The 111,796-nt window shown below is 71.3% G+C and carries 110 protein-coding genes, 3 tRNA genes and 1 pseudogene (2 of these 114 cut by a window edge); 50 read left to right on the top strand and 64 right to left on the bottom strand.

Features of this window, described 5'->3' with window-relative positions:
* Both rpmI and infC read right to left on the bottom strand, forming a co-directional pair.
* Positions 1-152 carry the 5' portion of a 50S ribosomal protein L35 gene (gene rpmI / locus ACEN8D_RS14220; RefSeq protein WP_022903519.1) on the bottom strand. Its footprint begins 43 nt before the window's first position, so only the first 152 of its 195 coding nucleotides appear in the window; it begins with the start codon at positions 150-152; its stop codon lies beyond the left edge, outside the window.
* A gap of 61 nt (positions 153-213) precedes the next feature.
* Complete coding sequence (gene infC, locus ACEN8D_RS14215) at positions 214-879, bottom strand: translation initiation factor IF-3 (protein ID WP_070417880.1); 666 nt, start codon at positions 877-879, stop codon at positions 214-216.
* Between the two features lie 283 nt (positions 880-1,162).
* Between infC and ACEN8D_RS14210 the strand changes: the two genes are divergently transcribed.
* Positions 1,163-1,510: a DUF1844 domain-containing protein gene (locus ACEN8D_RS14210; protein ID WP_071295810.1), complete on the top strand. Its 348-nt coding sequence runs from the start codon at positions 1,163-1,165 to the stop codon at positions 1,508-1,510.
* Positions 1,511-1,612: 102 nt separating this feature from the next.
* Here ACEN8D_RS14210 and ACEN8D_RS14205 read toward each other — a convergent pair whose 3' ends face one another.
* Entirely contained in the window at positions 1,613-2,884 is a 1,272-nt protein-coding gene (locus ACEN8D_RS14205; RefSeq protein WP_495601045.1) for a phosphotransferase, read from the bottom strand.
* Between the two features lie 191 nt (positions 2,885-3,075).
* Between ACEN8D_RS14205 and ACEN8D_RS14200 the strand changes: the two genes are divergently transcribed.
* The 3 genes from ACEN8D_RS14200 (at position 3,076) to ACEN8D_RS14190 (ending at position 7,031) form a co-directional block, all read left to right on the top strand.
* Entirely contained in the window at positions 3,076-4,596 is a 1,521-nt protein-coding gene (locus tag ACEN8D_RS14200) for a CHAD domain-containing protein (protein WP_495601044.1), read from the top strand.
* Positions 4,597-4,600: 4 nt separating this feature from the next.
* Positions 4,601-5,056: a MaoC/PaaZ C-terminal domain-containing protein gene (locus tag ACEN8D_RS14195; protein WP_070417876.1), complete on the top strand. Its 456-nt coding sequence runs from the start codon at positions 4,601-4,603 to the stop codon at positions 5,054-5,056.
* Between the two features lie 76 nt (positions 5,057-5,132).
* Positions 5,133-7,031, top strand: coding sequence for a glycoside hydrolase family 2 TIM barrel-domain containing protein (locus ACEN8D_RS14190; protein WP_413398806.1), 1,899 nt, complete (start codon positions 5,133-5,135; stop codon positions 7,029-7,031).
* Between the two features lie 73 nt (positions 7,032-7,104).
* Here the strand turns inward: ACEN8D_RS14190 and ACEN8D_RS14185 are convergent, their stop codons facing one another.
* Positions 7,105-7,953 (bottom strand): alpha/beta fold hydrolase, encoded by an 849-nt coding sequence (locus ACEN8D_RS14185; RefSeq protein ID WP_071295813.1) that lies wholly within the window; start codon positions 7,951-7,953, stop codon positions 7,105-7,107.
* A gap of 125 nt (positions 7,954-8,078) precedes the next feature.
* Here ACEN8D_RS14185 and ACEN8D_RS14180 point away from each other — a divergent pair, with 125 nt between their 5' ends.
* Positions 8,079-9,278, top strand: a complete 1,200-nt coding sequence (locus ACEN8D_RS14180; RefSeq protein ID WP_413398805.1) for a putative hexosyltransferase — start codon at positions 8,079-8,081, stop codon at positions 9,276-9,278.
* Between the two features lie 152 nt (positions 9,279-9,430).
* Here the strand turns inward: ACEN8D_RS14180 and ACEN8D_RS14175 are convergent, their stop codons facing one another.
* On the bottom strand, positions 9,431-10,471 hold the full coding sequence (locus tag ACEN8D_RS14175; RefSeq protein WP_309886706.1) for an amidase domain-containing protein: 1,041 nt from the start codon (positions 10,469-10,471) through the stop codon (positions 9,431-9,433).
* Positions 10,472-10,544: 73 nt separating this feature from the next.
* On the opposite strand from ACEN8D_RS14175, the gene ACEN8D_RS14170 reads away from it, so the two are divergent.
* Positions 10,545-10,928 carry a hypothetical protein gene (locus tag ACEN8D_RS14170; RefSeq protein ID WP_413398804.1) on the top strand — a complete coding sequence of 128 codons (384 nt, stop codon included), beginning with the start codon at positions 10,545-10,547 and terminating at the stop codon, positions 10,926-10,928.
* Between the two features lie 58 nt (positions 10,929-10,986).
* Here the strand turns inward: ACEN8D_RS14170 and ACEN8D_RS14165 are convergent.
* The 4 genes from ACEN8D_RS14165 to galU all read right to left on the bottom strand — a co-directional run bounded on the left by ACEN8D_RS14165 (position 10,987) and on the right by galU (position 13,965).
* Positions 10,987-11,059, bottom strand: a tRNA-Ala gene (locus ACEN8D_RS14165).
* A gap of 51 nt (positions 11,060-11,110) precedes the next feature.
* On the bottom strand, positions 11,111-12,220 hold the full coding sequence (locus ACEN8D_RS14160; protein WP_229085779.1) for a hypothetical protein: 1,110 nt from the start codon (positions 12,218-12,220) through the stop codon (positions 11,111-11,113).
* 125 nt (positions 12,221-12,345) lie between these two features.
* The gene (locus ACEN8D_RS14155; protein ID WP_070417871.1) at positions 12,346-13,005 is read right to left on the bottom strand and encodes a GNAT family N-acetyltransferase; all 660 of its coding nucleotides are present in this window, start codon (positions 13,003-13,005) and stop codon (positions 12,346-12,348) included.
* A 69-nt stretch (positions 13,006-13,074) separates the two neighbouring features.
* Positions 13,075-13,965 (bottom strand): UTP--glucose-1-phosphate uridylyltransferase GalU, encoded by an 891-nt coding sequence (gene galU / locus ACEN8D_RS14150; RefSeq protein WP_022907539.1) that lies wholly within the window; start codon positions 13,963-13,965, stop codon positions 13,075-13,077.
* Positions 13,966-14,079: 114 nt separating this feature from the next.
* On the opposite strand from galU, the gene ACEN8D_RS14145 reads away from it, so the two are divergent.
* Both ACEN8D_RS14145 and ACEN8D_RS14140 read left to right on the top strand, forming a co-directional pair.
* The gene (locus ACEN8D_RS14145; RefSeq protein WP_070417869.1) at positions 14,080-14,664 is read left to right on the top strand and encodes a 5-formyltetrahydrofolate cyclo-ligase; all 585 of its coding nucleotides are present in this window, start codon (positions 14,080-14,082) and stop codon (positions 14,662-14,664) included.
* 1 nt (position 14,665) lies between these two features.
* A pseudogene (locus ACEN8D_RS14140) lies at positions 14,666-14,758 on the top strand (FmdB family zinc ribbon protein); the annotation flags it as partial.
* A 62-nt stretch (positions 14,759-14,820) separates the two neighbouring features.
* Here the strand turns inward: ACEN8D_RS14140 and ACEN8D_RS14135 are convergent.
* On the bottom strand, positions 14,821-14,961 hold the full coding sequence (locus tag ACEN8D_RS14135; RefSeq protein ID WP_495601248.1) for a hypothetical protein: 141 nt from the start codon (positions 14,959-14,961) through the stop codon (positions 14,821-14,823).
* Positions 14,962-15,055: 94 nt separating this feature from the next.
* On the opposite strand from ACEN8D_RS14135, the gene mscL reads away from it, so the two are divergent.
* Positions 15,056-15,559, top strand: a complete 504-nt coding sequence (mscL, locus tag ACEN8D_RS14130; RefSeq protein ID WP_070417867.1) for a large conductance mechanosensitive channel protein MscL — start codon at positions 15,056-15,058, stop codon at positions 15,557-15,559.
* Between the two features lie 113 nt (positions 15,560-15,672).
* On the opposite strand, the gene ACEN8D_RS14125 is transcribed toward mscL, so the two are convergent.
* Positions 15,673-16,260 carry a CDP-alcohol phosphatidyltransferase family protein gene (locus tag ACEN8D_RS14125; protein WP_070417866.1) on the bottom strand — a complete coding sequence of 196 codons (588 nt, stop codon included), beginning with the start codon at positions 16,258-16,260 and terminating at the stop codon, positions 15,673-15,675.
* A gap of 315 nt (positions 16,261-16,575) precedes the next feature.
* Positions 16,576-20,442, bottom strand: coding sequence for an AAA family ATPase (locus ACEN8D_RS14120; RefSeq protein WP_309886702.1), 3,867 nt, complete (start codon positions 20,440-20,442; stop codon positions 16,576-16,578).
* 130 nt (positions 20,443-20,572) lie between these two features.
* Here ACEN8D_RS14120 and ACEN8D_RS14115 point away from each other — a divergent pair, with 130 nt between their 5' ends.
* Genes ACEN8D_RS14115 through ACEN8D_RS14100 form a run of 4 tightly spaced genes read left to right on the top strand, consistent with a single transcriptional unit; the run spans position 20,573 to position 24,153 of the window.
* Complete coding sequence (locus ACEN8D_RS14115; protein ID WP_413398224.1) at positions 20,573-21,463, top strand: HpcH/HpaI aldolase/citrate lyase family protein; 891 nt, start codon at positions 20,573-20,575, stop codon at positions 21,461-21,463.
* 10 nt (positions 21,464-21,473) lie between these two features.
* On the top strand, positions 21,474-21,944 hold the full coding sequence (locus ACEN8D_RS14110; protein ID WP_309886700.1) for a DUF6264 family protein: 471 nt from the start codon (positions 21,474-21,476) through the stop codon (positions 21,942-21,944).
* 39 nt (positions 21,945-21,983) lie between these two features.
* Positions 21,984-23,234: an FAD-dependent oxidoreductase gene (locus tag ACEN8D_RS14105; RefSeq protein ID WP_413398225.1), complete on the top strand. Its 1,251-nt coding sequence runs from the start codon at positions 21,984-21,986 to the stop codon at positions 23,232-23,234.
* Positions 23,235-23,274: 40 nt separating this feature from the next.
* Positions 23,275-24,153, top strand: a complete 879-nt coding sequence (locus tag ACEN8D_RS14100) for an aldo/keto reductase (protein WP_413398226.1) — start codon at positions 23,275-23,277, stop codon at positions 24,151-24,153.
* A gap of 65 nt (positions 24,154-24,218) precedes the next feature.
* On the opposite strand, the gene ACEN8D_RS14095 is transcribed toward ACEN8D_RS14100, so the two are convergent.
* Together ACEN8D_RS14095 and ACEN8D_RS14090 are read right to left on the bottom strand one after the other, a co-directional pair.
* Positions 24,219-24,683, bottom strand: coding sequence for a hypothetical protein (locus ACEN8D_RS14095; protein ID WP_309886697.1), 465 nt, complete (start codon positions 24,681-24,683; stop codon positions 24,219-24,221).
* Between the two features lie 108 nt (positions 24,684-24,791).
* On the bottom strand, positions 24,792-25,688 hold the full coding sequence (locus ACEN8D_RS14090) for a polysaccharide pyruvyl transferase family protein (RefSeq protein ID WP_413398228.1): 897 nt from the start codon (positions 25,686-25,688) through the stop codon (positions 24,792-24,794).
* Positions 25,689-25,773: 85 nt separating this feature from the next.
* Here ACEN8D_RS14090 and ACEN8D_RS14085 point away from each other — a divergent pair, with 85 nt between their 5' ends.
* Entirely contained in the window at positions 25,774-26,739 is a 966-nt protein-coding gene (locus ACEN8D_RS14085; protein ID WP_413398230.1) for an NAD(P)H-quinone oxidoreductase, read from the top strand.
* A 24-nt stretch (positions 26,740-26,763) separates the two neighbouring features.
* Here the strand turns inward: ACEN8D_RS14085 and ACEN8D_RS14080 are convergent, their stop codons facing one another.
* From ACEN8D_RS14080 to ACEN8D_RS14050, 7 genes are all read right to left on the bottom strand, one after another.
* On the bottom strand, positions 26,764-27,534 hold the full coding sequence (locus ACEN8D_RS14080; RefSeq protein WP_309886694.1) for an amino acid ABC transporter ATP-binding protein: 771 nt from the start codon (positions 27,532-27,534) through the stop codon (positions 26,764-26,766).
* Positions 27,531-28,409 carry an amino acid ABC transporter permease gene (locus ACEN8D_RS14075; protein ID WP_309777007.1) on the bottom strand — a complete coding sequence of 293 codons (879 nt, stop codon included), beginning with the start codon at positions 28,407-28,409 and terminating at the stop codon, positions 27,531-27,533. Before ACEN8D_RS14075 ends, ACEN8D_RS14080 begins: the two co-directional genes overlap by 4 nt.
* Positions 28,410-28,413: 4 nt before the next feature.
* Entirely contained in the window at positions 28,414-29,238 is an 825-nt protein-coding gene (locus tag ACEN8D_RS14070; protein WP_309777008.1) for an ABC transporter substrate-binding protein, read from the bottom strand.
* A gap of 83 nt (positions 29,239-29,321) precedes the next feature.
* Positions 29,322-29,819: a cupin domain-containing protein gene (locus ACEN8D_RS14065; RefSeq protein WP_254791776.1), complete on the bottom strand. Its 498-nt coding sequence runs from the start codon at positions 29,817-29,819 to the stop codon at positions 29,322-29,324.
* Entirely contained in the window at positions 29,816-31,186 is a 1,371-nt protein-coding gene (locus ACEN8D_RS14060; protein WP_413398233.1) for an amidohydrolase family protein, read from the bottom strand. The genes ACEN8D_RS14065 and ACEN8D_RS14060 overlap by 4 nt, the downstream gene beginning before the upstream one ends.
* Positions 31,183-32,871 (bottom strand): adenosylhomocysteinase, encoded by a 1,689-nt coding sequence (locus ACEN8D_RS14055; RefSeq protein WP_413398234.1) that lies wholly within the window; start codon positions 32,869-32,871, stop codon positions 31,183-31,185. The genes ACEN8D_RS14060 and ACEN8D_RS14055 overlap by 4 nt, the downstream gene beginning before the upstream one ends.
* 60 nt (positions 32,872-32,931) lie before the next feature.
* Positions 32,932-33,912: a PrsW family intramembrane metalloprotease gene (locus ACEN8D_RS14050; RefSeq protein ID WP_309777014.1), complete on the bottom strand. Its 981-nt coding sequence runs from the start codon at positions 33,910-33,912 to the stop codon at positions 32,932-32,934.
* Between the two features lie 73 nt (positions 33,913-33,985).
* Between ACEN8D_RS14050 and ACEN8D_RS14045 the strand changes: the two genes are divergently transcribed.
* The 6 genes from ACEN8D_RS14045 (at position 33,986) to ACEN8D_RS14020 (ending at position 37,942) form a co-directional block, all read left to right on the top strand.
* A complete protein-coding gene (locus ACEN8D_RS14045; protein WP_071295832.1) occupies positions 33,986-34,249 on the top strand; it encodes a glutaredoxin family protein in 264 nt (87 codons plus the stop codon).
* Between the two features lie 74 nt (positions 34,250-34,323).
* Positions 34,324-35,163 (top strand): amidohydrolase family protein, encoded by an 840-nt coding sequence (locus ACEN8D_RS14040; protein ID WP_495601043.1) that lies wholly within the window; start codon positions 34,324-34,326, stop codon positions 35,161-35,163.
* A 41-nt stretch (positions 35,164-35,204) separates the two neighbouring features.
* A complete protein-coding gene (locus tag ACEN8D_RS14035) occupies positions 35,205-36,074 on the top strand; it encodes a fumarylacetoacetate hydrolase family protein (RefSeq protein WP_092385063.1) in 870 nt (289 codons plus the stop codon).
* Positions 36,071-36,817 (top strand): SDR family NAD(P)-dependent oxidoreductase, encoded by a 747-nt coding sequence (locus ACEN8D_RS14030; RefSeq protein WP_413399822.1) that lies wholly within the window; start codon positions 36,071-36,073, stop codon positions 36,815-36,817. Before ACEN8D_RS14035 ends, ACEN8D_RS14030 begins: the two co-directional genes overlap by 4 nt.
* A 114-nt stretch (positions 36,818-36,931) precedes the next feature.
* Positions 36,932-37,567: a FadR/GntR family transcriptional regulator gene (locus ACEN8D_RS14025; RefSeq protein ID WP_070419373.1), complete on the top strand. Its 636-nt coding sequence runs from the start codon at positions 36,932-36,934 to the stop codon at positions 37,565-37,567.
* A 96-nt stretch (positions 37,568-37,663) separates the two neighbouring features.
* Positions 37,664-37,942, top strand: a complete 279-nt coding sequence (locus tag ACEN8D_RS14020) for a GlsB/YeaQ/YmgE family stress response membrane protein (RefSeq protein ID WP_309886687.1) — start codon at positions 37,664-37,666, stop codon at positions 37,940-37,942.
* A 141-nt stretch (positions 37,943-38,083) separates the two neighbouring features.
* Here ACEN8D_RS14020 and ACEN8D_RS14015 read toward each other — a convergent pair whose 3' ends face one another.
* From ACEN8D_RS14015 to ACEN8D_RS13975, 9 genes are all read right to left on the bottom strand, one after another.
* A complete protein-coding gene (locus tag ACEN8D_RS14015) occupies positions 38,084-39,040 on the bottom strand; it encodes an aldo/keto reductase (RefSeq protein WP_495601042.1) in 957 nt (318 codons plus the stop codon).
* The gene (locus tag ACEN8D_RS14010; protein ID WP_309777021.1) at positions 39,037-39,363 is read right to left on the bottom strand and encodes an L-rhamnose mutarotase; all 327 of its coding nucleotides are present in this window, start codon (positions 39,361-39,363) and stop codon (positions 39,037-39,039) included. Before ACEN8D_RS14010 ends, ACEN8D_RS14015 begins: the two co-directional genes overlap by 4 nt.
* A complete protein-coding gene (locus tag ACEN8D_RS14005; RefSeq protein ID WP_413399615.1) occupies positions 39,363-40,688 on the bottom strand; it encodes an alpha-L-fucosidase in 1,326 nt (441 codons plus the stop codon). The genes ACEN8D_RS14010 and ACEN8D_RS14005 overlap by 1 nt, the downstream gene beginning before the upstream one ends.
* A gap of 32 nt (positions 40,689-40,720) precedes the next feature.
* On the bottom strand, positions 40,721-41,641 hold the full coding sequence (locus tag ACEN8D_RS14000; RefSeq protein WP_413399616.1) for a carbohydrate ABC transporter permease: 921 nt from the start codon (positions 41,639-41,641) through the stop codon (positions 40,721-40,723).
* Positions 41,634-42,602 (bottom strand): carbohydrate ABC transporter permease, encoded by a 969-nt coding sequence (locus ACEN8D_RS13995; protein ID WP_495601041.1) that lies wholly within the window; start codon positions 42,600-42,602, stop codon positions 41,634-41,636. Before ACEN8D_RS13995 ends, ACEN8D_RS14000 begins: the two co-directional genes overlap by 8 nt.
* A 105-nt stretch (positions 42,603-42,707) precedes the next feature.
* Positions 42,708-43,946 carry an ABC transporter substrate-binding protein gene (locus tag ACEN8D_RS13990; RefSeq protein ID WP_254790869.1) on the bottom strand — a complete coding sequence of 413 codons (1,239 nt, stop codon included), beginning with the start codon at positions 43,944-43,946 and terminating at the stop codon, positions 42,708-42,710.
* 95 nt (positions 43,947-44,041) lie between these two features.
* Positions 44,042-45,376, bottom strand: a complete 1,335-nt coding sequence (locus ACEN8D_RS13985; RefSeq protein ID WP_413398732.1) for an enolase C-terminal domain-like protein — start codon at positions 45,374-45,376, stop codon at positions 44,042-44,044.
* 264 nt (positions 45,377-45,640) lie between these two features.
* Entirely contained in the window at positions 45,641-46,225 is a 585-nt protein-coding gene (locus ACEN8D_RS13980; RefSeq protein ID WP_413399565.1) for a TetR/AcrR family transcriptional regulator, read from the bottom strand.
* Between the two features lie 59 nt (positions 46,226-46,284).
* Positions 46,285-48,345 carry an MDR family MFS transporter gene (locus tag ACEN8D_RS13975; protein ID WP_413399566.1) on the bottom strand — a complete coding sequence of 687 codons (2,061 nt, stop codon included), beginning with the start codon at positions 48,343-48,345 and terminating at the stop codon, positions 46,285-46,287.
* Positions 48,346-48,529: 184 nt separating this feature from the next.
* Between ACEN8D_RS13975 and ACEN8D_RS13970 the strand changes: the two genes are divergently transcribed.
* Complete coding sequence (locus tag ACEN8D_RS13970) at positions 48,530-49,510, top strand: hypothetical protein (RefSeq protein WP_413399567.1); 981 nt, start codon at positions 48,530-48,532, stop codon at positions 49,508-49,510.
* 25 nt (positions 49,511-49,535) lie between these two features.
* Positions 49,536-49,955, top strand: a complete 420-nt coding sequence (locus ACEN8D_RS13965; RefSeq protein ID WP_413399568.1) for a hypothetical protein — start codon at positions 49,536-49,538, stop codon at positions 49,953-49,955.
* A 33-nt stretch (positions 49,956-49,988) separates the two neighbouring features.
* On the opposite strand, the gene ACEN8D_RS13960 is transcribed toward ACEN8D_RS13965, so the two are convergent.
* The 4 genes from ACEN8D_RS13960 to ACEN8D_RS13945 form a co-directional block, all read right to left on the bottom strand.
* Positions 49,989-51,437: an SPFH domain-containing protein gene (locus ACEN8D_RS13960; RefSeq protein ID WP_070417837.1), complete on the bottom strand. Its 1,449-nt coding sequence runs from the start codon at positions 51,435-51,437 to the stop codon at positions 49,989-49,991.
* Positions 51,438-51,582: 145 nt separating this feature from the next.
* On the bottom strand, positions 51,583-52,410 hold the full coding sequence (nadE, locus tag ACEN8D_RS13955) for an NAD(+) synthase (protein ID WP_139199207.1): 828 nt from the start codon (positions 52,408-52,410) through the stop codon (positions 51,583-51,585).
* 39 nt (positions 52,411-52,449) lie between these two features.
* Complete coding sequence (locus tag ACEN8D_RS13950) at positions 52,450-52,629, bottom strand: hypothetical protein (RefSeq protein ID WP_070417835.1); 180 nt, start codon at positions 52,627-52,629, stop codon at positions 52,450-52,452.
* A 204-nt stretch (positions 52,630-52,833) separates the two neighbouring features.
* Positions 52,834-54,921, bottom strand: coding sequence for a choice-of-anchor G family protein (locus ACEN8D_RS13945; protein WP_495601040.1), 2,088 nt, complete (start codon positions 54,919-54,921; stop codon positions 52,834-52,836).
* Positions 54,922-55,338: 417 nt separating this feature from the next.
* Here ACEN8D_RS13945 and ACEN8D_RS13940 point away from each other — a divergent pair, with 417 nt between their 5' ends.
* Together ACEN8D_RS13940 and ACEN8D_RS13935 are read left to right on the top strand one after the other, a co-directional pair.
* Positions 55,339-55,782, top strand: a complete 444-nt coding sequence (locus tag ACEN8D_RS13940) for a MarR family winged helix-turn-helix transcriptional regulator (RefSeq protein ID WP_309777034.1) — start codon at positions 55,339-55,341, stop codon at positions 55,780-55,782.
* A 140-nt stretch (positions 55,783-55,922) separates the two neighbouring features.
* On the top strand, positions 55,923-57,356 hold the full coding sequence (locus ACEN8D_RS13935; protein ID WP_413399880.1) for an MATE family efflux transporter: 1,434 nt from the start codon (positions 55,923-55,925) through the stop codon (positions 57,354-57,356).
* Between the two features lie 109 nt (positions 57,357-57,465).
* On the opposite strand, the gene ACEN8D_RS13930 is transcribed toward ACEN8D_RS13935, so the two are convergent.
* Positions 57,466-57,633: a hypothetical protein gene (locus ACEN8D_RS13930; RefSeq protein ID WP_309777037.1), complete on the bottom strand. Its 168-nt coding sequence runs from the start codon at positions 57,631-57,633 to the stop codon at positions 57,466-57,468.
* A gap of 363 nt (positions 57,634-57,996) precedes the next feature.
* Here ACEN8D_RS13930 and ACEN8D_RS13925 point away from each other — a divergent pair, with 363 nt between their 5' ends.
* Positions 57,997-59,136, top strand: a complete 1,140-nt coding sequence (locus ACEN8D_RS13925) for an AI-2E family transporter (protein WP_495601039.1) — start codon at positions 57,997-57,999, stop codon at positions 59,134-59,136.
* A gap of 275 nt (positions 59,137-59,411) precedes the next feature.
* Here ACEN8D_RS13925 and argG read toward each other — a convergent pair whose 3' ends face one another.
* The 6 genes from argG to ACEN8D_RS13895 form a co-directional block, all read right to left on the bottom strand.
* Positions 59,412-60,854: an argininosuccinate synthase gene (gene argG / locus ACEN8D_RS13920; RefSeq protein ID WP_070417830.1), complete on the bottom strand. Its 1,443-nt coding sequence runs from the start codon at positions 60,852-60,854 to the stop codon at positions 59,412-59,414.
* Between the two features lie 137 nt (positions 60,855-60,991).
* Positions 60,992-61,066, bottom strand: a tRNA-Arg gene (locus ACEN8D_RS13915).
* A gap of 13 nt (positions 61,067-61,079) precedes the next feature.
* Entirely contained in the window at positions 61,080-62,183 is a 1,104-nt protein-coding gene (locus ACEN8D_RS13910) for an epoxide hydrolase family protein (RefSeq protein ID WP_413399862.1), read from the bottom strand.
* A gap of 139 nt (positions 62,184-62,322) precedes the next feature.
* Positions 62,323-62,817: an HNH endonuclease gene (locus ACEN8D_RS13905; RefSeq protein WP_070417828.1), complete on the bottom strand. Its 495-nt coding sequence runs from the start codon at positions 62,815-62,817 to the stop codon at positions 62,323-62,325.
* 391 nt (positions 62,818-63,208) lie between these two features.
* On the bottom strand, positions 63,209-64,144 hold the full coding sequence (locus tag ACEN8D_RS13900) for a C40 family peptidase (RefSeq protein WP_413461497.1): 936 nt from the start codon (positions 64,142-64,144) through the stop codon (positions 63,209-63,211).
* A 272-nt stretch (positions 64,145-64,416) separates the two neighbouring features.
* Entirely contained in the window at positions 64,417-65,112 is a 696-nt protein-coding gene (locus ACEN8D_RS13895; RefSeq protein WP_022906596.1) for an iron-dependent transcriptional repressor DtxR, read from the bottom strand.
* A gap of 186 nt (positions 65,113-65,298) precedes the next feature.
* On the opposite strand from ACEN8D_RS13895, the gene serC reads away from it, so the two are divergent.
* Positions 65,299-66,414, top strand: a complete 1,116-nt coding sequence (gene serC / locus ACEN8D_RS13890; RefSeq protein WP_413399712.1) for a phosphoserine transaminase — start codon at positions 65,299-65,301, stop codon at positions 66,412-66,414.
* Between the two features lie 81 nt (positions 66,415-66,495).
* Here serC and ACEN8D_RS13885 read toward each other — a convergent pair whose 3' ends face one another.
* On the bottom strand, positions 66,496-67,251 hold the full coding sequence (locus ACEN8D_RS13885; protein WP_309777045.1) for a DUF3027 domain-containing protein: 756 nt from the start codon (positions 67,249-67,251) through the stop codon (positions 66,496-66,498).
* Positions 67,251-67,628, bottom strand: coding sequence for a cold-shock protein (locus ACEN8D_RS13880; RefSeq protein ID WP_022906598.1), 378 nt, complete (start codon positions 67,626-67,628; stop codon positions 67,251-67,253). Before ACEN8D_RS13880 ends, ACEN8D_RS13885 begins: the two co-directional genes overlap by 1 nt.
* A 56-nt stretch (positions 67,629-67,684) precedes the next feature.
* On the opposite strand from ACEN8D_RS13880, the gene ACEN8D_RS13875 reads away from it, so the two are divergent.
* From ACEN8D_RS13875 to ACEN8D_RS13855, 5 genes are all read left to right on the top strand, one after another.
* Positions 67,685-67,984, top strand: coding sequence for a hypothetical protein (locus tag ACEN8D_RS13875; RefSeq protein ID WP_413399711.1), 300 nt, complete (start codon positions 67,685-67,687; stop codon positions 67,982-67,984).
* 28 nt (positions 67,985-68,012) lie between these two features.
* Entirely contained in the window at positions 68,013-69,773 is a 1,761-nt protein-coding gene (locus ACEN8D_RS13870) for a helicase-associated domain-containing protein (RefSeq protein WP_413461496.1), read from the top strand.
* Between the two features lie 57 nt (positions 69,774-69,830).
* Positions 69,831-71,528, top strand: a complete 1,698-nt coding sequence (locus ACEN8D_RS13865) for a DNA repair helicase XPB (protein WP_413399388.1) — start codon at positions 69,831-69,833, stop codon at positions 71,526-71,528.
* A gap of 51 nt (positions 71,529-71,579) precedes the next feature.
* Positions 71,580-72,275 carry a response regulator transcription factor gene (locus tag ACEN8D_RS13860; RefSeq protein ID WP_017888045.1) on the top strand — a complete coding sequence of 232 codons (696 nt, stop codon included), beginning with the start codon at positions 71,580-71,582 and terminating at the stop codon, positions 72,273-72,275.
* A gap of 81 nt (positions 72,276-72,356) precedes the next feature.
* Entirely contained in the window at positions 72,357-74,066 is a 1,710-nt protein-coding gene (locus tag ACEN8D_RS13855; protein WP_070417820.1) for a sensor histidine kinase, read from the top strand.
* 269 nt (positions 74,067-74,335) lie between these two features.
* Here the strand turns inward: ACEN8D_RS13855 and ACEN8D_RS13850 are convergent, their stop codons facing one another.
* The 7 genes from ACEN8D_RS13850 to ACEN8D_RS13820 form a co-directional block, all read right to left on the bottom strand.
* The gene (locus ACEN8D_RS13850) at positions 74,336-75,223 is read right to left on the bottom strand and encodes an endonuclease domain-containing protein (RefSeq protein WP_413400301.1); all 888 of its coding nucleotides are present in this window, start codon (positions 75,221-75,223) and stop codon (positions 74,336-74,338) included.
* A 293-nt stretch (positions 75,224-75,516) separates the two neighbouring features.
* Positions 75,517-77,136: a chaperonin GroEL gene (gene groL / locus ACEN8D_RS13845; protein WP_070417818.1), complete on the bottom strand. Its 1,620-nt coding sequence runs from the start codon at positions 77,134-77,136 to the stop codon at positions 75,517-75,519.
* Between the two features lie 238 nt (positions 77,137-77,374).
* Complete coding sequence (locus tag ACEN8D_RS13840) at positions 77,375-77,578, bottom strand: cold-shock protein (RefSeq protein WP_022903461.1); 204 nt, start codon at positions 77,576-77,578, stop codon at positions 77,375-77,377.
* Positions 77,579-77,781: 203 nt separating this feature from the next.
* Complete coding sequence (locus tag ACEN8D_RS13835; protein ID WP_413461508.1) at positions 77,782-78,363, bottom strand: LytR C-terminal domain-containing protein; 582 nt, start codon at positions 78,361-78,363, stop codon at positions 77,782-77,784.
* The gene (locus ACEN8D_RS13830; RefSeq protein ID WP_229085283.1) at positions 78,360-78,656 is read right to left on the bottom strand and encodes a DUF3263 domain-containing protein; all 297 of its coding nucleotides are present in this window, start codon (positions 78,654-78,656) and stop codon (positions 78,360-78,362) included. The genes ACEN8D_RS13835 and ACEN8D_RS13830 overlap by 4 nt, the downstream gene beginning before the upstream one ends.
* A gap of 96 nt (positions 78,657-78,752) precedes the next feature.
* Positions 78,753-79,754, bottom strand: a complete 1,002-nt coding sequence (locus tag ACEN8D_RS13825; RefSeq protein ID WP_413461509.1) for a DUF2332 family protein — start codon at positions 79,752-79,754, stop codon at positions 78,753-78,755.
* Positions 79,754-80,227: a GNAT family N-acetyltransferase gene (locus ACEN8D_RS13820; protein ID WP_413399477.1), complete on the bottom strand. Its 474-nt coding sequence runs from the start codon at positions 80,225-80,227 to the stop codon at positions 79,754-79,756. Before ACEN8D_RS13820 ends, ACEN8D_RS13825 begins: the two co-directional genes overlap by 1 nt.
* 57 nt (positions 80,228-80,284) lie before the next feature.
* Between ACEN8D_RS13820 and msrB the strand changes: the two genes are divergently transcribed.
* The 3 genes from msrB (at position 80,285) to ACEN8D_RS13805 (ending at position 82,221) form a co-directional block, all read left to right on the top strand.
* The gene (gene msrB / locus ACEN8D_RS13815; RefSeq protein ID WP_413399476.1) at positions 80,285-80,689 is read left to right on the top strand and encodes a peptide-methionine (R)-S-oxide reductase MsrB; all 405 of its coding nucleotides are present in this window, start codon (positions 80,285-80,287) and stop codon (positions 80,687-80,689) included.
* Between the two features lie 36 nt (positions 80,690-80,725).
* Positions 80,726-80,801 (top strand) — tRNA-Thr (locus ACEN8D_RS13810).
* 157 nt (positions 80,802-80,958) lie between these two features.
* Positions 80,959-82,221: a CHAP domain-containing protein gene (locus ACEN8D_RS13805; RefSeq protein WP_309777119.1), complete on the top strand. Its 1,263-nt coding sequence runs from the start codon at positions 80,959-80,961 to the stop codon at positions 82,219-82,221.
* A gap of 211 nt (positions 82,222-82,432) precedes the next feature.
* Here ACEN8D_RS13805 and ACEN8D_RS13800 read toward each other — a convergent pair whose 3' ends face one another.
* Both ACEN8D_RS13800 and ACEN8D_RS13795 read right to left on the bottom strand, forming a co-directional pair.
* Positions 82,433-83,464, bottom strand: coding sequence for an aldo/keto reductase (locus ACEN8D_RS13800; protein WP_309777120.1), 1,032 nt, complete (start codon positions 83,462-83,464; stop codon positions 82,433-82,435).
* A 53-nt stretch (positions 83,465-83,517) separates the two neighbouring features.
* Entirely contained in the window at positions 83,518-84,318 is an 801-nt protein-coding gene (locus ACEN8D_RS13795) for an alpha/beta fold hydrolase (RefSeq protein ID WP_309777122.1), read from the bottom strand.
* Between ACEN8D_RS13795 and ACEN8D_RS13790 the strand changes: the two genes are divergently transcribed.
* Positions 84,317-85,114: an NAD(P)H-hydrate epimerase gene (locus tag ACEN8D_RS13790; protein WP_495601038.1), complete on the top strand. Its 798-nt coding sequence runs from the start codon at positions 84,317-84,319 to the stop codon at positions 85,112-85,114. The genes ACEN8D_RS13795 and ACEN8D_RS13790 overlap by 2 nt on opposite strands.
* A gap of 21 nt (positions 85,115-85,135) precedes the next feature.
* Here the strand turns inward: ACEN8D_RS13790 and ACEN8D_RS13785 are convergent, their stop codons facing one another.
* Complete coding sequence (locus tag ACEN8D_RS13785) at positions 85,136-86,077, bottom strand: 2-deoxy-5-keto-D-gluconate 6-phosphate aldolase domain-containing protein (RefSeq protein WP_495601037.1); 942 nt, start codon at positions 86,075-86,077, stop codon at positions 85,136-85,138.
* Positions 86,078-86,141: 64 nt separating this feature from the next.
* Between ACEN8D_RS13785 and ypfJ the strand changes: the two genes are divergently transcribed.
* Positions 86,142-87,035 carry a KPN_02809 family neutral zinc metallopeptidase gene (ypfJ, locus tag ACEN8D_RS13780; RefSeq protein ID WP_309777129.1) on the top strand — a complete coding sequence of 298 codons (894 nt, stop codon included), beginning with the start codon at positions 86,142-86,144 and terminating at the stop codon, positions 87,033-87,035.
* Positions 87,036-87,054: 19 nt separating this feature from the next.
* Here the strand turns inward: ypfJ and ACEN8D_RS13775 are convergent, their stop codons facing one another.
* A complete protein-coding gene (locus ACEN8D_RS13775) occupies positions 87,055-87,999 on the bottom strand; it encodes a DsbA family protein (protein WP_070417807.1) in 945 nt (314 codons plus the stop codon).
* A gap of 243 nt (positions 88,000-88,242) precedes the next feature.
* Here ACEN8D_RS13775 and ACEN8D_RS13770 point away from each other — a divergent pair, with 243 nt between their 5' ends.
* Together ACEN8D_RS13770 and ACEN8D_RS13765 are read left to right on the top strand one after the other, a co-directional pair.
* The gene (locus tag ACEN8D_RS13770) at positions 88,243-89,343 is read left to right on the top strand and encodes an ABC transporter ATP-binding protein (protein WP_070417806.1); all 1,101 of its coding nucleotides are present in this window, start codon (positions 88,243-88,245) and stop codon (positions 89,341-89,343) included.
* An 82-nt stretch (positions 89,344-89,425) separates the two neighbouring features.
* Positions 89,426-90,733, top strand: a complete 1,308-nt coding sequence (locus tag ACEN8D_RS13765) for a DUF4032 domain-containing protein (RefSeq protein WP_092385133.1) — start codon at positions 89,426-89,428, stop codon at positions 90,731-90,733.
* Between the two features lie 163 nt (positions 90,734-90,896).
* Here ACEN8D_RS13765 and rlmB read toward each other — a convergent pair whose 3' ends face one another.
* Genes rlmB through ACEN8D_RS13745 form a run of 4 tightly spaced genes read right to left on the bottom strand, consistent with a single transcriptional unit; the run spans position 90,897 to position 95,070 of the window.
* Positions 90,897-91,907, bottom strand: a complete 1,011-nt coding sequence (gene rlmB, locus ACEN8D_RS13760; protein ID WP_070417805.1) for a 23S rRNA (guanosine(2251)-2'-O)-methyltransferase RlmB — start codon at positions 91,905-91,907, stop codon at positions 90,897-90,899.
* A gap of 28 nt (positions 91,908-91,935) precedes the next feature.
* Positions 91,936-93,345, bottom strand: coding sequence for a cysteine--tRNA ligase (gene cysS, locus ACEN8D_RS13755; protein WP_413399491.1), 1,410 nt, complete (start codon positions 93,343-93,345; stop codon positions 91,936-91,938).
* A 17-nt stretch (positions 93,346-93,362) separates the two neighbouring features.
* A complete protein-coding gene (ispD, locus tag ACEN8D_RS13750; protein ID WP_413399492.1) occupies positions 93,363-94,538 on the bottom strand; it encodes a 2-C-methyl-D-erythritol 4-phosphate cytidylyltransferase in 1,176 nt (391 codons plus the stop codon).
* Positions 94,539-94,587: 49 nt separating this feature from the next.
* Entirely contained in the window at positions 94,588-95,070 is a 483-nt protein-coding gene (locus tag ACEN8D_RS13745; protein WP_017888066.1) for a CarD family transcriptional regulator, read from the bottom strand.
* A 158-nt stretch (positions 95,071-95,228) separates the two neighbouring features.
* Here ACEN8D_RS13745 and ACEN8D_RS13740 point away from each other — a divergent pair, with 158 nt between their 5' ends.
* Positions 95,229-95,834, top strand: coding sequence for a hypothetical protein (locus ACEN8D_RS13740; RefSeq protein ID WP_413399493.1), 606 nt, complete (start codon positions 95,229-95,231; stop codon positions 95,832-95,834).
* A gap of 94 nt (positions 95,835-95,928) precedes the next feature.
* Here the strand turns inward: ACEN8D_RS13740 and ACEN8D_RS13735 are convergent, their stop codons facing one another.
* Together ACEN8D_RS13735 and ACEN8D_RS13730 are read right to left on the bottom strand one after the other, a co-directional pair.
* Positions 95,929-96,609, bottom strand: a complete 681-nt coding sequence (locus tag ACEN8D_RS13735; protein WP_022906624.1) for a response regulator — start codon at positions 96,607-96,609, stop codon at positions 95,929-95,931.
* Positions 96,606-97,772: a sensor histidine kinase gene (locus ACEN8D_RS13730; RefSeq protein ID WP_229085273.1), complete on the bottom strand. Its 1,167-nt coding sequence runs from the start codon at positions 97,770-97,772 to the stop codon at positions 96,606-96,608. Before ACEN8D_RS13730 ends, ACEN8D_RS13735 begins: the two co-directional genes overlap by 4 nt.
* A gap of 146 nt (positions 97,773-97,918) precedes the next feature.
* Here ACEN8D_RS13730 and phoU point away from each other — a divergent pair, with 146 nt between their 5' ends.
* Together phoU and ACEN8D_RS13720 are read left to right on the top strand one after the other, a co-directional pair.
* Complete coding sequence (gene phoU, locus ACEN8D_RS13725) at positions 97,919-98,590, top strand: phosphate signaling complex protein PhoU (protein WP_309777147.1); 672 nt, start codon at positions 97,919-97,921, stop codon at positions 98,588-98,590.
* A gap of 95 nt (positions 98,591-98,685) precedes the next feature.
* Positions 98,686-99,234, top strand: coding sequence for a P-loop nucleotide/nucleoside kinase family protein (locus ACEN8D_RS13720; RefSeq protein ID WP_413399533.1), 549 nt, complete (start codon positions 98,686-98,688; stop codon positions 99,232-99,234).
* 62 nt (positions 99,235-99,296) lie between these two features.
* On the opposite strand, the gene ACEN8D_RS13715 is transcribed toward ACEN8D_RS13720, so the two are convergent.
* The gene (locus tag ACEN8D_RS13715; protein ID WP_413399534.1) at positions 99,297-100,043 is read right to left on the bottom strand and encodes a phosphoglyceromutase; all 747 of its coding nucleotides are present in this window, start codon (positions 100,041-100,043) and stop codon (positions 99,297-99,299) included.
* 56 nt (positions 100,044-100,099) lie between these two features.
* On the opposite strand from ACEN8D_RS13715, the gene ACEN8D_RS13710 reads away from it, so the two are divergent.
* On the top strand, positions 100,100-100,873 hold the full coding sequence (locus ACEN8D_RS13710; RefSeq protein WP_495601036.1) for a class I SAM-dependent methyltransferase: 774 nt from the start codon (positions 100,100-100,102) through the stop codon (positions 100,871-100,873).
* Positions 100,874-100,993: 120 nt separating this feature from the next.
* On the opposite strand, the gene ygfZ is transcribed toward ACEN8D_RS13710, so the two are convergent.
* From ygfZ to ACEN8D_RS13695, 3 genes are all read right to left on the bottom strand, one after another.
* On the bottom strand, positions 100,994-102,079 hold the full coding sequence (ygfZ, locus tag ACEN8D_RS13705; RefSeq protein WP_309777149.1) for a CAF17-like 4Fe-4S cluster assembly/insertion protein YgfZ: 1,086 nt from the start codon (positions 102,077-102,079) through the stop codon (positions 100,994-100,996).
* Complete coding sequence (locus tag ACEN8D_RS13700; protein ID WP_071295875.1) at positions 102,079-102,681, bottom strand: heme-binding beta-barrel domain-containing protein; 603 nt, start codon at positions 102,679-102,681, stop codon at positions 102,079-102,081. The genes ygfZ and ACEN8D_RS13700 overlap by 1 nt, the downstream gene beginning before the upstream one ends.
* A gap of 163 nt (positions 102,682-102,844) precedes the next feature.
* Positions 102,845-103,126: a hypothetical protein gene (locus tag ACEN8D_RS13695; RefSeq protein WP_083403399.1), complete on the bottom strand. Its 282-nt coding sequence runs from the start codon at positions 103,124-103,126 to the stop codon at positions 102,845-102,847.
* Positions 103,127-103,253: 127 nt separating this feature from the next.
* Here ACEN8D_RS13695 and ACEN8D_RS13690 point away from each other — a divergent pair, with 127 nt between their 5' ends.
* From ACEN8D_RS13690 to pstB, 8 genes are all read left to right on the top strand, one after another.
* Positions 103,254-103,937 (top strand): winged helix-turn-helix domain-containing protein, encoded by a 684-nt coding sequence (locus ACEN8D_RS13690; RefSeq protein ID WP_022906634.1) that lies wholly within the window; start codon positions 103,254-103,256, stop codon positions 103,935-103,937.
* Complete coding sequence (mshD, locus tag ACEN8D_RS13685) at positions 103,937-104,755, top strand: mycothiol synthase (RefSeq protein ID WP_413461684.1); 819 nt, start codon at positions 103,937-103,939, stop codon at positions 104,753-104,755. Before ACEN8D_RS13690 ends, mshD begins: the two co-directional genes overlap by 1 nt.
* Before the next feature lie 90 nt (positions 104,756-104,845).
* Complete coding sequence (locus ACEN8D_RS13680) at positions 104,846-107,011, top strand: RNA degradosome polyphosphate kinase (protein WP_070417793.1); 2,166 nt, start codon at positions 104,846-104,848, stop codon at positions 107,009-107,011.
* Entirely contained in the window at positions 107,008-107,955 is a 948-nt protein-coding gene (locus ACEN8D_RS13675; protein WP_229085269.1) for an NUDIX hydrolase, read from the top strand. The genes ACEN8D_RS13680 and ACEN8D_RS13675 overlap by 4 nt, the downstream gene beginning before the upstream one ends.
* A 267-nt stretch (positions 107,956-108,222) precedes the next feature.
* Positions 108,223-109,332 (top strand): phosphate ABC transporter substrate-binding protein PstS, encoded by a 1,110-nt coding sequence (locus ACEN8D_RS13670; RefSeq protein ID WP_070417791.1) that lies wholly within the window; start codon positions 108,223-108,225, stop codon positions 109,330-109,332.
* A 145-nt stretch (positions 109,333-109,477) separates the two neighbouring features.
* Positions 109,478-110,425 carry a phosphate ABC transporter permease subunit PstC gene (gene pstC / locus ACEN8D_RS13665; protein WP_071302101.1) on the top strand — a complete coding sequence of 316 codons (948 nt, stop codon included), beginning with the start codon at positions 109,478-109,480 and terminating at the stop codon, positions 110,423-110,425.
* 13 nt (positions 110,426-110,438) lie between these two features.
* Entirely contained in the window at positions 110,439-111,524 is a 1,086-nt protein-coding gene (gene pstA, locus ACEN8D_RS13660; RefSeq protein ID WP_070417789.1) for a phosphate ABC transporter permease PstA, read from the top strand.
* A 31-nt stretch (positions 111,525-111,555) separates the two neighbouring features.
* Positions 111,556-111,796: the 5' portion of a phosphate ABC transporter ATP-binding protein PstB gene (pstB, locus tag ACEN8D_RS13655; RefSeq protein ID WP_070417788.1), read on the top strand. 539 nt of this gene lie beyond the right edge of the window; the window shows 241 of its 780 coding nt (coding positions 1-241); the start codon lies at positions 111,556-111,558; its stop codon lies off the right edge, out of view.

Below are 111,796 nucleotides of genomic sequence, written 5' to 3'. Positions count from 1 at the left end.
GCGAGGACCTGGTCCTCGTTGAGGCGGGCCTTGCGCTTGGCGCTCTTGACCTCGAGGTTGTGACGCATACCGGCCTGCTGCTTCATGATCTTGCCGCTGCCGGTGACCTTGAAGCGCTTCTTCGACCCGGAGTGGGTCTTCTGCTTGGGCATGGTGGTGCCTTTCCGTGGGATGGATGGGGAGCCGCGTCGTTGCGGGATCGGTCGGTGGGACCTATTCGGCGGGAGCTTCGGCCTGCGCGGGCTCGGGAGCCACGTCGGTGGTCTCGTCCTTGCCCTTCGCAGCGTGCTCCGACGCACGACGCTCGGCCTTCTGAGCAGCGCGCTTGGCGTTCTGCTCGCCCTTGACGTCGGACTTGTTCTTGAGCGGGGCGATGATCATCGTCATGTTGCGGCCGTCCTGGGTCGGACGCGACTCGACGACACCGAACTCGGCGATCTCCTCGGCGAACTTCTGGAGGAGACGGACACCCTGCTCCGGACGCGACTGCTCGCGGCCACGGAAGAGGATCATCGCCTTCACCTTGTCGCCACCGAGGAGGAAGCCCTCGGCGCGCTTGCGCTTCGTCTCGTAGTCGTGCACGTCGATCTTCAGGCGGAAACGGACTTCCTTGAGGTCCGTGTTCACCTGGTTGCGACGCGCTTCCTTGGCCTTCTGAGCGGCCTCGTACTTGAACTTGCCGTAGTCCATGATCTTCGCCACGGGCGGCTTCGAGTTCGGCGCGACCTCGACCAGATCCAGCTCGGCTTCCTGCGCGAGGCGCAGTGCGACGGCGATGGGGACAACGCCGACCTGCTCGCCCTGGGGGCCGACGAGTCGGACCTCGGGGACGCGGATTCGGTCGTTGGTACGGGGATCGGGAATGCGGAGCTCCTTCAATCAGGTGGTGGCCGTCCGGGGCGTTTGCCCTGGACGACGGCACGAGAGAGGAGATCTGACGCACGGATCGTGACCCGTTCGGCAGCCGCCCGACGCCGACCCCTGCGGGACGGCCGACCGACGCGGACGCCGGTGGAGCGGTGTGGACCCGGTAGCCTGTGGTGCGCGGCCGCGGGTGGGAGAGACTCCTCTTTCGTGACGCTGCGGGAGTGATCGGCCTCGTTCGCACGAGTCCGGGCACACTGACAGCATCTGCCGCGGACGAGTCTAGCAGAGGAGCACCGTGACCGACACCCCTTCCCCCGAGCCCGACGAGGCCGCCCGCGACATCTCGGAGGTGCCGGCCGTCGAACTCATCAACACCGTGGCGGTGCACCTCCTCAGCGCGGCCGCCGTCAAGGTGGGTCTCGCGGACGACCCCGAGCAGCAGACGGACCTCGACGAGGCGCGCAAGCTCATCACGGCGCTCGCGGGGCTCGTCACCGCCGCGGCGACGGAGATCGGGGACCACCACGCCCGCCCGCTGCGCGACGGACTCCGTTCGGTGCAGCTCGCGTTCCGCGAGGCGTCGAGCATCCAGGACGCGCCGGGCGCCGGTCCGGGCGAGAAGTACACCGGACCCGTCAACTGACGGGCGTCACCCGATGACGGACGGGAGGCGTGGTGCCGGCTGGCACCGCGCCTCCCGTCCGTCATCCGGTCCGGTCCAGGGCCGCAGCCCTCGGTCCGTCGGTCAGGCCGCGCTGCGCGCGACCAGGCGCGTGACCGCGGCGAGCGGGATGCCGACCCAGTCGGGACGGTTCCGGGTCTCGTAGACGACCTCGTAGACGGCCTTGTCGAGTTCGAACGCGTCGAGCAGTTCCCGGTGGGCACGCAGGTCCGATCCCGTCCCCTGCTGGTAGCCGTCGAGGAACGCCGACCGGGCGTCCTGCGCCCACTCCCCCGCGTCGACGGGTTCGGCGTCCTGGGCGAGCGAGCCCTGGACGTAGTCGAACGAGCGCAGCATGCCGGCGACGTCCCGGAGCGTGACGTCCGGCAGGGAGCGCTCGGTGAGCGGCCGGAGCGGCTCGCCCTCGAAGTCGAGGAAGACCCAGCCGCGGGGTTCCGGAGCGGCGAGCACCTGTCCGAGGTGCAGGTCGCCGTGGATGCGCTGGAGGTCGGGCCAGTCGGCGTCGGCGGCCCGGGCGTAGACCGCACGGACGGCGTCGACGTGCGGGGCGATCGCCGGGGCCTCGCGTGCCGCGGCGTCGAGCCGGCCGTGCATCGTGGCGATCGCGGCGGCACGGCGCTCGTCGTCGGCGGGCTCGGTCGGCAGGGCCTCGGCGAGGGTGCGGTGCACCTCGGCGAGCGCGAGCCCGAGCCGCTCGGCGTCGGATGCGAAGGGGATGCCCTCGCGGGCGTCGCCGAGCGCCACGCGCCAGGCGTCCTGCAGCCCCGGCAGGAACTCCTGGGCGAAGGCGAGGTGCCCGCTCGCGGTGCCGTCGGAGCGCCCCGGGTCCGGCCAGCTCCCGCGGAGCGCGCCGTACACGCGCGGCACCCGGGCGCTGCCCGCGGCCGAGAGGGCGAGCTGCGTGGTGACGTCCGGGTTGTCGCCGTGGTGCAGCACGCGGAAGACCTTCACGATGACCTCGGCGCCGGTGTCGGTCTCGCAGATCACCGAGGTGTTCGACTGTTCGCCGCTGAGCACCCGGGACCGCCGGACGGTGCCGATCGGGACGAGGCTCTCGTCGTCGGCGTCGATGCGCGCGGCGAGGGACCGGATCCAGTCCGGATCGGCGGTCGCGTCGTGCACGGTCCCGGTCGCGTCGGGGCGGACCGGCGCCTGGTAGAGGACGGGGCCGGTCGGGGCGTCGTCGAGGACGAGGCGGGTACCGGCGGGCTGCGCGAGGGTGCGGAGCCGCGGGGTGGTGCCCTTCGCCGTGTACCAGCGCTGGTGGGCGATCCAGCCCTCGAGGGTGCGGTCGGTGGGCTCGCCGGGGGCGGGGACGGGTGCCTCGTCGCTCATGGGGCGAACCGTACGCGCCGGGGGCTGAGGGTGGTGCGCTGGGGCGTGGGGCGTGGGGCGTGGGCGCTGGGGTCGTGGGGCGGTGGGTTCGGGTCGTCCGCTGTCCTCCACAGGGCGTCGTTCTGGGTGCGGCATCCACAGAACGCGGCAGGCCCGGTGACGAGGGCCCCGCGGCGGACGACACTGACGGCATGCAGACCCCGCACCCGGAGCCGCTCGGCCGCACCGACCCCCGTCGCACGTGGCGCATCGCCGACGACCGGCGACTGCCCGCCCTCGAACCCTTCGCCGACCGCGTCCACCGGCACGGTCCCGTCGTGCTGCGCGAGCACCTGTGGGACACCGACGACCGGGTCCTCGCGGCCGAGGGCGTCGAGCTCCTCCGGTCGGACGCCGGGTGGAGCGTCGACCGCGGTGACGGACCGGTCGAGGTGCCCCCGGACCTCGACGGCGGCGACGACCAGGATGCGGACCACGTTCCGCGCGACGTGGTCGAGGTCTTCCTGCGCGGCCGCCCGGTCCGGGTCGTCCGGGTGCGGGACACGGCGACGACCCTCGTCGAGCTGCGCGGGCGGGACGGGCGGCTCCGCGCCGAGGTGGCCGACGTCCGTGTGGACGAGGGCGAGCCCGACGCCGCGGTGCTCCGGTCGGCTCGGTGGTGGGCGCTGAGCGACGACGGGCGGGGCGGGACGGTGTCCCGGGCTGCGGAGCGGGCGCTGGCGGACGCGGCGGAACCCGGGGCGGGTGGTGGCGCCCGGGGCGGGGCCGGGCGCGCTGGTGGCGGGGCCGGGCACCCTGCGCTCCGTGCCGCCCCCGAGCGTCGGAAGGGGACGGCGGCACGCCCACGACGGGGCTCCGCGGCCGCTGCCCTGCGAGCGGTCCTCCGGTCGTTGCGCGCGGACCTCGTCGCGGTCGACCCGAGGGTGCGTGCCGACGAGCACGGGTCGGTGCACGACCTCCGGAAGGTCCTGCGTCGGCTGCGGAGCGTGCTGGCCGCGTACCGCGGTGCCCTCGACCGCGACGCCACCGAACCCCTGCGCGCCGAACTGGCCGAGGTCTCGCGGGTGGCCGGTGTGGCCCGCGACGCCGAGGTCCTGCGCGACCGGTTGCTCCGCACGGCCGGCCGCGCTCCCGAGGGCTTCGTCGACGCCGAGACCCTCGACCGGATCGGTGCGCACGTCGCCGAGTCCCGCGCGGCGGCGGCCGCCGACCTCCGGCACACCCTGCGCTCGGCGACGTGGTTCCGGGCACTGGACCGCCTCGACGACCTCGTCGCCCGGGTGCCGCGGGGACCGCACGCCGACGACGACGCCCAGGCGTTCACCGTCCGCCGGATCGCGCGCGAGCGGAAGCGGGTCGCGAAGGCGATCGACGGCGGCACCGAGACGCTCGACGACCTGCACGAGGTCCGGAAGGCGGCGCGGCGCCTGCGCTACGCCCTGCAGGCCGCCGACGAGGCGACGGACCTCGGGAAGCGGCGTCTCGGGTTGCTGCGGCGGGTCCAGGACGGCCTCGGCGCGGTGCTCGACGCGGCGCACGCCACCGCGGCCCACCGGGAGCTGGCGACCCTCGCGGCGAGGAGCGGGGCGGACACGTTCGGCGCCGGGGTCCTCGCCACGACCGAGCACGCCGTCGTCGAGCGTGAGCGGGACCGGGCCGAGCACCTCGTCGCCCGCCTGCGGTCGCGCGTGGCGACCGGTCTGCGAGGATGACCGGGTGCCGCACTACCTCGAAGACCTCGCCGCCGGACAGACCTTCACGACCCCGGGCCGGACCATCACCGAGGCGGACGTCGTGTCGTTCGCCTCGTGGACGAACGACAACAACCAGGTCCACACCGACGTCGAGTTCGCCGCCAGGACCCGCTACGGCCAGCGGGTCGTGCACGGGCTGCTGGGCACCTCGCTCTGCCTCGGGCTGATCGCCCGCACCGGGGTGTTCGAGGGCTCGGCCGTCGCGCTGCTCGGCATCGACCAGTGGCGCTTCACGGCGCCGGTGTTCATCGGGGACACCCTGACGTGCGAGGTCGAGATCCTGTCGACGCGGCTGACGAGCTCCGGGACGACGGGCATCGTCGAGCGGACGGTGTCGCTCCGGAACCAGCGGGGCGAGACCGTGCAGCAGGGGCGCATGGACGTCATGGTCCTGACGCGGGACGCCGCGATCGCCTGACAGGCCGGGCAGGCACTCGCCCGGAATCGTTGCCGCGCTCTTTACAACGATGTACCAGCCGCGCCAGCATGGAGGCATGAGCACGCTCGACGGCATCGTCGCCGCACCTGACACCGCTTCCCCGCAGGCCCTCCCGCTCGCCTCCCGGCAGGACGGCACGTACCCCCGGCCGCAGATGCTCCGCCCGCACTGGGCCGACCTCGACGGCACGTGGTCCTTCCGCAACGACGGCGACGACCCCGCCTGGCGCACCGGCTTCCCCGACGCACGGGACATCGTCGTCCCGTTCCCGCCCGAGTCCGTCGCGTCGGGCATCGATGAGCCCGGCTTCCACCCCGTCGTCTGGTACTCCCGCACCATCGGCCGCGCCGAGCTCGAGGCCGCCGGACACGGCGACGCGGCACCCCGGCTCCTGCTGCACTTCGGCGCGGTGGACCACCGTGCCCGGGTCTGGATCGACGGGCAGTTCATCGGCGAGCACGAGGGCGGCCACACGCCGTTCTCGTTCGACGTGACCGACGTCCTGACCGACACCGACGGCACCGACGCCGGCAGCGGCGGCCACGCCTCCGACGCCGTGCACACCCTCGTCGTCCGCGCCGAGGACGACCCGCACGACCTCACCCAGCCCCGCGGCAAGCAGGACTGGCACGAGGACCCGCACGCCATCTGGTACCGCCGCACCACCGGCATCTGGCAGACCGTCTGGCTCGAGGCCGTGCCGACCACGTCGATCGAGTACCTCCGCTGGACCAACCTCGACCACCAGACGCTCCGCCTGACCGTCCGGCTCGCCGGGGCCCGGACCGGCGGCGAGCGCCTCCGCGTCGACGCCCGCTGGGACGAGCGCGACGAACACCTCGCGACGATCGAGACCACGCTCGGTGCGACGGCGAACGAGTTCGACGTGCTCGTCCCGATCGCCCGGCAGGCGAACGGCCAGGCCGAGGACGAGCTGCACTGGTCGCCGGAGGCACCGCGGCTCGTCGACGCCACGGTCACCCTGCTGGGATCCGGCAGCGACCCGACCCCGATCGACGCCGTCGCGTCCTACTTCGGCGTGCGCACCGTCGGCGTCGACGGTGGCGCGTTGCTCCTCAACGGCCGGAGCTACGACGTCCGCAGCGTCCTCAACCAGGGGTACTGGCCGGACTCGCACATCGCAGCCCCCTCCCGCGAGGCGCTCCGCCGCGAGGTCGAGCTCATCAAGGAGCTCGGCTTCAACGCCGCACGCAACCACCAGAAGATCGAGGACCCGCGCTTCCTCTACTGGGCGGACCGGATCGGCGTCCTCGTGTGGGGCGAGGCGCCGGGTGCGTACGCGTTCTCGCCGCGGGCCGTGCAGCGGCTGATGCGCGAGTGGATGGACGCCGTCGAGCGCGACGCCTCGCACCCGTCGATCGTCACGTGGGTCCCGGCGAACGAGAGCTGGGGCGTGCAGCACATCGCGACCGATCCCGCGCAGCAGGCCTACGCGCGGTCGTTGGCCGACGTCACGAGGGCGATCGACCCGACACGGCCGGTGATCTCGAACGACGGGTGGGAGCACGTCGCATCCGACATCATCACCGTCCACGACTACGAGGGCGACGGCTCCCGGCTCGCGGCGACCTACGCCGACGACGCGGCGCGCACGACACTGGTGCAGGGAATCGGGCCGGCCGACCGGCGCATCCTCGTCGGCGGGGCGGTCGACCGCGGGCAGCCGGTGATGCTCACCGAGTTCGGCGGCGTGAACTACCAGCCCGGCGTCCAGCGCGAGGACGGCTGGGGCTACACGACCGCGGCCGACGGCGACGACTGGGTCGCGCGGATCACGGCGCTGTACGACGCGGTCCGCGCGAGTTCGTTCCTCGCCGGGTCCTGCTGGACACAGCTCACGGACACGATGCAGGAGACGAACGGCCTGCTGAACGCGGACCGCACCCCGAAGGCGCCGATCGAGCAGATCCGACGCGCGGTCACCGGTCGCTGACGCGACGCAGGTGAGCAGGAACGGTCGGGTCCGACGATGGGACCCGACCGTTCCTGCTCACCAGACGCGCGGATCAGGAGGCGAGGAACCGCAGGACGGCCTCGTTCCACTCGTCCTTGTGCGATGCGAGCACCCCGTGCGGCCCGCCCTCGATGACATGGGTCTGCGCGTTCGGGATCGCCGCAGCGGTCCGCTTGCCGGACACCTCGAACGGCACGATGCCGTCGGAGTCGCCGTGGATCACGAGCGTCGGCACGTCGACCTTGGTGAGGTCGTCGCGGAAGTCCGTCGTGGCGAACGCGACGGTGCAGTCGAGCGTGCCCTTCGGCGACGCGAGCTCGGCGATCGCGAGGTCGTACGCGCGCTGGTCGCCCGACACCAGGGGCTTGTTCACGAGCGAGGGCTTGCCCGCCGTGTAGAACAGGTCGACGAACTCGTGCAGGAACGCGGGGCGGTCCCCGGTGATCCCGTTCGAGAACCAGTCCGCGAGGTCCTGGTCGACCCCGCCGTCGGGGTTGTCGTCGGACTTCCAGAGGTAGGGCGGCACCGCGCTCGCGAACACGAGCTTCTTCACCCGGCCCGTGCCGTAGGTGGACACGTAGCGCGCGAGCTCACCGCCACCCATCGAGAACCCGATCAGCGTGACCTCGGTCAGCCCGAGCTGGTCGAGCAGGGTGTCGAGGTCGGCGGCGAACGTGTCGTAGTCGTACCCGCCCCACGGCTGCGACGACTGCCCGAAGCCACGACGGTCGTACGCGACGACACGGTGCCCGGCCTCGACGAGGGCCGGGATCTGGCCCTCCCACGACCGGCCGGACAGGGGCCAGCCGTGGATGAGGACGACCGGGTCGCCCGATCCGAAGTCGTCGTAGTGCAGGTCGATGTCGTGCCCGTTCTCGGCTCCGACGGTGATGAACGGCATGGTGCCTCCGGTGGTTGCGTCTTCCAGGGAACGCCGACCATGCAACGCCGCGGGCCCTCACCGAGGCTGGAAGCGTACGCCTTGCGGACACCGGCCGCATGCCGTGGACGTGCGAGGATCGGGCGGTGACGAGCGCCGGGGAGACGAGCCGCGCCTCCAGGCCGGCCCTGGAGGCGCGCCACAGCGGCTGGACCACTCCCCTGCTCCTGTGGTTGGCCTCGCGCGTGGTCAGCACGGTCCTGCTCGCGACGGTCTACGTCGTGGCGACGGCGAACGGCTGGCCGTTCGCGTCGTCCCGCCGCGATCCGTCCTTCTTCACGTTCTCGGGGTCGTGGGACGCGTCCTTCTACCGGATCATCGCGGAGCACGGGTACCCGACGACGCTGCCGCTCGACGGCTCGGGGCACGTCCTCCCGAACGCCTGGGCGTTCCTGCCCGTGTTCCCGACGCTCGTGCGCGCCGTCATGCACCTGACGGGCGGGTCGTTCTGGGTCGCGGGGGTGCTCGTGGCGACGCTCGCCGGGGCCGGGGCGTGCGTGCTGCTCTACCGGCTGGTGCTCGCCGTCGGCTGCTCGCACCGCGCGCGGTGGGCGACGGCGCTGTTCGCGTTCGGTCCGACCGGATTCCTGCTGCAGGTGGCCTACGCCGAGAGCACGTTCCTGCTGCTGTTGTTCGGGGCCCTGCTGGCGCTCGTTCGCCGACGCTACTGGCTGGTCGCGCCGCTCGGGCTCGTGGCCGCGTTCACGAAGCCGGGGGTGCTGGCGTTGGCCGTGGCGCTCGCGGTGCACCTCGTCGTGCGGTGGGTGCAGGAGCGACGGGCGCTCCCGGTGCGGGACGCCGTGGCGATCGTCGTGTCGGGGCTGGTGGTGGCTGCGGCGGGGCTGGCGTGGCCGGTGATCGCCTCGGCCGTGACGGGTCGGCCGAACGCGTATATCGACACCGAGCTGTCGTGGTGGGTGGGGTTCGTGGGGCGGCAGCACTTCGCGCCGCTCTCGCCGTGGTTCACGATGGCGGGGACGTGGCTCGGGCCGCTCGGGATCGTGCTCGTGGTCGCCGTGCTCGCGGGGGCGGTGTGGTTCTGGACGCGGAGGTCGGTCCGGGCCCTCGGGGTGGACGTGTGGGCGTTCACGGCGGCGTACGCGCTGTACCTCGTGGCGGTGTTCCTGCCGCAGCAGTCCCTGCCCCGGCTGCTCATGCCGACGGCGCCGCTGCTCGGGTCGGACGTGTTCGTGCGGACGCGGCGGCGGGCGGTCGTGTGGCTCGTCGTGGGTGTGTGCCTGCAGCCGGTCGCCGTCGTGCTGATCTGGTTCCTCGGGTACCCCTGACGCGCGGCGCGGCCCGGCGCAGCTCGGCTCGCACAACCAAAGTCACTCCGCGCCGGGGGTTGCCGTGGTTCGAGCGCACTTGCGTTGTGCGCTGCCCCGCCGAACCGGCTGCGAGCACCACCAGGCACCCGCGCCCCCGACGCGCGCCGGCGCTACGCGTCGAACGTGTGGAACCAGGCGGTCCCGCCCGGGTGCTGCACCGTGATCATCTCGTCGAGGTCGCGGTACGGCCCGTCCTGGTTGTGGCTCGCCGACTTGATCCGGACCGTGCCGTCCGGCTCGGTGAACACCTCGGACACGATCGTGGTGTGGTCCGGCGAGTCGTTGTCGTTCCAGTCGTAGAACACGATGTCGCCGACCTTGACCTTGTCGCGTTCGTCGAGGGAGCGGCGGGTGAGCCCGAACTCCGCGGCGTTCGCGGTCAGCCACGGGTCCATCGTCGGGCAGTAGGTCCACGTCGCCGAGTGCTCCGCCCCGGCCGAGCGGTTGTACCAGTCGGATCGCTGCTGCCAGCCGCGGGCGATCAAGGTCTGCGACACGTAGTTCGCGCAGTCACCACCGATCGGGTTCATGGTGCCGTACTCGGCGAGGTTGTAGTCCTTCCAGTGCGCCATCGCGTACTCGAGCTGCCGGTCGACGTCGGTCAGTGCCGCGTAGGCCAGGGTCGAGGTCGCGACCGCCGTCGAGGCGTCCGGGACGGGCGCGGTGGTCGGCGTCGGCGTGGCCGTCGCGGAGTCCTGCGTCGCCCCGGTCTGCCCGTCGTTCGCGGCGCTGCCGTTGCCGTCCGAGGACTGGTTGGCGGACGGTGAGGGCTCGATCGCGGTCGTGAAGAGCGCGACGTCCGCCGACCCCGCCGTGTACATCGCCTGGTGCGGTGCCGTGAAGGTCACCTTCGTGGCGGTCGCCTTGACGTCCCGCGCGGCGATGCCCCCGACCGTGACGCCTGTGACCGCTGCCAGCCCGGAGCCGGCGACGGTGATCGTCACACCGCCGGCGAGCGGGACCTGCGCAGGGCTGAGCGACTTCGCGACGGGCTTCGCGGTGGGCGTGGTCGAACCGCCACCGTTGCTCGCGCCACCACCGGACCCCTTGCCCGTGCCGCCGTCCCCCGACGAGCACGCGGCGACGGCGAGCCCGATGCCGGTCACGCCGGCGAGGGACAGCAGGGAGCGGCGCGTCAGGGAAGCAGTCATGGTGCTTCCCAGGGTAGGCGACGACACGGCATGATCTCTGGCAGGAACCACCGTCGAGAGGATCAGACCACCCATGCCCGAGAGCCACGACTTCTTCGTCGCAGCCGCCCCCGACCACGTCCGCGCACTCATCCGCGGCGCACTCGTCCGCGAGGGCTACACCGTCGACGACGGCGAACAGGGAGCCCTCCGTGCCACCCGCGGCAGCATGGGCCTCACGCTGCTCATCGGCGGCATGGCGAACGACCGGACCTTCCACACCCGCCTCGACGTGCAGATCATGGTCACGCCGGACGGTCGGACGGTCGCGCGGCTCCTGCGCGGTGCCGGCAAGTCGGCGCTCAAGGGCGGTGCGCTCGGCGTCTCGCGCGGCAACCGCGCCTTCGAGCAGGCCGCCAACGCGATCCACGGCGAGCTCGCCAAGGCCGGGATCCTGACGGAGAGCGTCCCCGGCTGACCCGGGCCCGCCCCGGAACAACGAAGGCCACCCGATCGGGTGGCCTTCTGTCTCGGAGTGGAGCTAAGGGGATTCGAACCCCTGACCTTCTCATTGCGAACGAGACGCGCTACCAACTGCGCCATAGCCCCGAGAACGCGTCCACACTAGCACCCGCGTCGGCCCGATCCGAAATCGGGCGATCAGACGGCGCGGCGGCGACGCATGATGGCGTCGAGGTCCGCCTGCTCGTAGGCGTCCTCGCCGAGGACCCCCATGCCGGCCCACTTGCTCGGCGGCGCCGGGGGCGCGGCGGGGGCAGCGGGTTCCGGAGCGGGAGCGGCCTGCGCGACAGGGGTTCCCGTCCCGGCCGGCGCGCGCAGGCCCAGCCGCTCGGCGAGCCGTCCCTGGTCGTGCGCGGAGAGCGACGCGACAGCCTCCTCGACGTCCGGGCGCATGGGCGACACCCGCGCGAGCGACGGGTCGGTCTCGGCGGCACGGATCGCGGCCGCCTCGGCCTCGGCTTCCGCCTTGGCCGCGGCGACCCGCTCCTTCAGGCGGGCGGCGAGCTCCGCCGAGGACTCCGGCGTGGCCGCCGGGACCTTCGGGCGTTCGACGTACAGCGGCTTCGGGACGCGGTTCGGCGTCCAGCTGCGGTCACGAGCGGGCTCGGCGGGCTGCTCGGTCGACAGCGGCGGCGCCGGGTCCGTCCACTCGCTCGCGGGCCTGGAGGCGCGGCTCGACTCCGGCACGACCGTCGCGGTCCGGGCCTTCCGCGCCTTCGCCACCTGGTGCAGCTGGGCGAGGACCGCTGCGGACCCACCGGCGGCGACGAGGCCGGCGACACCGACGAGCCAGGCGGCGGGGGCCGCGACGAACACGACGACCGCGACGACGAGGCCGAGCGTGCCGAGCAGGGTCGCCCCCAGTCGGGACCGACGCATGCGCATCGCGGTGAGTGCGGGGACCGCCGAGGCCCGCTCGAGCACGGGTGCCTGCTCGGCCAGTCGTCGGGTGATCTCCCGCTGCCGGGCGGCCTCGTGGGCGCGGACGATCGCGGTGCGCTTCGCCTCCTCCGACTTCGCGACCCGCTGGGCCTCGGCGAGGGACTTCGCGTTCATCTCGATGCGGACCTCGTCCGGCAGCTCGGCGGTCTGCGCGAGGATGCGGAGGGTCTGCTGCAGCCGGATCGCGTTCCGCTCGGTGGCGAGGTACTGCCGACGGGCCGCCCAGGACGGCATGAGGTAGACGAGCCAGAGCACGGCCGCGATGAGCAGGACGATGCCGCCGCCCCAGGAGCCGATACCTGCCATGGGGACACGGTAGGGGTGGGGGTTCCCCCGTCCGGTGATTGCCGGACGCGTGTTGCGCGTGTCGCGACGAAATCACCGGGGGCGAGCCGCGCCTCCCGGCCGCCCGGACGGACCGGACCCGCGGGTCAGACGCGGGGCGTGGTGTGCAGCGGCATCGCGGCCTCGTCGCGTGCCGCGAGGGGGACCGAACCGACGCCGGGCGGGACCTGGCCGCGGACCCAGCGTTCGAGGACGCCCTCGCGGACCTCTTCGGCGACGAGGGCGAAGCAGAAGTGGTCGCGCCAGTCGCCGTTGATGTGGATGTACCGGCGGCGGAGCCCCTCGTACCGGAAGCCGAGCTTCTCGACCACCCGCAGCGACGGGGCGTTCTCGGGACGGATGCAGATCTCGATGCGGTGGATGCCGACCACGCGGAAGCAGTGGTCCACCGCCATCGCGACGGCGATCGGCGTGACGTTGTGGCCGGCGGCGTCCTCGACGACCCAGTAGCCGATCGAAGCACTGGCCAGGGAGCCGTACGTGATGCCGGAGACGTTGAGCTGCCCGACGAAGCGGCCGTCGAGCTCCATCGCGAACGGGAGTCCGAGCCCCGCGCGGGCGTTGGCCTGGAGCGCGCGGATGCTGCCACGGACGTCGGTGGAGACGTGACCGGAGGGGTTCGTGGCCTCCCACGTGCGGAGCCACGAGCGGTTGCTCGCGAGGGCGACGTCGAGGTCGCGGGTGTCGCGGAGTCGGAGGGGCCGGATGGTGACCCGCCCGTGGGACAGGGTCGGGATCGTCGTCATCGCGCTGGTTCCTCCGGGAGCGTCGAACGGGCCCGGGGTGTTCCCCGGACCCGTTCGGCGACGGGTCGTCTATTCGCCCGCGTTGAACTCCTTGAGCCACGACTTGAGATCGGGGCCGAGGTCTTCGCGGTCCGAGGCGAGCTGGACGATCGCCTTGATGTAGTCGAGTTTGTCACCGGTGTCGTACCGGCGTCCACGGAACACGACGCCGTACACGCCGCCGGTCCACTCCTCGGCGTTCGCCATCTTCATGAGCGCGTCGGTCAGCTGGATCTCGCCGCCCTTGCCCGGCTCCTGCTTCTCGAGGACGTCGAAGACCTCGGGACGGATGACGTAGCGGCCGATGATGGCCAGGTTCGAGGGCGCCTCGCCCTGCGGGGGCTTTTCGACGAGGCCGGTGATCTTCACGACGTCGTCGGTGTCGGTCTCCTCGACCGTGGCGATGCCGTAGAGGTGGGTTTGCGACTCCGGGACCTCGAGCAGGGCGACGACAGTAGCGTTCTTCTCGCCCTGGACCTCGATCATGCGCTTGAGCAGCGGGTCGCGGGCGTCGATGATGTCGTCCCCGAGGAGCACGGCGAACGGCTCGCGGCCGACGTGCATCTTGGCGCGGAGCACGGCGTGGCCGAGGCCCAGCGGGTCACCCTGGCGGACGTAGTGCATGTCGGCGAGGTCCGTGGACTGGTTCACCTTCTGCAGCTTCTCGTGGTCGCCCTTCTTCTTGAGGGTCTCCTCGAGCTCGGACACGTGGTCGAAGTGGTTCTCGAGCGCGTTCTTGTTGCGGCCCGTGATCATCAGCACATCGGTGAGCCCTGCGCCGACGGCCTCTTCCACCACGTACTGGATGGCCGGCTTGTCGACGACGGGGAGCATCTCCTTCGGCATCGCCTTGGTGGCGGGGAGGAAGCGCGTGCCCAGGCCTGCGGCGGGGATCACGGCCTTCGAAATCTGGAAGCCCATGCCTGGACGGTATCGGATGACCCCTGGAGGGGGCATGTCGTCGCTACGGAGGACACGGCTTCTCGCGCTCGGCGGCGGAAAGCCGCAAGACGCGCCCTCGGTAGACTCCTCGGCATGATCGCCGATCTCGGGAACGAGAAGCGCGCCCTGCGAGCCGAGCTCCGGCAGCGGCGGCGCACCCGGACCACGACCGAACGCGAGACCGACACCGCGGCGCTCACCGCGACCCTGCAGCGCTTCGCCGAGGAGCGCCAGGTCGAGTCGATCGCGCTGTACCTCTCCGCACCCGAGGAACCCGACGTCCGCCCGTTCCTGAACTGGGCGTTCGAGCGCGGCATCCGGGTGCTCCTGCCGATCACCCGCGAGGACGGCCTGCTCGACTGGGCGGTCGGCGACGGCGCCTCCGAGGCCGAGGGGCTGGCCGGCGTGCCCGAGGTCGTCGGCGAGGTGCTCTCCCCACTCGCGATCAACGACGTCGACGCGATCCTCGCCCCCGCCGCCGCGGTGGGACACGACGGCGTCCGGATGGGCTGGGGACGCGGCTACTACGACAAGACGCTCGGGTCGATGGCGAACCGCCCGCCCGTCTATGCTGTGATCTTCGACGCGGAGTACCTCGACGAGGTCCCGCGCGAGACCCACGACGAACCCGTCGACGGCATCATCACGCCGTCGCGCATCATCACCTTCCGGAGCTAGGGTGCCCACCTACTCGTACCGCTGCACGGAGTGCGGCAACGCCTTCGACATCAAGCAGTCGTTCTCCGACGCGACGCTCACCGAGTGCCCGGCGTGCGGCGGCGTGCTGCGCAAGGTCTTCTCGCCGGTCGGGGTGACGTTCAACGGGGGCGGATTCTACCGGACCGATTCCCGGGCTGCGCCGAAGGGCTCGTCGGAGTCGTCGGGCTCGTCCGAGTCGTCGTCCTCGTCCTCGTCCTCGACGCCGGCGAAGACCGAGTCGAAGCCCGCAGCCGCGAAGCCCGCTGCCTCGACCACGCCGAAGCCCGCCGGGTCCTGACCGGGGTCCGGACTCCTCGGTAGGTTGATGGGGTCGCCATCCGGCGGCCGTCCTCGACCCGGAAGGAGTCCCGTGAAGGGCTTCAAGGAGTTCCTGCTCCGCGGCAACGTCATCGACCTGGCCGTCGCAGTCGTCATCGGTGCAGCGTTCACCGCCATCGTGACCGTCATCGTGAACGCGATCATCAACCCGGCGATCGGCGCGGTGTTCAACGCGTCGAGCCTCGACGACGCGCTCAAGGTCGACATCCCGACCGTGGCGGGCGGCAAGCCGGCGACGCTGATGTTCGGCTCGGTGATCGGCGCGGTGATCAACTTCGTCATCGTCGCGGCCGTCGTGTACTTCGCCCTCGTGCTCCCCGTGAACCACCTCAAGAAGGTCGCGTTCGAGCGGGTCAAGAACGACGAGGAGCAGACGCCGCAGGACGTCCCGCCGACCGACGTCGAGGTGCTGCTCGAGATCCGCGACCTGCTCCGCTCGCAGAACGGCGTGCCCGCGAACACCGGCGGCGGTGCGCACGTGGCGCCGTCCACCGCTCCCGAGGGTCCCGGCATCGGCGGCACGACGAAGCTCTAGCTGCTCCCGCACAACCGAAACCCGCCCGAACCACGCGATCACGTGGTTCGGGCGGGTTTGCTTGTGCGAACGGCCGGCGCGAGCGCGCGGCCGGCGCCAGCGCGCGGCGGACGTCAACGCGCGGCCGACACCTCGCGCCGCTTCGCGAACATCGCGATCGCGTACTGGACGCCCGCCAGCACGTGCCCGGCGGTCCCGAGGTAGACGAACACGAGGGCGACGACACGGACCCACGGCGCGTTCTCGTCGACGGTGTGCACCGCGGAGAACAGCAGCACCGGCAGCCCGACGAAGAGCAGCGCCGACCGGATCTTGCCGGTCCACGTGACGTCGAGGTCCGGGTTGCCGTGGAACAGCACGCTCGAGAGCACGACGAGCACCAGGTCGACGAGCACCACGACGGCGACGACCCACCACGGCAGCAAGCCGGTCAGCACGAGCGACAGCACGATCGCGATGATCGCGAGTCGGTCGGCGACGGGGTCGATCGCCTTGCCGAGCTTCGAGCCCTGGTCGAACTTGCGCGCGATGAAGCCGTCCGCCCAGTCGCTCACCCCGATGACGACGAGCGCGACGAGCGCCCAGCCGGGGTGTCCGGCGACGACGAGCCACACGAACACCGGGATCAGCAGCAGCCGGAACAGCGAGATCAGGTTCGGCCAGGTCTGCCAGTCGGGGCGCTCCCGCACGGTGTCAGTCATCGCAGGACAGGCTACCTGCTCACCAGTGCGGCGGGACGTCGCGCCGGAGCTGGTCGTCGTTCTCCCCGTCGCGGTGGCGGGCCGGTTCCGGCGGCGCCACCGGGTCGTAGCCCGGCACCGGCTGGGTGGTGACGCGCCTGCGGGGGCGAGCCGCGCCTCCCGGCTGCGCATGCGCCTCACCGTCGTCGGTCGCCGACGGGACGGGAGGCGCGGCTGACGACGCGTCGTCGGCCCGCGTCCACGTGCCCACCAGCTGGTCCGTCTCGGGCGTCACCGGACCGGCCGGCCGGGAGGCCCGCCGGCTCGGCCGAGGAGTCACCGGCGTGCGGGGATCGGGGGGATCGAGATCTCCTGCGTGGCACCGCGGTCGACACCGAGCACGGCGGCGACGGTGTTCGCGACGCGGTCCGGGTCCGAGAAGAGCTGGAACGCGTGCACGCGCACGTAGTGCCAACCGAGTCGGCGGAGCACCTCGGGTCGGAGCCGGAGCGACTCGCGGAGCGACCCCTTCACGAGCGTCGCGTCGGTCTCGATCGTGACGCACACCCCACCGTGCGCGGCGACCAGGCCGAGCTTGCCGCGGTGGCCGAGCGCGACGGGGATGCCGCGCATCTCGAGGCGACGGGCGAGGTCGACGAGCAGCGGATCCGAGTCGTCCGGGACGTACTCGGCCGTGGTGCGCGCACGGACCTCGGCGAGGATCTCGGCGAGGGCGACGGTGCCGTGGCCCATCCGCTCTGCCTCGATGTCGGACGGCTGGAAGCAGGTGACGATGACCATCGAGCGACGTGCCCGGGTCATCGCGACGGCGAGCAGGCGCTCCCCACCGGGCTTGCCGAGCGGACCGAAGTCGCGCAGGACACGGCCGTGCGGGGTGCGGCCGTAGCCGATCGAGAACACGACGCGGTCGCGGCTCTGGGCGACGGACTGCTCGAGCGTCGCGACGATGAACGGCTCGGCCCGGTCACCGATGACGAACTCGGTGAGGTCCTTGTGCCCCTGGGCCGCGGTGAGCACGGCCTGCTCGACGCGGACGGCGTGCTTCGCCGAGGCGGTGATGACCATGAGCGACTCGGTCGGACGGGTGCGGGCGTGGTCCATGACGAGCCGGACGACGCGGTCCACCTCGGCGTCGACGCTCTCGACCGCCCCCGACTCGGGGTCCGGCACGGCCTTGCCGTCGCTGACGTAGTCGAGCGCGATCGAGCCGTGCCCGAGGAACGAGCCGGCCCAGGGCAGCGACTCGATGCGTCCACCGTAGAAGCGACGGTTGACGAGCTCGGCGAGGTCCTCGCCGCCGGCGCGGTACGAGCGGGTGAGCGACAGGGTCGGCAGCAGCGTGGACAGCTTCGCGAGCGCGGAGTCGGCGTGGAAGGCGTCGAGCGTGCCCTCGTCGACCTGCAGTGCGCGGTGCGCCGGGTCGACCGCGATCCGGAACGGCGACGGGGTCTGCGTGACCGGGTCGCCGAACACGACGGTCTGACGGGCACGGCGGACGGCCCCGACGGTCTCGGCGATGGTGACGGCGCCCGCGTCGACGAGGATCACGGTGTCGAAGGGCATCGTGTCGGCGATCTGCGACACCTCGTACGGCGACGCGAGCCACACCGGCGCGATCGACCGGGACAGGTGCGGCGCGGAGTCCTGCAGCAGACGCGAGGTGATCGCGCCGTCCCGCAGCTGGGTCTTCAGCGCGGTGGCCTCGTCCGGCCAGTCGACGAGTCCGACCTTCCAGTTCTCGGCCAGCTGCCACGCCAGGCCCTGGGAGACCCCGGCCGCGTGCGCGTCGTCGACGAGCCGGAAGTCGGCCTCGACCCGGTCGAGCATGTCGGTGTTCGCGCCGAGCAGGGCCCGGTCGGACTCGAGCATCGTCTCGAGGGCGGACTGCCACCACGCGAGCTCGAGCTCGGCGGGGACGTGGGTGTCCGGCACGTGCCGGTTCGCCAGGTCCGTGATGAGCGGTTCGAGCTGCAGGTCGCGCAGGGTCTGCATGAGCTCCGTCCGCTCCTGCAGGTTGTGCAGGACGTCGGACTCCTCGGCGAGGCGGGCGATCGTCGGGACGAGCTCGTCGATCGGCACGTTCGCCAGCTGGGTCTCGCGGGCGGTGCGACCCAGCGGCTCGTCGAGGCGCGCGAGGTCCTCGACGACGTTCGAGAACAGCACCTGGACGTCCGCGATGCCGGTGGGCACCTCGGGGTTCACGCCGGCGGCGACGTAGCGCTGCCAGAGGACGCGCTGCTGCTGGACGCGGGTCAGCGCCTCGTGCAGGTCGGACACGTGCACACCGGGGCGGACGTACTCGCGGGCGAGCTTCTTCAGCCGGCGCCGGTTCGTGCTCGACATCGGCGCACCCTCGCCGCGCGGGGCGGTGGCGGCCACGAGCTCGGACACCGAGCGGTCGAAGACGACGGGCAGGAAGCGGTCGAGGGTGTCGCGGATCTCGGTGAGCAGGCGCAGGTAGATGCCGAGCTCGTTGATCGTCGTGAACTGCCGCATGTGCGTCGTGGCGACGAGGTCGTGGGCACGGCGGAGCAGGGTCGGCAGGCCGTCGGCGTCGAGGTCCTTCGCGATCCGGTGGGCGCGCTGGGCACCGTCGCTCGAGGAGAACTTCGCGCCGTACCAGGGCGAGTCGTCCGGGCCGTAGCGGAACTCGCCGAGGTTCGCGGCGCTGACCATCGTCTCGGCGACGCGGGAGCGCCCCTCGACCATGCTCGTCACCGAGGTCTTCGACAGCCGTGCGGTCGTCGACGGCGGGACGGGCAGCAGCGACAGGCGCGACAGCTCGACCAGGCAGTCGAGCACCGAGACGCGGAAGTCGGGATCGACGCGCGTCAGCGAGCCGCGGTAGTCCTTGAGGACCTTGCGGAGCCGGACCAGGGCGTCGTCGACCTCGCGCAGGTTCGGACGCGAGGCCTTCTCGTTGCGGGCGATCGCACGGACGACGTCGCGGCGGAGGGTGCCCGGGGTCACGGCGACGCCGGGGAGCTGCACCTCGGAGAACCGCGCCGCGATGCCGCGCAGGGTCGCACGGCGCGGGCTCACCACGAGGACGCGCTTGTTCGCCGCGACGAGGCCGCCGAGCGCGTTCACGATCGTCTGCGTGCCACCCGTGCCCGGGAGGGTCTTCACCACGATCGAGTTGCCGGCCGTGATCTGCGCGATCACGTTCTCCTGCTCGTCGTCGGCGTCGAGCAGGAGCGTGTCGGTCTCCGGGCTCCGCTCGTCCGACGGGGTCTGCTCGACCGGGTGGTACGACTGCTCGACCTGCCACTTCGCGCTCGGGTTGCCGGCGAGGGCGTCGAGCACCGGGTGGGACAGGTCCTCGGTGTCCTCGACCATCCCGGTCGCGACCTCGGCGAACGTGGACACGACCAGGCGTGCGTGCACCGAGAAGCCCGGGATGTGCGCGGTGAGCCCGCGGAGCCGGTCGATCACCGGGTTCGGCGTGAACGAGCCGTCCTGCTGCGCGAGCGCCACGAAGGACTGGGCGTCGAGGATGACGCCGAACTGCTCGTGCAGCGCGTCGGCGAGGCCGGGGTTGAGGACGGGCTCGCCGAGCAGGCGGACCTCGAAGTCGCGGCCGTGCCGACGGATCGCGAGCGGGCGCAGCAGCACCGGGCCGCGGAACTGCTCGTCGCCGTGCTGCCAGTCGGCCATGCCGATGCCGAGCTTCACGGCGTCGATGCCGCGCACGGTGGACAGCTCGGTGCCCTTGGCCTCGACGTGACCGGCGGCGATGCGGGCGGCCCGGAGTGCCACCTCGTCACGGATCAGGCTCGACAGCAGCGTCGTCTTGCCGGTGATGAACTGCGCGAGGCCGCCCGGGTGCGTCGTCGAGAGCTCGATGCGGGCCCGGGGGTGGTCGGCGAAGTGCGTGAGGGGGCTGGTGCCGCCGACGCCGGTCAGCTGCCCGCGCCAGACGTCCCAGACGGGTTCGGCGGCGTTGCCGGCCTGGAGGCGCGGATCACCCAGGCTGATCGCCTGCGGACTCGTGAGCTGCAGTTCCGGGCGCAGGGTGCGGTCGGGTTCGTCCGTCACGGCGGTCTCTTCCTGCTGCCCCCGTCGGTCCTGCTCCCCCTGCTGTCCGTCGCGCCCGTCCTGCTGTCCGTCACGCCCGTCCGCGGGCGCGTCGGCGCCCTCGACGGGGACGTCGTCGTTCACGTCGTCCTCGCCGTCGGTCACCCTGTCCGCTCGCCACACATCCGACACTGTAGGCGGAAGCGGGCTGGCACTCTGGCAATGAACCGAGGTTTCGGACTTTCCGGCCCCCGCCGACGCGCGACCGGGCGCGCCGGTGTGGTACCAACGGGGCATGGCCATCGACGACCGCACCGCTCCCCCCACCCCCGCGCAGGAGTCCGCTCCCGCACCGAACCGACGTCGATCGGTCCCCGCCGAGATCTCCCGTTCGTGGCTCCTCGTCTCCGGCACCGCGACCGACCGGTTCGAGAAGTCGCAGCGGTCCCGTGCCGACCAGATCATCCTGGACATCGAGGACGCGGTGGACCCCGCCGCCAAGCCGTCGGCCCGCCAGGGCGTCGCCGCGTGGTTGGCCGGCGGCGGCGAGGCCTGGGTGCGGATCAACGACGTGACGACGGACTTCTGGGCGGACGACGTCGAGGAGCTCCGCGGGCTGCCCGGGCTGCAGGGCGTCATGCTCGCGAAGACCGAGTCCCCGGCGCAGGTCACCGACACGTGGCACCGACTCGGCGGCCACACCCCGGTGATCGCCCTGGTCGAGTCGGCCCTGGGCATCGAGGAGTCGGTGTCCATCGCGAAGGCGCAGGGGGCGTTCCGGCTGGCGTTCGGCTCGGGCGACTACCGGCGGGACACCGGGACGAGCGCGGACACGCTCGCGATGGCGTACCCGCGGTCGAAGCTCGTCGTGGCCTCCCGCGTGGGCGACCTGCCCGGCCCGATCGACGGCCCGACGGTGGGGTCCTCGCACCCGATCCTCCGCGAGCAGTCGCAGGTCGCGGTCTCGCTCGGGCTCACCGGCAAGCTGTGCCTCGACACCGAGCAACTGCCCGTCATCAACGAGGTCATCTCCCCCACGCCGACCGACGTCGCCTGGGCGCAGGACTTCCTCGACGACTTCGAGGCCCGCGGCCGGGTCATCCGCGACGGCTCCGACCTGCCCAGACTCGGTCGCGCGCAGAAGATCCAGCGCCTCGCACAGGCGTTCGGCGTCGAGGCGCGGTAGGACTGCACCCATGACCTGGTCCAACGTGCCCGGCGGTCCGCCGCAGTCCTCACCCTCCGACCCCACCGGCGCCCAGCGGGCCACGTGGGAGCAGGGCGGCTCGACGCTGTTCCCGCCGGGGAAGCTCGCCGACCGGATCTCGACCGTGCTGCTCCTGGCGTTCGGCGCCGTCATGACGGTCGTCACCGCAGTCGTCGGGATCATCGCCGTCATCTCGGCGACCGCCACGTGCGACGCCGCCACCGGCTGCACCCCGGGTGGCTACATCGGTGGGACCGCGATCGCGGTCGGCGGTGCCTTCGTGATCGGCGTCGCCACGATCGTCCTGTCGATCGGCGCGTGGATCCGCCGCCGGTCGTCGTGGTGGATCGCCGCGATCGGCTTCGTGCTCGCGATCGTGGTCATCACGTGGGGCGGCGTGGTCTTCGCGGGGGCTGCGGACGGCGGCTCGGCGTCCTCGTCGGTCTCCCCCACCGCCTGACGCCTGCGGTCCGGCCCGGACCGGGGTAGCGTCCGGGGCATGGTGACGGTCTCGCGGACGACGGTCGCGGTGGTCGGTGGCGGCCCCGCCGGGGTCGTCCTCGGTCTGCTCCTCGCCCGTGCCGGCATCGCGGTCCGGGTCGTCGAGAAGCACGACGACTTCAACCGGGACTTCCGCGGTGACACCGTGCACGCCTCGACGATCCGGCTGCTCGACGAGCTCGGGCTCGGGGAGCGGTTCGCCGCCCTGCCGCAGTCACGCCTCGACGACTTCTCCCTGCCGATGCCGGACGATTCGCGCGCGCTCCTCGGCGACTTCTCGCGCCTGCGCCCGCCGTACGACCACGTGGCGATGGTGCCGCAGTGGGACCTGCTCGACCTGCTCGTCACCGCCGCCCGCGAGGAGCCCTCGTTCGAGATCACGATGGGTCTCGCGGCCACCGACACGATCGAGGAGAACGGCGTCGTGACGGGCGTGCACCTGGCGCCGTACCGCGATCCGGACGGCGTGACCGAGGAACTCCGCGCCGACGTCGTCATCGCCTGCGACGGCCGCGACTCGGTGCTGCGCAGCGCCGCCGGCCTCCACCCGCGGTCGTTCCCGGTGCCGTTCGACACGTGGTGGTTCCGGCTCCCCCGCGAGCCCGGCGACGCGACGACCGCGCTCGTCCCGGCGTTCTCCGGCACCGACGTCCTGCTCAGCTTCCCGCGGCCCGATTACCACCAGGTCGCGTACTTCGCGCCGAAGGGGTCGGACGCGGCCCTCCGCGCCGCCGGGGTCGAGTCCTTCCGGGCCCGGGTCGCGCGGCTCCGACCGGACTTCGCGGGCCGCGTGGACACGATCGCGTCGATGGACGACGTGCACGTGCTCGACGTCCGGATGGACCGGCTCACCGGGTGGTGGCGCCCGGGACTGCTCTGCATCGGCGACGCGGCGCACGCCATGTCCCCGGCGGGCGGCGTCGGCATCAACCTGGCGGTGCAGGACGCGGTCGCGACGGCTGCGATCCTGGCGCCGGCGCTCGGACGGGGGCTCCGCGGCGCGGACCTCGACCGTGCCCTCGCCGCGGTGCAGCGCCGGCGCACCCCGCCGGCCGTGGTCGTCCAGACCGCCCAGGCGTTCCTGCACCGCGTGGTGTTCGAGCGGGCCTTCGCCGGGGCCCTGCAGGCCGGCCCGCCGCGGCTCCCCGTCCTGCTCGCCCGGTACGTGCCGCCCGTCCGCGGCCTCTACGCGCGCGGGATCGCCTTCGGACCGCTCCCTGAGCACGCCCCCGCCTGGGCACGGCGCTGACCCTGGACACGACCCGTCCCTCCCGGCGCATGCTGGGGGCATGAAGCAACGAGTCATCGGAGACGTGTCGGTCAGTGCCATCGGACTCGGCGGGATGCCCATGTCCATCGAGGGGCGTCCGGACGAGCGGCAGTCCATCGCGACGATCCACGCCGCGCTCGAGGCCGGCGTCACGCTCATCGACACCGCCGACGCGTACCACCTGGCCGCCCACGACGAGGTGGGGCACAACGAGTCGCTCATCGCGAAGGCCGTGCGGGAGTTCCACGGCGACACCTCGGACGTCCTGATCGCCACGAAGGGCGGGCACCTCCGGCCGGAGCCCGGCGCGTGGGCGCAGAACGGCCGTCCGGAGTACCTCAAGGAAGCGGCGAAGGCGTCCGCGAAGCGCCTCGGCGTGGACGCCGTCGGGCTCTACCAGTTCCACCGTCCGGACCCGGCCGTGCCCTACGCGGACTCGATCGGTGCGCTCGCCGAGCTCCTCGACGAGGGCGTCATCCGGATGGCCGGCATCTCGAACGCCGACCCCGACCAGATCCGGACGGCGAACGAGGTCCTCGACGGCCGACTGGCCTCGGTGCAGAACCAGTTCTCGCCGAAGTTCCGCTCGAGCGAACCGGAACTCGCACTGTGCGACGAGCTCGGGATCGCGTTCCTGCCGTGGAGCCCCCTCGGCGGCATCGCGAACGCCGCGGAGCTCGGCACCGCGTACGAGGACTTCGCGTACATCGCCCGCGACCGCGGCGTCAGCCCGCAGGTCGTCGCGCTGGCGTGGGAGCTGCAGAAGAGCGACGTCGTCGTCCCCATCCCCGGGGCATCGCGCCCGCAGTCGATCCTCGACTCGGTGACGGCCGCGACCGTCAAGCTCCGTCCCGAGGACGTGGCCCGACTGGACGCCTCGCAGCCGGCGGCGGCGTAGACGACGCGACCCGCGCCTCCTGGACTGCCCTGGAGGCGCGGGTCGCGATCACGCGTCGGCGCGCGTCAGGACTGGCAGACCTCCTGGAAGTCCTTGCCCGTCGTCTCCAGCTTCTGCAGTCCCTCGGTGAAGCCGGAGCTGGACAGCGCGGACGGGTCCTTCGACGCCGCGAGGTCCTTCGTCATGCCCACGAAGTCGGAGAAGGCGCCCGCGAACGCATCGGTCTTCGGCTTCACCTCGGTGTTGGTCACCTTGTCGGCGCTGTCCTTGAGCGTGGCGTCGAACTCGTCGAGCTTCGCCATCGCGGCCTGCGGGTCGCTCTGCAGCTCGGTGAGCTGCGACTGCATGCCCTTCGTGGCGTCGGTGACCTCGTTCGTGAAGAGCTTGCAGGCCTCGGCCTTGGTCTGTGTCGGGGTCGGCGTCGACTTGGCGGCCGTCGTGGCGTCCGAGCCGGAGCCGCCGGCGGAGCAGCCGGCGAGGAGTGCGACGGCGATGGCGGCCGTGGTGAGCGAGACGAGCTTGGTGCGCATGGTGGTGGGTCCCCCCGGAGTCGTGCCCGCGACCCCGGGCCGGGGTGCGGATCCGCGTCGAGGCTACATGGGAGATCCACAGGTGGACCGCGTTGCCGTCGCAGTCGCTCAGCGCCCGCTGCGGAGCGGCGCGGCCGAACGGAAGAGCCCCTCGACGAGTTCGTCGATCCGGGCGTCGGCGATCGCGAGGTCTCGTTCGCCACGTTCCCTCGCAGCGTGACGCCCGTCGGCGTCCAGGACGCTCGTCCACGGGGTCGGGTGGACGTCGAGGCCGACGGACTGGTGGTAGTCGTGGTACTTGAAGGCCGCTTCGGTGGCGGCGGGAGACTTCAGCGAGACGAGGGTCGCGGGCGTCCGCAGCGCGTGCGCGAGGATCACGCCGTGCATGCCAGCGCTCATCACGTGCTCCGCCGCACCGAGCTCGGCCAGCATGTCGGCGGGCGTCAGGGTCGGCGGGAGGAGGCGCACCCCGGTCGAGCAGATCGCGGAGATCGTCCGCCGCTCGACCGCGGTCATGTGGGACGTGAAGTGCGAGACGAGCACTGTGCCGCGACGGCGTTCCCTGGGCAGGCCCGGACGGAGCGACCGGACGAGGAGTCCCGGGTCGCCGATCTGGGTGGACTCCGGCAGGCCCAGCGCCGCCCGCGCGAGCGGTCCACGGATCGCGAGGACGCGGTCGCGGACGGCAGCCGCACGGTCCGCAGGGACGTCCGGCGTGTGCAGGCCGGTCCCCCAGATCTGGCCGACGCCACCGCGCGTGAGGTACGGCACGATCGCGCTGCCGATGGCGACGACGTCTTCACGGCCGAGGGGCGCCCACCGGACGCGCCGTCCGAGGGCCTCCGTGAGAACGAGCTCCGAGAGCTCGTCCCCGTGGTTCGTGAACGCTCGTCCACGCCCGAGTGCGAGCCTGGACCACGCGGGGGCGTGGTCACGGAGTTCGTGCGCCAGTGCGCGGAGATCCCGACGGGGAGACCACCAGAAGGCGTTGATCGGTGTCGTCATGTGCTCTCTCTTCCACCCGAGGTGAAATAAGAATATCACATGCGAGAGATTCCTCGCCGTGTTCGCGACGCGTAGCGTCGGGGGCATGCGAGCGATCACCTCCGAGAACGGCACCCTCGACCTGCACGACCTCCCCGACCCGGCCCCCGGTGCCGGCGAGGTCCTCATCGAGGTCGCGGCCGCCGGGGTGAACAACGCCGACCTGCAGCAGGCGGCCGGCAACTACCCGCCGCCTCCCGGGGCGTCGGACGTCCTCGGCCTCGAGGTCTCCGGCACCGTCCGCGCACTCGGCGACGGCGTCGAGGGGTTCGCCGTCGGAGACCGGGTCTGCGCGCTGCTGTCCGGCGGCGGCTACGCGGCACTCGTCGTCGCCCCGGAGACCCAGGTGCTGCCGGTGCCCGAGGGGATCGACCTCGTCGAGGCCGCGGGGCTGCCGGAAGCCGCGTGCACGGTGTACTCGAACGTCGGCATGCTCGCCGGGCTCCGACCCGGACAGACCCTGCTCGTGCACGGCGGCACCGGCGGCATGGGGTCGCACGCGGTGCTCTGGGCGAAGGCGCTCGGAGCGACGGTGATCGCGACGTCCGGGGGCGAGCGGAAGGTGCAGGCCTCCCGGGACCTCGGCGCGGACCTCGTGGTCGACCACCGCTCGGAGGACTTCGTCGCACGGGCGCTCGAGTTCACCGGGGGCCGTGGCGTGGACGTGGTGCTCGACGTCGTCGGGCCGGACTACCTGGCGCGGAACATCGAGGTGCTCGCGCCGAACGGGCACGTCGCCGTGATCGCCTCGGGCAGCGGCCGCACCGGCGAGCTCGACCTCGGCGCGATGATGCGGAAGCGGGCGACGATCAGTGCGACGACCCTGCGTGCCCGGCCGCTCGACGAGAAGGCCGCGATCGTCGAGGCCGTCCGGTACAACGTCTGGCCGTTCGTGGCGGACGGTCGGGTGCGCCCGGTGATCGACTCGGTCCTGCCGCTCGCCGAGGCCGCAGAGGCGCACCGGCGGGTCCGGGACGGCGAGGTCGTCGGGAAGGTGCTGCTGACGCCCTAGGCGCGCAGCACCCGGGCGGGCGCGTCAGGCGTGGACGCGGGCGAGGAACTCGACGAGCGCGGGGTGCTGCGGGGCGTCGAGGACCTCGGCCGGGGCACCCTGCTCGACGACCTCGCCCTGGTGCAGGAACACGATCCGGTCGGCCACGTTCCGCGCGAAGTGCATCTCGTGGGTGGTCATCAGGATCGTCGAGCCCTGCCGCTTCAGCTCGGTCACCAGGTCGAGCACCTCGCCGACGAGCTGCGGGTCGAGCGCACTCGTGACCTCGTCGAGCAGCAGGAGCTCGGGGTCGGACGCGATCGCGCGCACGATCGCCACGCGCTGCTGCTGCCCGCCGGAGAGCCGGTCCGGGTAGGCCCCGGCGAAGTCCGCGAGGCCGATCCGCCCGAGGAGCCGCCGCGCGGTCTCCTCCGCCTGCGCCCTGCCGACGCCGTGCACCTGCCGGGAGGCGAGCGTCACGTTGTCGAGCACGCTCATGTGCGGGAACAGGTTGAACTGCTGGAACACGACACCGATCCGGGCCCGGGTGGCGTCGACGTCGATGCGGGGATCGGCGATGTCCGTGCCCTGCAGCAGGATCTCGCCGTCGTCGATGCCCTCGAGCAGGTTCACCGTCTTGAGGAGCGTCGACTTGCCGGAGCCCGAGGCCCCGATGACGCAGATGACCTCGTGGCGGTGCACCGTCAGGTCGATCCCGCGCAGGACCTCGTGCTCGCCGAACGCCTTGCGCAACCCGCGCAGCTCGAGGACCGCGGCCGACGTCTCGGGGGTGATCCGCGCCTCCTGGCCCGTCATACGGTCCCTCCGATCTGTTCGCGCCGCTGCTGGCGACGCGCGATCGCGTCCGTGACGCGGATCAGCGGCAGGCTGATCACGACGAAGAGCAGTCCGGCGACGAAGTAGGGCGTGAAGTTGTAGGTCTCGGCCTGGGCGATCTGCGCGGAGCGGACCGCGTCCACCGCGCCGAGGATCGACACGAGACCGACGTCCTTCTGCATCGACACGAAGTCGTTCATGAGCGCGGGCGTGACCTTGCGGATCGCCTGCGGCAGCACGACGAGGCGCAGGGTCTTCGCGTGCGAGAGCCCGAGCGACCGGGCGGCGAGGCGCTGCGAGGGGTGCACGGCCTCCATGCCGGCGCGGAGCACCTCGGCGATGTACGACGAGTAGGTCAGGACGATCGCGATGGTGCCCCAGACCTCGGCGGGGAGGCGCGGGAAGACCCCGAGCCCGGGGATCCCGTAGCCCACCAGGTACAGCACGATGATGAGCGGCAGGCCGCGGAACAGGTCGGTGTAGCCGGTGGCGAGCATCCGCAGCGGGAAGAACACCGGGCTCCGCAGGCCCCGGACGACCGCCAGCAGGGTTCCGAACACCGCGACGCCGATGGCGCTGAAGAACAGGATCCGGATGTTCAGCCAGAGGCCCTCGAGGATCGACGGGAACGAGTCGATCGCGGTCTGCGGGTCGAAGAACGACTGCTGGACGGCGGCCCAGCCGGGGGTGTTCACGACGCCGAAGTAGACGACGGCGATCACGACGAGCGTCGACGCGACGGACACCACGATCGACCGGCGTCCGCGCTGCCGACGGTAGAGCCGACGCTCCAGCTCGACCTGGCTCGGCGCGGCTGCGGCCACCGGGGTGCCGGCACCTGCTGGAGCGGTCATGCGGCTACTTCAGGACGGGGGTGTCGGTCTCCGAGGAGAGCCACTTGGTCTGCAGGTCCTGGAGCGTGCCGTCCGCCTTGAGCGACTTGATCGCCTTGTCGACCTTGCTCGTCAGTTCGGAGTCCTTCGGCAGCACGAAGCCGAACTGGTCGCCCGTGCCGTCGGACGGGAACTGCGCCGAGACCGTGCCCTTGCCGTCGAGCTGCGCGCCGGACATGTAGAAGGCGGTCGGCAGGTCGGTCACGATCGCGTCGATCTGGCCCGACTTGAGTGCGAGGACGGCGTCGTCGTTCGAGTTGAAGACCTGCGGGGTGACCCCGAGGACGTCCTTCACGCTCTGGATGCTCGTCGACCCGGTCGCGACACCGATCGCGTCCTGCTTCAGCGCCGCGATGGTGGTGTCGTCGGCGGCCTTCGAGGACTGCGTCGTCACGACCGCCTGGGTCGTCGTGTAGTACGCGCTCGACATGTCGACGGCCTTCTTGCGCTTGGCGTCGATCGAGAACTGCTGGACGTTCATGTCCCAGTCCTTCGGGCCGGGTGCGATGGCACTGTCGAAGGTGCTCCGCTTCCACACGACGTCCGACTTGTCGTAGCCCATCTCCTTCGCGACGGCGTAGGCCACGGCGGCCTCGAAGCCCTTGCCGGACTGCGGCTTGTTGTCCTCGACCCAGGGCGAGTACGCGGGCTGCCCGGTCGCGATGGTGAGCTTGCCGTCGGTGACGGTGCCGTCGGCGTTGCCGCTGCCGCCCGCCGAGCAGGACGAGAGCGCGAGTGCGGCGACCGCAGCGGTCGCGACGGCGATGGTGAGACGGAGGGATCGGGTCACGGTCGGGCCTTCGTGCGAGGGGGTGGGGGCAGGACGAAGTGTACTTCGCGCTGGGATACCAACGCGAAACGGATGTCTCGCGACTACTCGGCGAGCGTGAAGTCGTCGAACGAGAACCCGGGCGACACCAGGCAGCTCAGCAGCACCTCGCCGTCGCCCGGCAGGGTCCGCTGCCACACGCCGCCGCGCACGAACGCCTGCGCGTCGTTCACCCGGTCGCGCCCGGCGTCCGGGCCGAGCGTGATCGTCGCACCGGGCTCGGGCTGCTCGCCGTCGCCGCCGAGCTGCAGGTCGACGCTGTCCGGCCCGTGCCACATCCAGATCTCGTCGCTCGTGACCCGGTGCCAGGCCGAGGCCTCACCCGGGGGCAGCAGGAAGTGGATCAGGGTCGCGGCGGGCCGGTCGCCCGCCGGCGTCGACACGGTCGCGGGCGAGGTCCAGGTGCGGACGTACCAGCCGCCCTCCGGGTGCGGCTCCATACCCAAGGCGACGGCGCGCTTCGGCACGTCGAGCCACTCGATCAGGGTTCCGTCGACGGTGCGACGGGCGGCCATGCCCGGGCGGGGTGCGGTCTCGGTCATGATTCCTCCAAGGAACGATCAGATGGGGCGGGCGGGCCGGTCAGCGCACCGTCGACGGCCCGGACGACACCGCGGACCACGGTCGCGACGGCACGGCCGGCACCGTCCTCGACGAGTTCGGCGAGGGCGTCCGGCACGGTCCGGGCGTCGACGTCGAAGACGGCGAGGTCGGCGCGTGCCCCGACGGCGAGGTGCCCGATCCGGTCCGGCCCGACGGCGAGCCCCATGGCGTGCGCGCCGCCGAGGGTCGCCGCGGCGAGCAGTCGTTCGTGCAGGTCGCGGTGCCCGTAGCCCTGCGACCGGGCGATCCGGTGCAGCGCGGTGACGTCGGCCATCAGGTCGAGGGACGGCGACGACGACAGCGAGTCCGTGCCGATCGCGATCGGGCTGCCCTCGCGCAGGTAGTCGGCGACGGGTGGCGGATCGAGCCCGATGACGGCGTTCGAGCGCGGGCAGAGCGCGACGGCGGTCCCCCGCGCGCGCAGCAGTGCGCGGTCGGCGGCCGTCATGTACACACCGTGCGCGATGTGGCAGTCGGGGCCGAGCACGCCCAGCCGGTCGACGAACGCGGTCGCGCTCGCACCGAAGCCGAGCGCGCGCATGGCCCGGAACGACGGCACGTTCGCCAGGTGCCAGTCGTTGCCGTGGCCGACGCCGTCGACGCCCTCGAGCCCGGGCACCGGCCCGAGGGCGACGCGCTCGCCCTCGAACGCGGCCTCGCCGAGGTGCAGGTGCAGCCGGAGACCGCGCTGGCGCACGATGTCGGGGAGTTCGAGCAGCGGGGCGACGTCGAGCGAGTACGGCGCGTGCGGGGAGAGCCCGGCGCCCGGGTCCGTCGGGATCCGCTCGAGTTCGGCGAGCACTTGGTCGCGGCCGTGGGACTGCCAGGCCGCGTTCTCCCAGTCCATGACCTCCCAGTAGGCGATGCCGCCGAGGCCCGCTTCGGCGAGCACGGTCGACGCCTCGATGTCCGTGACGACGTCGGCGATGCTCGTCACGCCGGCGAGGATGGACGACGTCGCGCCGACTGCCGCCTCGGCGTGCCAGTCGTGCGGCTCGGCGTAGTCCTCGTTGAACGCGCGGGCCCAGTCCTCGAAACCGCTGTACTGCCGCTGCCCGACACTGGCCATGCCGGTGTACTGCAGGTGCGAGTGCGCGTTCACGAGACCGGGGAGGAGGGCACCTCGCCACGGCCGTTCGGTGAAGGGCACGCCGGAGACCGCGAGCTGGTCGACGACCCACGACCGGTCGCCGACGTGCAGGATGCGGCCGTCCTGCACCGCGACGGCGCCGTCGGCGATGGGCGGCGCGGTCATCGGCACGACGATGCGCGCCGAGTGGACGGTGACGGGGTGCCCGGTGGTCACGACGGGTCTCCGAAACGGCGGGTCCGGACGTCGGGCTCACGGTCGGCGGGGTGCTCGGCGAGCGGTCCAGGAGGCGCGGCTGGCGCTCCGAAGGCGGCGAGCGCCGCGCGGGCGGTCGCCTCGTCCACCGCGGGGTCGATCGGCACGACGGCACGGTCGAGTTCGTCGCCCCGTTCGAGGAGCATCCGGACGGCGCCGAGCTGTGCGGCGAAGGACAGGTCCATGATCTCGATCGGGTTGCCCTCGGCAGCGGTGATGTTGATGCAGCCGCCGCCGTCGAGCACGATCGGGCCGCCGTCCGTACCGGGGAACACGAGTCGCTCGGCCTTCGGACCCACCGGGACCCGCTCGGCGCCGGCTGCTCGGGCGTCGTCGAGCGCCACCTCGTGGTCGACGCCGCCCGCGACCGCGACGACCGTGCCGTCCGCGCACGACCGCAACGCGCGGAGGTCGACCGTGTCGGCGACCCCCGTGGCGCTCATCACGAGGTCGGCGTCCTGCACCGCCTCGGCGAGGGGTGCGACGGCGTAGCCGGCGAAGAGCGCCTGCAGGGCGCGGACCGGGTCCGTCTCGGCGACCGTCACCCGCAGACCGAGTGCCGTGAGCACCAGGGCGACCCCCTCGCCGACGTGGCCGAACCCGGCGACGACCGCCGCGCCTCCCGGGACCACGCGGTGCGTACCGGACGGGAGCCGGTCGAGCAGGTCGAACACCGCGAACACCGTCGACTGCCCGGTGCCGTACCGGTTGTCGAAGAAGGTCTTGGTGCGGGCGTCGTTCACCGTGACGACGGGGATGCCGAGCTCGCCGCGCGCCGCCATGGTGCGGAGCGGGCGGAGGCCGCTCGTCGTCTCCTCCGCTGCGCCGAGCATCGTGGGCACCAGGTCCGGCCGCTCCTGGTGCGCGAGACGGATCACGTGCGAGCCGTCGTCGAGCAGGACGTGCGGCCGGGTGTCGAGCATCGCGAGGGCGAGGGCCCGCTGCTCGGGGAGCGAGGCGGCACTGCTCGCGTACACGGTCAGCCCGGCTGCACGGAGGGCGTCGGCCACGGCGTCGTCGGTCTCGTCGGCGTGGGCGTAGACGACGACCTCGGCGCCGGCGTCGCGGAGGAGCAGGCTCAGCACGGCGGTCTTCGGCTCGAGGAACATCGCGACGCCGATCCTGGTGCCACGGAGGAGTCCCCCGTCGCGCAGCTCGGCGGCGACCGCTCGCGACACGGGCATCGACCGGCGGGCCCAGCGCAGGCGGGCCTCGGCGGCGGGGTCGTCCTCGGGGTCGCGGCCGGTGGAGACGAGGAAGACGTCGTCCGAGGTCATCGGCACCGCGAGGACACCCGGACGGGCGATCGTGACCGGGCCGAAGGCGTCCTCGTCGACGGCGGGGAGGTGTCGTCCGGCGTCGACCACGACGAGGGTCGCACCCCGGGGGCGGTCGGCTTCGCGCTCGATGACCGGCGTGGAGTCCTCCGGCGAACCGGCGCACCAGAGCTGGTCGACGGGTTCGTGGGGCAGTGCCTCGCGGGCGCCGAGCCCCGTCAGCAGGGAGCGCAGCGCCGCGGTGTCACGGGGGTCGCCGCCGACGATGCGGAAGCGGCGCGCGGCCACGAGGAGGTTCGTCGCGCTCGCGAAGCGCCGGACGGCCGCCGAGGCCCAGGCGCGGGTCTCGGGGTCGGCTCCTGGCGGCATGCCCCAATCGTAGGGCGAGCGGGTGGCGCGCCCGTGTCCGGCGGGTGGCCGGGGGCCTCGTCAGCGCAGGACGTGTGGTGGGGGCGTGCCGTCCCATCCCCCGTCGGCCGGCGACGACGACGACCAGGGTGCCGGCCAGCCGGCGAGCGCGTTCGCGCTCCGGTCGAGCCGTCGGTGCCGGCGCAGCACCGTGACCAGGACCGCGACCCCCACGGCCGACACGATCGCGAGCCCGATCACGTACAGGGTCGTCGCGACGCCGGCGATCGACGCCGGGACGACCCCGTTCCGCGCCGCCGAGAACGGCGTCCCCGTCACGACGAACGCCAGCAGGGTCGAGATCGTCGAGTTGGAGTCCCACAGCCCGTGCAGCAGGGAGACCCCCACGTAGGCGACGATCGGGGCCCACGACCACCGGAACCGGTCGCGACCACGGGCGGCGCCGAACAGGACGGCTCCGAGGATCGACGTCCAGAGCACGTGCCCGACCGGGGACAGCACCGCACGGACGACCTCGGTCTGCAGCAGGGACACCAGGTCGATGCCCCGCGCGGTGATCGCCGCGTTGAACGCGTACCCCGCCGACTCGAACGCGGCGAACCCGGCACCGACCGTCGCCCCGAGGAGCGCTCCCTGCCGAGCCGTCTTCGGGCGCACCCGCCACCCGACGAACAGCAGCAGGACGCCCTTGACGAACTCCTCGACGAACCCGACGACGATGTACACGAGTGCGTCCTGCTGCAGGTTCGCCTCGAGCAGGGACGCCCCGAGCACGCCGAGGATCCCGCCGACGAAGAACGCGACGATGAGCTGCATCGTGCTCACCGTTCCGGTCACCCGCTCGATGACGAACAGCACCACCGTGAAGGGCACGAGGAAGCTGCCGAGCAGGATGATCGTCGGGACGAGGTTCGTGTTCAGCGTCGTGATCGTGACGACGATCGTGACCACCCAGAGCAGGAACCCGACGAGGAGGGTCTTCCACCACCAGCCGTGACGGTGGTGCGGGTGAGCGGCGCGGACGTCCGTGGACAGGCTCATGGAGCCATGGTGCTCCGCGGCCGCGCCGGGGGTCACGGGAATGCGCGGGGCTCGTCGGACGTACTCTCTGGGCATGAGCGATGCATCCTTCGACAAGGTCACGATGTTCGGTGCGGACTGGTGCCGCGACTGCCGCCGTTCCAAGGCGCTGCTCGACACCCTCGGGGTGGACTACGAGTACGTCGACGTGGAGGCGGACCTGACCGCAGCCGACCGCGCCGAGGAGATCAGCGGGCGGAAGAACATCCCCGTCGTCGTGCTGCCGAACGGGAAGCACTTCGTCGAGCCGTCGGACGCCGAACTGCGCTCGGAGCTCGAGGCCGCCGGCGTCGTCTGACGCCCGGGCGCGCTCGGGCGCGCTCGCGCCGTTTCCCCCGCCCGGACATCGGATGAATCGGGCATGATGGCCGCGTGATCATCGACGCTCACCACCACCTCTGGGATCCGGCAGACCGCCCCTACCCCTGGATGGACGACTCGGTCGCCCCGATCCGGCGACGGTTCGACGTGGACGACCTGCGCGCGGCGGCCACCGGGACCCCCGTCACGCAGACGATCGCGGTGCAGGCGGTGCACGACGCGGGCGAGACCGCCTGGCTCCTCGCGCAGCCCGCGCCGGTCGCCGGCGTCGTCGGCTGGGCGGACCTGACCGCGCCCGACGTCGCCGAGCGCGTGGCGACGGCGTCGACCGGTCCGGGCGGCGAGCGGCTCGTCGGCGTCCGCCACCAGGCACAGGACGAGCCCGACCCCGGGTGGCTCGCCCGGCCGGAGGTCGTCCGCGGCGTCCGTGTCGTCGCGCGTGCCGGCCTCGTGTTCGACCTGCTCGTGCGCGAGCGGGAGCACGACGCTGCCCTTGCCCTCGTCGACGCCGTGCCCGAGGCGTCGTTCGTCCTCGACCACGCCGGCAAGCCGTCGATCGACACCGGGGACCCCACGTGGCCGGACCGGATGCGGGACTTCGCCGCCAGGCCCAACGTGGCGTGCAAGGTCTCCGGACTGCTCACCGAGGCGGGTGCCGACTGGCGGGAGCGCCCCGTCGCCCGATACGCCCGCGCGGTCGTCGAGCACTTCGGCCCGGAGCGCTCGCTGTTCGGCTCCGACTGGCCGGTGTCGACGCTGGCCGCCGACTACGCCGAGGTGCTGCGCACGACGAGCGATGCCCTGGCCGACCTGTCGCCGACCGAGCGCGACGCTGTCCTCCGCGGGACGGCCGAGCGGATCTACCTTGCCGGAGCCCGCACTCAGACATAGGATGTTTCCGCTGCACCGGCGCAGCAGGAGAGCGAGGAACGATGCGGTTCGCACGACTTGGCCCGGCGGGCGACGAGATCCCGGTCGCGATCGACGACGACGGCGAGGTGCTCGACCTCCGGAGCCTCACCGGAGACATCAGCGGTGGCTTCCTGGCGTCCGACCCCGGCCCCGACGCCCTCGTCCGGCACGCCCGCGCCGCCGGCGACCTGCCCGTGATCGACCGGGCGGACGGACTCCGGCGTGGGTCGCCCGTCGCCCGCCCCGGCAAGGTCGTGTGCATCGGCCTGAACTACCGCGACCACGCCGCCGAGACCGGCGCCGACATCCCCACCGAGCCGATCGTGTTCATGAAGGACCCGATGACGGTGATCGGCCCCGACGACGAGGTCCTCGTCCCCCGCGGCAGCACGAAGACCGACTGGGAGATCGAGCTCGCGATCGTGATCGGCACCACCGCGCGCTACTGCGCGTCCGAGGACGAGGCCGCGACGCACATCGCCGGCTACGCCATCGCCAACGACGTCTCGGAGCGCGCGTTCCAGCTCGAACGCGGCGGGCAGTGGGACAAGGGGAAGTCCTGCGAGACGTTCAACCCGCTCGGCCCGTGGCTCGTCACGCCGTCCGCGCTCGAGGCGGACGGTCTCGACCCGAACGCCCTGTCGCTGCAGCTCCGGGTGAACGGCGAGCTCCGGCAGGACGGCAGCACTCGGGACATGATCTTCCGGCCGGCCGAGATCGTCCGGTACCTGTCGCAGTTCATGGTCCTCTACCCGGGCGACGTCATCAGCACCGGCACACCCGCGGGGGTCGCCCTCGGCAGCGGCGCGCCGTACCTGCAGGCCGGCGACGTCGTCGAACTCACCGCCGAGGGCCTCGGCTCGCAGCGCCAGACGATGGGCGCAGCGTGACCGCCGGGACCCACGAGGGCCTGCGGGCCATCGTCACCGGGGGCGCCTCGGGGATCGGCGCCGCGATCGTCGCCGCACTCCGTGACCGAGGTGCGACCGTCGCGGTGCTCGACCTGCAGCCCGCGGACGACGCCCTGTCGTTCCGCTGCGACGTCGGCGACGACACGTCCGTCCGGGCAGCGGTGTCCGACGCCGTCGAGCAGCTCGGCGGGCTCGACGTCCTGGTCAACAACGCCGGCATCGGCGCACAGGGCACGGTCGAGGACAACCCCGACGACGAGTGGCGCCGCGTGTACGAGGTGAACGTGCTCGGCGCGGTCCGCCTCTCGCGCGCGTGCCTGCCGCACCTCCGCGAATCCGACGCCGCCAGCATCGTGAACACCTGCTCGATCGCCGCCACCGCGGGGCTGCCCCAGCGCGCGCTGTACTCGGCGACGAAGGGCGCGATCGCCGCCCTGACCCGCGCCATGGCGGCCGACCACCTCCGGGAGGGCATCCGCGTCAACGCCGTCAACCCCGGCACCGCGGACACCCCGTGGGTCGCGCGGCTGCTCGAGCGCGCCGACGACCCGGCAGCGGAACGGGCGGCCCTGGAGGCACGCCAACCGCACGGACGCCTCGTCGCCCCCGAGGAGGTGGCCGAGGCCGTCGCCTACCTCACGAGCCCGCTCGCCCGGTCGACGACCGGCGTCGACCTCGCCGTCGACGGCGGGATGCAGGCGCTCCGGCTCCGACCCGCCTGATGGGCCCTGGAGGCGCGACTATCGTCGTCCTGTCGGCTCGCGTGGGCGAGTGGCCGAGCAGGAGGTGGTGACGTGGCGTCGCTGACGGACGATGCGATCGCACGCATCCAGCAGATGATCGTGAGCGGCGAGCTCCAACCCGGGCAGCGCCTCCCGCCCGAGAAGGAGCTCAGCGAGTCCCTCGGGCTGTCGCGGAACAGCCTCCGCGAGGCGGTGAAGGCCCTCGAACTCATCCGCGTGCTCGACGTCCGGCGCGGTGACGGCACCTACGTGACGTCGCTCGAGCCGACCGTCCTGCTCGAGGCGGTCTCCTTCGTCGTCGACATGCACCACGACCGCTCGCTCGTGGACCTGCTCGAGGTCCGGCGGATCCTCGAGCCCGCGTCCGCCGTCCTCGCGACCGCCCGCGCCTCGGAGCAGCAGATCGACGACCTGCACGCGCTCATGCAGTCCGTCGGCGAGGACACCGGCGTCGAGGACCTCGTCGCCCACGACCTGCAGTTCCACTCGACGATCGCGGGCATCGGCGGCAACCAGTACCTGTCCGGCCTGCTCGACGCCCTGTCGAGCAAGACCGTCCGGGTGCGGGTGTGGCGCGGCCTGACGCAGAACGGCTCGGTGCAGCGCACGCTCGACGAGCACGCGGCGATCGTGGACGCCATCCGCCGCCGCGACCCGCAGCTCGTGCAGGCGCTCGTCGTGGCGCACGTCGAGGGTGTGGAGCGCTGGCTGCGGCGCTCGCTCGACTGAACCCGGCAGTCCTCCCAGGCAGGTGCGAGTTGGGTCGGTTGTCGGCCCTGACTCCGGCAACCATGCCGCGGCAGCCGCACCCACGAGGAGGAAACCGTGATCGGTCTCATCATCAGCTTGATCATCATCGGACTCATCGCCGGCGCCCTCGCGCGGCTCATCGTCCCCGGCAAGCAGCACATCTCGATCCCCATGACCATCCTGCTCGGCATCATCGGGTCGTTCGTGGGCGGGTTCCTCGGGTTCCTGATCTTCCAGCACGACCCGATGGACGGCTTCTTCCAGCCCGCAGGCATCATCGGCTCGGTCATCGGCGCCGTCATCGTGCTGTTCATCTACACGCGGTTCGCAGGCCGGAGCGCCCGCACCCGCTAGTCGGACGTGGCCGGGCACGACCCGGCGCACAACCGAAGTCACCCCGAACCGCGCATCCGCATGGTTCGGGGTGACTTTCGTTGTGCGCACGCGATCGGCGCCGGCGATCGGCGCGGGCCGCCGCGCGGCGGGGCGCCCGCGTCAGGCGGCGAGCAGGCCCGCCGTCCGCAGGTCGTCCCAGAGCGCCTCGGGCACCGTCGCGGACGCTCGAGCGACGTTCGAGCGCACCTGCTCCGCCGACTGCGCACCGAGGGCGATCGCCCGGACGGCAGCCGCACGGCGCGGGAACGCGAGCGCGGCCTCCGGCAGCGTGACACCGTGCCGCTCGCACACGTCGGCGATCGCGTTCGCCCGTTCGACGAGCGACGTCGGCGCCACCGCGTAGTCGTACGTCGCCGAGGCGTCCGGCCGGTCCCGTCCGAGCAGCCCCGAGTTGTAGACGCCGACCGCGACCACGGCGACCCCGAGGTCCTCGCACCGTGCGACCAGCGACGCCGCCGGCTGCTCGAGCAGCGTGTACCGGCCGGCGAGCATGACCACGTCGCACATGCCGGTGGAGACCGCCGCCTCGAGGGCCTCGACGGAGTTCGACCCGACGCCCACCGCCCGGACGACCCCCTCGTCCCGGAGCTCGACGAGCGTCGGCAGCGCCTGGGTCAACCCGTCGCGCAGCGAGTACACGTCCGGGTCGTGCAGGTAGGCGATGTCCACGCGGTCGAGCCCGAGCCGCCCCAGGGACTCGTCGAGGGACCGCCGCACGCCCGACTGCGAGGGATCCCACTGCCGGACCAGGTCGTCCGGCACGGCGAACCCGCCGGAGTCCAGGTCGTCCCCCGCGCCACGCCCGGGCACGAGCAGGCGTCCCACCTTCGTCGACACCAGGTAGTCGGACCGCGGCCGTTCGGCGAGTGCCGCTCCGAGCCGCCGCTCGGACAGCCCGAGCCCGTAGTGCGGCGCAGTGTCGAAGCCACGGACCCCGGCCTCCCACGCGGCGTCGACCGTGGCCCGCGCCTCGTCGTCGGACACCTCGCGCAGCAGGTTGCCGATCCCCGCACCACCGAACCAGAACGGTCCGCGGTCGAGGTCCGGGGCCGTCACGCGTCCACCTGGTCCGCGAGCGACCACACCCGGGGGATGCCATCGTCGTCGCCGGAGTAGTCGTCGTCCGCCTCGAGCAGCGGGTTCACGACCGCCTGCCAGTCGGCGTTCACGGGGTCGTCGGCGAGCGCCCTCCGCATCGCCCGGTAGTCGTCGACCTCGACGAGGTGCACGAGGTCCTGCCCGTCCCGCCAGATCGTCCAGTCCTGCACGCCGGCCGCGCGGAGCCGGGCCGCCAGCGCGGGCGGGACCGAGGCGTGCACGCGTTCGTACGCCGCCTCGCTCCCCGCCCGCAGCCGGGTCCTCGTCAGGATGCGCTGCATCAGTCGCGCAGGAAGAGCTCGACCACGGGCACCGCCACGTCCGGCCGGACGATCGGCAGGGTGAGCGTCAGCGTCCCCGCGGGCTGTCCACCGAGGCCGGTGTTCTGCGCCCGGGTGCCGGGCGCGATCTCGCGGTAGTGGATCTCCGACGCGTCGTTCAGGAGCTGGGCGTACTCGACCCGGCCGGCGAGGTCGGCGAGGTGCACGTGCTCGAACGGCCACGTGAAGAGGTGCAGGTACAGCCGGTTCCCGTTCTGCGTGTACACGGTGCCCGCCGGTGCCCGGAACGACGACGGTCCAGCGCCGTACACCGACCGCGCGTGCTGGTGCATCCACGTGCCGATCCCGGCGAGCGCCGTCCGTGCGACCCCGTCGAACTCGCCACGACCGGTCGACCCGACGTTGAGGAGCATGTTCCCGTTGTTCGAGACCCCGTCGACGAGCATGCGCACGAGCAGGTCGGTGCTCTTGACGTTCAGGTTGTCGCGGTCGTACCCCCACGAGCCGTTGAGGGTCTGGCAGGCCTCCCACGGCACCTGCACGCCGTCGACCTCCATCGGCTTGTCCGGCTGGTACTGCTCCGGCGTGACGATGTCCCCGGGCAGGTCGAGCCGGTCGTTGACGATGATGCCGGGCTGGAGCCGCTTGGTCAGCGCCAACAGCTCCTCGGACCCCCAGTCGTCGCGGCCCTTGCCGCCCCAGATGTCCTCGTGGTCGTTGTCGCGGTACGAGAAGTCGTAGAACAGGTAGTCGATCCGCCCGTAGTCGGACAACAGCTCCGTCACCTGCCCGTGCAGGTAGTCCCGGTAGCGCGCCATGTCCCGGCCCTCGTTCAGCGCGGCGATCGCCTCGTCGCCGTCGTCCCGCCTCGGGTGCACGCCGTCGATCGTGAAGTCCGGGTGGTGCCAGTCGATGAGCGAGTGGTAGAACCCGACCCGCAGTCCCTCGGCGCGGACGGCGTCGACGAACTCGCGCACGATGTCGCGGCCGAACGGGGTGTTCGTGGACTTGTAGTCGGTCAGTGCGCTGTCCCAGAGCGCGAAGCCCTCGTGGTGCTTCGTGGTGAGCACGACGTACTTCATGCCCGCCTCACGTGCTCGTCTGGCCCAGTCGGCGGCGTCGAACAGGTCCGGGTCGAAGTGGTCGAAGTACTTCTGGTAGTCGGCGTCGGTGATCCGCTCGCGGTTCTTCACCCACTCGTGCCGTGCCGGCAGGGCGTAGAGCCCCCAGTGGATGAACATGCCGAACCGGTCGTGGGTGAACCACGCGGGCAGCCCGGAGGGGTCGGTCGCGGTCTGCGGCTCTGCAGGTGCGGTGATGGTCATGTGGCCAGTGTTCCTTTCAGGAGTACAGCACGTCACCGGCCGCCGAGGCCGCTGGTGACGATGCCCTTGACGAGGTGCTTCTGCAGCAGGACGAGGAGGATCACGGTGGGGAGCATCGAGATCACCGAGGCCGCCATCACGAGGTTCCACTCGGACCCCTGCTGCCCGAAGAACTGCTGCAGGCCGAGCGGGATCGTGCCGTGGGCTTCGACGTCGTTGACCACGACGAGCGGCCAGAGGAACGAGTTCCAGTAGGAGATGAACGAGAAGACCGCGAGCACGGCCATCGTCGGCCGGGCGAGCGGCAGCATCACCGAGACGAAGGTCCGGATGGCGCCGGCGCCGTCGACGCGTGCTGCGTCGTCGAGCTCCTGCGGCACGGTGAGGAAGAACTGCCGGATGAGGAACGCGCCGAGCGCCGTGAACGCCCACGGGACGATGAGCGCCTGGAAGGTGTCCACCCACCCGAAGCCCTGCATCATCACGTACATCGGGATGACGAGGACGTCCTGCGGGATCATCAGCGTCACGAGGAAGAGCAGGAACACGGTGTTCCGTCCCCGCCAGCGCAGCCGCGAGAACGCGTACCCGGAGAGCACGGCCACGACGACGTTGATCACGGTGCCGGCAGCCGCCACGAAGATCCCGTTCAGGATGAATCGGGCGAACGGCAGGTAGGTGAACGCCTGGACGTAGTTGTCCCACTCGAGCGAGCGTCCCCAGAGCGTCGGCGGCGTGGTGAACACCTGGTCCGCCGGCTTGAGGCTCGTCGCCACCATGTAGATGAGCGGCGAGACGAAGAGCAGCGCGACGAGGCAGAGGAGCGCGTAGCCGATCGCGTGCCGGAGCCGTCCGGGCCGGGGTGCCGAGGCGGTCCGGGGCACGGACCGCGGGTTGACCGTGCGGTTCGACGTCGTGAACCCGGTCGTGCGGGGCTTGGTCAGCTCACTCATAGTGCACCCACCGCTTCTGCCCGAGGAACTGGACGGCCGTGATCCCGAGGATGATGACGAACAGCACCCAGGCACCGGCGGAGGCCAGCCCGAGCTGCTGGTTCTGGAAGCCCGTGTTGTAGATGTACTGCACGAGGGTCTCCGTCGCCGTGCCAGGTCCGCCCTTGGTGAGGACGAACGGCTGCACGAACACCTGGAACGAGGTGATCAGCGTCATCATCGTGGCGAAGAACACCGACGGCGAGATGAGCGGGAACTTGATCGCCCAGAACGTCTGCCACGCGTTCGCGCCGTCGAGCTGCGACGCCTCGATCTGGTTCTCGGGCACGGCGTCGAGGGCCGCCGAGAAGATGAGCATGTTGTACCCGAAGCCCTGCCAGACGCTCATGGCGACGATGGCGAGCATCGCCCAGTGCTCGTCGGCGAGGAAGTTCGGCGCGTGCACGCCGACCGTCGACTGCAGGGAGGCGTCGATCGCGCCGCCCGGCTGGTAGAGCATCCGCCAGACCACGACGTTCGCGACGATCGGCGTGATGGTCGGGATGAAGAACAGCACGCGGAAGACGTGTCGACCGGCGATCCGCGGCGTCAGCCAGGCGGCGAGCCCGAGCGACACGACGAGGTTGAGCGGCACGTACAGCACGACGAACAGGGCCGTGTTGAGCGTCACCGTCCGGAACACCGGGTCGGCGAAGAGCCTGGCGTAGTTCTCGATGCCGGCGAAGCTGCGCTCGCCGAGCATCGGCCAGTTCATGAAGCTGACGACGAGGGAGGCGATGATCGGGAACGCCGTGAAGACGACCAGCCCGATCGAGTGCGGCGCGGCGAAGGCGGCGCCCCACCACGAGCGCCGACCGACGACGCCGTCGGCGTCACCGCCCTTGGGCCGGGGCGTCGCGGTGCCCGTCGCGACCGCGGTCGCGACGGCGGGGGCCGCCGGTGGATCCTGGATGGTGGTCATGCGACGACCTCCTCGTCGTTCGCGGGTGCTTGCTGTCGGGGTGGCGGGCTGGAGGCGCGGGGCGGGGTCGACCCGCGCCTCCAGTCCGTCAGTCGGTCGCGTCGGTCACTGCGTGCCGAGCTGGCCGGCGATCGAGGACATCGTGTCCTTGCCGGACGTCTGTCCGTTGACCGCCTGGAGCGCGTACTGCGTGAAGAGCTGGCCCAGCTGGTCGCTCTGCTTGTTGCCCGGGAGCGGCGAGGACTTGGCGAGGGCCGCCTTGAGCGCGGTCTCGGCCCCGTCGATGCCGGCGCTGGAGTACCACGCGTCCTGCGCCGCGGTGCGGGCCGGGAAGGCACGCCCCTGCTCGGCGAGGGACGTCAGGACCTTCTCGCTGGTCATCGTCTGGACGGCCTTGAACGCCTGCTCCGGGTACTTGCACTGCTTCGAGACGCCGAAGCCGGAACCGGCGGCGAAGGTCGACGGGCCCGAGGTCCCGGCCGGCAGCGTCGTGACGCCGAGGTCGAACTTCACCTTGGCCTTCTGGCTGATCAGCGACCACGGACCGTCCGTGTACATCGCGACCTTGCCGGCGGCGAAGTCGTTGCCGGGGGTCGACGCGTCGGACGACGCCTGGGTCGCGTAGCCCTTCTTCACCAGGCTCGCGAGCCAGTCCAGGCCGTCCGCGAACTTCGTGTCGGTGGCGTCGATCTTGCCGGCCTTCGTGATCACCCGGCCGCCGTTGTAGCCGTAGATCATCGACTCGAGGTTGAGGTCGCCCACGGTCGAGCCGAACTCGGTGATGCCCTTCGCCTTGAGCGCCTCGCCGGCCTGCTCGAAGTCGTCGGTGGTCCACCCGGGCTCGGGGTCCGCCACGCCGGCCTGCTTGAAGAGGTCCTTGTTGTAGAACATCAGGATGGGCCCGGTGTCGTACGGCAGACCGTAGAGCTTGCCGTCGACCTTCATGCCGTCGAGCGCCGTGCTGTCGTACGCCGACAGGTCAAGGCCGTCCTTCTTCGCGAGGTCGTCGAGCGACAGGAGCGATGACGTGTAGTTCGCCGCGCGGAGGGACTGCATGCTCACGATGCACTGGGCGCTGCCGGCGCTGAGCTGCGTGCTGAGCTTCGTGAAGTAGTTCTCGAACGGGGCGCCCTGGATCGTCAGGGTGATGCCGTCCTCGCTCTTCACGGTGTCGGCGACCTTCTGCCAGGCGGCCTTGTCCTCCTTCCCGGCGATCCACATGGACCAGGTCATGGCGTCCTTGGACTGGCTGCCGCCGGCACTGCTGCCGGAGGAACAACCAGCGAGGACGAGCGCGGTGGCGGCGGCTGCCGCCAGCCCCGCGACGATTCGGCGTCGGTGCATCGGAGTCTCCACTTCGTCGTGGTGATCAGGGTGAGGGTCGGTACTGGAGGGACGTGGTGCGGGTCAGGGGCGTCGGACGTCGCGATCGGGGTGCGTCAGGCGACGCGGACGGCGTCCGGGACGGTCGCGTCGACGGCGGCCCAGACCGGGCCGTCGGGGAACGCGTGGTCGTCGAGCGTGGCGGCGTGCATCTCGGTGCCCGCGCCGGGAGCGGTGGGCGGCCAGTAGCGGCCGTCGTGCACGTCGACCGGTGTCACGAAGTGCTCGTGCAAGTGGTCGACGAACTCGATGCAGCGGGTGTCGAGGTCTCCGGTGAGCGCGACGGCGTCGAACATCGAGAGGTGCTGCACCGCCTCGCACAGACCGACCCCGCCGGCGTGCGGGCAGACGCGGACGCCGTACTTGGCGGCGAGGAGCAGGATCGCGAGGTTCTCGTTGACCCCGGCGACCCGCGTGGCGTCGATCTGGAGCACCGACATCGCGTCCGCCTGGATGAGCTGCTTCGCGATCACGCGGTTCGCCATGTGCTCCCCCGTCGCCACCGGGATCGGTGCGATGCGGCGGGCGATCTCGGCGTGTCCGAGGACGTCGTCGGGGCTCGTGGGTTCCTCGACCCACGCGATGTCGAACGGGCGGAGCCGCTCGATCCACGTGACCGCCTCGTCGACGTCCCAGCGCTGGTTGGCGTCGATCGCGATCCGGATGTCCGGACCGACCGTGGCGCGGGCGATCCCGAGCCGTCGGACGTCCTCGTCGATGTCCCCGCCGACCTTGAGCTTGATCTGGGTGAAGCCCTCGTCGACGGCCTCGCGGCAGAGGCGGGCGAGCTTCTCGTCGTCGTAGCCGAGCCAGCCGGGGGTGGTGGTGTACGCGGGGTAGCCCTCGTGCTCGAGGCGGCGTCGGCGCTCGGCACGGAGCGGCACGGCGGCCTCGAACAGTTCCCGTGCGTCTGCCGGGGTGATGGCGTCGGAGAGGTACCGGAAGTCCACCAGGTCGACGAGCTCGTCCGGGCTGAGATCGGCGAGCAGCGCCCAGAGCGGCTGCCCGGCGCGCTTCGCCCGGAGGTCCCAGAGGGCGTTCACCACGGCGCCGATCGCCATGTGCATCACGCCCTTCTCGGGCCCGAGCCACCGGAGCTGCGAGTCGTGGACGAGCGTGCGCCACGTCCCACCCATGTCCGCGAGGACCGACTCGGCGTCCGCGCCGACGACGTGCTCGCGGAGGGCGGCGATCGCTGCTTCCTGCACCTCGTTGCCGCGGCCGATCGTGAAGACGAAGGCGGTGCCGACGTGCCCGTCCAGGGCGTCGGTCGCGATCTCGACGTAGGCGGCGGAGTAGTCGGGCGCCGGGTTCATGGCGTCGGATCCGTCGTGGTCCCGGGAGGTCGGGAACCGGACGTCGCGGACGCGCAGACCGGTGATGCGGCTCATCGTGTCTCCTACCCGTTCGGTCTCCGTCGACCGAACGGACTCATCGAAACATCCGATGTCTCTGCTGTCAAGATCCAATTTCTGGTCGTTTCAGCCACGATGCGCGGTGAGTGATCGGATGACAGCACGCGACAGCACACAGACAAACAGGAGGCGCGGTGCGGTTCGGACCCGCACCGCGCCTCCTGTCACGGCCGCCACGCCGCTGGCGCGTCGCGCCGGAACCGGCCGGTGGGGCCCACCTCCTGGACGTGGTCGCGCTGCTCAGCCGGCGGCGAGCCGCCCCATCTCCGCGACCACGCCGCGGAGCCGGTCCGCGAGCTCGTCGCGGGACGCGACCGAGAACCGGTGCGCGACCTCGATGACGGCGGCCATGACGAGCGTGACGGCGGTCCGCGCCGCCTCGGCGTCGGTGCGTGCGGCGGCGACCTCGACGATCGCCGACCGGGCCTCGGCCATCCACTGCAGCATCGTCGGGACCATCTCGGGCCGCGCCTGCACGAGCGACTTCATCCGGCGGCGGTCCTCGGGCAGGGTCACGGTCTGCGCGACGAGGTCGCAGAGGTCGGACACGAGCGTGCCTGCACCGGCGAGGAAGGTCGCGCGGGCAGGGTCCGGGACGGTGGTCGCGGGGAGGCCGAGGGCGGCGTTGCCCTTGGACGGGAAGTAGTTGAAGAACGTGCGGGGCGAGACGCCGGCGGCGGCGCAGATCTCCTCGACCGTGACGCCGGCGAGCCCGCGATCGGTGACGAGCTCGAGCGCGGACCGGTGGATGGCGGCCCGGGTCTGCTGCTTCTTGCGCTCCCGCAGGCCGCTGTCGCCGGGGGCGGGGGCTTCGGTGGTGGTCACGTGGTGGCTCCTCGGACGGACGACGGGGCCTCCCGCGGTGGCGGGAGGCCCCGTGCGGCCTAGCGGTCCGACGCGCCCCGCTGGACGGGGATCGAACCGGTGACGGGAGCGGTCGGCGAGCCCATGGTGTCGGCGGCCTTGACCGCCTGGACCTCGAGGTCGTCAGCCGTGCCCTCGTTGTCCGCCTGCTCCTGCAGGGCCGAGCTCTTGCGGAGCGGCGGCGCCTTGAAGAACCAGCTCAGGACGAAGGCGAGCAGGATGACCGCGAAGCCGACCCAGTAGACCGTGACGGCCGACGAGTTGAACCCGGTCATGAACGGTCTGGTGAGCGCGGCGTCTGCACCGTTCAGGTAGGACGTGTCGCTCGTCTCGCTGCTCGACGCGCCCTTGTCGCTCGTGCCCTTGTCGATCTGCTTCGACAGTGCCGGGGCGAGGTCGTCCACCCAGTACGTACGCTGGGCCGAGTCGGACCAGTCGACGACGAGCTTGCCGTCCTGCACGGACGCGTGGGCCTTGTCGGCGGCGGCGGTGAGCGCCTGCTGCTGCACGGCCTCGGGAGCGCCGGCCGTGGCCTGGGTCACCTGCGCGGTGGCCTGGTCGAGCCCGGACTGGACCTGCTGCTTGATCGGGGTGACGATCGGGTTCCAGATCTGGTCCATGACGCCCTGGTTCGCCTCGGCGCTGGCGACCGTCGGGTTGAGCGCCGCGTCGAGTGCACCGGTCAGGTTCTTCTGGTCGGCCGTCGCGTGCAGGATGTTCGCCGGCATGATCGAGAACAGGACGCTCAGGAGCACCGCGGTGCCCAGCGTTCCACCGATCTGGCGGAAGAACGTCGCCGAGCTGGTCGCCACGCCCATGTCACGCGGCTGCACGGAGTTCTGCGAGGCGAGGGTGATGCTCTGCATGAGCTGACCGAGGCCGAGCCCGATGAGGAACATGCCGATCATCAGGAACCAGAGCGGCTTGTCGATGGTCATGAACGTCAGGACGACGTAGCCGAGCGAGACGAGCGCGGTGCCGATCACCGGGAAGATCCGGTACTTGCCGGTGCGGGCGACGATCTGGCCGGAGGCGATCGACGCGATCATGAGCCCACCGATCATCGGCAGGGTCGCGAAGCCCGACTCGGTCGGGGTGAGACCCGTGACGATCTGCAGGTACAGCGGGATGGTCAGCATGGCGCCGAACATCGCGAAGCCCACGAGGAAGCCGAGGATCGTGGCCATCGAGAAGACGCCCGAGCGGAAGAGCTTCAGCGGAATGATCGCGTCGTCCTTCATGAGCGTCTCGATGACGAGGAAGGCGACCAGCCCGAGGGCACCGATGACGTAGCAGGCGATCGCGGCGGCCGAGCCCCAGCCCCAGGTGCGGCCCTGCTCGGCCACGAGCAGGAGCGGGACGAGGGTCACGATGACCGAGGTCGCGCCCCACCAGTCGATGCGCGGCTTCGCCTTGGCGTCGCCGAACTTCGGCAGGTGCAGGAACGCGATGACCATGAGGAGCGCCGCGACGCCGATCGGGACGTTAATCAGGAAGACCCAGCGCCAGCCGGTGACGCCGAGGATGGTCGACGCACCGGAGAAGAGCCCGCCGATGAGCGGACCGATGACCGAGGAGATGCCGAAGACGGCCAGGAAGTACCCCTGGTACTTCGCACGCTCGCGGGGAGCGAGGATGTCGCCCATGATCGCGAGCGGCAGGGACATCAGCGCACCGGCACCGATGCCCTGGAAGGCACGGAACGCGGCGAGCATGATCATCGACGTCGACATGGTCGAGAGCAGCGAGCCGATGATGAAGACCGCGATGCCGAAGATGTAGAGGGGACGACGGCCGAAGACGTCGGAGAGCTTGCCGTAGATCGGTGTGGTGATCGTCGACGCGATCAGGTAGGCCGTGGTGACCCAGGCCTGCTGGTCGAGACCGTGCAGGTCGTCGCCGATGGTGCGGATGGCCGTGCCGACGATCGTCTGGTCGAGCGACGAGAGGAACATGCCGGCCATGAGGCCGTATATGACGAGGAGGATCTGGCGGTGCGACATGATCGGCTTCCCCGGCTGGCCGGCCGGGGAGCTCTGTCGTCCGCGCGACACCTCGACGGGTGCGGTGGCAGTAGACATGGGGGTCCTTCAGGGGTGCGTGTGGTGGTCGTGGTCGCGAGGGACGCCGGGGCGTCGTGGCGGGCCGATGGCGGCGGGTCAACCTTGCAGACGCTGCAACTTTACACCATGAGCACCTTTGCTACCTACGCAATCTTTCCCGTTGTGCATGTTTGTGAACGCCTCCTCAGGTACCGTGGGCCGCATGGGGCGGACGACGTGGACCGATGTGCCGGCAGTCCTGCGGGAGCGCATCGAGACGGTGCTCGGGGGTGCGGTGGCGCGGGCCGAGTCACAGGCGGGTGGGTACTCCCCCGGTGGCGCCGACCGGGTGGTCACCGCGCACGATCGACGAGCCTTCGTGAAGACGCTCTCGCGGTCGCGGAACCCGGACGGCTTCGGGATGCACGAGCGTGAGGCCGAGGTCATGGGCCACCTGCCCGGTTCGGTGCAGGCGCCTCGGCTGATCGACACCGTGCGCGAGACCGTCGACGGCGACGACTGGATCGCCCTCGTCATCGAGGACGTGGCCGGACACCACCCCGGCACGGCGGGCGACGGGTCTGACGTCACCGCCGTGCTCGACGCACTCGACACGCTGCCGACCGCCACCGGGACGCTCGCACGGCTCCCGCGCGTCGCGGACGACCTCGTCGAGGACTTCGGCGCCTGGGACCGGATGGCCGCTTCAGGCTTCCCCGACGTCGTCCCGGCGCACGTGGTCGCCGCTGCCCCTGCGATGGCGCGGGCGGCACGCGACGCCGCGGCGGCCGTCGACGGAGGATCCCTGGCGCACGTCGACTGCCGCGCCGACAACCTGCTCGTCGACGCGGACGGTGTCGTCTGGGTCATCGACTGGCCGTGGGCGGCCGTCGGCGCGCACTGGCTCGACCCGCTCACCTACCTGCTCGACGTGCTGGTGCGCGGCGAGGACGCCGACGTCGAGCACCACCTCGCCAACCACCGGGTGTTCGCGGGGGTGCCGGCGTCGAGCGTGGACGCGGTCCTCGCCGGGCTCGCCGGGACGTTCTTCGAGAAGGCGTCCCGCCCGGCGATCCCGCACATGCCGACGCTCCGGGACTTCCAACGACGCGAGGGGCTGGCGGCCGCCGAGTGGCTGCTGCGACGGTGGGGAGGACTGCCGCCGGGGGAAGAACCCACGTACCCCGCTGTCCAGGAAGCGTGACCCGGTCGAGCGTACCGTCCCGCACATGACTGACGAGCACGAAGGCCAGCGTCCGGAAGACGACGCTGCGCGGCTCGGACTCGTCGTCGTCGGCGAGGCAGCAGCACTGCACTCGGGCGACGAGGCGGCCCTGGACGCGAGCGAACAGAACATCCGCGACACCATCGACGAGATGATCGACGAACCGTTGACCGAACGGCAGGAGCAGGTGGTCGAACGACTGGCGTCGGCCGGGGGCACGCTCACCGCGGGCCTCAGCGGTGCCCTCGCCGCGCAGACCGGCCGGAGCGTCGACGACGTCCTCGAGGGAGCCGCCCGCAGCGTCGTCTGGCAGCAGCGTCTGGCGGACCAGCGCCGGGACGGACACGACGGCTTCGGTGAGCGCGAGGACGCCGGCGGGCCGCAGCGCGACCGCCGCGACGACGACGGGCGCGACGAGGACTGACCCCCGCCGCGCCCGCACCGGACGACGGATCGGCTACTCGGCCGCCGCGGACTCCTGCTCACGCACGACGGCGCGGGCTGCGGCCTGCCCCGTCGTGGTGCTCTTGACGATGTCGCTCAGCGTGAAGCCGGCCGTCGTCCCGAGCAGGGCGTCGACCTCGCTGAACTGGCTGACCACGCTCTTCGAGAGTGCTCCGGCACCGTCGGAGGACACCACGGTCAGCTTGTCGATGTTGCCCATCGGCGCCGCGAGCTCACGGGCGATGCTCGGCAGCGTCTCGATCGCCTTCACCCGGAGGACCGCCTCGGAGTGCTGGGCGAGCGCGTCCGCCTGCGCCTTGGTGGCGTCGGCCTCGGCCTGGCCCTTGGCGCGGATGGCGTCGGCGGCGGCCTCCCCCTCGGCGCGGGACGCGTCGGCCGCGAGCTTGCGCGCCTCGGACTCGGCCTGGGCCTCGGCGGCGATCGCCTCGGCCGAGATGCGTCGGGCCTCTGCCTGGGCACGGGCGGTCTCGACCTGGGCAGCGGCAGCCGCCTCGGCCTCGACGCGGGTCTTGCGCGCCTGTGCCTCGGCCACCGCGGAGACCTCGGACTCGAGCTCGGCACGGCGGAGTTCGGCACGCTTCTGCGCGGTCAGCTGCTCCTGCTCGACGACGCCCTGCGCCGCGCGGGCCTGGGCGAGCGGGCCGGCGGCGGCGGCTTCGGCGGAGGCACGGTCGGCGTCGAGCTGCAGCGCGGCCCGACGGATCGCGAGGGTGTTCTCCGCCTCGGCGATGGCCTGGTCGGCCGTGGCACGGGCCTCACGCGCTTCGCGGTCGGCCTGGGCCTCGGCGTTCTCGGCCTCGAGCCGGACCCGCGCGCGCTCGGCACGTCCGAGGTCGCTGATGTAGTCGTTGCGGTCCGAGATGCCCTTGATCTCGAACGAGTCGACGTCGAGTCCCTGGCTGTGCAGGGCGTCCTTCGCGACGTCGAGCACGGCGACGGTGAGTTGGTCGCGGTTGCGGATGATGGTCGACACGTCGGTCGCACCGATCGAGGCACGGAGGGAACCGGACAGGACCTCGCGCGCGAAGTCGTCGATCTTCTTCTCCTGGCCGAGGAACCGCTGCGCGGCGGCCCGGATCGACGCGTCGGCCTCGCCCACCTTGACGAGCGCCACGGCCTCGACGTCGATGGTCACGCCGCGGGAGTCCTGCGCGTTCACGTTGATGTCGATCGCGCGCGAGCTCAGCGAGATCTTGGCGACGCGCTCGAAGAACGGTCGGACCAGGACACCGGCGCCGAGGACGACCTTGATCCCGGACTCGACCGTCTCGGTGCCGTCGGGGTTCTTCACCTTGCGGGAGCGCTTGCCGGTGATGATGAGCGCTTCGTCGGCGCCGGCGTTGCGGTAGACGAGCTTCGCGTAGATCAGCACGATGACCGCCAGGACGACGACCCCCACGACGATCAGCGGGACGGCTCCGAGCGCGAACAGGACTTCCATGACTCCCCCTCGTGGAACAGGCCGCAGCCTGGATTCCGCATCTGTTGTTCCGTTGGCTCCCATCGTAGGAGAACGCACGGACAGACGGGAGGCGCGGTGTGGGTCGGACCCGCACCGCGCCTCCTGGACGGAGTCGCGTCAGCGCCTACGCGCCCGCACGCCACCAGTCGTCGAAGGGCGTCGCCGGGACCTGGCGCTTGTGCTCCGTCGCCCGGTAGCGCGACTCGATCGCCTCGGCGACCTCGATCGGCACGTCGTGGCCCTGCAGGTACGCGTCGATCTCGGCGTACGACAGCCCGAGGTTCGCCTCGTCCGTCTGGCCGGGCGTCTCGTCGAGCAGGTCGGCGGTGGGGGCCTTCTCGTACAGGCGGGCCGGGGCGCCGAGGTGCTCGAGCAGCTGCCGGCCCTGGCTCTTCGACAGCCCGGTGAGCGGGGTGAGATCGACACCGCCGTCGCCGTACTTCGTGAAGAAGCCGGTCACGGCCTCGGCCGCGTGGTCGGTCCCGACGACGAGGAGCCCCCGCTGCCCGGCGACGGCGTACTGCGCGACCATCCGCATCCGGGCCTTGACGTTGCCCTTCACGAAGTCGCTCAGCTCCACGCCCGAGGCCGCGGTGTCCTGCACGACCCCGTCGACACCGTGCTCGATGTTCACGGTGATGCCCGGGTCGGCCGCGATGAACTGCAGCGCGAGCTGGGCGTCGTCCTCGTCGGCCTGCACGCGGTACGGCATGCGGACGGTGGTGAACTCGGCGGGGTGCCCCTCGGCGCGGAGCGACTCGACGGCGAGCTGGGTCAGGCGCCCGGCGAGCGTCGAGTCCTGGCCGCCGCTGATCGCGAGCAGGTAGCCCTTGGCACCGGTGGTGAGCAGGTAGTCCCGGAGGAACCCGACGCGACGGGCGATCTCCTGCTCCGGGTCGATGGTCGGCTGGACGTTGAGGTCCGCTGCGATGGCGGCTTGGAGTTCACGCACCACCCCAGTATCCCGCTGCATCCGCCGCGTGCACAGGGTTCAGTGGACGCGATCCGCGCCGACCGGACGGATGGTGTTGTCGTGGTCGGCCCCGATCGCGCAGGTGCAGACGACGCCGATGGTCTCCTGCGCCCGGGTGAGGACGAAGCGTTCGACGTGCGGGGGCCCGACGTGGCGGTCGAGCGGGTGGGTGTCGTGGTCGTGCACGGTGGTCCTCACGTCGCGGTCGGAATCGGTCGGAAGCGGTCGGGATCGGTCGGAAGCGGTGGATCGGGTGCGGCCGGCCGGGAGGGGCCGGCGGCGGGACGAGGGGTGCCGGCGCGGTGGTGGCCCGAACCACCACCGCACCGGCGGGACCGCGGCGACCCGAACGCGCCGCGGTCCCGGAAGACGGGCGCGGGTGCCCGCCGGCGCCCGTCCGGGTCAGGCTCGACGCATGCGCCGCGCGACGAGCGTGCTGCCGCCGGCCGCGAGGAGCAGCCCGGCGAGGAGCAGCAGCGGCAGGAGCTCGGCACCGGTGTAGGCGAGGCTCCCGGCCCCCGCGCCGTTGCCGGCCGCACCGGCACCGGCACCGCCGGCACCGCCCGCACCGCCGGGGCCGCCTGCGCCGCCGGGGGTCCCCGGCGTACCCGGCGTGCCCGGCGTACCCGGGTCGGTCGGGTCGACCGGTGCTGCTGCGACCGCGAAGGTCACCGCGGCGGGGTCGCTCACGAGCGTGCCGATCGTCTCGACCGCCTCGGCCTCGTGGTCACCGACGGCGACCCCGGGGAACGTGACCGTCCACGTGCCGTCCTCGCCCGCGACGGTCGACTGCGTGCCCTCGTCGTCACCGTCGAGCGTGACGTCGACGTCGGCGCCCGGCTCCGCGGTACCCGTGACCGGCACCGAGGTGGTGTCGTCGTCCGCCGGGACCGTGTAGTCCGTCCCGTCCTCGGGCGAGGTGATGGCGATGCCCGCGAACGGGTCCGCCTGCACGGTCGCCGTCGCGAGGTCGACGGTCGCCAGGTCCGCCGCCGGCAGGAGCTGCACGCGGACGGCCCGGACCGTGGTGGCCCCGGTGTCGTCGGCGGTCGGCTCGGTGAACGCCGGGGCGGTCTGCGAGTTGATCGTGACGGAGACGAGCTGGTTCACCACGTCGAGCAGCGGGTCGAGCGCCGTGACGGTCGACGTGATGGTGGTGAGCAGGGTCTGCACGGTGTCCGCCACGAAGTCCCCGCCGAGCACGTCACCGAGGATGCCGGTCAGCGCCGGAACGATGGTCGAGTCGAGCAGCGGCTGCAGCAGCGGGTCGAGCGTGCCGAGCACCGGGCCGAGGATCCCGTCGCCGGTGACCGTGAGCGTGGCGCCGTCACCGGTGCCGAGCAGGTCCCCGACGGTGGTGTCGACCGTGAGGGTCAGCCCCGCCACGTCGGCTCCGAGCAGGTCGACGCCGGTGTCCACGACGAGCTGCACGTCGGCGACGTCCAGGGCGTTCGTGAGCGTCGTGGTGAGGAGTGCCGGCAGCTGCTCGGTCAGGATGTCCGAGATCGCGCCGGTGATCTGCGCGTTGATCGTCGCGTCGTCGAGCAGCGTGGTGTTCGCCGGCAGGTCGTTCAGCGTGTAGAGCTGCGCGAGGTCGATCGTGACCACGCCCGAGGACAGGTCGATCGTGACCGGCCCGTCGGTGAGCGGCTGCTGCGTCACGGTGGCGAGCGCACCCTGCAGGTCCACGTCGGCGGTGAGCTGGGCGGTGGTGTCGTCGAGCGTCAGGACCCCGAGCCCGAGGGTGTTCACGGCGTCGGTCACCGGGTCGAGCAGCGCCGCGGTGAGGTCGGTGGTGAGACCGTCCTCACCGATCGCCGCGTTCACGGTGTCGTCGGTGGTGCCGAGCGTCGTGTCCAGCGACGTCACGAGCTGCTGGACGGCGGGGCTGACGAGCCGGACCTGTGCGCCGGCGACCTGGTAGTCGGTGGTGACGTCCGGAGCGCCGAACGTCCGCGTCGCCTCGGCCCGGGCGGACAGGGCGCCGAGCCCGACCGAGAGCTCGCTCACGATGCCGTCGACGTCGAGGTCGCCGAGCAGCGGGGTGAGGTTCACGGTGGCGCCGGCGCCGGGGGTGCCCGGACCGACCTGGATCGCGCCGTCCGCGCCGACGGCTCCGGCGGCCGCGACCGCCGAGGTGGTGTCCGTGCTCGCGACCTGGCCGGCGACGCCGACGTTCACGAGACCGTTCTGGCCGAGCAGCTGGATGCCCCCGGGGACGTTGATCCCGATGCTGTTCAGCACCGAGAGGTCGAGCGGGTCGGACTGCCCGGCGGTCGCCCCGCCGGGAGCGGTCGCGCCGAAGGACCCGGCGAGCGCCGCGACGCTGTCGAGGTCGACGGAGCCGCTGCCGGAGAGCAGACGGCCCTCGGCCTGGGTCGCGTCGGTCGCAGCGGCGTGTGCGGGGAGGGTTGCTCCCCCGATGATCACGGCCGCGACGGTGGCCGTGGCGCCCGCGCGGAGCGCGAAGCGTGTTGCAGTGCGTGGCATGGTGCCTCTTCCTCCAGGCGGAGGTCGTCCGCCTGCTGATCCATCCCCCGCTGGTGGGGCGGGAGATCCGACGGGCGCGCTGGTGGGGCGGCCCGGAGTCACGTGTGCGCGTCGTGCTGCGCGCGGGCGCGGCTATCCGGGGTGATCACCCCCGGCGAGGCGGGGAGCGGTGCAGGCAGCGTTGACGGACGGGCGCATCGATCGTGCGCGCATCGTTCGTCCTCGTGCCATGTCCTGATCCCCCCGGGTGGGCTCGGCGGCGTCGTCGAGCTGAGGATGAGCGGTTGGTGAGACCGCGTTTCCTGTGCAATCTACAAGGGGGGTCCCCCGTCGTGGCGATACCCCCGTTCGGGGCACGCCGTGAACGGATCAGTTCGAGTGTTGACAGTTAGAGGTCGAACGGTTAGCGTTCTGAACATGACGCAGCAGGCACCCCGGTTCGACACGCCCCTCCAGCAGATGCGCTGGATCGGGTGGGCGCAGCGCAAGGCGGCCGAGGAATGGGTCCGCGAACGCGACCTCACCCAGGAGCAGAGCTTCGTGCTCGGGTACCTGCAGCACACGCCCGGCGCGATCCAGCGCGACATCGCCGACATCACCCGGACGAGTGCGGCCAGCGTCTCGAGTCTCCTGCAGGGACTCGAGCGCCGCGGGCTCGTCGAACGCCGGGCGGACGCCGAGAACGCCCGGACGAAGCGCGTCTTCGCCACCGACGAGGGGATCGCCCTCATCGCCGGCTTCGAGGACGCCATGATCGCGCTCGACGACGTCCTGCTCGCGCCGCTCGACGCCAACGAGCGCGCCACCCTGCAGGAGCTCCTGCACAAGGTGACCGCGGAGCTGCCGGAACCCACCCGGTGACCTGACCCGCGCCTCCAGGCCCGTCCAGGAGGCGCGACCCACCCCCACGTGTCGGCGTCCGCCGATCGCGTCATCAGTCATGCCCTGCGGCGCCGACCGACGGTCGGCGCGCGCTCCGCCCTGCCCAGAAGGAGGCAGCCATGAGCACCACAGCACCCGACACCGCCGCGGCGAAGAACCGCTGGTACCTGTCCGCCGCCCCGATCGGCCGCGCGCTCGTCCACCTGTGCGTCCCGATGGCCGCCGCGATGGTCGTCAGCGCCGTCTACAACGTCATCAACGCCGGTTTCATCGGATCGCAGCACGACACCTCGCTGCTCGCCGCGATCACGTTCGGCACCCCGCTCCTCGGCATCATCATGGCCGTCGGCGGCGTGTTCGGCGTCGGTGGCAGTGCCCTCATGTCGCGCATGCTCGGGGCCTCGGAACACGATCCCGCCAAGGCCGAGGACATCAAGCGCGTCGCCTCCTTCGCCCTCTGGGGAGCCGTCGTCACCGGTGTGGTCCTCGCCGTGCTCGGCCTGGTGTTCCTGCACCCGCTCGTCGCCGTGCTCGGTGCCGACGCCGCCGCGGTGCCCGCCACGAGCGCGTACGTCTCGGTCATGCTCGCGTTCGTGCCGGTGCTCGCCGCGTCGTTCGCCCTGGAGCAGATCGTCCGGTCCGAGGGGGCGGCACGGCAGGCCATGGTCGGGCTCGTCCTGTCGACCGTCGGGAACCTCGTGTTCGACGTGCTCTTCATCCTCGTCCTGCACTGGGGCGTCGCCGGTGCCGCACTCGCCGTCGGCCTCGGCAACGTCGTGGCGATCGGCTACTGGATCGTCTGGCTCCAGCGGAACAGCGCGAACGTGAGCTTCGCACCGAAGTGGTTCACGCTGCGGCCGGACATCCTCGGGCCGGTGTTCGGCATCGGCTCGAGCGAACTGCTGCAGTCCGGGTTCCTCATCGTGACGACCCTCGTGCTGAACAACCTCGCGGCCGTCTACGGGGACGACCCGCTCGCGGCCATGGGCGTCGCCGTCCGCATCGCCCAGGTCCCGGAGTTCCTCGTGATGGGCGTGACCATCGGCGTGCTGCCGCTGCTCGCCTACGCCTTCGGCAAGGGCGACGCCGTTCGGCTCCGAGCCGCACTCCGCGGTGCCGCGTTCACCGTCGGGACGATCGTCCTGCTGTTCTCCGGCACGGTGTTCGTCTTCCGCGAGCAGGTCTTCACGGTCTTCTCCGGCGACCACTCGGTGCTCGCGATCGGCCTGACCATCCTCACGGCGCAGCTCGTCGCCACGATCGTGAACGGGTTCACCGGGCTGCTGACCTCGCTGTTCCAGGCCACCGGGATGGTGTTGCCGGCCATGGTGCTGTCGATGGCGCAGGGCGTGCTGTTCATCCCGATCGTGATCGTCGGGAACCTGTGGTTCGGGCTCGCCGGGATCATCTGGGCACTGACCGTGACCGAGGTGCTCGTGTTCGTCGCGGCGCTGGTGCTCTGGCTCGCGTCGCGCGGGCGGATCGCCCGCGGTCTCGCCGAGGGCTCGCCGGAGCGGGCGGACGCCACGCTCGAGGAGGCGGCGGCGGTCTGACGGGAGGCCACGACGGACGGGAGGCGCGGTGCCGGCTGGCACCGCGCCTCCCGTCCGTCGGGTGGCCGCGACAGCTCGTCGCTGGCCGGCCGGCTCGTCGGCGGTCAGTTCAGAGCTGCTCGCCGAGGAAGTCCGCGTAGGACGGCTCGTCCCAGGTCGGTCCGACCGCGCGGAGCGTCTCGTCCGCGCCGCCGAGGCGTGCGGCGAGCAGGCCGGCGATGTCCTCGGGCGAGCGCATGCCGTGGCGGTGCCAGTCCTCCTGGCGACGGACGGTCACGCGAGCACCAGCTCGACGACGGACACGGCCACCGGGCCGAGGGGAGTGCGGGGCGAGCCGACGAACAGTTCGGCGGGGTGCGAGAACACGTGGACAGTGGCGGTCACGTCGACCAGCCCTTCGTCGGAGTGATGCGCACTCCGGATCCGATCGGACCGTCCCGTTGCGCCAGACCCCGCAGACCGCGAGGAGCATCAAGACGACGGAACCCTGAGTCGGTCCGATGTCCCCCAGCGTACTGTCGCTCGACCGTCGGCACGAGAACCGTCCGGAACGCGCATCGACGCCTCCCGACGTCGCCCCGGCCCGGATCTCCGCGTCCCCGGTACGGTGGGCGGGCACACCCGTACCCCGAGGAGCCCCATGCCCCTGTTCGGCACCCCGCAGCCCCCGCACCCCGACGCACCGCCGAGCCAGGTGGCGAAGCAGTGGTCCGACTCGTTCGGCGCTCTGGCCACCCGCTGCCTGCAGATCATCGTCGTGCTCGTCGTCGTGATCGGCATCGTCTACGCCGCCGCCACGCTCAGCGTCGTCACGATCCCGGTCCTGCTCGCCCTCATCATCGCGTCGGCCATGCACCCCGTCGTGTCCTGGCTGCGGCGGCACCGGGTGCCGTCCGTGCTCGCGACCCTCGCCGTCCTGATCGGCGTGCTCGTCGTGCTCGGCCTCGTCGGCTGGCTCATCGTCGTGGCCGTCATCTCGCAGTGGCCCGACCTGCAGAAGTCGGCCCTGAGCGGCTTCGACCAGCTCCAGGACTTCGTGTCGACGCTGCCGATCTCGATCGACCAGTCGCAGATCGACGATGCCGTGAAGGGCATCCAGGACTTCGTCACCAGCTCGCAGTTCGGCTCCGGCGCGCTCGCGGGGGCATCGGCCACGGCGAACTTCCTCACCGGTCTCGTGCTGATGATCGTGTTGCTGTTCTTCTTCCTCAAGGACGGTCCGGCCATCTGGGAGTTCCTCCTCCGTCCCTTCACCGGTGCCCGCTACGACCGTGCTCGCCGCGTGGGTGACCGGGTCGTGCAGACGCTCGGCGGCTACGTCCGCGGGACCGCCACCGTCGCCGCGGTGGACGCCATCGGCATCGGCGTCGGCATCACGATCGTCGGGGTGCCGCTCGCGCTGCCCCTCGCCGTCGTCGTGTTCATCACGGCGTTCATCCCGATCGTCGGTGCGACGGCGGCCGGCATCCTCGCCGCCCTCGTCGCCCTCGTCGCGCTCGGCCCCGTCCAGGCGCTGATCGTCGTCGGCATCGTCGTCCTCGTGAACCAGCTCGAGGGCAACCTGCTCCAGCCCGTCCTGATGGGCAAGACGCTCAAGCTGCACGGCCTCGTCATCCTGATCGGCCTGACCGCCGGCACGGTGCTCGCGGGCATCACCGGCGCGATCATCTCGGTGCCGCTGCTCGCCGCCGCGTGGGGCGTCGTGCAGGTGTGGGACGGGCCCGACAAGCCGGCGCGCCCGTGGCGGCAGAAGCGTGTGGAGTCCGCCGAGGCGCGCTGACGCGGGCGGGCGGGGGCGCTCGGGCGGTCGGGGCGTCCGGGGCGTCCGGGGCGCCGCCGTCCCGGAACGACAACGTCGATGTCGTACGACGTCGACCATGTCGTTCCCCCGCGGACGCAACAGTTGCACCCGCCCGGCAGCGACGTCGTCGATGTCGTACGACGTCGACAATGTCGTTCGAATCCGGCCCGTCCGCCGACCGAGGCGCAGCACAGCACGACGAAGGGGGCCTCCGCACGTTGCGGAGGCCCCCTTCGTCGTGGTGCAGACCGGCGTCAGTCGGTGCCGGAGTCGAACGCCGCACCCTCGGACGCGAGGTCCGTCGCACGACCGAGCGCGTCATCGGCATCCGAGGTGACGACCGCGCCGCCGAGGATCTCCTCCGACTCACCCGACTCGAGCTCACCGACGAGGTCGCCCGTCGCCCCGCCGATGAGCCCGGCGGCGGCGTACTGCTCGAGGCGTGCCCGCGAGTCGGCGATGTCGAGGTTGCGCATGGTCAGCTGGCCGATGCGGTCGTCCGGGCCGAACGCAGCGTCGCCGACACGCTCCATCGAGAGCTTGTCCGGGTGGTACGACAGCGCCGGGCCCGTGGTGTCGAGGATCGTGTAGTCGTCGCCGCGACGCAGGCGCAGCGTGACCTCGCCGGTGACGGCCGAGGCGACCCAGCGCTGCAGCGACTCACGCAGCATGAGGGACTGCGGGTCGAGCCAGCGCCCCTCGTACATGAGGCGACCGAGACGGCGACCCTCGGTGTGGTACGACGCGACGGTGTCCTCGTTGTGGATCGCGTTGAGCAGGCGCTCGTAGGCGATGTGCAGCAGTGCCATGCCCGGCGCCTCGTAGATGCCGCGGCTCTTCGCCTCGATGATGCGGTTCTCGATCTGGTCGGACGCGCCGAGGCCGTGGCGGCCACCGATCGCGTTCGCCTCGTAGACGAGCGCCACGGCGTCGGCGTACTCGACACCGTTGATCGCGACGGGGCGACCGGCCTCGAAGCGGACGCTCACGACCTCGGTGGCGACCTCGACGTCGTCACGCCAGGCGGCGACGCCCATGATCGGCTCGACGATGTCCAGGCCGCTCGAGAGCTCCTCGAGGCTCTTCGCCTCGTGCGTGGCGCCCCAGATGTTCGCGTCGGTCGAGTAGGCCTTCTCGGTGGAGTCGCGGTACGGGAAGCCCCGGGCGACGAGCCACTCGCTCATCTCCTTGCGGCCGCCGAGCTCCTCGACGAACTCGGAGTCGAGCCACGGCTTGTAGACGCGCAGCCGCGGGTTCGCCATCAGGCCGTAGCGGTAGAACCGCTCGATGTCGTTGCCCTTGTACGTGGAGCCGTCGCCCCAGATGTCGACGCCGTCCTCCTTCATGGCGCGGACGAGCATCGTGCCCGTCACGGCGCGACCGAGGGGCGTCGTGTTGAAGTAGGTCTTGCCGCCGGAACGGATGTGGAAGGCACCGGTCTGCAGGGCGACGAGGCCCTCTTCCACGAGGGCGCTCTTCGCGTCGACGAGTCGGGCGATCTCGGCACCGTACTCGTGGGCACGACCGGGGACGGCGTCGATGTCCGGCTCGTCGTACTGGCCGATGTCGGCCGTGTACGTGCAGGGCACCGCTCCCTTCTCGCGCATCCAGGCGACCGCGCAGGAGGTGTCGAGACCTCCGGAGAACGCGATGCCGACTCGTTCGCCGACGGGGAGACTGCTCAGGACCTTGGACACGACGTCAATCGTACGGGGAGTCCAGCCGGTACATCGACGCGAGAAGTGCCCCTGGCCGGCACTGCAGGGACTCGAACCCCTGCGACCTGCTGGTGCCCTTGTCCGGCGCTGCAGGGACTCGAACCCTCGCGACCTGCTGGTGCCCCTGGAGGGACTCGAACCCCCAACCGTTTCCTTAGGACGGAACTGCTCTTCCATTGAGCTACAGAGGCTGGCCCACCCACTCTAGCGGCGGAACGGCTCCAGGAAGGCCCGGAGCTCGTCGACGAACAGCCCCGGCTGCTCGAACGCCGCGAAGTGCCCGCCCCGGTCGAGTTCGTGGTGGTACACGAGGTTCGTCGTCCGCTCGAGCCACTCCTTCGGCGCCCGCACGAGGTCCCCCGGGAAGATCGAGAACCCGGACGGCACCTCGACCCGACGCTCGAGCTGCGCCGCCGGCACCGCCGCGTTCGCGTGGTACATCCGCATCGCCGACCCGATCGTCGCCGTGGCCCAGTACTCGGTGAGCAACGCCAGGACCTCGTCCCGCGTGTACACCGACCAGAGGTCCCCGCCGCAGTCGCTCCACGAGCGGAGCTTCTCGACGATCCACGCCGCGAGCCCGGCCGGGGAGTCGTTCAGGCCGACCGCCGCGGTCTGCGGCTTGGTCCGGTGCATCATCGCGTAGGCGCCCTCGTCGGTGCGCCACCGCTCGGTCTCGGCGACGAACGCACGCTCCGCCTCGGACAGCGTCGACGGGTCGAGCCCGGGCCAGGCGAGCCCGCCGTCGATCCGGTGCACGGCGACGACCCGCTCGGGGTGGTCGAGCGCGAGGTACCGCACGACGTGCGTGCCGATGTCCCCGCCGGACACCGCGAACCGCTCGTACCCGAGGTCGGTCATCAGCGTCGCCCACATCCCGGCGACGGCCCGTGCGTCGATCGGCTGCGGCGGGGCGTCGGAGAACCCGTAGCCGGGCATGTCCGGCACGATCACGTCGAACCCGGCGTCGACGAGCATCGGCAGCACCTTGCGGTACCGCCACCCGGAGTCCGGCCAGCCGTGCGCGAGCAGCACGGGCAGCGCACCCGGCGTCGCCGCGCGGGCGTGCAGCACGTGGATGCTGATGCCGTCCACCTCGACCCGGCGCGACGGCAGTGCGGCGAGCGCCGCCCGGTGCGCGTCGAAGTCGAACCCGTCCGCCCAGTACTCGACGAGCGGGCGCAGCTCGTCGACGTCGATGCCGAGCGACCACCCGGTCCCGGCGGGCGCGTCCGGCCAGCGGGTCGCGCGCAGGCGCGCACGCAGGTCGTCGATCGTCGCGTCGTCGATCTCGGGGGTCTCCGTCATGGCGGCACGCTACGCCCGCCCACCGACAGCCGGTCGCCACAGCCGACACGGTCCTGGTCCGGCACCGGGACGGACGGGAGGCGCGGGTCGGGCCCGACCCGCGCCTCCAGTCCGTCACGGCGTCAGCCGCGCGGTACCGCTACGCGGCCACCAGGTACTCGTCCCACTCGGACTGCGGACGCTCGATGCCCCGCACCACCCACGAGGAGCCGTGCGGCGCCTTCGGGCGGAAGCGGAGCCGCCACCCCATCTCCTGCGGGGTGCGGTCGCCCTTGGTGTTGTTGCACGCCAGGCAGCAGGCGACGAGGTTCTCCCACGAGTCCTCGCCCCCGCGCGAGCGAGGCTGCACGTGGTCGATCGTGGTGGCGTGCCGATCGCAGTACGCGCACCGGTTGGCGTCCCGGCGGAGGACGCCCCGGCGCGACACCGGCACGAGTCTCGAGTGCGGGATGCGGACGTACCGGGTGAGGATGATGACGGACGGACGGTCGTAGGTCGACGTCGACCCCGTGACCGGGTGGTCGAGGTCGGCGGCGACGATGGCGGCCTTCTGGTTCATGACCAGCACGAGGGCCCGACGGAACGAGATCACCGCGAGGGGCTCGTAACCGGCGTTGAGGACGAGAGTGCGCATGGGTTCCCTTCCGACGTGCCTGGACGGCTTCCAGGCTGTGCGGGTGCGTCGGACCGGGGTACCGCGCAGGTGACCTCCGCTCGCGCGAACGGCCCCTGAACCACGAAGAGCACCACCCGGATGGGCAGTGCTCAGGTCATGCAGGGGCGTGCTCGTGCACGCAGGCGGTGGTCGACCATATGTCGACGTGCGCGCGCCGACCCATGGTGCGGGTCGTGCGGAACGCTGACATGGGGTCTCCCTGCTCGGACCGTTCGGGCCGGTGCACGGTCAGGGTACGTCAGAAACCGGCCCGGCACGAGAGTGCACGGGCCGGTTCCGGCGATGTTCACGGGATCGATGCCCGCGGTACGGGCCAGATGCCGAAGCGGAGTCAGACGCCGACGGGGAGTCAGATGCCGAAGCGGACGATGTGGTAGTCGCTGGTCCAGATCGGGCGGATCGACACGGAGCCACCGGGCTTCGGCGCGTCCATGATCATGCCGTTGCCCATGTAGAAGCCGTCGTGCGCCTCGTTGTTGAAGATGACGACGTCACCCGGCTGCGCCTCGGACTCGGGGATCGTGGTGCCGGCCTGGTCCTGCAGCGGCACGGAGTGCGCGAGGTTGATGCCGTACTGCGCGTACACGAACATGACGTAGCCCGAGCAGTCGAAGCCCGACGGGTCCGCGCCGCCGAAGACGTACGGGGTGCCGATGTACTGCTTGGCGGTGGCGACCACGGCCGGCAGCGAGAACGGGGTGTTCGCGGCGGTCGACGAGGCGACGTAGTCGGAGGCGCTCGGCCCCGTGTACGACGCGTACTGCGAGGCGGTCTGCGCGCGGGCGGCCTGGGTGGCCGCGGCCTGCTCGGACGCCTGCTTCGCCGCGGCGTCGGCGGCCTTCTGCGCTGCCTCGGCGTCGAGGGTGGACTGCGCCGTCGCACCGTAGCCGTCACGGCTCGTGCCGGCGAGGGCGACCGCGTCGGAGACGGAGAAGTTCTGGGCCTCGGTCGTGCGGACCTGGCGCTGCGCGGTCGCGGCGTCCGTCCCGGTCGACTGCTGCGTCGCGGCGAACGCCGGGGCGACCGCGACGGTGCCGAACATGCCCGCGGCCACGGTCAGGACGACCGGCGCGAGGAAGCGGCGCTTGCGGGCCGACGAGCTCGCCTTGGTGGAGGCGGCGGTACGCGCGGCCTGGGCGGCACGACGGCCGCCGGGGAGCGGAGCGTCGCGCACCGGGGTGACGGCGCGGGCTGCTCGGCGCGAGAGGGGGGCGTCGGTGGCGTTCGCGGTGTTCGTCGGGTTCGCGGGCGTCTGGCCGTCCGCGGCGGAACCGGTCTGCGTCAAGGGTGTCTCCGGCGTCTCGTCACCACTGCCAGCGGGGGTGATCGCCGACCGTGCAACCCCATCCGTTCGTCATCGTTTCCGATCGAGACAGGAGACGGGTTCGAGACGTCCTGTCACGGGTCCTGGGCCTCGTGGGTGGCCGGCGGACTCGTCGAGTGTACGTGCCGACCGTTACCTTGTCGAGATGAAACCGCCGCTTTGTAACGAATTGGTAAAGAAGCCCTGATCAGGCCGCAGAAACACGCCTCGCCCCAGTTTCGGGGGCAGACGGGTCAGGAGCGCTCGATGTAGACGTGCTGCGCGACCTCGGTCGGGAGCTCGATGCCCGCGTCCTCACCGTCGACACGCACGGCGACGTAGGCCCCTGCGCGCTGTACGCTCGCCACCCGGCCGGGCATGACACCGGCGGACCGCAGCTGGTGGAGGAGCTCCGGTTCGAACTGCACGGGCTCGCCCAGGCGGCGGATGACCCCGGTCGCGACGGCGTCGGTGCCCTCGGTCGCGGCGACGATGTTCTGCACGCCGTCGAGGAAGCCGGGGGCGGCCGGGCCGCCGATCTCGGCGAGGCCCGGGATCGGGTTTCCGTACGGCGACTCGGTCGGGTTGCCGAGCATCTCGAGCAGACGGACCTCGACCTGCTCGCTCATCACGTGCTCCCAGCGGCATGCCTCGTCGTGGACGAACGCCCAGTCGAGACCGATGACATCGGAGAGCAGGCGCTCGGCGAGCCGGTGCTTGCGCATCACGTGCGTCGCGCGCGAGCGTCCTTCGTCGGTGAGTTCGAGGTGCCGGTCGCCCGAGACGACGACGAGGCCGTCGCGCTCCATGCGGGCGATGGTCTGCGAGACGGTGGGACCCGAGTGGCCGAGACGCTCCGAGATGCGGGCGCGCAGCGGCACGATCGCCTCTTCCTCGAGGTCGAGGATGGTGCGAAGGTACATCTCCGTGGTGTCGACGAGATCGGTCACGGTCCGCCTCTCATGTCTGGGCCCAGCGCGCCCCACCCTACTTGTTCGAGGCGACATGGAATGACCAACACTTGCAAGGTGCAAGAAAGTCCGTGCGCGATGCGGCCAGGAGGCGCGGCGTCGGCCCGCCCCGTCCGGCCGGTACACGGTCACTCGCGCTGGGATACCGCTCGTTAGGATCGGTGCATGGCAGACATCGTCATCCCCGCCGAACTCCTCCCGACCGATGGCCGATTCGGCTGCGGACCGTCCAAGATCCGTGGCGCGCAGCTCGAGTCCCTCGTGACCCGCGGCGCGACGATCCTCGGCACGTCCCACCGTCAGAAGCCCGTCAAGGACCTCGTGGGCAGCGTCCGCGCCGGCCTCGGCGACCTGTTCGACCTCCCAGAGGGCTACGAGGTGGTCCTCGGCAACGGCGGCTCGACCGCGTTCTGGGACGCCGCCGCGTTCGGGCTCATCGAGCGCCGGGCCGAGAACCTGTCCTTCGGCGAGTTCGGCTCGAAGTTCGCCAAGGCCGCCGGCGCCCCCTGGCTCGAGGCGCCGCACGTCGTCGAGGCCCCCGGCGGATCCCTCGCCCCGCTCGAGATCGTCGAGGGCGTGGACGTCTACGCCTACCCGCACAACGAGACCTCGACGGGTGTCATGGCGCCGGTCGTCCGCGCCGACGGTGACGCCGGCGCCCTCACCGTCGTCGACGCCACGAGCGCCGCCGGTGGTGCCGCGTTCGACGTCAGCGCGACGGACGTCTACTACTTCGCCCCGCAGAAGAACTTCGCCTCGGACGGTGGCCTCTGGCTCGCGCTGTTCTCCCCCGCGGCGATCGAGCGTGTCGAGCGCATCGCCGCGAGCGGCCGGTACATCCCCGAGTTCCTCTCGCTCAAGAACGCCGTCGACAACTCGCGGTTGAACCAGACGCTGAACACCCCGGCGCTCGCGACCCTGATCCTGCTCGACGACCAGATTCGCTGGATCAACGAGTCCGGCGGGCTCGCCTGGGCCGACACCCGCACGAAGACCTCGTCGTCGACGCTCTACGACTGGGCGGAGTCGGTCGACTACGCGACGCCGTTCGTGACCGACCCCGCAGCCCGGTCGCAGGTCGTCGCCACGATCGACCTCGACGACTCGATCGACGCCAAGGCCGTCGCCGCGACGCTGCGCCAGAACGGGATCGTCGACACGGAGCCGTACCGGAAGCTCGGCCGCAACCAGCTCCGCATCGCGACCTTCACGGCGATCGACCCGGACGACGTCGCGAAGCTCGTGCAGGCGATCGACTTCACGGTGAACGCCCTGCGCTGACGCGGTTCGTCCTCATGACAGGAGGCGCGGTGCCAGCTGGCACCGCGCCTCCTGTCCGTCCGGGGACCGGTCGGTCGCCCGTCAGGCGCGGTGGTGCTCCGGGTCGACCTCGCCGGCGTCCAGCCGGTCGACCTCGAGGTCGGCGTCTGGGTCGACCGGGCGCACCCGCTGGGTGCGACGGCGGCCCCGGGCCGGCTCGGCCGGCTCGGCCGGTGCGACCTGCTGGTCGGCGTCGTCGGTGTCCGCGTCGTCGGTATCCGCGTCGTCGGTGTCGTCCTCGGACCCGTCCAGCTCGTCGACGTCCACACCGTCGATGTCGTCGTCGTCCGGCTCGTCGAGGTCGTCCTCGTCGGCGTCGAAGTCGTCCTCGTCGTCCGCTTCGTCGTCGTCGGACTCGTCGTCGTCCGAGTCGTCGTAGTCGGCGTCCTCGTCCGCGTCGTCCTCGTCGCCGTCGAAGTCCTCGTCGTCGTCCTCGTCGGACTCGTCGTCGTGCTCGCCCTCGGCACCGTCGGTGTCCTGGCCGGCCCGGTACTCGGCGAGGCGCTCGGACCACGGCACCCAGTCGGGCGCCAGCAGCGAGCCGTCACCAGGCATGAGCTCGACCTCGAGCACGGTCGGCTCGTCACCGGACACCTGGGCGATCGAGACGGTCCAGCGCCAGCCGGGGTACCCGGCCATGCGGTTGGCGAACAGCACCGAGACGACGCCGTCGCCCTCGTCGACGGTCCCGGCGAACGCGCCGACGGTCGACTCGGGGGTCACCTCGAGCAGCGCCGTGCGGGCGAGCGCGGTGAGGTCCTCGGAGGGGGCAGGAGCAACAGGGGAGGTATCGGTCATCACGCGTCCAACTGGTCAGCGACGTGCCGCAGGATCGCAGCGATTCGGGTGCCGTTCTTCGGGTACCGGCCGTGCCGGAAGTCCCCGCTGATCCGGTCGAGCTCCTTCACGAGGTCCTCGACGATCACGGCCATGTCGTCCGCCGATCGTCGCGACATCTTCGCGAGGGACGGCTGCGGATCGAGGAGTCGCACGGACAGCGCCTGCGACCCCTTCTTCCCCTGGACGACGCCGTACTCGAGCCGCGAACCGGCCTTCACCGACGTGACGCCGTCCGGGAGCGAGGACGCGTGCAGGAAGACGGGTTCGCCGTCGTCGCCGGTGATGAACCCGAACCCCTTCTGGTCGTCGTAGAACTTGACCTTGCCGGTGGGCATTCGTCGGTCTCCTCGTGATCGTGGAACGGCCGTGGTGCGTCGGATATCCTGGGTCGATGGCCAACCCGACCCGGTCCACCGGGAACACGCAGGGCTCCGCGGAGCCCCCGGTGACGTTCAATCGTACCGAACGCGCCCTCGCGTTCATGGTCGGCGGGATCTTCATCGCCGCCTTCCTCTGCATGGCCGCCATGATCGTGATGTGGCTGACCGTCCCCAGCGCCCAGGGATCGATGCCCTGGCCCGTGATCATGGCGATCCCGCTGATCGGCTTCCCGATCGGCATGGTGCTCGTGTTCACCCTCCTCGGGATCACCTGGACCCGTCGGGCCCGAGCGAACCGGACGGCGCGCTGAGGACCGCGGCGGACGAGCGCGGCGGACGATGACGACCACCGCAGACCTCGCCGCCCGGCTCCGGGCGATGCCGGACGACGCCCTCGAACGGCTCGTCGTGGCGCGCCGGCTCCCCGCGGCGGTCCTCGCCGAGACCGGCCCGCTGCGCATCTCGGACTTCTTCGACCTCGCCGAGGCGCTCCGCACCGACGACGCGGTCGACGCCGCGATCGAGCACCTGCCCCGTCGGACGCTGCTCGCGCTGCGTGACGGCGCGGGCTCCGCCGACGACCTCGCCCCGGCGGTCGCGCTCGGCCTGGCGGACGAGGACGGCGGCGTCGACGACGCGGTGTCGGCCCGGCTGGCCGCCCACGACGAGATCGCCGGTCTCCTAGGAGGCGCGGATCACCCCCGCCCCGTCGCTCCGGTTGACGAGACGGGCGACGACGAGCGCGCCCGGACGACCGGCGCGGAGCACGCCTTCGCGACGATGACCGTGCTCGCCGAACTCCTCCGGGCGGTGTCCGAGGGCGCGGTGCGCGAGCTCGTGAAGGGCGGCATCGGCACCCCGCTCGCGAAGACACTCGGCGAGCGTGCCGGCGCGGACCCCGTCGTGGTCCCCGGCCGCCTGGCGCTGCTCGAACGGATCGGGTTCACGGACACGGGCAACGGGACGTGGGCGACCACGGCGGCGGGCGACGCCTGGCTCGTCGCGAGCTGGCCGGACCGCTGGTCGACGCTGGTGTCGGCATGGCGGGACGCACTCGACCCCGCCGTCCGGAGCGTGCTCGACGTGGCCGGCGACGACCTGCGCGACCTCGTGTCGGCCGGCCGGTGGGCGTACCCGGCGGGCTCGCGCTGGCTCGACGCGGTGCTGCTCGACGTCGCGGGCACCGCGGCCGCACTCGGGCTCACGGTCGACGGCCGCGTGACGAGCACCGGCCGTGCACTGCTGGACGGAGACCCGGCCCCCGCTGCGGAGGACCTCCCGCGCACGGTCGACGCCGTGTACCTGCAGCACGACCTCACGGTCATCGCGCCGGGGCCGCTCGCGCCGGTCGACGACGCCGCGCTCCGGACCGTCGCCGTGCTCGAGGCACCGGGCCTCGCCGCCCGGTACCGCATCTCCGAGGACTCGCTCCGCCGCGCGTTCCGGGCCGGTCACACCCGGCAGGACGTCGTCGCGCTGCTGGAACGGCTGTCCGCGACGGGCCTGCCGCAGCCGCTCTCCTACCTCGTCGACCAGGTGTCCTCGCGGGACGGCAGCATCGTGGTCGACGTCGGCGCCGACGGGGTCGGGGCCCGCGTGCACGGTACGCCCGACCAGCTCGACCTCATCGGGGTGGACGCCGAGCTCCGGCAGCTGGCGTGGGAGCGCAGCGACCTGACCACCCTGCTGACCCGCTACCCGCCGCACGTCGTCCACACGGCGCTCGAGGACCAGCGCTACCCGGCCGTCCTGACGGCCGCAGCCCGCCCGGCGACGGGATCCGTTCCTCCAGGCCGTCGACGCACCACCGGACGCAACCCGGAGCAGGCGGCGCACGCACTCGTGGAACGGCTCCGCGTCACCACCGAGCGCGGCGAGGCCGAGCCCGAGCAGGAGTGGCTGGGGCGGCAGATCGACCTGGCCGTCCGGGGCCGCACGCCGATCCGCCTGACGGTGCGCATGCCGGACGGCTCCGAGCGACCGTTCTCGATCGTGCCGACCTCGGTCGCCGCCGGACGCGTGCGGGGACGCGACACGGCCGTCGACGTCGAGCGGACGCTCCCGCTCTCCCTCGTGGTGGCTGTGGAGAGCGACGCCTGATCCACAGGTGAGCCGATCCGCGCTGGTTCGCAGCCGAGCGGCCTAGGCTGATCCGTCATGAACGGACCGCTGATCGTGCAGAGCGACCGCACCGTGCTCCTCGAGGTGGCGCACCCCGACGCCGAGGACGCACGGCACGACCTCGCGGTGTTCGCCGAGCTCGAACGCGCGCCGGAACACGTGCACACGTACCGCATCACCCGGCTCGGCCTGTGGAACGCGCGTGCGGCCGGGCACGACGCCGAGAGCATGATCCACACGCTCAAGCACTTCGCGAAGTTCCCCGTCCCGCAGAGCGTCACGGTGGACATCCGGGACACCGTGGCACGGTACGGCCGACTCGTCATCCGGCGCGAAGAGCGTCCGGACGCGCCGGCGATCGCGAACTCCCCGGCCGAAGCGCTCGAGCGCCAGCCGGTCCTGCTCCTCACCGCGTCCGAACCCACGGTCCTCGCCGAGGTCATCCGCTCGAAGCGGATCAAGCCGCTGCTGGGCGACATGCGCTCCCCGGAAGAGGTCGAGCTGCTCCCGTGGGCACGCGGGCAGATCAAACAAGAGCTCGTGAAGCTCGGCTGGCCGGCCGAGGACCTCGCCGGGTACACGCCCGGCCAGCCGCACCCGATCGACCTCGACACCGACGACTGGCACCTGCGTCCCTACCAGGAACAGGCGGTCGACACGTTCTTCGCACAGGGCTCCGGCGTCGTCGTGCTGCCCTGTGGTGCCGGCAAGACGCTCGTGGGCGCCGGGGCGATGGCGACGGTCAAGGCGACGACGCTCATCCTCGTGACGAACACCGTCTCCGCCCGGCAGTGGCGATCCGAGCTGCTGCGCCGGACCACCCTCACCGAGGACGAGATCGGCGAGTACTCGGGCAGCGTGAAGGAGATCCGTCCGGTCACGATCGCGACGTACCAGATCCTCACCGCCCGGCGGAAGGGCGAGTACACGCACCTGTCGCTCCTCGACGCCCTCGACTGGGGACTCATCGTCTACGACGAGGTGCACCTGCTGCCGGCGCCGGTGTTCAAGCTCACCGCCGACCTCCAGGCCCGGCGGCGACTCGGGCTCACGGCGACCCTCGTGCGCGAGGACGGGCGCGAGGGCGACGTCTTCTCGCTCATCGGGCCGAAGCGCTACGACGCCCCGTGGAAGGAGATCGAGGCGCAGGGGTACATCTCCCCCGCCGCCTGCTACGAGGTGCGCATCGACCTGCCGCACCAGGACCGCCTCGAGTACGCGGCGTCGAGCGACGACGAGCGGTACCGGCTCGCGGCGACCTCGCCGGCGAAGACCCCGGTGGTGCGCGAGCTCATCGAGAAGCACCGCGGCGAGCAGATCCTCGTGATCGGGCAGTACATCGACCAGCTCGACTCGCTCGCCGAGTCCCTGGACGCCGCCGAGATCACCGGTTCGACCCCCGTCGACGAGCGGGAGCGGCTCTACCAGGCCTTCCGCGAGGGGTCGATCGACGTGCTCGTCGTCTCGAAGGTCGCGAACTTCTCGGTCGACCTGCCCGACGCGACGGTGGCGATCCAGGTGTCCGGCTCGTTCGGATCCCGTCAGGAAGAGGCCCAGCGACTCGGCCGACTCCTCCGCCCGAACAAGGACGGGCTGCCCGCGTCGTTCTACACGCTCGTGACGCGGGACACCGTCGACCAGGACTTCGCGCAGAACCGGCAGCGGTTCCTCGCGGAGCAGGGGTACTCCTACACGATCCTCGACGCCGACCAGGTCCAGGCGGTCGTGGGCTGACGCACCAACCGCTCTCAGGAAACCACTAGGGAACGGTCAGAAGATAGGACCATGAGCGATGGCCCCAAGATCCTGATCGTTGACGACGAGCCGAACATCCGCGACCTCCTGACGACCTCGCTGCGTTTCGCCGGCTTCGCCGTGCGCGCGGTGGGCAACGGAGCACAGGCGATCTCCGCCGTGCTCGAGGAAGAGCCGGACCTGATCATCCTCGACGTCATGCTGCCCGACATGAACGGCTTCGGCGTCACCAAGCGCCTGCGGTCGTCGGGCTACACCTCCCCGATCCTGTTCCTCACCGCCAAGGACGACACCGAGGACAAGATCACCGGCCTCACCGTCGGCGGCGACGACTACGTCACGAAGCCGTTCTCCCTCGACGAGATCGTGGCCCGCATCAAGGCGATCCTCCGTCGCACGATGAACGACGAGGAAGACGCGATCATCCGCGCCGGCGAGCTCACGATGGACCAGGACACGCACGAGGTCACGATCGGCGACGCGCAGATCGAGCTCTCCCCGACCGAGTTCAAGCTGCTCCGCTACCTCATGCTCAACCCGAACCGCGTGCTGTCGAAGGCGCAGATCCTCGACCACGTGTGGGAGTACGACTTCAACGGCGACGCCGGCATCGTCGAGTCGTACATCTCCTACCTGCGCCGCAAGCTCGACCAGTACTCGGCCGAGCCGATCATCCAGACCAAGCGCGGGTTCGGCTACATGCTCAAGGCGTCCAAGGCGTCCTAGTCGGACACACGGGCTCCTGGGTCCGTCTTCACGGCGGCCGTCGGGTTTCGACCCGCGGCCGCCGTCTATCGTTGGGGCAGCATGCACACGCGAATGAGCCGCTGGTGGGACGGGATCTCCCTGCGCACCAAGATCACCGGGATCACGGTGCTCCTGGTGGCGCTCGGACTGCTCGTCGCGGGGCTCGGCACGATGACGGTGCTGTCGACGTACCTCATGGCCCAGCTGGACAACAACGTCCGTCAGACGACGGAACAGCTCGAGGGTCAGAACATCAGCGACGGCGAGCAGTACTGCAAGCTCTCCGTCGTCCTCTCGCAGAGCGCGTACGTCGCCGCGTACGACTCCGCGGGCAAGCAGATCTGCCAGACCCCGGCGTCGAGCCGCCCCGACATCCACGAGCTCGACTTCTCCTCCGCGGCGCAGACCAGTTCGCGCTTCTCGCTGTACGACAGCCAGCACAACCACGAGTGGCGTGCGCAGGTCATCCCGGCATCGCTGCAGGACCAGTCGACCGGCACGACGCAGGCCGGGTACGTCCTGGTCGCGGTGTCGAGCGCCGACACCGACCAGACCGTCTTGCGATTCACCGCCATCTTCCTGAGCTTCGGTGCCTCGGTGATCCTGCTCGGCGCCATGCTCACGCGGCTCCTCGTGACGGCGACCTTCGACCCCCTGCGCGACGTCGAGGACACCGCTGCCCGGTTCGCCGCCGGTGACTTCAACCAGCGCCTCGAAGCCGACACCCCCAACACCGAGGTCGGTCGACTGAACCGGTCCCTCAACTCGATGCTCGAACGCATCGACTCCGCGTTCGAGGACCGGCAGCGCACCATCGACCAGATGCGTCGGTTCGTCGGGGACGCCTCCCACGAGCTCCGCACGCCCCTCGTGTCGCTCCGCGGGTACGCCGAGCTCTACCGGATGGGCGCGCTCCGCAAGGAAGAGGACGTCGCCCAGGCGATGGAGCGCATCGAGAAGGAAGCCCAGCGCATGGGCCTCCTCGTGCAGGACCTGCTGCAGCTCGCCCGCATCGACGAGTCGAAGCCGCTCGAGCTCGGCCCGGTCGACCTCGTCGCCATCGCCCGTGACTCCGCGCTCGACACGATGGCGTCGAACCCCGACCGCGAGATCCAGGTGCTCGTCGAGGACTCGGTGACCGGCGAGAGCGTGCCGCACGCGGTCCGTCCGGCGTCAGCACCCGCCTCGGCCCCCGGTTCCGGCGACGGCCCCCCGGCATCGCCGACGTCCGCGAACACGACCGGCCCGATCGCGTTCTCGCGCCAGACGATCGCGCGGCTCCGCGCCCGCCGCACCCGCGCGATGGGTGTCGACGGCACGGCCGCCCCCACCGACGAGACCACCCCGCTGCCCACCGTCGTGCTGCCGAAGCGGCCGCCGATCGTCCTGGCGGAGGAGAACAAGATCCGCCAGATCGTGACGAACCTCATGGGCAACGCCATGCGCTTCACGGAGCACGACGACCCGATCGAGATCGGCATCGGCGTGGACGACGAGCGCGGGATGGCGCACATCGACGTGATCGACCACGGCGAGGGCATCCCGCCGCAGCTGCGCGACAAGATCTTCCAGCGCTTCTGGCGCGCCGACACCTCGCGCGCACGGGACACCGGCGGCTCGGGCCTCGGGCTCGCGATCGTCTCGGGCATCGTCGCGGCGCACCACGGGTCGGTCGAGGTGTTCGACACCGAGGGCGGCGGCGCGACCTTCCGCGTGTGGCTCCCCCTGCTCCCCCGCGACTACGCCGCCCCCGCCCCCGCCGGCGCTTGACGCCCGCGGGCGGGCGTGCCGCCCGCCGGCGTCCGCGCGCCCGCGCCCGCCCGCCCGCTGGCCCGAGGTCGCAATACCTGCCGCCCACCCACGGGCCCGGCGGCAGTTCGTGCGACCCAGACGCCCCACTCGCGGCATGTCGCGCGACCTCACGACGAACCCACCAGCACACGCCGAGGTCGCAATACCTGCCGCCCACCCACAGGCCCAGCGGCAGTTCGTGCGACCCGGACGCCCCGCGCGCGGCAGGTCGCGCGACCTCGACCAGGTCATGCCCGTGGTCGAGCCGACGATCGCGCAACGAACGCCTGACGAAGCCGCTCGAAGAGGACCGCAGGACGGTCGACGTCCCCTCGATTCACGTGGAGGACGAGCCATCCCTCCACGGTCATGGAGTTGTCCCGGCGCTGATCGTGTTCGAACGTCGCGCGCTCGCGGTGGTAGTCCCCGTCGTACTCCAGCGCGATCCGGAGCTCCGGCCAGCCCATGTCCACCCGCGCCAGGAACCGTCCTGCACGGTCGAACACCTCGATCTGGAGCTCCGGTTCAGGGAAGCCCGCGTCCACGACCGCAAGACGCAGCCACGTCTCCATCGCCGACTCAGCCCCGACGCGGATGAGCTCGACGGCCGCACGTGCAACCGCGACCGAGCGCGCCCCGGGAAGGATCGTGGCGGCCAGCGCGTCGACCGTCGTCCGGCCTCGCCATCCGACGAGGAAGTCTCCGACCGCCACGAGCTGTCGGACGCTCAGCAGCCCAGCGCACTCGCGCCACGCGTGTTCCGGCCCGCTGACTCGTACGCCGGCCCGCAGCACCACGGCAGCCGCGGATCGACGTCGGTGTCCGACGACACCGGGCCGACGCATGAGCGGGCCGGCGCCGATCGTCGTGACGTGCAGGCTGCCCTCGAACTGTCGCGGGAGCGGAGCACCCCAGAGCTCGACAGCGGTCGTGTGACTGAAGTGTTGATCTGGGCGCATCACGAGTGCGAGCGCGGCGACGGGCGACATCAATGCAGCTGTCGTCCGGACGCCGTGCACCGGGCGGGCGAGGTCCCGCCGGCGGAGTCGACCCGGGTCGACCCCGGCCGCGAGTGCGTCGCAGACCCGGAAGCCGTTCGGATCGAGTTCGTCGGGGAGCGGAGACGGCCGAGGCATGGCGAGAGTGTGGCGGTGCGGTGCGAGCCGCGACCATCCTTCGAGCAGAACTGTGGAGAACGTGACGACCCGCGCCTCCTGTGCGGTGTTCGCTGATCGCACAACACGCCGTGGGCGGGACGGTGAGGTCGCACGAACTGCCGCCCGTCGCGCTCTCGGGCGGCAGTTCGTGCGACCTCGGCGCGCGCTCGGCGCCCCCGCCCGCCCCCGCCGACCCCCGCCGCCGGCACGCACCCCCCGCACGCGGAAGGGCCCCGCACGCGCAGCGTGCGAGGCCCTTCCGTCAGGACTGCTTAGAAGTCCATGCCACCCGTCGGGTCGCCGGCCGGAGCAGCAGGGGTGCGCTCGGGCTTGTCGGCGACGACGGCCTCGGTCGTGAGGAACAGACCGGCGATCGACGCAGCGTTCTGCAGCGCCGAGCGCGTGACCTTGGCCGGGTCGATGATGCCCGCGGCGACGAGGTCGACGTACTCACCGGTCGCGGCGTTGAGGCCGTGACCCGACTCGAGCTCGCGGACCTTGGCGGCGACGACACCCGGCTCGAGACCGGCGTTCAGCGCGATCTGCTTGAGCGGCGCGTCGATCGCGACGCGGACGATGTTCGCACCGGTCGCCTCGTCGCCCTCGAGCTCGAGGGTGTCGAGCACGACGGACGCCTGGATGAGGGCGACGCCACCACCGGCGACGATGCCCTCTTCGACAGCGGCCTTCGCGTTGCGGACGGCGTCCTCGATGCGGTGCTTGCGCTCCTTGAGCTCGACCTCGGTCGCGGCACCGGCCTTGATGACGGCCACGCCACCGGCGAGCTTCGCGAGGCGCTCCTGGAGCTTCTCGCGGTCGTAGTCGGAGTCGGTCGCCTCGATCTCGGAGCGGATCTGACGGACGCGGCCCGCGATCTGCTCCTCGTCGCCGGCACCCTCGACGATGGTCGTCTCGTCCTTGGTGATGATGACCTTGCGGGCCTTGCCGAGCAGGTCGAGCGTCGCGTTCTCGAGCTTGAGGCCGACCTCTTCCGAGATGACCTGGCCGCCGGTGAGGATCGCGATGTCCTGCAGCATGGCCTTGCGACGGTCGCCGAAGCCCGGGGCCTTGACGGCGACGGACTTGAAGATGCCGCGGATCTTGTTCACGACGAGCGTGGCCAGGGCCTCGCCGTCGACGTCCTCGGCGATGATCAGGAGCTGCTTGCCCGCCTGGATCACCTTGTCGACGACCGGCAGGAGGTCCTTGATGTTCGAGATCTTCGAGTTGACGATCAGGATGTAGGCGTCCTCGAAGACGGCTTCCTGACGCTCGGGGTCGGTCACGAAGTACTGCGACAGGTAGCCCTTGTCGAAGCGCATGCCCTCGGTGAGCTCGAGCTCGGTGCCGAAGGTGTTCGACTCCTCGACGGTGACGACACCTTCCTTGCCGACCTTGTCGATGGCCTCGGCGATGAGCGCGCCGATGGTCGGGTCAGCGGCCGAGATCGACGCGGTCGCGGCGATCTGGTCCTTGGTCTCGATGTCCTTCGCGTTGGCGAGGAGCTGGTCGGAGACGGCGGCGACGGCCTTCTCGATGCCGCGCTTGAGCGACACGGGGTCGGCACCGGCGGCGACGTTGCGGAGGCCTTCGCGGACGAGGGCCTGGGCGAGGACGGTCGCGGTGGTCGTGCCGTCACCGGCGACGTCGTCGGTCTTCTTGGCGACCTCCTTGACGAGCTCCGCACCGATCTTCTCGTACGGGTCGTCGAGCTCGATCTCCTTGGCGATGGAGACACCGTCGTTCGTGATCGTGGGGGCGCCCCACTTCTTCTCGAGGACGACGTTGCGGCCGCGCGGGCCGAGCGTCACCTTCACGGCGTCAGCCAGGATGTTCAGGCCGCGCTCGAGGCCACGGCGGGCCTCCTCGTCGAAAGCAATGATCTTAGCCATGTGAGTTTCTCGTCCCTCCCGGACGTCGTCATGGGGGTCGTGCTGGCACTCAGCGTGAGCGAGTGCCAACGCCGATTCTGGCACTCGCAGGGGTCGAGTGCAACACCGCCAGGAGGCGCGGGTCGAGTTCCCAGGACACGCACCGACACGAGGGACGGAAGCGACGAACGCCGGTCGCCGCACACGGACGAACGCGCCGCCCCGGACGGGACGGCGCGTTCGCGAGGTGGTTGCCGGGTTAGGCGGGACGGACCGATTCGGCCTGCGGCCCCTTCGACCCGGTGCCGACGTCGAACGTCACTGCCTGGCCCTCCTCGAGGACCTTGTACCCCGACATGTCGATTGCCGAGTAGTGCACGAACACGTCCTGGCCCCCTCCATCGACGGTGATGAAGCCGAAGCCCTTCTCGGCGTTGAACCACTTCACGGTTCCGTTGGCCATGATCTCTTGCTCCCTGCGGTGGTGCTGGTGCGGACGGCGTAGTCGCCGTCTTGGGGAGACTCTTACCGAACAATGCCGACAGGGCAAGAGGTGTGACGTTGTTTCACGTCGATTCCGACAAGAATCAACGTGCTCGAAACACGGCCGTCACAAATGCGCGCATCACGCACCGGAGAACGCGACCAGGAATGCGCCGGGAACGATCAGCCGGCGTAGTCCGCCCCGAGCACGACGCTGATGTCGGCGTTCGGGAACGCCGCCGACTGCTGCACCGCGGTCGTGCCGAGCGACTTCGCGATGCCCTGCGCGACGGCGGCCTGGGCGGCCTGCTGGTAGTACACGATCGTCGAGGTCGCCCCGGTCGTGCCGGCGTCCCCCGTCGACGTCACCTTCCATCCGGCCGAGCTCAGCGCCGCGCTGCCCTTCGCCGCGAGGCCGGTCGTCGACGTGCCGTTCAGCACGACGAGCGTCGTCGCACCCTGGTCGGCCGGGGTGCCCGCGGCCGGTGCCTGCGACGCCGACGAGGACGCGGACGACGACGGCGCCGCCGATGCGGACGCCGACGCCGAGCCCGAAGCCGACGGCGATGCCGAGCCGGTGAACGAGTAGCTGCCGTTCAGGAGCGCGAGGGCGACGACGCAGACCCCCACGATGACACCGGTGGCGAGCGCCGCCCACGCGAACGCGATCCACCCGCGCCCACGCCGCTGCGCACCGCGGTGCGCCCCGACCCGGGGGCCGTCGGCGACGTCGTCGAACCGGTCTCGGGGGTATCTCGTCGTCATCGTTCCTCTTCACGTCCTTCGGGAGCTGCACCGGGCGCGACGAAGCTGCGCGCTGCCCGGGCACTGGTGCGCGCGTACCGGAGCCGCTGCAGCCGGGAGACCAGCTGCGGGTCGTACGCGAGCGCCGCGGGCGAGTCGATCACACGGTTCAGCACCTGGTAGTACCGAGCGGGCGACATGTCGAACTCGACCCGGATCTCCGCTTCCTTCGTGCGGTCGTGCCGTGCCCGGTCGTGCTCGAACGCGAGCACGTGCTTGGCGAGCTCGTCGAGCTCGACGGGTGTGGCGGTCACTGCGGTTCCGATCACGGTGGGGGAACGGGTCTCGCACATCGTAGGGGTGGAGGTCATCCGCACCCTGGCACGCCGCTGGACTGTCGCGAAGACCGGTCACAGGTTCGGATCGGCCAACCACCGGACGCGGACCCCGAACGGGTCCGAGACGGCCAGGGCCACACCGTCGAGCGACGCGGTCGCGAACGCGTCCGGATCCGCCGGGTCGACGTCGTCCGGCAGGGTCGCGGCGACCCCGCTGAGGATCCCCGTGCGTTCCAGCGCGATCCAGTGCACCCCTCGCTCGCGCACCCGGTCGACGAACCGCTGGCGGTCCGGGCCGGGGACGTACACGAGGGTCCCGGTGGTCAGGACGACCGGCACGACGTCGTCCGGCAGGGCCTTCAGTGCGCGGTCGAGGTCGCCCGGCAGGGTGCCCCGGATGCGGACGGGAGGCGCGGCGAGCGTCGCACGCGCAGCCTCGCGCATCAGGGCGGTGCGGTCCGTCGCCTCGGGCGGGACGGCCTCGACGAGCCGGTCGAACGCCCCGGGCCCGGCGAGGTCGATCGGGTTCGGGTCGAGGGCCACCCGCGCCCGGACCTCGATCGTGCCCGCTGCCGGTGCCGGCACCGCGCCGCTGGCCGTCGCGACGAGGTGCAGGCCGGGCTCGACGGAGGCCGTGTGCATGCGGACGACCTCGGACCGCGCCCCGACGACGTAGTCGAGCGTCACCCGGTCCGGGATCGAGCAGAGCCCCGCCGCCGCCCCCGCGTCGACGAGGCCGAGCGGCCGCCCGACCCGCGCGGCGAGCGCCGCGAACAGCGGGACCACCGGGGCGAGGCGTCTGGGATCGTTGGCCTGCACCGTGGCGGAGGCGAGGGCGGCGATCAGGGCGGGTCGCGCCTCCTGGACCAGCGCGCGCAGCGCACCGGGGTCCGCCGGATCGGCGCCCAGGCGACGGGCGACCGCGAAAAGGAGCTCTGGCTGCCGCTTCGACTCCGGGACCTCGTCGAGCACGGACACCGTGCCGTCGTCCAGCGACCGCGCCCACGCGGCGTAGGACGGCGAGACCCCCGCGATGCGCTCCGCGTAGGCGGCGTACCGCTCCCGCGTGTCCATCAGCGACCGGGACGGTGCATGCCGACGTGACGGATGCCGGCCTCGTCGTAGGGCGCTCCGAAGCGGACGAAGCCGTGGCGCTCGTAGAGTCCGGCAACGTACTCCTGGGCGTGCAGGACGAAGGGCTCGTGCCCGTGCGCACCGAGCACCGCGGCGACGAGGCGACCGGCGATCCCGCTCCCGCGGTGCCCGGGGTCGGTGGCGACCCGGCCGATCACCCAGGCGGGTGCTGCCGAACCGTCCGGGTGGACCTCGTCCGGTGCCGGTCGGATGAGCCGCAGGTACCCAACCGGTCGGTCGTCGGTGCCGAACCACCAGTGCTCGGTGTCCGGTTCACGGTCACGGCCGTCGAAGTCCTCGGCCGTGACGCGCTGTTCCAGTGCGAACACGCGGTTCCGGAGCACCACGATGCCGTACAGTTCGTCCGTCGTCAGACGGTCCCAACGGGCGTGGTGCACGGAATGTTCGGACATCGTCGCGAGTTTACCGAAGTGGTCGTCCAGCAACGGCGACAGGAGCAGGAGGAAACAATGGCATACAACGTCGACAAGTCCGACGCCCAGTGGCGCGAGGAGCTCTCCCCGGACCAGTACGCCGTCCTCCGGCAGGCCGGCACGGAGCGCCCGTGGACGGGTGACCTCCTCGACGAGGAGCGCGCCGGTGTCTACACCTGTGCGGCGTGCGGCGCGGAGCTGTTCAAGAGCGGCACGAAGTTCGACTCCGGCTGCGGCTGGCCGTCGTTCTACGAGTCGGTCAACCCCGACGCGGTGCAGCTGCTCGAGGACAACTCCCTCGGCATGGCACGCACCGAGGTCCGCTGCGCGAACTGCGGCTCGCACCTCGGCCACGTGTTCCCCGACGGGTTCGGCACGCCGACGGGTGACCGCTACTGCATGAACTCGATCTCGCTGAACTTCTCCGAGAAGAGCGAGTGAGGCCCCGGCGCGTCCGCCGCTAGGATGGGCGCGTCAGCCGGCATGGCGCAATTGGTAGCGCACCGTACTTGTAATACGGGGGTTGCGGGTTCGAGTCCCGCTGCCGGCCCCACCCACCCCCCCCCCCGATCTGGGGTAGACAGATCTGTTGACCGTCGGATGCTCACCCTGCCAGGGTGAGCGCCGTGAAACAACAGCGGAATCAGGGGAATTCAGCACGGGGGAATCGCGGGCTGCGCGTCGTCGCAACCGCCTCCGTCTTCGGCATCGTGGCCGCCGGGCTCATCGTCGCCGGACCGGTCAGCTCGGCGTCGGCCGACACCAAGACCATCGAGGACAGCATCGGCTGGTACCGGCCGAGCGACTCGTCCTGGCACCTGTCGTTCGACACGCCTCCTGGTGACGAGAGCGACGTCGCGTTCGTGAACGGGCCGACCAACAGCGGCTCGGTCGTGCCGGTGGCGGGCGACTGGAACGGCGACGGTGCCGACTCCATCGCGTGGTACCGCTACAGCGACGCGTCGTGGCACATGTCGGACGACCTCAGCGGCGGCCCGTCCGACGCAGCGTTCGTCTGGGGGCCAGCAGGCGACACGTCCATCACTCCGATCGTCGGGGACTGGGACGGCGACGGCAAGGACACCGTCGGCTGGTACCGACCCTCCGACGGGTCGTACCACCTCGCGAACGCCAACACGACGTCCGCGTCGTCGAGCGCGTTCGTGTGGGGGCCAGCGGGGAACACGTCCGTGACGCCCGTCGTCGGGGACTGGGACGGCAACGGCAAGGACACCGTCGGCTGGTACCGACCCTCCGACGGGTCGTACCACCTCGCGAACGCCAACAACACGACCGCCGACTCCAGCGCGTTCGTCGCTGGCCCGCCTGGCAACACCACCGTGACGGCGATCGCCGGCGACTGGAACGGCGACGGGAAGGACACCGTCGGCTGGTACCGACCCTCCGACGGGTCGTACCACCTTGCGAACGCCAACACCACCAACCCGAGTTCGAGCGCGTTCGCGTGGGGTCCGGCGGGGAACACGTCAGTGGTCCCGATCGTCGGTGACTGGGACGGGAAGGTCACGGCACCGCCGCCCTCGACTGGTCTGCCGAGCTCGCCGACAGCACAGCAGGTCGTCGACTACGCCCGCTCCTACATGGGCAAGACGGTCTACCAGGTGGACACCTCCACGACGGCCCCTTGGCACGGGTACCGCGGCGATTGGTGCGCGTGGTTCTCGACCTGGGCGCTCCGGAACACCACCGGCGGGACCTACTACACGTGGGTGCGCGACATGCGGAAGCTCGGCACGCAGCTGCCTGCCGGTGCCTCGCCGCGCGTCGGTGACATCGTCATCTTCGGCTCGGACCAGCACGTCGGCATCGTTTCTAAGAAGGTGAACGGCGTCTGGTACGTGCTGGACGGCAACGGTCTGAGCACCGGGACGAGTGGGGACTGGACCACGACGAAGGTCGCCGAACGACCGATCTGGAGCCAGGCGCACGACTTCATCCGCGTCGATTACTGACACGACGCTGGGGGACGGTCCCCCGCCACGTGCGAAGGCCCCGGGTGGGAACACCCGGGGCCTTCGGCGCGTGGAACACGGATCAGGGGGCGTTCCGAGCGCTCGACGCGGTAACCAGCCGGTCGTGCAGTGATGGTGACACCGCACCGAACACGGTGTCCACATCCCTGGTCAAGCTCGCGGAAAGCCGCACCCGTCGGACAGCGAACGCTCAGCGACCCCCGGTGATCTTCCGCTCGCGCTGCGCGACACCCGCGGTGCCGTAGGGGTAGTCGTCGATGCGCGGCGCGCTGACCTCGGTGAGCCGTGCGAGCTCGGCGTCGTCGAGGACGAGGTCGGCGGCACCGAGGTTGTCCTCGAGCTGCGAGACCGTCCGGGCACCGAGGATGACGCTCGTCACGGCCGGTCGGGCGAGGAGCCAGGCCAGGGAGACCTGCGACCGCGAGGCACCGTGCGCGTCGGCGATGTCCGACACCGCGTCGAGGACGGCCCATGTCCGCTCGTCGCCGTTCCGCGCCTCCCACGCCTCCATCCCGCGCGCCGGGTTCTCGCCGAGCCGGGTCGCGCCGCTGGGGGCCTCGTCGCGCTGGTACTTGCCGGAGAGCCAGCCGCCGGCGAGGGGCGACCAGGGCAGCAGGCCGATGCCGGCGTCGAGGCAGGCGGGGACGATCTCGTGCTCGATGTCGCGGACGAGCAGGTTGTACTGCGGCTGCAGCGTCACGGGCGGGGCCCACCCGTGGCCCTTCGCCTCGTACACGGCCTTCGTGATCTGGTACCCGAGGTAGTTCGAGAACCCGTAGGAGCCGATCTTGCCCGCGGACACGGCGTCGTCGAGGAAGCGCAGGGTCTCCTCGATCGGGGTGAGGGCGTCCCACGCGTGCATCTGGTACAGGTCGATGTACTCGACGCCGAGCCGCTCGAGCGAGGCGTCGAGGGCGACCCGGAGGTGCCGACGGGACAGCCCGAGGTCGTTCGGCCCGTCGCCCTGCGGGAAGCGCCCCTTGGTGGCGAGGACGACCTGCTGCGCCTCGGTCGGGTGCGCGGCGAGCCAGCGGCCGATGATGCGCTCGGACTCGTTGCCGGAGTAGACGTCCGCCGTGTCGATGAGCGTGCCGCCGGCGGCGACGAACGTGTCGATGATGGTGTGCGAGGTGGGTTCGTCGGCTTCGCTGCCGAAGGTCATGGTGCCGAGGGTCAGCGTCGACACCGATGTCCCGCTGTTGCCGAGGAGTCTGTAGTCCATGGCCGGGACGGTACGCGCGACCACCGGGGACAACGAGGACCTGGCAGTACCCGTCAGCGCTGGTCGGACACGGCGGTCTCGGTCAGGAAGGCGATCGCGGCCTGGCGGAAGTCGCGCGACGTCGGCGCGTTGAAGTGGTTCCGGCCCGGGATCTCGAAGAACGAGGCGTCCGGGGCCGCCGCCGCGAGCCGCACGGCACTGTCCTTGATGCCGTCCTCGCTGCCCGCGGCCATCAGCACGGGCTGCGCGGGCGCGTTCGACGGCGTCGGCTCGATGCTGCCCCGCATCCCCTCGACCATCGCCACGAGCGCGCCGAGGTCGTTCCCCTCGACGCCGGCGGCCATCGTCAGGTAGCCGTTCGTCACGCGGTCCTCGATCGGCGTGCCGTCCGCCAAGTACGCCTTCGCCTGGTCGACCCGCACGCGCCGCATCGGGTCGGCGTCGGGGATGCCGCCGAAGACCGCACGGGTGATCCGGTCGGGGAGCTGCTCGGCGGTGTGCCACCCGACGCGGGCGCCGAGCGAGTACCCGAGGTACGCGACGTCGTCGAGCAGGTAGGTGTCGATCACGCTGACGACGTCCGCGACGAGGAGCTCCATCGAGTACGCGGACGGGTCGTGCGGCTTCGACGAGGCGCCGTGCCCGCGCTGGTCGAGCGCGACGACGCGGTACCCGGCGCGGACGAGGTCGCGCGTCCACCCCGAGGCGTGCCAGTTCAGCAGCGCGCCGGAGGCGAACCCGTGCACGGCGACGACCGCCGGCGCCTCGGGGTCGCCGAAGTCGTAGGTCGCGATCTTCAGCCCGTCCGGGGACATCACGACGCGGGGACGGGGTGCTTCGGGGACGAGTGACATGTCCCCTCCAGGCTACCGGGGCACTGTGGTCGCCATGGACGGCTACGGCGGCGATCAGATCCGGGCGGCGGAGCGGCCGCACCTCGACGCGGGCGAACCGCTCATGCAGCGTGCGGCGGACGGGCTGGCGCGGACCGTCGGCGGACTGCTCGACGACCCGGCCGTGCGTCCGGGTGACGGACCGGGATCGGTCCTGCTGCTGGTGGGCAGCGGCGACAACGGTGGTGACGCGCTGTTCGCTGGGGCACGCCTGGCGGCGGACGGGAGGCGCGTGACGGTGCTGCGCGTCGGCTCACGCGTCCACGCGGCGGGCCTGGCAGCGGCGCTGGACGCCGGGGCGCGCCTCCTGGACCGCCCGTCCGACACCGGGTCGGTCCGTCCGGCCGCGGACCTCCTCGCAGCGGCCTCCCGGGATGACGCTGCGCGTCTGGCCGCCGTCGCGACCGACGCGGCGCTCGAGGCGGACCTGGTGCTCGACGGGATCCTCGGCATCGGCGTGCACGGCGCGTCCGCGCTCCGCTCGCCGGCGCGCGAGGTCGTCGCGGCGATCCGCCAGCTCGCACGCGACCAGCGCGCACCGTTCGTCGTGGCGGTCGACGTGCCGAGCGGCATCGACGTCGACACCGGCGCGATCGCGGACGACCACGTGCTGCAGGCGGACGTCACGGTGACGTTCGGCGGGGTGAAGGCCGGGCTGCTCCGCGGACCGGGCGCGAGCCTCGCCGGGCGGATCGAGCTCGTCGACGTCGGGATCGGTGCAGACCTGGCGGGCGTGGAGCCGCTGGTCCGCACCTGAGACCCGGGCTCGGACCCGGGGTCAGACCGCGCCGGCGTCCACCCCGTGCTCGATGCCCGGGCGGGCCTCGAGCCAGGTGTCGACGAAGTGGCGGTAGTTCGCCGCGATGAGCCCCTCGGCGGCCTCGGTGTCGAGGTGTTCGCGGACGACGTCCTCGAGCGGTTCCTCCCAGTTGCTGCGACCGATGGCGAACCCGACGAACCCGTCCACCCCGGCGGCGGTGCGCAGCCAGTGGTCGAGCTGCTCCTCGGGGGCGTCCCGGCCGAGGACGATGCACTGCACCGCGTCCCGGCCACCGCGACGCACGGTCCGGACGACCCGTTCCGCGTCCGCGCGCTCGTCGAGGCCCTCGAGCTTCCACACGTCCGCCTCGACCCCGTGGTCCTGCAGGTACTCGATGACCTGCACGACGAGGTCCGGTCGGAGGTCGCGGTCGTAGTCCTCGACCGATGCCCGCTGCTCGTCGGTCGCCGGAACGAGCAGTTCGACCAGGAACGGCCGACCGGCACCGTGCAGCACGCCAGCGATGTCGGCGAGCTCCGATGCCTGCCGCTCGCGGCGGTCCGCGTCGAAGTCGGGGTTGTCACGCACGAGCACCTTCACCCAGTCCGGGTCGAAGGCGTCCACGTGCGCGATCCAGTCCTCGCCGTACTCGAGCTCGAACCACTCCCGGCCCGACCGCTCGATCGGCATCGCGAGCTGGAGGCCGGCCTCCTTGACGAGCCGGGCGACGTCGGCGCCGTAGCGCTCGTCGACGAGGACGCCGGTCCGCTCGCGGGACGCACCGGCCGCGAGCGCCGTGAGGACACCGCGGTAGACGAGCTGCTTGCCGGCGCGCACGCGCTCGGCCTCGGCTTCGTCGAGCGGCTCCCCGCCGGACTCGTCGTAGGTGTGCTCGAGGAGCGAGGACCGCTGGTCCATCGCGAAGAGGAAGAGGGGGTGGGTTTCGTCGAGGACGGGCATGCCGTCCGGTCTACTCCTCCCGCCGATGCGGGCACCGAGCACCGCCCACCCGTACATTCGGGGCATGACGTTCAACGACGACTCGCAGCTCACGGGCGGGAAGGTCACCCGGCGGGGGCGCGGCGCTGCGATCGGCGGCGGCGCGGTGGGCGTCGGCGCCATCGTCGTGTTCCTCATCGCGCAGTTCACCGGCGTAGACCTCTCCGGCATCATCGACGGCGGCAACGGCACGACCGAGATCCAGCAGCGCGGTGAGACCGTCGACGCAGCAGCCGAGTGCCGAACGGGCCGTGACGCGAACCTCAAGATCGAGTGCCGGATGGAGGGCGCCGCGGAGTCGCTCGACGGGTACTGGACGTCCGAGTCACGGAAGCTCGGGATCGTCTACACGACCCCGGGGTTCATCCTGTTCGACGGCTCGACGAGCACCTCGTGCGGCCAGGCGTCGGCGGCGACCGGCCCGTTCTACTGCCCGCCGGACCGGGCGATCTACCTCGACACCGCGTTCTACGACGACCTGCAGTCGAAGTACGGCTCCTCCGGAGGACCGCTCGCGCAGATGTACGTCGTCGCGCACGAGTGGGGCCACCACATCCAGCAGCTCCAGGGTGCCTTCGCGAACACCGACCGCTCCGGGACCGGAGCGTCGTCCGGCAGCGTCCGCGTCGAACTGCAGGCGGACTGCTACGCGGGCGCCTGGGTCGGCGGCGCCGCGACCACGAAGGACGCGAACGGCGAGACCTTCTTCGAGCCGATCACGCGTGCCGAGATCGAGGACGCACTGTCCGCCGCGAGCGCCGTCGGCGACGACAGCATCCAGGAGCGCTCGAGCGGTCGGGTCGACCCGGACTCGTTCACCCACGGGTCGAGCGAGCAGCGCCAGAACTGGTTCCTGCGGGGCTACCAGCGCGGCGCGACGGCGTGCGACACGTTCAGCGTGCCGGGTTCGTCCCTGTAGTCCGGGTCAGCAGCCCGGGTCAGTTCGACGGCGAGGCGCTCGGCGTCGCGGACCGGGTCGGGGTGGCACTCGGCGTGGGCGTGGGCGTGGGCGTCGGGGTGGCGTCGCTCGCACCGGCAGCCGTCACCACGAAGGTCCGGAAGTCGTCGTTCGTGATCGGCGAGGTGAGCTCGTAGCGCTGCCCGTTCACGAGCACGAGGGGCGTTCCGGGGAACTCCTTGAGCGTCGACCCGGGGATGTCGCCGCCGGTCACCGCGGTGGTCCGCTCGTCGATCCACTTGCTGTAGGTCTGGTCCTCGATGCACTTCGTGATCGTCGACCGCTTCTGCAGCCCGTCCACGCCCGTCACGACCTTGGTCAGCTGCGCGTCGGTGAGGCCGGCGGTGCCCTCCTCCGGCTGCTTCGCGAACAGCGCCTGGTTGACGGCGAAGAACTGGTCCGGCGAGCTGTCCGCGACGCAGGCGGCGGCGTTCGCGGCCCGGAGCGAGTACTTCGTGCCCTGCGACCGGTTCGAGAGGATCGCGATCGGGTGGATGTCCACCGTCGCCGCACCGGAGTCGACGAGGTTCTGGATGTACTCGCCGTTCGCGTCCTCGAACTGGCCGCAGATCGGGCAGAGGTAGTCGACGTACATCGTGATGCGCACCGAGCCGGCGGCGTCCGTCGAGGTCGGCGCGGGCGACTGTGAGGACGCCGTGACCGCCTTGAGGTCCTGCCCGATCGTGATGCCGCCCTGCGAGGTGTTCGCCGGGCCGGGGCCCGCGGGCTGCACGGAGTCGACGAGGACGAGTGTCACGACGGTCGCTGCGGCGAGCAGGACGACGCCGATGCCGATCTGCAGGCCGAGTCGGAGTCCGCGCTGGCGGCGCTTCTGCTGGGTGCGGGCACGCTGGGCACGCTGTCGTGCGGCTTCGCGTCGTTCGTTCCGCGCGGCGCGGGCGTCACCCTCGGGGCGGTTGGTCATGCGTCGAGTGTCCTCACGTTGGTCGTCGTCCGTACGGCTTCCCCCGGCAGGCCGGACGGACCCGCCGATCGTACCGGGACCCGATGGGAACCACCCAACCAGGTGTGAGCACTGGCGCTCCCGGGGCAGATCGTGTTGTATGAACCTCGATGGTCGACGGCGACCATCCGGGGCCCCCACGGGCAACCGCTTCACTCGGATCGTCCGGCACGTACCTGCCGGTGAAGGAAGGACCGAACGCTCATGGCGTCCGTCACCTATGACAAGGCAACCCGTCTCTACCCCGGAGGCAACCGTCCCGCGGTCGACTCCCTCGACCTGGACGTCGCCGACGGCGAGTTCCTCGTCCTCGTCGGCCCCTCGGGCTGTGGCAAGTCCACGTCCCTGCGCATGCTGGCCGGCCTCGAAGAGGTCAACTCCGGCTCGATCCGCATCGGCGACCGCGATGTCACGGACGTCCCGCCGAAGGACCGCGACATCGCGATGGTGTTCCAGAACTACGCGCTGTACCCGCACATGACCGTTGCCGAGAACATGGGCTTCGCGCTCAAGATCGCCGGCGTCGGCAAGGACGAGCGCGCCACCCGCGTGCAGGAAGCCGCGAAGCTCCTCGACCTCGAGCAGTACCTCGGCCGCAAGCCGAAGGCGCTCTCCGGTGGTCAGCGTCAGCGCGTCGCGATGGGCCGCGCGATCGTCCGTCAGCCGCAGGTGTTCCTCATGGACGAGCCGCTGTCGAACCTCGACGCCAAGCTCCGCGTCCAGACCCGCACCCAGATCGCCTCGCTGCAGCGTCGTCTCGGCGTCACCACGGTCTACGTCACGCACGACCAGACCGAGGCGCTCACCATGGGTGACCGCATCGCGGTGCTCAAGGACGGCATCCTGCAGCAGGTCGGCTCGCCGCGCGACCTCTACGAGAAGCCGAACAACGTCTTCGTCGCGGGCTTCATCGGCTCGCCGGCGATGAACCTCCTCCCGGCCGACGTGGTCGAGGGCGGCATCAAGTTCGGTTCGCTCAACCACCCCATCGACCGCGACACGCTCTCCAACGCGCGTTCCGGGAACATCACGGTCGGCATCCGCCCCGAGGACGTCATCGTGGCGCAGTCGGGCGAGGGCCTGCCGGTCACGGTCGACGTGGTCGAGGAGCTCGGCGCCGACGGCTACCTGTACGGTCACGCCGACGTCAAGGGTTCGCGCGTCGACATCGTCGCCCGCGTCGACGGGCGTTCGCACCCGTCGATCGGTGACACGATCGTCGTCACGCCGAAGCAGGGCCACGTGCACGCCTTCGACACCGAGTCGGGCGAGCGGCTCGACGACAAGGCCGTCGTCAGCGCGTAACGCTGGAAGGTCCCCACAGGAGGCGCGGTGCCAGCTGGCACCGCGCCTCCCGTCCGTCGCACACGTACCAGAGGAACCAACCGTGCCCGACTCGATGTCCATCACCGCCGCCACCGTCGACCCCGGACTCCTCGACCTGCCGTGGGACCTCCCCCTGGCGGACTGGCCGGACGAGACGATCGTCGCGCTCCCGAAGGGCATCTCGCGGCACCTCGTGCGGTTCGTGCAGCTCGGCGGGTACGTCGTCGCCGTGAAGGAGACCGGCGAAGAGGTCGCCCGCTCGGAGTACGAGATGCTCCGCACCCTGCAGCGCATGGACGTGCCGTGCGTCGACCCCGTCGCCGTGATCACGAACCGGGTGAGCGCCGACGGCGAGGCCCTGCACCCGGTGCTCGTCACCCGGCACCTGCGCTTCTCGCTGCCGTACCGTGCCCTGTACTCGCAGACACTACGGCCCGAGACGGCCACCCGTCTGGTCGACGCCCTCGCGCTCCTGCTCGTGCGGCTGCACGTCATCGGCTTCTACTGGGGCGACGTCTCGCTCTCGAACACGCTGTTCCGACGTGACGCCGGTGCCTTCGCGGCGTACCTGGTGGACGCGGAGACCGGCAAGCTCTACCCCGGCGGCCTGTCGAACGGTCAGCGGGAGAACGACCTCGAGGTCGCGCGCGTGAACATCGCCGGCGAGCTCCTCGACCTCGAGGCCGGCGGTCGACTCGACGAGAACGCCGACGCCGTGGACGTCTCGAACCGGATCGTCGCGCAGTACCGGACGCTCTGGAAGGAACTCACCGGCACCGAGCAGTTCGACGTCAAGGAACGCTGGCGCATCAACGACCGCGTCGAACGGCTCAACGCGCTCGGGTTCGACATCGAGGAGCTCTCGATCCACACGACCGAGGGCGGGTCGCAGGTGCGCATCCAGCCGAAGGTCGTCGACGCCGGACACCACCAGCGACGACTCCTGCGCCTCACCGGGATCGACGCCGGCGAGAACCAGGCGCGGCGGCTCCTCAACGACCTCGACTCGTACCGGGCGCGCAACGGCCGCGACCTCCTCGACGAGGAGATGGTGGCGCACGAGTGGGTGTCGCGGGTGTTCGAGCCGGTGATCCGCTCGATCCCGCGGGACCTGCGCGGGCGGCTCGAGCCGGCCGAGGTCTTCCACGAGCTGCTCGAGCACCGCTGGTTCATGTCGCAGGAAGAGGAGCGGTCGGTGTCGCTCCCCGAGGCGACGACCGCGTACATCAACGACGTGCTCCGGCACCGTCGCGACGAGCGGCTGCTGATCAACCCGCCGACGTCGTCGATGACGCTGCCGATCCCGGTCGTCGACGACGCGGTGCCGGCGTCTCCCGACGACGTCGAGGACTGGCGCGCCGGGGTCTGACGGGCGCGGGGTCGCCCCGGGCACGCCCACGCGCCGGCGCGGGGTCGCCCCGGGCACGCCCACGCGCCGGCGCGCGCCCACGCGCCCGCGCGCCTCGCATGGTGAGCAGGAATGGTCGCCTCCCGAACCGGGAGGCGACCATTCCTGCTCACGAAGTGCGCGACTACTCGGCGCGACGGCGCCGGGCGACCTCCCACAGGGTGACGCTCGCGGCGATGCCCGCGTTGAGGGACTCCGTCGCGCTCGAGATCGGGATCGAGACGATCGCGTCGCAGGTCTCGGTGACGAGGCGTGAGAGGCCCTTGCCCTCGGAACCGACGACGATCACGATCGGACGGTCGGCGAGCTCGAGGCCGTCGAGCTCCACGTCGCCGTCACCGTCGAGGCCGAGGACGAACAGGCCCATCGACTTGAGCGACTTGAGGGTCTGCGTGAGGTTCGGGGCCATCGCGACGGGGGTCCGGGCGGCCGCACCGGCCGAGGTCTTCCACGCGGACGCGGTCACACCGACCGAACGCCGCTGCGGGACGACGACACCGTGGCCGCCGAAGGCCGCGGTGGACCGGATGATCGCACCGAGGTTGCGCGGGTCGGTGATGCCGTCGAGGGCGACGAGCAGCGGGACCTCGTCCTTGGCGAACGCCCGCTCGACGACGTCCTCGGCCACGGCGTACTCGTACGCCGGGACCTTGAGCGCGACGCCCTGGTGCACGCTGTCGTGCCCCGTGATGCGGTCGAGCTCCGGACGCATGATCTCCATGATCGGGACGCCGCGGTGGTTGGCGAGCGCGAGGATCTCCTTGACGCGGTCGTCGACCTCGATGCGCGAGGCGATGTACAGGGTCGTCGAGGGGGTCTTCGTGCGCAGGGCCTCGAGCACCGAGTTGCGGCCGGTGACCAGCTCGGAGTCGTCGGTCTTCCGCTGCGGCGGACGACCGGTGCGCTGCTGCGGCGAGCTCGACGCACCGTGGCGCCCGCGAGCTGCCTCGAAGCGCTCCTTCGCCGCCTTGCGCTTGCCGGCGGGGTGGTACGGACGGTCCTCGGCCTTCGGCGTGGGCTTGCGGCCCTCGAGCGCCTGCGCGCCCTGACCGCCGGAGCCGACCTGCTTGTTGCCCTTGCGACCGGTCCGGACGGCGCCCGGCCGTCCCTTCTTGCTGCCCGAGACGTTCTTCATTGCTCTCTCCTGTCCGGCACTGCCGTTGTCAGGCGATGCTCCAGCGTGTACCTGCTGCGGTGTCCTCGATCGTGATGCCCGCGGATGCGAGGTCGTCGCGCACGCGGTCGGCCGTGGCGAAGTCGCGTGCGGCCCTGGCGTCGGCGCGTTCCTGCACGAGGCGTTCGACGAGTGCTGCGAGCGGTGCGGCCGATGCGTCGTGGCCACCACCCGACCAGTGGGCGGCTCGCGGATCGATGCCGAGCACTTCCACCATCGCAGCCACCTGATGGTACGCGGTTCCGAGCGCTTCCGCATCGTCCGCGTCGAGGGCGGCGTTCCCGGAGCGGACGGTCTCGTGCAGCACGGCGAGGGCTTGGGGCACCGAGAGGTCGTCGTCCATCGCCGCGGCGAAGGCCTCGGGCACCCCCGGCGCGTCGGCCAGCCGGACGCCCTCGAGCCGCTGTGCGGCCCGGGTCAGGAAGCCCTCGATCCGGTCGAGCGCCGCCTCGGCCTCGGCCAGGGAGCCGTCGTGGTGGTCGATCGACGAGCGGTAGTGCGCGGCGCCGAGGAAGTACCGGACGACCACGGGACGCGCGGACCCGAGGAAGTCCGCGGCGAAGATCGAGTTGCCCAGCGACTTCGACATCTTCTGCCCGTCGACGGAGACGAGGCCGTTGTGCAGCCAGTAGGAGGCGAACGGATCCCCGGCCGCCGTGGACTGCGCGAGTTCGTTCTCGTGGTGCGGGAAGCGCAGGTCGAGCCCGCCGCCGTGGATGTCGAACGCCGGGCCGAGGTAGCGCCGGGACATCGCCGAGCACTCGATGTGCCAGCCCGGGCGGCCGGGGCCCCAGGGCGAGTCCCAGTTCGCCGTCGACGGCTCCCCGGGCTTGGCGCCCTTCCAGAGCGCGAAGTCGCGCGGGTCGCGCTTGCCGCGGGGGTCGGCGTCGGTGGCCTCGACCATGTCCTCCCGCCGCTGCCGGGTGAGCGCCCCGTAGGACGCCCAGCTGCCGGTGTCGAAGTAGACGTCGCCGGAGCCGTCCGCCGCAGCGTAGGCGTGCCCGCGGTCGATGAGCTTGGTGATGATGTCGTGCATCTGCGGCACGCTCGCGGTGGCCCGGGGCTCGTACGTCGGGGGCAGGATGCCGAGGGCGTTGTACGCGGCCGTGAACTCGAGCTCGACGCGGTACGCCCGGGCGAACCAGGCCTCGTCGGTGCCGTGCGCGAGGTCGAGCACCTTGTCGTCGATGTCCGTGACGTTCCGCACGAGCGTGACCCGGAGACCGCGGTGGGTGAGCCAGCGGCGCCAGATGTCGTAGACGAGCGCGGAGCGGAGGTGCCCGATGTGCGGCGACGACTGCACGGTCGGACCGCACACGTACATGCTCACCTGTCCGTCGACCAGCGGGACGAGGTCGACGACGGCAGCGGCGCGGGAGTCGTAGAGGCGAACGGTCACGCGTCCAGCCTAGGACGTCAGACCGGTCGGACGACGGCTGTCGCGATCGCGGCGAGCCCCTCGCCGCGGCCGGTGAACCCGAGACCGTCCGTCGTCGTGCCGGAGACCGCGACCGGGGCCCCGACGACGGCGCCGAGGGCGTCCTGCATCTCGGTCCGACGTGCGCCGATACGGGGGCGGTTCCCGATGACCTGCACGGTGACGGAGACAGGCACCAGACCGGCGGCGGCCAGCATCGCGACCGCACCCCGGACGAAGACGTCACCCGCCGCCCCGGCGTAGGCGGGGTCCGACGTGCCGAACGTCCCGCCGATGTCGCCGAGCCCGCCCGCCGAGAGCAGGGCGTCGCAGACCGCGTGCGCGACCGCGTCGCCGTCGCTGTGGCCGGAGAGCCCCGCTTCACCGGGGAAGTCGAGCAGCCCGACCCGGCACGGGGACGCCGCGTCGAACGCGTGCACGTCCACCCCGAGGCCGACCCGGGTGACCTCGGGGGTGGCGGCGCGGGCACGCACGATCGACTCGGCACGACCGAGGTCCCACGGGGTGGTGATCTTGAAGGCGTCGGCGTCGCCGGGGACGAACCGCACGGTGCCGCCCGCTGCCTGGAAGACCCCGGCGTCGTCGGTCTCGGCCTGCTGCGACACCGCGTACGCCTGCCGGAGCGCGGCGAGCGGGAACCCCTGCGGCGTCTGCACCCCGACGAGTGCCGCGCGGTCGACGGTCTCGACGACGGCGTCCCCGTCGACGCGCTTGATCGTGTCCGTGACGGGCAGTGCGGGGACGAACCCGGCACCCGCCCCGTCGTGCAGCGAACCGGCGACGGCGTCGAACACCCGCTCGAACTGGGCTGCCGGCGTCAGACAACGCGCCGCGTCGTGCACCAGCACCGCGGTGACGGAGTCCGGCAGCACGGCCAGGCCGGCCTCGACCGAGGCATGGCGATCCGCGCCTCCGGGGACGACGGCCGTGTAGGCGACCGCAGCCCCGGCGACGGACGCGACCACCTGTCGGCAGTCGTCGAGGAGCGCCGCCGGCGCGACCACCACGACGAGCGTCGGCGACGGCAGGGCGAACAGCGGCTCGAGCGCCCGCGCGAGCATCAGCGTGCCGGCCACGGGGACGAACGCCTTGGCCGTCCCGATGCCGAGCCGCGTGCCGGAACCGGCCGCAACGACGACGACCGCCCTGTCCACCCCGTGGGGGAACAGAACGGTCGAGGACGTGTTCAGTGGTTCGGTGCGCTCAGGAGGCGAGGACCTCGTCGAGGACGGTCGATGCCTTGTCCTCGTCGGTCTTCTCGGCCAGCGCCAGCTCGGAGATCAGGATCTGCCGCGCCTTGGCGAGCATCCGCTTCTCCCCCGCGGACAGGCCGCGGTCCTGGTCGCGGCGCCAGAGGTCGCGGACGACCTCGGACACCTTGATGACGTCACCGGAAGCGAGCTTCTCGAGGTTCGCCTTGTAGCGACGCGACCAGTTCGTGGGCTCTTCGGTGAAGGGGGCACGCAGGACCTCGAACACCTTGTCGAGGCCTTCCTTGCCGATCACGTCACGGACTCCGACCAGGTCGACGTTGTCCGCCGGGACCTCGATCGTGAGGTCACCCTGGGTGACCCGCAGCTTCAGGTAGACCTTTTCCTCACCCTTGATGACGCGCGTCTTGACTTCAGAGATGGTTGCCGCCCCGTGATGGGGGTAGACGACGGTCTCGCCGACCTCGAATTGCATGTATCAGGCTCCGTTCCGAGACACCCAGTTTACCACAAGCGTTGTTCGGGTAAGGGGCGCCTAACAACTGGCACCCCCGCTGATCGGTAGGATGGTGCCGGACCGTCCGGTCCACAATCGTGATCTTCCGGAGGAATCTCTTGCGAGCTCGGGTACTCGTGTCCGTCGCCGTTGCGGCAACCATCGCGCTCGGCGCCACCGGCTGCGAGTTCATGTCGCCCGCACAGACGACGGAGATCAAGCAGATCACCGACGGCGTGAACGTGTCGACCGGCAAGGTGGACATCCGCAACGCGCTCCTCATCGCGGACGACGCCGACGGCGCCCGGTTCGTGGGCACGATCGTGAACAACGCCGAGCGGGACGACATCACCCTCTCGATCGAGGTCGGCGGGGACACCCAGACCGTCGCGGTCCCGGCGAACACGCACATCGACCTCGGCGGGGCCGCGGAGCCCTCCGAGCAGGCCACCGCCTCGACGGAAGAGGGCGACGGCACCACGCAGGGCACGGCCGCCGGCGACTCGCGCGAGGTCGTCTTCGACGACGCCGACACCAAGCCCGGCTCGCTGGTCAAGGTCTACTTCTCGTACTCGGGCGCCGAGGGCGTCTCGGCGAGCGTCCCGGTGCTGACCAGCCAGCAGGAGGAGTACGCGACGCTCGCGCCGACCTCCTCGCCGGAGCCCACCAGCGAGGTCACCCTCCCGGTCGAGACGCCCGCGGCCACGCCGACGGACGACGCGACGCAGGACGCCGGCAACTAGCAGCAGACGCACGCACAGGAGGCGCGGTGCCGGTCCCTGGGACCGGCACCGCGCCTCCTGTGCGTCAGCCGACCTCGCGTCAGCCGACCTCGCGTCAGCCCTCGATGCGGTAGCCGAGCCCGCGGACGGTCACCAGGATCTCCGGCGCGCTCGGCACGCGCTCGATCTTCGAGCGGATGCGCTTGATGTGCACGTCCAGGGTCTTCGTGTCGCCGAAGTAGTCGGAGCCCCACACCCGGTCGATGAGCTGCCCCCGGGTGAGCACGCGCCCGGCGTTGCGGAGCAGCAGCTCGAGGAGCTCGAACTCCTTGAGCGGCATCGGCGTCTCCGAGCCGTCCACCGCCACGGTGTGCCGCTCGACGTCCATCCGGATGCCACCGACCTGCAGGATCCCGCTGTCCGCGGGGTCGTCCTCGGTCCGGCGACGCAGGACCGCACGGATGCGGGCGAGGAGCTCGCGGGTCGAGTACGGCTTCGTCACGTAGTCGTCCGCGCCGAGCTCCAGCCCGACGACGATGTCCACCTCGGAGTCCTTCGCGGTGAGCATGATGATCGGGATGTTCGAGCGGGTCCGGATCTGTCGGCAGACCTCGGTGCCGGAGAGTCCCGGCAGCATCAGGTCGAGCAGCACCAGGTCGGGGTTCTCCGCGTCGAACTTCGACAGCGCGGTCACGCCGTCCGCAGCGACGGAGGTGTCGTACCCCTCGCGCTGCAGCAGGAACTCCAGGGGCTCGCTCAGGGCCGGCTCGTCGTCGACGATGAGGATCTTGGTCACGATGGCTGCTCTTCCAGTTGCTCTTCGAGTGCTGTGGTCAGTTCCGGGTCCGCCTCGGGCAGGCGGATGGTGAAGGTCGAGCCCTTGCCGGGCTGCGACCAGACGCGCACGTCCCCGCCGTGGTTGCCGACGACGTGCTTCACGATGGCGAGGCCGAGGCCGGTGCCGCCCGTGGCGCGCGACCGGGCGGGGTCGACGCGGTAGAACCGCTCGAACACCCGGTCGAGGTCGGCCTCGGGGATGCCGACGCCCTGGTCGGTCACCGCGATCTCGACGAAGCCCTTCGCGGACCGGACGCCCACGCCGACGCGGGTGTGGTCCGGGGAGTACTTGACCGCGTTGGCGATGAGGTTCGACACCGCGATCTGCAGCAGGGCGGGGTCGCCCATCACCCGCAGCTTCGACTTCTTCGCCCGCACGAGTTCGATGTCCCGGGCGCGGGCGACGATCTCGTTCGCGTCGACGGCGGCCTGCACGATGCGGTCGATCGACGTCTCCTCGCTGTTCTCCAGCGTGTCGACGGACTGCAGCCGCGAGAGTTCGATGATGTCCTTCGTCAGGGCGGCCAGCCGCTCCGACTCGGTGACGAGCTGCGCGGCGAACTTCCGCACGTGCTGGGGTTCGTCCGCGGCGGCGACGAGGGTCTCGGAGAGCAGGCCGATCGCGCCGATCGGGGTCTTCAGCTCGTGCGAGATGTTCGCGACGAAGTCCCGCCGGACCTCGTCGATGCGCCGGGTCTCGGTCAGGTCGTCGGCCGTGACGAGCACGTACCGGTTGCCGAGCTGCGCGGCGCGGAAGCTCAGGTAGCCGATCTGGTCGCTGCCCCGACCACGGGGCAGCTCGAGGTCCTCGGCGCCCATCTCCCCGCTCTTGCGCACGCGGTCGACGAGGTCGACGAGCTCGCGGTGCACGAGCTTCCGCCGCACCACCAGCCCGACCGTCAGTGCCTGCGGCGAGGCAGCGACGACCGTGTTCGAGGGGTCGACCACCACGGCCGGGTTGTGCATCGTGGCGATGACCGCGGCGACGCCGTCGGGCAGGGTGCGTTCCGCCACGTCGGCAGCACGAGCCGTGCGCTCGGCGGTGATGATCAGCACCACGACGCCTGCTCCGAACACCCCGCCGAGGAGCATCGACAGTGGCACGAGCCACGCGTTGTCCATGCCGTCAGTGTAGGGATGGTCATGCGGGGTTCCGGTACCGTTCACCGTCTGCGGAAGGCCGGATCGCGAAGCGTTCAACCGCACGTCACCGTTCGTTCACCTGACGTGACGACACTCGACCGGTACGCAGAGAGAGGTACTCCCCCATGCGCGAAGTCTTCCAGCAGGAACTCCAGGACGTCCAGGAGCGACTGACCGAGATCGCCGGGCTCGTCGAGTCCGCCATCACCCGAGCCACGCAGTCGTTCAGCGAGTCCGACGTGTCCCTCGCCGAGGAGGTGATCGCCGACGACGCCAAGATCGACGAGGCGGCGAACAGCCTCGACGAGATCGCGATCGACATCCTCGCGCGTCAGGCCCCGGTCGCCCGCGACCTCCGCGTCGTGGTCACGGCCCTGCGCGTCAGCTCGTCGCTCGAGCGCATGGGCGACATGGCCGAGCACATCGCCCAGCTCACCCGGCAGCGCTTCCCCGAGAAGGTCGTGCCGAAGGGCCTCCGCGGCACCTTCAAGAAGATGGGCCAGCTCGACGTCGCGATGGCGCAGAAGCTCACGCGACTGCTCGCCACCGAGGACATCGCCCTCGCCGGCGAGATCCGCGACGAGGACGACGCCATCGACGAGCTGCACGCGAGCGTGTTCGACTTCGTGCTCGGCGAAACCTGGAAGGGTGCGCCGATCGACACCGTCGACGCGACCCTGGCATCGCGGTACCACGAGCGCTTCGCGGACCACGCGGTCTCGATCGCCAAGAAGGTCGAGTACCTGGCGACGGGTGACTGGGCCGGCGCGTCCTCGGTGACGGTGTCGCCCGCCTGACCCGACGCTGCGGTGTCACCGAGCCGGACGGACCACACGGTCCGCCCGGCTCGCTGCGTTCCGCTCGGCTCGCTGGGGTCTGACAGGATCGAGGCATGGCCCAGGTCGCGATCATCGTCAACGGCATGCCCGGTTCCGGCAAGAGCACCATCGGTGCCGCCCTCGCCGAGGTGCTCGGCTGCCCGTTCCTGTCGAAGGACCGGATCAAGGAGCCCCTCGCCGACCTCGTCGGCCCGATGATCGCGTCGCGTCCGCTCGGCGCCATCGCGATGGAGACGATGTGGTCGATGGCGCAGGCCGTCGAGAACGGGGTCGTCCTCGACGCCGTCTGGCTGCCGTCGCGGGACCGCGGACTCCTGGAGGCGCGGCTCGCCTCCGCCGGGTCGCCGCGCGCTGTCGAGGTGTGGTGCGACACGGACCGGGCCACCGCCGAGGAGCGGCTGCGCGACCGGTACGACCCGGGCACCGTGCCGGTGCGCCACGAGGTGCACGGGGACCTGGCCGACGTGCTCGCGTTCTGGGACGAGCACGGCGACGCCGCCCGCCCGGTCGGCCTGCCGGGCGTCCCGGTGGTCCGCGTCGACACGACGAAGCCGTACGACGTCGGCGCCCTGGTGCAGGAGATCGCCTCCCACTTCGTGTGAACGCGCGGAACGCCCCGCCCGGTCAGTCCGGGCGGGGCGTTCGTGTGTGCAGCGCTGCGCTGCTACTTCTTGGCGCCCTGCGCGGCCACGGCGGCGGCTCCGGCCGCGGCGGCCTCGGGGTCGAGGTAGTACGCCGGCTTCGTCGGACGGAAGTCGTCGTCGAGCTCGTACACCAGCGGGATGCCGGTCGGGATGTTCAGGCCGGCGATGTCCTCGTCGGAGATGCCGTCGAGGTGCTTCACGAGCGCCCGGAGCGAGTTGCCGTGCGCCGTGACGAGGACGGTCTTGCCCGCACCGAGGTCCTTCGTGATGTCGGACTCCCAGTAGGGCAGCAGGCGGTCGATCACGAGCTTGAGCGACTCGGTGCGGGGCAGCTGGTCGCCGAGGTGAGCGTAGCGGCGGTCCCCGAACTGCGACCACTCGGCGTCGTCGGCGATGGGGGGCGGCGGCACGTCGAACGACCGGCGCCACTCCATGAACTGCTGCTCGCCGTACTGCTCGAGCGTCTGGGCCTTGTCCTTGCCCTGCAGGTCGCCGTAGTGGCGCTCGTTGAGGCGCCAGTCGCGCTTCACCGGCAGCCACGCCAGGTCGGCCTGGAGCAGCGCGATGTCGGCCGTCTGGATCGCGCGGGTGAGGAGCGAGGTGTAGAGGACGTCGGGGACGATGCCGGACTCGGCGATGAGGTCGCCGGCGCGCTTCGCCTCCTTCTCGCCCAGCTCGCTGAGCCGGACGTCGACCCAACCGGTGAACAGGTTCTTCTGGTTCCAGTCACTGTTGCCGTGACGGAGCAGGACGAGCGTGGAGGTCATGCCCCGAGTCTACCGAGCGCCGTGCAGCCGGTCCCCGGACCCGTACCCTGGTCGGCATGCCCATCGGGAACGTGACGCGCGGGACGACCGGGTACAACCGGCTCCGCCGCGTCGACCGGTGGATCGCCACGCTGCCGGTCCTCCGCCGGAGCGCCGACCCGCTCGTCGCCGACGTCGGGTACGGGGCCTCGCCGACGACGACGCTCGAACTCCGGGACCGCCTGGCCGCCGTCCGCCCCGACGTCGAGGTCACCGGCATCGAGATCGAGCCGGCCCGGGTGGCCCTCGCGAACGCCGGCACGCGGGACGGCGTGACGTTCCGGCTCGGCGGGTTCGAGACACCGACACCGGGGAACCGCCGGCCCGCCGTGATCCGCGCCTTCAACGTGCTGCGGCAGTACGACGAGTCCGCGGTGGTGGAGTCCTGGCGGATCATGCAGGACCGCCTGCAACCGGGCGGCGCGCTCGTCGAGGGGACGTGCAACGAGGTCGGGCGGGTGGCCTCGTGGGTGACGCTCGACGACGTCGCACCACGCACCTTCACGGTGTCGCTCCGGCTGGCGGGGCTCGACGTCCCCTCGGTCGTGGCCGAACGGCTGCCGAAGGCCCTCATCCACCGGAACGTTCCCGGCGAGCGGGTGCACGCGTTCCTCGGCGACCTCGACCTGGCGTGGGCGGTCGCGGCGCCGCTCGGCACGTACGGCCCCCGGCAGCGGTGGATCGCGACGGTCCGGGGCATGCGGGACCGGGGGTGGCCGGTGCTGCACGGGGTGACGCGGTGGCGGCTCGGCGAGCTCAGCGTCCCGTGGGCCGCGGTGGCCCCGGCCTGACCGGCCGGCGCGCGCCGCGGGACCACGAGACTCGGCCCGGCGGACAGTTTCGTGGCCCTGATGGCGCGAACGTGTCCGCGGAGCCGAGACTCGGGGCCGGGCGCCGGCGAACCGCGCGGGCTACGAGCGGCGGACGGCGCCGAGGCGGGGCAGGCGCGGGACGTCGGCGGTGGCGCCGGCCCCCGGCGGCACGATGACCTCTTGCGTGGCGGACACGACCACGTCGTCGGCGCTGAGCGTCAGCGTGGCGGCGGGGTCGAGGGAACGCTTCACGACCGCGAGCCCGATCGGCCCGAGCTCGTGGTGGATCCCCGACGCCGTCAGCCGCCCGACCTCCTTCTCGCCCGACACGACCGGCGTCCCCGGAGCCGGCAGCACGCCGTCCGACCCGTCGAGGTGCAGCATGACGACCCGGCGCGGCGGGTGTCCGAGGTTGTGGACCTTGGCCACGGTCTCCTGCCCCCGGTAGCAGCCCTTCGACAGGTGCACGGCGGAGCGGAGCCAGTCGAGCTCGTGCGGGATCGTGCGCTCGTCGACGTCGGACAGCGAGGGGCGCCAGGCGGCGATGCGCAGGGCCTCGTACGCGAGGAGTCCCGCGACGGGCTCGTCCGACGCGGCGATCGCGCCCGCGGTGCCGGGGGTGACCACGGCGATGCGGAGGGTCCAGTCGGAGGCGGGGTGCGCCTCCTGGTCGGCGTAGCCCCACCCGCCGGGCGTGACGGACGCCCACGGGTCGACCCACTCGGCGACCGGGGTCTCGGGCAGGTCGGTCGACGCGAACGGCGCGGACTCGCCGAACCAGCCGATCGTCGCGAAGTCCGCCGAACGGTCGGCGACCTCGACGCGCAGCATGAACCGCATCGAGTCGAGCCAGGCAGCGAGCGGTGCCGCGTCGGCGGGCTCGGTCAGCAGCCACGCCACCGACCCGTCGTCGACGACGCGCGCCGCGTGCTCGACCCGACCGGACTGGTCGAGCACGAGCGTCTCGGTGCTCACGCCGGCGGCGAGCCCGGTGAGCAGCTGCGAGGTGATCGAGTTGAGCCACGACAGACGGTCCGGGCCGGTGACGGTGACGACACCGAGGCCGAGTTCGACGACGGCACGGCCGCGGGCGAGCAGACGCTGCTCGCCGAGCGGGTTGCCGAAGTGCGCGGCGGGGCCGGATTCCGTCGCCACGAAGCCGGCGCGGCCGGCGAAGGCGGACATCAGTCGACCTTCGCGAGCTGCCCCGAGGCGTGCGAGGTCAGCTCCTTGCCGAGTGCGGCGATGTCCCACGCCCAGAAGAGCTTGCCCTCGACCAGGCCGTAGAGCCGGGTGGCCGCGGAGTAGTCCTTGGCGTTCGGCGAGCGCATCACGGCGTCGGTCGCGAGGTCGATGCGGCCCTTGCGGACCCGCCCGACGTAGAGCTCGTTGACGCCGGTGGGGTGGATGATCGCCGCTTCGACGTCGAAGCCGTCCGTGGTGTTCCGCAGCGCCTCGACGCTCTCGACGGTGCCGAACGGCGTCGGCCCCTCGCCGAGGAGCATCGCCGGGCCGCGGTCACCGGGCTCGGACGGACGGTCGATCCGCCAGTAGCCCATCTCGGCCGCGAGCGGGGTGTGCTCGTCGTCGAGCAGCCACGTCGTGGAGGAGTAGTTGAGGTAGGGCAGACCGTCGTGGCTGAAGCTCACGCGCTGGCCGAACTCGTACTTCCGGGGTTCGTCCTCGTCACCGACGGGGTACTCGACCACACCGGTGCCCTCCCAGACGCCGACGAGCCACGACAGCGGGACGAGTTCCGGCGCGAGGCCCTCCGGCAGTTCGATCAACGCTGACCCTTGAACAGCTTCACGACGACGGTCACCGAGACGAACGCGATCGCGAGCGACGCGAGGCCGAGCAGGCCCACGTAGAAGAGCTCGAGCGCAAGCAGCGAATCCATGGCTGGAGTCTACGCGTCACGCCTGACGGCGCCAGGCGGACGGCGGCGCGTCAGCGCACCAGCAGGACCACCGCGGTGACGAGCACGACGACGAACGCCCCGGACGACGCGATGCTGATCCGCTCGACCAGCCCGTCCTTCGTCGCGGTGATGAGCTGCAGCACGAAGCTGACCAGCACGCAGAGCACGAACACGAGCAGCAGCCACGCGAACGAGTCCTTGTCGGTGAGGGTGAGGACGAGCACGGCGCCGACGACCGCGAGCAGCCAGACCGGCAGCACGGACGTCAGCCGGAGGCGGCGCTGGTCGGTGGGCTGAACAGGCTCGGTCACGCGCCCCATCATGACAGGGCCGCGTGCCGAAGGTGCCCGGAACGCGTCCCCGACCGTCCGGCCGGGAGGGATGCTTCCCGAGCATCACTAGGATGTGTGCACGACTCCCCCACGCCCTGGAGGTCCTGTGGCCCAGCTCCTGGTACTCACCTCAGCCGCGCCCGGCGACGTCCTGCCGAGCCTCGGACTGCTGAGCCACCGGATCCGCCACGTCCCCGCCGAGGCCGCACAGCTGGTCAACGCCCCGCAGAGCGACCTCATGTTCGTGGACGCCCGGACGGACCTGGCGAGCGCCAAGGCCCTGTGCAAGATCCTCGCGACGAGCGGCTCGACGACGCCGATCATCCTGGTCGTCACCGAGGGTGGTCTGACCGCGGTCAACAGCGAGTGGAACGTCGACGACGTCGTGCTCGAGACCGCCGGCCCGGCCGAGGTCGACGCCCGCATCCGTCTCACGGCCGGACGCGCGTCGAAGAACCAGACCGGGTCGAAGATCCAGGCGTCCGGTGTCGTCATCGACGAGGCCAGCTACTCGGCGAAGGTCCGCGGTCGGCCGCTCGACCTCACCTTCAAGGAGTTCGAGCTCCTCCGCTTCTTCGCCACGCACCCCTCGCGGGTCTTCACCCGCGAGCAGCTCCTCAGCGAGGTGTGGGGCTACGACTACTTCGGCGGCACCCGGACGGTCGACGTGCACGTGCGGCGCCTCCGCGCGAAGCTCGGCGACCTCGAGTCCCTCATCGGCACGGTCCGCAACGTCGGGTACCGCTTCAACGTCTACGACGACGAGGCCGACCGGCTCGCGGGCCAGTAGTGGTCGACCTGTCGCGCTTCGTCGTCACGGGCGAAGCACCGCCGTTCTCCGACCAGACCCTGGTCGACGTGCGCGCCGGTCGCGCGACCGTGCTCGGCGACGAGCACGGGGTCGCCGTGGTCCGTGACGGCGAGCTGGAACTCGTGGTCGCCCAGGAGGCGCGGGGCCGCGGTCTCGGCACCGCCCTCGCCCGGCAGGCGCTCACCCCGGGCGGCGGGGCCGCTCCCGTGGACGGGCCGGCCCCTCGGCTCGCGTGGGCGCACGGGGACCACCCCGCTGCCCGAGCACTCGCGGCCCGCTTCGGCTGGACGGCGGTCCGCACGCTCCTGCAGCTCCGCGCCCCGATCGCGTCCGTCGCCCCCGACCCCGCGGTGCCGACCGGCTGGTCCCTGTCGTCGTTCCGGACGGGCGACCCCGCCGACGAGGTCGACTGGTTGACGCTCAACGCCGCCGCGTTCGCGCACCACCCGGAACAGGGCCGGATGACGCTCGACGACCTGCGCGCCCGCGAGGCCGACGGCTGGTTCTCCGGCGACGACCTGCTCCTGCTCCGCGACGACTCCGGGCAGCTCGCCGGGTCGTGCTGGCTCAAGGTCGAGGGCGACACCGGCGAGTTCTACGCCGTGGCCGTCCGTCCCGACCTGCAGGGCCGGGGACTCGGCGGCGTCCTGATGCGCGCGGGGACGGCACGCCTGACCGGCCGGGGCCTCTCCGCCGCGGCGCTCTACGTCGAGGGCGACAACGCCCCGGCGCTGGCCCTCTACCGCCGATCCGGGTTCGAGCAGTACTCGATCGACGTCCAGTACGCGGCCGGCTGACGCTCCTCCACACGGCGTCGTTCACCGCCCGTTTCCACAGCGTCCACGTGCGGCCCTCCTGGCGCAGGGGGCGGGTGGCAGGATGTGGGCATGGACACCGAACCGCAGCTCGACGGCGACTCCGTCGCACCGGACCTCGACGACTTCGACGAGGTCGTCGAGATCGAGCACGAGTCGCTGCCCACCGACCGCTACTTCGACCGTGAGCTCAGCTGGCTCCGGTTCAACCAGCGCGTGCTCGAACTCGGCGAGGACCGCACGCAGCCGCTCCTCGAACGGGCGAACTTCCTGGCGATCTTCGCGTCCAACCTCGACGAGTTCTTCATGGTCCGGGTCGCCGGCCTGAAGCGCCGCATCGACACCGGCATCGCCGTGCCGACCAACGTCGGTCGCGCACCGAGCGACGTGCTGCGCGACATCGCGACGAAGGCGCACGAGCTGCAGGACCGCCACGCGCAGGCGTTCATCGGGTCGCTCAAGCCGGACCTCGACGCGGCTGGCATCCACATCGAGCACTGGTCCGACCTCGACGAGGCCGACCGGCTCCGGATGCGCGAGTACTTCAACGAGCAGATCTTCCCGGTGCTCATGCCGCTCGCGGTCGACCCGGCGCACCCCTTCCCGTACATCTCCGGGTTGTCGCTCAACCTCGCGGTGCGCGTGCGCAACCCGAAGTCGCAGCGGCAGGAGTTCGCGCGCCTCAAGGTGCCGCAGAACTTCTCGCGGTTCATCAAGCTGCCGGACGACGACTCCGGGCTGCTCCGCTTCATCCCCCTCGAAGACCTCATCGCGAACCACCTCGACGACCTCTTCCCGGGGATGGAGGTCCTCGAGCACCACGTGTTCCGGGTCACCCGCAACGAGGACGTCGAGATCGAGGAGGACGAGGCCGAGAACCTCATCCAGGCACTCGAGCGCGAGCTGCTCCGTCGTCGGTTCGGGCCGCCCATCCGTCTCGAGATCACCGAGGACATGGACCCGGTGACGCTCGACCTGCTCGTGCGCGAGCTCGACATCACCGAGCAGGAGGTGTTCCGCCTGCCGTCGCCGCTCGACCTCGGCGGCCTGTTCGAGATCGCCAAGATCGCCCGCCCGGACCTGCACTACCCGAAGCACGTGCCGACGACCCCGGTGCAGTTCCAGCCGGGCGAACCGAACACGAAGCCGGACCTCTTCCGCGCGATCGCGGCCAAGGACGTCCTCGTGCACCACCCGTACGAGTCCTTCGCGACGAGTGTGCAGGCGTTCCTCGAGCAGGCCGCGGCCGACCCGAACGTGCTCGCGATCAAGCAGACGCTCTACCGCACCTCGGGCGACAGCCCCATCGTCGAGGCGCTCATCGACGCCGCGGCCGCGGGCAAGCAGGTGCTCGCGCTCGTCGAGATCAAGGCGCGCTTCGACGAGCAGAACAACATCACGTGGGCCCGCAAGCTCGAGAAGGCCGGCGTGCACGTGGTCTACGGCCTGGTCGGGCTGAAGACGCACTCGAAGCTCGTGCTCGTCATCCGGCAGGAGGGCGGCACGCTCAAGCACTACAGCCACATCGGGACGGGCAACTACAACCCGAAGACCTCGCGCATCTACGAGGACATGGGGCTCTTCACGTCGGACGACACCGTGGGCAAGGACCTCACGCGCCTGTTCAACGAGCTGTCGGGCTACGCGATCGAGAAGAAGTTCAAGCGTCTGCTCGTCGCGCCGCTGCACCTGCGGAAGGGCCTGCTCAAGCGCATCACGACCGAGGCGGACAACGCTCGAGCCGGCAAGCCCTCGGGGATCCGCATCAAGGTCAACTCGATGGTGGACGAGCAGATCATCGACGCGCTGTACCTGGCGAGCCAGGCCGGTGTGCCGATCGACGTCTGGGTCCGCGGCATCTGCTCGCTCAAGCCCGGCATGGAAGGCGTCAGTGACACCATCCGGGTGCGCAGCGTCGTCGGCCGGTACCTCGAGCACTCGCGGGCGTTCGCGTTCCACAACGACGGTGACCCGGCCGTGTTCATCGGCTCGGCGGACATGATGCACCGCAACCTCGACCGCCGCGTCGAAGCGCTCGTGCGGCTGTCCGACCCCGGCCACGTGAACGAGGTCCACGAGATGTTCGACCTCGCCATGGCGGACACGACGAGCTCGTGGCACCTCGAGTCGGACGGCGAGTGGACGCGCCACTCGACGGACGAGGACGGCCGACCGCTCGATGACGTGCAGAATGTCCTCATGCGGAAGATCTCGGCGCGGAAGCGCTCCACTCGGTGAGCGGCGGCTCCTCAGGGCCGGTCGTCGCTGCGGGTGCCGTCGTCTGGCGTGAACAGGACGGCGTCCCTCTCGTGCTGCTCATCCACCGCGACCACCACAAGGACGTCTCGTTCCCGAAGGGCAAGGTCGACCCGGGCGAGAGCGTCCCGACGACCGCCGTGCGCGAGATCGACGAGGAGACCGGCTACCGCGTGCACCTCGGTGCTCCCCTGGGCACGGCCGAGTACGTCCTGCCGAGCGGCCGCGACAAGGTGGTGCACTACTGGTCCGCCCGCGTCCCCGCGAAGGAGTACGAGCGCGCCGGCAAGTTCCGCCCGAACGACGAGGTCGCCTCGGTCGAGTGGGTCACGCTCGACGACGCCCGGCACCGACTGACGTACGAGCGCGACGTCGCGATCCTCGACCGGTTCGCCGACCGGGTCGCCGCCGGGGAACACCGCACCTTCGCCCTCATCGCCCTCCGGCACGCCAAGACCGTCCCCGGCTCGGAGTGGAACGGACCGGACGCCACCCGTCCGCTCCTGCCCGTCGGCCGGTCGCAGGCGAAGTCGGTCGCGTCGCCGGTGGCCGCCTTCGGTCCGAAGAAGATCGTCAGCAGCACCGCGGCCCGGTGCCTCGCGACGGTCGAACCGCTCTCCGACCGGACGCACCTCGGGGTCTCGAGCACGCCGGACATCAGCCAGGACGCCCACGACCGGGGTGCCGCCGACGTCAAGGGCGTCGTGCAGAAGCGCCTCGACAAGGCGAAGACGACGGTCCTGTGCTCGCACGGGCCCGTGCTGCCGGACATCATCGCCCGCATCGCGACCGCCACGGCCGACGAGTCCGGCCGGTTCGACCTCCGTCGTGCCGCGATGCTCTCGGTCGGCGACTTCTCGGTGCTGCACATCGCCGACGGCAGGCTCGTCGCCGTCGAGACGCACCGCAACCCCGTCTCGGCGTAGGCCGGGCGCCCGGGCCGAGCCGCGCCTCCAGGCCTCTGCGGTGTGCATGCGCACGCATGCGCCCGCGCACGGCGCGGCGTTCCCGATCCTGCACCCGCGCGCGCTCCGACGCACGGCGCCCCGTCCAGGACAACCCCTCGTTCACCTCCCGTTCACCAGGGCGGGTGATCCCCGTCACCTCGCGTCCCTACAGTCGCTCCCGGGTCAGCACCGGCCCACGGGACCAGCAGCGGTCCCACCTGCACTGACATTCCCGAAGGGACCCCTGTGAACATCAAGCGAATCGGTACGGTCGCGGCAATCGCGATCGCCGGCGCGGTCGTGCTCTCCTCGTGCGCGGCGAACGAGGACGCGGGCAACACGCCCTCGTCCAGCTCGAGCTCCGGCACCGACTACTCGAAGCTCTCGGGCACGCTGACCGGCTCGGGTTCGTCCGCCCAGCAGACGGCCGAGGCCACCTGGGCCGCTGGTTTCCAGAACGTCGCCTCCGGCGTGACGGTCAACTACTCGCCCGACGGTTCGGGCGCCGGCCGCAAGAACTTCATCTCGGGTGCCGCCGACTTCGCCGGCTCCGACGCCGCGCTGAAGGACGAGGAGCTCGCGGGCTCGTTCGCCCTGTGCGCCGCGGACTCGAAGGCCATCGACATCCCGGTCTACATCTCCCCGATCGCCATCGCCTACAAGGTCGACGGCGTCAAGGACCTCACGCTCGACGCGAAGACCATCGCGGGCATCTTCTCAGGCAAGATCACGAAGTGGAACGACTCGCAGATCGCCGACCTCAACAAGGACGCGACCCTGCCGGACGCGAACATCACGGTCGTGCACCGCTCCGACGACTCGGGCACCACGCAGAACTTCTCCGAGTACGTCGCGGCGAACGCCAAGGACGTCTGGACCGAGGCCCCCAGCCAGACCTTCCCGTACCAGGTCGGCGACAGCGCGAAGGGCACCTCGGGTGTGGCCTCGGCCATGGCCAGCGCCTCGAACGCCATCACCTACATCGACGACTCCGGCGCCGGTGACCTCGACAAGGCCAAGCTCATGGTCGGCGACAAGGCCACCGAGATCTCCGCCGAGGGTGCCGCCAAGGTCGTCGCGGACTCCGAGACGGTCTCCGGCCGCGCGGACAACGACCTCGCGATCGACATCAACCGCACCGACACGGCCGAGAACGCCTGGCCGCTGGTGCTCGTCTCCTACGCGATCGCCTGCCAGGAGTACAAGGACGCCGACAAGGGCAAGCTCGTGAAGGGCTACCTCGACTACGTCGTCTCGAAGGACGCGCAGGACGCCGCCGCGAAGGAGGCCAAGTCGGCCGCCCTCTCGACCGACCTCGCCGAGAAGGCCGCGAAGGCCGTCGCCTCCATCAAGTAAGACACCCTGAGCGCCCGGACGCCGGTCCCACCCACCTGACCGGCGTCCGGGCCCTCGCCGGTCCGCTCCACGCTCCGAGCGGACCGCGCACCACCGGACACCCCCGACCCGTCGCCTCCCCCGGCGTTCCTCCGACAGGAGTCCCATGACGACCGCACCGGCCCAGCCAGTGGCCCCCGTCACCCCCAAGCCGAAGCCCGTCGTCCGCATCGGCGACCGCGTCTTCTCCGCCGCGTCGGTCATCGCCGGCGGGCTCATCCTCTTCGTGCTGGTGCTCGTCGCCGCCTTCCTGGTCTGGCAGAGCATCCCGGCGTTCTCCGCGAAGGTCGGCGAGCTGCCGAACAGCGCCACGAACTTCTGGGACTACGTCGGCCCCCTCGTCTTCGGCACCGTCTGGTCCGCGCTCATCGCACTCGTGATCGCCGTGCCGCTCGCCCTCGGGATCGCGCTCTTCATCTCGCACTACGCACCGCGGCGACTCGCCCCGGTGCTCGGCTACGTGATCGACCTGCTGGCCGCGGTGCCGTCGGTCGTCTACGGCCTCTGGGGCATCGTGGTGCTGGCGCCGTTCGTGAAGCCGTTCTACGTCTTCCTGAACACCTACCTCGGCTGGATCCCGCTGTTCTCCGGGCAGGTGTCCGGCACGGGTCGCACGATCCTCACCGCGTCGATCGTCCTCGCCGTCATGGCCATCCCGATCATGACCGCGGTCATGCGCGAGATCTTCCTGCAGGCACCGCGCCTCAACGAGGAAGCGGCCCTGGCCCTCGGCGCGACCCGGTGGGAGATGATCCGCCTGTCGGTCCTGCCGTTCGCCAAGTCCGGCATCGTGTCCGCGATCATGCTCGGCCTCGGTCGTGCGCTCGGCGAGACGATGGCGATCGCGCTGGTGCTGTCGGTGTCGACGAACGTCACCTTCCAGATGCTCACGTCGCTGAACCCCTCGACGATCGCGGCGAACATCGCCCTGCAGTTCGCCGAGGCGTCCGGCACGGCCCTGAACGCGCTCATCGCGTCGGGTCTGATCCTCTTCGTCATCACCCTGGTCATCAACATGCTCGCGCGGTACATCGTCCGCAAGCGAGTGAGCTGAGAGGTACGACCCGATGTCCCTCGCCATCCGTCAGTCCGGCGTCGCCGGCAACGTCTACGCCAACGGCAAGCTGCACAAGTCCGTGCCGTGGCTGCTCCTCGTCGGCTCCTGGGTCGCGCTGATCCTCGTCTTCGCCCTGCTCAACGCCGGCGGCGCGGTCAAGGACTTCAACGTCGTCGCGGCGCTCTTCCTCGGCACGGTCCTGTTCGACGTCCTCATCGTGGTCGTCTCGCGCATCGTCGAGGGTGGTCGCAAGGCCGTCGACCGGCTCATCACCTCACTCGTCATCACGGCGTTCGTGATCGCGGTCCTGCCGCTCGTCTCGCTGCTGTACACGGTGCTCGCGGACGGCCTCGCCCGCTTCGACGTGGAGTTCTTCTCGTACTCGATGCGCGGCGTCATCTCCGAGGGCGGCGGCGCGCTGCACGCCCTGATCGGCACGCTCGAGATCACGCTGTTCGCGGCCCTGATCTCGGTGCCGATCGGCCTGCTCACGTCGATCTACCTCGTCGAGTACGGCACGGGCGCCCTCGCCAAGGGCATCACGTTCTTCGTCGACGTGATGACGGGCATCCCCTCGATCGTCGCGGGCCTCTTCGCGTACTCGCTCTTCGCGCTGTTCCTCGGCCCGGGCGCCCGCTTCGGCCTGGTCGGCTCGGTGGCGCTGTCGGTGCTGATGATCCCGATCGTCGTGCGCTCCACCGAAGAGGTCCTGAAGATCGTGCCGATGGAGCTCCGTGAGGCCTCGTACGCACTCGGCGTCCCGAAGTACCTCACGATCCTGAAGGTCGTGCTCCCCACGTCGCTCGCCGGCATCACCACCGGCGTCATGCTCTCGATCGCCCGTGTCATCGGCGAGACCGCCCCGCTGCTGGTCACCGCCGGGTTCACGGCGAGCATGAACTACGACCTGTTCAAGAACCCGATGATGACCCTGCCGGTGTTCGCGTACACGCAGTACTCGCAGCAGGGCGCCAACCCGGTGCCGTTCGTCGACCGGGCCTGGACGGCAGCCCTCCTGCTCATCCTCATCGTGATGCTGCTGAACCTGCTCGCCCGCTTCATCACCCGCCTCTTCGCCCCCAAGCTCTCGCGCTGACGCGCGGATCCACCCACCCCGAAGGAACACAGTGTCCAAGCGCATCGAGGTCGACGGCCTCAACGTCTACTACTCGAAGTTCAAGGCGGTCGAGGGCGTCGACATGACGATCGAGCCCCGCACCGTGACCGCGTTCATCGGTCCGTCCGGCTGCGGCAAGTCCACCTTCCTCCGCACCCTGAACCGCATGCACGAGGTCATCCCGGGCGCCTACGTCGAGGGCTCGGTCAAGATCGACGGCGACGACCTGTACGGCGCGGGCGTCGACCCGG

It is taken from the genome of Curtobacterium sp. Curtsp22 (genome assembly GCF_059492135.1).
Note: the sequence above shows the minus strand (reverse complement) of the source record. Positions and strands in the feature narration are given on the sequence as shown.

Coding starts and splice junctions, on each gene's coding strand:
- ACEN8D_RS14205 (WP_495601045.1), bottom strand. CDS start 2,884: ATGAGCGACGAGGCACCCGTCCCCGCCCCCGGCGAGCCCACCGACCGC.
- ACEN8D_RS14190 (WP_413398806.1), top strand. CDS start 5,133: ATGAGCACGCTCGACGGCATCGTCGCCGCACCTGACACCGCTTCCCCG.
- ACEN8D_RS14025 (WP_070419373.1), top strand. CDS start 36,932: ATGATCGTGAGCGGCGAGCTCCAACCCGGGCAGCGCCTCCCGCCCGAG.
- ACEN8D_RS13855 (WP_070417820.1), top strand. CDS start 72,357: ATGCACACGCGAATGAGCCGCTGGTGGGACGGGATCTCCCTGCGCACC.
- ACEN8D_RS13800 (WP_309777120.1), bottom strand. CDS start 83,464: ATGGACTACAGACTCCTCGGCAACAGCGGGACATCGGTGTCGACGCTG.
- pstC (WP_071302101.1), top strand. CDS start 109,478: ATGACGACCGCACCGGCCCAGCCAGTGGCCCCCGTCACCCCCAAGCCG.
- ACEN8D_RS13710 (WP_495601036.1), top strand. CDS start 100,100: ATGCCCATCGGGAACGTGACGCGCGGGACGACCGGGTACAACCGGCTC.
- ACEN8D_RS13840 (WP_022903461.1), bottom strand. CDS start 77,578: ATGGCCAACGGAACCGTGAAGTGGTTCAACGCCGAGAAGGGCTTCGGC.
- ACEN8D_RS14115 (WP_413398224.1), top strand. CDS start 20,573: ATGGCCATCGACGACCGCACCGCTCCCCCCACCCCCGCGCAGGAGTCC.
- ACEN8D_RS14045 (WP_071295832.1), top strand. CDS start 33,986: ATGAGCGATGCATCCTTCGACAAGGTCACGATGTTCGGTGCGGACTGG.
- ACEN8D_RS14200 (WP_495601044.1), top strand. CDS start 3,076: ATGCAGACCCCGCACCCGGAGCCGCTCGGCCGCACCGACCCCCGTCGC.
- ACEN8D_RS14105 (WP_413398225.1), top strand. CDS start 21,984: ATGGTGACGGTCTCGCGGACGACGGTCGCGGTGGTCGGTGGCGGCCCC.
- ACEN8D_RS13885 (WP_309777045.1), bottom strand. CDS start 67,251: ATGACCGATACCTCCCCTGTTGCTCCTGCCCCCTCCGAGGACCTCACC.
- ACEN8D_RS13790 (WP_495601038.1), top strand. CDS start 84,317: ATGTCCCCTCCAGGCTACCGGGGCACTGTGGTCGCCATGGACGGCTAC.
- galU (WP_022907539.1), bottom strand. CDS start 13,965: ATGGGCTTCCAGATTTCGAAGGCCGTGATCCCCGCCGCAGGCCTGGGC.
- ACEN8D_RS14160 (WP_229085779.1), bottom strand. CDS start 12,220: ATGGCAGGTATCGGCTCCTGGGGCGGCGGCATCGTCCTGCTCATCGCG.
- pstA (WP_070417789.1), top strand. CDS start 110,439: ATGTCCCTCGCCATCCGTCAGTCCGGCGTCGCCGGCAACGTCTACGCC.
- ACEN8D_RS13730 (WP_229085273.1), bottom strand. CDS start 97,772: ATGGACAACGCGTGGCTCGTGCCACTGTCGATGCTCCTCGGCGGGGTG.
- ACEN8D_RS14050 (WP_309777014.1), bottom strand. CDS start 33,912: ATGAGCCTGTCCACGGACGTCCGCGCCGCTCACCCGCACCACCGTCAC.
- ACEN8D_RS13945 (WP_495601040.1), bottom strand. CDS start 54,921: ATGCCACGCACTGCAACACGCTTCGCGCTCCGCGCGGGCGCCACGGCC.
- ygfZ (WP_309777149.1), bottom strand. CDS start 102,079: ATGTCCGCCTTCGCCGGCCGCGCCGGCTTCGTGGCGACGGAATCCGGC.
- phoU (WP_309777147.1), top strand. CDS start 97,919: ATGCGCGAAGTCTTCCAGCAGGAACTCCAGGACGTCCAGGAGCGACTG.
- ACEN8D_RS13880 (WP_022906598.1), bottom strand. CDS start 67,628: ATGCCCACCGGCAAGGTCAAGTTCTACGACGACCAGAAGGGGTTCGGG.
- ACEN8D_RS14185 (WP_071295813.1), bottom strand. CDS start 7,953: ATGCCGTTCATCACCGTCGGAGCCGAGAACGGGCACGACATCGACCTG.
- ACEN8D_RS13905 (WP_070417828.1), bottom strand. CDS start 62,817: ATGCGCACTCTCGTCCTCAACGCCGGTTACGAGCCCCTCGCGGTGATC.
- ACEN8D_RS14035 (WP_092385063.1), top strand. CDS start 35,205: ATGCGGTTCGCACGACTTGGCCCGGCGGGCGACGAGATCCCGGTCGCG.
- ACEN8D_RS14005 (WP_413399615.1), bottom strand. CDS start 40,688: ATGACCATCACCGCACCTGCAGAGCCGCAGACCGCGACCGACCCCTCC.
- ACEN8D_RS13825 (WP_413461509.1), bottom strand. CDS start 79,754: ATGGACACGCGGGAGCGGTACGCCGCCTACGCGGAGCGCATCGCGGGG.
- ACEN8D_RS13870 (WP_413461496.1), top strand. CDS start 68,013: ATGACGACCACCGCAGACCTCGCCGCCCGGCTCCGGGCGATGCCGGAC.
- ACEN8D_RS14085 (WP_413398230.1), top strand. CDS start 25,774: ATGCGAGCGATCACCTCCGAGAACGGCACCCTCGACCTGCACGACCTC.
- ACEN8D_RS13995 (WP_495601041.1), bottom strand. CDS start 42,602: ATGACCACCATCCAGGATCCACCGGCGGCCCCCGCCGTCGCGACCGCG.
- ACEN8D_RS13985 (WP_413398732.1), bottom strand. CDS start 45,376: ATGAGCCGCATCACCGGTCTGCGCGTCCGCGACGTCCGGTTCCCGACC.
- ACEN8D_RS13990 (WP_254790869.1), bottom strand. CDS start 43,946: ATGCACCGACGCCGAATCGTCGCGGGGCTGGCGGCAGCCGCCGCCACC.
- ACEN8D_RS13775 (WP_070417807.1), bottom strand. CDS start 87,999: ATGACCAACCGCCCCGAGGGTGACGCCCGCGCCGCGCGGAACGAACGA.
- ACEN8D_RS13970 (WP_413399567.1), top strand. CDS start 48,530: ATGGGGCGGACGACGTGGACCGATGTGCCGGCAGTCCTGCGGGAGCGC.
- ACEN8D_RS14125 (WP_070417866.1), bottom strand. CDS start 16,260: ATGACTGACACCGTGCGGGAGCGCCCCGACTGGCAGACCTGGCCGAAC.
- ACEN8D_RS14000 (WP_413399616.1), bottom strand. CDS start 41,641: ATGAGTGAGCTGACCAAGCCCCGCACGACCGGGTTCACGACGTCGAAC.
- ACEN8D_RS14090 (WP_413398228.1), bottom strand. CDS start 25,688: ATGACGACACCGATCAACGCCTTCTGGTGGTCTCCCCGTCGGGATCTC.
- ACEN8D_RS13960 (WP_070417837.1), bottom strand. CDS start 51,437: ATGGAAGTCCTGTTCGCGCTCGGAGCCGTCCCGCTGATCGTCGTGGGG.
- ACEN8D_RS14075 (WP_309777007.1), bottom strand. CDS start 28,409: ATGACCGCTCCAGCAGGTGCCGGCACCCCGGTGGCCGCAGCCGCGCCG.
- groL (WP_070417818.1), bottom strand. CDS start 77,136: ATGGCTAAGATCATTGCTTTCGACGAGGAGGCCCGCCGTGGCCTCGAG.
- ACEN8D_RS13975 (WP_413399566.1), bottom strand. CDS start 48,345: ATGTCTACTGCCACCGCACCCGTCGAGGTGTCGCGCGGACGACAGAGC.
- ACEN8D_RS13865 (WP_413399388.1), top strand. CDS start 69,831: ATGAACGGACCGCTGATCGTGCAGAGCGACCGCACCGTGCTCCTCGAG.
- ACEN8D_RS14175 (WP_309886706.1), bottom strand. CDS start 10,471: ATGACTGCTTCCCTGACGCGCCGCTCCCTGCTGTCCCTCGCCGGCGTG.
- ACEN8D_RS13965 (WP_413399568.1), top strand. CDS start 49,536: ATGACTGACGAGCACGAAGGCCAGCGTCCGGAAGACGACGCTGCGCGG.
- ACEN8D_RS14100 (WP_413398226.1), top strand. CDS start 23,275: ATGAAGCAACGAGTCATCGGAGACGTGTCGGTCAGTGCCATCGGACTC.
- ACEN8D_RS14080 (WP_309886694.1), bottom strand. CDS start 27,534: ATGACGGGCCAGGAGGCGCGGATCACCCCCGAGACGTCGGCCGCGGTC.
- ACEN8D_RS13795 (WP_309777122.1), bottom strand. CDS start 84,318: ATGTCACTCGTCCCCGAAGCACCCCGTCCCCGCGTCGTGATGTCCCCG.
- msrB (WP_413399476.1), top strand. CDS start 80,285: ATGGCATACAACGTCGACAAGTCCGACGCCCAGTGGCGCGAGGAGCTC.
- ACEN8D_RS14110 (WP_309886700.1), top strand. CDS start 21,474: ATGACCTGGTCCAACGTGCCCGGCGGTCCGCCGCAGTCCTCACCCTCC.
- ACEN8D_RS13940 (WP_309777034.1), top strand. CDS start 55,339: ATGACGCAGCAGGCACCCCGGTTCGACACGCCCCTCCAGCAGATGCGC.
- ypfJ (WP_309777129.1), top strand. CDS start 86,142: ATGACGTTCAACGACGACTCGCAGCTCACGGGCGGGAAGGTCACCCGG.
- ACEN8D_RS13850 (WP_413400301.1), bottom strand. CDS start 75,223: ATGCCTCGGCCGTCTCCGCTCCCCGACGAACTCGATCCGAACGGCTTC.
- ACEN8D_RS14145 (WP_070417869.1), top strand. CDS start 14,080: ATGATCGCCGATCTCGGGAACGAGAAGCGCGCCCTGCGAGCCGAGCTC.
- ACEN8D_RS14155 (WP_070417871.1), bottom strand. CDS start 13,005: ATGACGACGATCCCGACCCTGTCCCACGGGCGGGTCACCATCCGGCCC.
- ACEN8D_RS14010 (WP_309777021.1), bottom strand. CDS start 39,363: ATGCAGCGCATCCTGACGAGGACCCGGCTGCGGGCGGGGAGCGAGGCG.
- ACEN8D_RS14065 (WP_254791776.1), bottom strand. CDS start 29,819: ATGACCGAGACCGCACCCCGCCCGGGCATGGCCGCCCGTCGCACCGTC.
- ACEN8D_RS13835 (WP_413461508.1), bottom strand. CDS start 78,363: ATGACGACGAGATACCCCCGAGACCGGTTCGACGACGTCGCCGACGGC.
- ACEN8D_RS13820 (WP_413399477.1), bottom strand. CDS start 80,227: ATGTCCGAACATTCCGTGCACCACGCCCGTTGGGACCGTCTGACGACG.
- ACEN8D_RS14170 (WP_413398804.1), top strand. CDS start 10,545: ATGCCCGAGAGCCACGACTTCTTCGTCGCAGCCGCCCCCGACCACGTC.
- ACEN8D_RS13935 (WP_413399880.1), top strand. CDS start 55,923: ATGAGCACCACAGCACCCGACACCGCCGCGGCGAAGAACCGCTGGTAC.
- ACEN8D_RS13860 (WP_017888045.1), top strand. CDS start 71,580: ATGAGCGATGGCCCCAAGATCCTGATCGTTGACGACGAGCCGAACATC.
- ACEN8D_RS13925 (WP_495601039.1), top strand. CDS start 57,997: ATGCCCCTGTTCGGCACCCCGCAGCCCCCGCACCCCGACGCACCGCCG.
- ACEN8D_RS13745 (WP_017888066.1), bottom strand. CDS start 95,070: ATGCAATTCGAGGTCGGCGAGACCGTCGTCTACCCCCATCACGGGGCG.
- ACEN8D_RS14055 (WP_413398234.1), bottom strand. CDS start 32,871: ATGCCGCCAGGAGCCGACCCCGAGACCCGCGCCTGGGCCTCGGCGGCC.
- ACEN8D_RS13715 (WP_413399534.1), bottom strand. CDS start 100,043: ATGACCTCCACGCTCGTCCTGCTCCGTCACGGCAACAGTGACTGGAAC.
- ACEN8D_RS13680 (WP_070417793.1), top strand. CDS start 104,846: ATGGACACCGAACCGCAGCTCGACGGCGACTCCGTCGCACCGGACCTC.
- rlmB (WP_070417805.1), bottom strand. CDS start 91,907: ATGAAGAACGTCTCGGGCAGCAAGAAGGGACGGCCGGGCGCCGTCCGG.
- ACEN8D_RS13770 (WP_070417806.1), top strand. CDS start 88,243: ATGGCGTCCGTCACCTATGACAAGGCAACCCGTCTCTACCCCGGAGGC.
- ACEN8D_RS13875 (WP_413399711.1), top strand. CDS start 67,685: ATGGCCAACCCGACCCGGTCCACCGGGAACACGCAGGGCTCCGCGGAG.
- ACEN8D_RS14095 (WP_309886697.1), bottom strand. CDS start 24,683: ATGCGCACCAAGCTCGTCTCGCTCACCACGGCCGCCATCGCCGTCGCA.
- ACEN8D_RS13910 (WP_413399862.1), bottom strand. CDS start 62,183: ATGACGGAGACCCCCGAGATCGACGACGCGACGATCGACGACCTGCGT.
- ACEN8D_RS13720 (WP_413399533.1), top strand. CDS start 98,686: ATGGCCCAGGTCGCGATCATCGTCAACGGCATGCCCGGTTCCGGCAAG.
- ACEN8D_RS13785 (WP_495601037.1), bottom strand. CDS start 86,077: ATGCCCGTCCTCGACGAAACCCACCCCCTCTTCCTCTTCGCGATGGAC.
- serC (WP_413399712.1), top strand. CDS start 65,299: ATGGCAGACATCGTCATCCCCGCCGAACTCCTCCCGACCGATGGCCGA.